We start from the raw sequence: 109,765 nt of genomic DNA, 5'->3' as shown, positions 1-109,765 counted from the left end.
TGCCGGGCTTCCTGCCGGGCGTGGACCAGGAGTACGGCGGCATCATCCGGCGCGGCGCCAAGCTGATCTACGCGTACGCGGAGGCCACGGTGCCGCTGATCACGGTGATCACGCGGAAGGCGTTCGGCGGCGCGTACGACGTGATGGGCTCCAAGCACCTGGGCGCCGACCTGAACCTGGCGTGGCCGACGGCGCAGATCGCGGTCATGGGCGCGCAGGGCGCGGTGAACATCCTGCACCGCCGGACGATCGCGGAGGCGGAGGACCAGGAGTCGGAGCGGGCGCGGCTGATGCAGGAGTACGAGGACGCGCTGCTCAACCCGTACATCGCGGCCGAGCGCGGGTACATCGACGGGGTGGTCCTGCCGTCGGACACGCGCCCGCAGATCGTGAAGGGGCTGCGTCAGCTGCGGACGAAGCGGGAATCCCTGCCTCCTAAGAAGCACGGCAACATCCCGCTCTAGGCCTCCCCGGACGTGACGCTGCAAGGAGTCGACATGATCAAGGTCGTACGAGGAAACCCGACGCCGGAGGAGCTGGCCGCCGCACTGGCGGTGGTTCAGGCGCGGGCCGCGGCGACGGCGGCGGCGTCCGCCGGGAGCGGCGGCCCGGCGGTGCCCGAGGGCTGGTCGGACCCGTCGCGGATCGCGCGGTCGGTGCGCCACCGGCCGGGTCCGCGGGCGTGGGCGCGGTCGTACTGGCCGGTCTAGGCCGTCTCCTCAGGAAGAGGCGGTCCAGCCGGATCCGGACGGCGCGAAGGGCCGGACTCCCCCCGTGGGAGTCCGGCCCTTCGCGCGTCCCGCCACCCGTCACGTACGGCGCAGGAAGAGGCCGGACAGGACGGCTCCGGCGGCGACGAGGGCCGCGTTCACGAGGACCGCGAGGCCGATGCCGTCGAGGAGCACGGGCGAGGTGACGACGACGGCGCTCATGATCGGGGTGCCCATGGTGATGCCGATCTGCTGGGTCATGGTCGCGAGGCCGGTCGCCGTGCCCTGCTCGTGGTCGGGGATCCCGGAGGTGGCGGTGACCATGAAGCCGACGATCGCGAGCATGTTGCCGACGCCGCCCGCGAAGGTCGCGGCGAGCAGCAGCCCGAGGCTGCCCTGTCCCTCGCCGAGGCCGTAGAGGGAGAGGGTGGCGACCGCCTGGAGGAGTCCGCCGGCGACGAGGGCCGTGCGGGCGCCGAAGCGGCCGATGAAGCGGGAGGCGAAGACGCCGCCGAGGACGGTGCCGGCGCCGAGGACGCCGAAGGAGAGGCCGGCGGCGAGGGGGGAGAAGTCGAGGACGTCCTGGAGGTAGAGCGTCATCAGGAAGACCAGCGAGGTCTCGGTGACGAAGGCGACGAGCCCGGCGAGGTTGCCCCAGACGACGGTGCGCCGCGTGAGGACGTGGAGCGGCACGAGGGGGGCGGCGGCCCGGCGCTCGACGAGGACGAAGGCGACCAGGAGTGCGGCACCGACGGCGAGGGCGGTGAGCGCGGTGGGGTCGGTCCAGCCGTGCTCGCCGCTGACGGTCAGGCCGTAGACGAGGGCGAGGAGGCCGGCGGTGACGGTGATCGCGCCGGGGACGTCGAGGCGGGGGCGGACGGCCGGGCGGCTCTCGGCGAGGACGGCGGGGGCGACGAGGAGGACGGCGAGGGCCACCGGGACGTTGACGAGGAACGCCCAGCGCCAGGAGAGCAGGTCGGTGAGGACGCCGCCGAGGATCGCGCCGGTGGTGAAGCCGGCGGACATGAGGGCACCGTTCAGTCCGAGCGCGCGGGCCCGCAGCGGGCCCTCGGGGAAGGAGGCGGTGAGCAGGGAGAGCCCGGCGGGGGTGACGGCGGCGGTGGCGAGGCCCTGGGCGACGCGGGCGGCCATCAGCATCTCGGGACCGGTGGCGAGTCCGCCGACGAGCGAGGAGACGCCGAGGAGCGCCATGCCGCCGAGGAAGAGCCGGCGGCGTCCGACGAGGTCGGCGACGCGCCCGAAGAGCAGGGTGAATCCGGCCGCCGCGAGGGCGAAGGCGGTGGCGATCCACTGGAGGCCGCCGAGGGTGAAGCCGAGTCCCTCGCCGATGACGGGCAGCGCGACGTTCAGGATCGAGAAGTCGACGGCGAGCATGAACTGGGCGAGGAGGAGGACGACGAGGACGAGCCGCATCCGTCCGGTCATGCGTGCGTCGGCGGGCCCGGCGGCGGGCGCCGCGGTCTGTTCGACGGGCTGGGGGTGATCCAGGGCAACCATGCGTACCGACCCCTTAATGGGAGACTGGTTCCGTTAAGATGTCCCGTACCGTAGCAGAGTCGACGGCGTTAATGGAACAGGAGACCCATTTGACTGAGAGCCAGCCGGCCTCGCCCGGCACCCTGCGCCCCGGCGGCCGCACCGCGAAGGTCCGCAGGGCCGTCCTCGACGCCACCCGGGACGCACTCGCCGACACCGGCTTCCACGCCCTGAACATGGACCGCATCGCCGCCACCGCGGGCGTCGGCAAGACCACCGTCTACCGCCGCTGGGGCTCCCCCGTCGGCCTGGTCACCGACCTCCTGCACGACATGGCCGAGCAGTCCCTGCCCGCCTCCGACACCGGCAGCCTCGCGGGCGACCTCCGGGCCAACGCCGAACTGGTCCGCGCCACCCTCACCGACGCGCGGATGGGCGCCGTCTTCCACGCGGTCATCGCGGCGGCCGCCTGCGACGAGGACTGCGCGCACGCGCTCGCGGACTTCTACCGGACCCGGCTCGGCGAGTGGGCGCCCGTCGTCGCCAAGGGCGCGGCCCGCGGCGAGGTCCCGGCGGACACCGACCCGACCGAGCTCCTCCGAGCCGTCTCCGCGCCGCTCTACTACCGCTTCGCGGTCACCCGCGAGGAGATCACGGCGGACGTGGCGGAGCGGGCCGTCACGGCCGCGCTCGCGGCGGCCCGGGACGGCGTGTTCACCGGGACCCGGCCGGCCGGCGGCCCCCCGGCCGTCCGCGAATAGTCCCCCGGCACCGGGGCGCCTGAGTATCCGTACTCAGGCGTTCCGCCCGCCCCGCCCTCAGGATCGGAGGCATGCTGTGGTCCGACCCGAAGAACCAGCCGCCGAAGTTCATGCGCGACATGCAGGCGATGCTCCGCCGCGCGGGCGTCCTGCTGGCACTGGCGATGGTGGTGGCGATGTTCGCGGTCAGCGCACGCTGAGCCCGCGACTGACTACGCTGCCCCCATGACTGCTGATCCGCGCCGCGTCGTCCTCGCCTCCGCCTCCCCCGCCCGGCTCGGCCTGCTCCGGCAGGCCGGGCTCGCACCCGAGGTGATCGTGAGCGGCGTCGACGAGGAGAAGGTGCACGCCCCGACCCCGGCCGAGCTCGCCCTCACCCTCGCGGAGATGAAGGCCGCCCATGTCGCCGCGCGCCCCGAGGCCTTCGGCGCCCTGGTCATCGGCTGCGACTCGGTCCTGGAGCTCGACGGCCAGGCCCTCGGCAAGCCGGCGGACGCCGAGGAGGCCACCGCGCGCTGGAAGGCCATGCGCGGCCGCGTCGGCATCCTCCAGACCGGCCACTGCGTGTACGACACGGCCACCAAGCGCCACGAGTCGGCGACGGCCTCCACCATCGTCCGCTTCGGCGAGCCCACCGACGCCGAGATCGCCGCGTACGTGGCCAGCGGCGAACCGCTGCACGTGGCGGGGGCGTTCACCCTGGACGGCCGCTCCGCCCCCTTCGTCGACGGCATCGACGGCGACCCGGGCAACGTCATCGGCCTGTCCCTGCCGCTGCTGCGCACCCTCCTCGGGAAGCTGGGCGTGCAGATCACCGACCTCTGGGCCTGACGGCCCGTCGCACGGACGCCGGCCTCCCCGGCGGACGCCCTCGCGCCCCGGGGACTCCGGGCCTCCCGCAACCGGACGGCGGCGACTACGCCGGGGCCGGCGCCCCCTCGCGGGGCCCGGCACCCTTCTCGTCCCCCCTGCCGTACGCCACGAGGGTGAGCACGATCAGCCCGAGCACGAGCATCATGAAGGCGAACGCGTCCCAGCCGATCAGGCCGACGGCGACCGCGCCGAGGATCCCGTGCACGACCGCGCACCCGATCAGCAGACCCCGGCCGACGCGCCCGGGGCGCCGGTCGCGAAGACCGGCGACGAGCGCCACGAGGCCGCACAGCGCGAGGGCGATCCCGGAGGCGATGCCGAGCGCCCAGGTGCCCGCGTACATCGCGTCCGGGTCCATGCCGTCGAGGGACATCGTCTGGATCTTCACGAAGCGCGCCATCACGGCGTTGACCGCGACGATCCCGGGCGCCTCCAGGAAGAGCACCGCCGCCGTCACGAGAGCTATCGGTCTGCGGGCCACCTCGGCCACCCCCTGGATACGACTGTTACCGACAGTACGATCGACTGCGCGAAGGCTACTGGCCGGTAAACCCCTGGACAAGAGTGTGCGCACGACCGGCGACGGCGGACGCCAGGGCAAAGAATCATTGGGCCATTCGTAGGGACTCGACAAAGAAACCCGAATGGCGACTGGCCGCGCGAACAGAGACCTGCGCCACACCTCGGAGCTACTGTGCCGTAAAGGAACCCTGCGTACCGTGGTGCGACAAGGGAATTCACGACCCGAGCAGGCCCGAGGTCACGCTCCGTGTGGGCAAGCTCACCACTGGGGACGGGTCGAAAGGCCGTGTCGGCAGTCCCTAAACTCAGCTTGTTTCAAGGAGGGAGCCATCGTGCGCAAGGTGCTCATCGCCAACCGTGGCGAAATCGCTGTCCGTGTGGCCCGGGCGTGCCGGGACGCGGGTATCGGCAGCGTGGCCGTGTACGCCGAGCCGGACCGGGATGCCCTGCATGTCCGGGCGGCCGACGAGGCGTTCGCTCTGGGCGGTGACACCCCGGCGACCAGTTACCTGGACATCGCCAAGGTGTTGCAGGCGGCCAAGGACTCGGGCGCGGACGCGGTCCACCCCGGCTACGGCTTCCTCTCCGAGAACGCGGAGTTCGCGCAGGCCGTCCTCGACGCCGGCCTGACCTGGATCGGCCCGCCGCCGCACGCCATCCGCGACCTGGGCGACAAGGTGGCGGCACGTCACATCGCGCAGCGCGCCGGCGCCCCGCTCGTCGCCGGCACCCCCGACCCGGTCTCCGGCGCCGACGAGGTCGTCGCCTTCGCCGAGGCGAACGGGCTGCCCATCGCGATCAAGGCCGCCTTCGGCGGCGGCGGTCGCGGTCTGAAGGTGGCGCGCACGCTGGAGGAGGTCCCGGAGCTCTACGACTCCGCCGTGCGCGAGGCCGTCGCCGCCTTCGGCCGGGGCGAGTGCTTCGTCGAGCGCTACCTGGACAAGCCGCGGCACGTGGAGACGCAGTGCCTCGCCGACTCCCACGGCAACGTGGTCGTGGTCTCCACCCGTGACTGCTCGCTCCAGCGCCGCCACCAGAAGCTCGTCGAGGAGGCCCCCGCGCCCTTCCTCACCGAGGCCCAGAACGCGGAGCTGTACGCGGCCTCGAAGGCGATCCTGAAGGAGGCCGGCTACGTCGGCGCCGGGACCGTCGAGTTCCTCGTGGGCATGGACGGCACGATCTCCTTCCTTGAGGTCAACACCCGCCTCCAGGTCGAGCACCCGGTCACCGAGGAGGTCTCCGGCATCGACCTGGTCCGCGAGATGTTCCGGATCGCCGACGGCGAGGAGCTGGGCTACGACGACCCGGCCATAAGGGGTCACTCCTTCGAGTTCCGCATCAACGGCGAGGACCCGGGCCGCGGCTTCCTGCCCGCCCCCGGCACCGTCACCCTGTTCGACGCGCCGACCGGCCCCGGCGTCCGCCTGGACGCGGGCGTGGAGTCCGGCAGCGTCATCGGCCCGGCCTGGGACTCGCTCCTGGCCAAGCTGATCGTCACCGGCGCCACCCGCGAGCAGGCCCTCCAGCGCGCCGCGCGGGCGCTCTCCGAGTTCAAGGTGGAGGGCATGGCCACGGCCATCCCGTTCCACCAGGCCGTCGTGGTCGACCCGGCGTTCACGTCCGACCCCTTCCGGGTGCACACCCGGTGGATCGAGACCGAGTTCGTCAACGAGATCAAGCCGTTCGCCCCCGCCGGCGCCGACGCCGACGAGGACGAGTCCGGCCGCGAGACCATCGTGGTCGAGGTCGGCGGCAAGCGCCTGGAGGTCTCACTGCCCTCCTCGCTCGGCATGACGCTGGCCCGCACGGGCCTCGCGGCCGGTGCGAAGCCCAAGCGCCGCGCCGCCAAGAAGTCCGGCCCGGCCGCCTCCGGCGACACCCTCGCCTCCCCGATGCAGGGCACGATCGTGAAGATCGCGGTCGAGGAGGGCCAGGAGGTCAAGGAGGGCGACCTGATCGTCGTCCTGGAGGCCATGAAGATGGAGCAGCCGCTCAACGCCCACCGCTCCGGCACCGTCAAGGGCCTGACCGCCGAGGTCGGCGCGTCGATCACCTCCGGCGCGGCGATCTGCGACATCAAGGACTGACGCAGGACCGGAGACCGGCCGACGGTCACCGAGTACGGTACGAAGGGCCCGCAGGCAGCCGCCTGCGGGCCCTTCGTCGAGGGGAGGGCGATCCACCAGCCATGCGAGCCGACGCACGACGCAACCACGAACGGCTGCTCATCGAAGCCCGCGCCACCTTCGCCGGACAGGGCGCCGACGCGCCCCTCGAAGAGATCGCGCGCCGCGCGGGCGTGGGCATCGGCACCCTCTACCGCCACTTCCCCACCCGGGCCGAACTGCTCAGCGCGGTCTTCCAGGAGGCCTTGGCGGAGCTGCTGCACCGCTCGGCCGAGCTCGCCGAGGCCGAGGAGCCGTGCCGGGCGCTCGTGGACTGGCTGCGGGCGCTGGTCGCCCACGCGGGCGAGTACCGCGGGCTCGCGCACGCGCTGATGTCCGCCTCGTACGACCGGAGTTCGGCGCTCGCCCAGTGCAGCGAGCCGTTGCGCGCGGCGGGCGAGCGACTGCTCGGACGCGCCAGGGAGGCGGGTCAGGTGCGCGCCGACGTGTCGATCGGCGACCTGATGCAGCTGACCAACGCGATCGCGCTGGCGGCGGAACAGTGCCCGGAGGACGCGGAGTTGGCGGACCGCCTGCTCGCGCTGACGCTTCGGGGCATCAAGGACTGAGACGAGCCCGCCGGGTCGGCGGCGAGGCTCGGCGACGGCGCGCGAGACCCCTGGGGAGGGCCCCGGAGCTGCCGGGGCCTGTCGCGGGGACAGACGGGAGCTTGCCCACCCCCTAGCGGCGCCGCATGTCCGCGACCCGCGCGGTGCGCTCCAGCGTCTCGGCGGCCATCCCTCCGCCCGGCCCCCGGAACTGGCCCGCCGCCATGCGGCCGCGCTGCACCGGGAGCGGCATGTCACGGCGGGGCCGGGCGCCCGGGGGGACCTGGTCACCGCCCGCGGGGCCGCCCGCGGCGCCCGTGCCGGCGACGGCGATCTGCACGCCCTGGTCGGCGAGGGCCTGGAGCTCGGTGGCGGCCCGGTCGTCGTGGGCGGGCGGCTCGTCGGTCACCAGGCGGGTGATGACGTCCGTGGGCACCGTCTGGAACATGGTGTCGGAGCCGAGCTTGGTGTGGTCGGCGAGGACCACGACCTCGGCCGCCGCCTGGACCAGCGCCCGGTCCACGCTCGCGGAGAGCATGTTGGACGTGGACAGGCCGCGCTCGGCCGTGAGCCCGCTCCCGGAGAGGAAGGCGCGCGAGACCCGGAGCCCCTGGAGGGACTGCTCGGCACCACTGCCCACCAGGGCGTAGTTGGAGCCGCGCAGGGTGCCGCCGGTCATGACGACCTCGACCCGGTTGGCGTGCGCGAGGGCCTGGGCGACCAGGAGCGAGTTGGTGACCACGGTCAGGCCGGGCACGCGGGCGAGCCGGCGGGCCAGCTCCTGCGTGGTCGTCCCGGCGCCGACGACGATCGCCTCGCCTTCTTCGACGAGGCTCGCGGCGACGTCGGCGATGGCCGTCTTCTCCGCGGTCGCGAGATGGGATTTCTGCGGGAAGCCGGATTCTCGCGTGAATCCGCCCGGCAACACCGCACCGCCGTGGCGGCGGTCGAGGAGTCCTTCTGCCTCAAGGGCCCGTACGTCTCTCCGTACGGTCACCTCAGAGGTCTGGACGACGCGGGCGAGCTCGCGGAGCGACACGGCCCCATTGGCTCGCACCATTTCGAGGATCAACTGGCGACGTTCTGCAGCGAACACGAAACTGACAGTAACGTGACCGGCCGATACTTTTCAGCACTATGCGCCGAATTGCAGAAGATGCACACAGACGGGGCCTCCAAGTGGTATGAGAGGCCCCGCCGTTGACCCGTCGCGGGCCCGGACTATGCACCGCCTTGACGGGGGTTGTCCGAGTGGGAGAACCGTTCCCGCAGGCGGGGGCCGCCTGCCGGGCGACCGCCCGGAGGCGGGTCAGACCTCGCCCGCGGCCTTCCGGGTGTGCAACTGCCGTGCCACTTCCGCGATCGAACCCGACAGGGAGGGGTACACCGTGAAAGCATTTGCGATCTGTTCGACGGTCAGATTGTTGTCGACCGCGATCGAGATCGGATGGATCAGTTCGCTCGCCTTCGGGGCGACGACGCAGCCGCCGACCACGATGCCGGTGCCGGGGCGGCAGAAGATCTTGACGAAGCCGTCCCGGATGCCCTGCATCTTCGCGCGCGGGTTGCGCAGCAGCGGCAGCTTGACCACCTTGGCGTCGATCTTGCCCGCGTCCACGTCGGCCTGCGTGTAGCCGACGGTGGCGATCTCCGGGTCGGTGAAGACGTTCGACGAGACCGTCTTCAGGTTGAGCGGGGCCACCGCGTCGCCGAGGAAGTGGTACATGGCGATGCGGCCCTGCATCGCGGCCACCGAGGCGAGCGCGAAGACACCGGTCACGTCGCCCGCCGCGTACACGCCGGGCGCGGACGTGCGGGAGACCCTGTCGGTCCAGATGTGACCGGAGTCCTTCAGTCGGACACCCGCCTCCTCCAGACCCATTCCGGCCGAGTTCGGGATCGCGCCGACCGCCATCAGGCAGTGCGTGCCGGAGATGACCCGGCCGTCCGCCAGCGTGACCTCGACCCGGTCGCCGACCCGCTTGGCGGACTCGGCGCGGGAGCGGGCCATGACGTTCATGCCACGGCGGCGGAACACGTCCTCCAGGACGGCGGCGGCGTCCGGGTCCTCGCCGGGCAGCACCCGGTCGCGCGAGGAGACCAGGGTGACCCGGGAGCCGAGGGCCTGGTAGGCGCCGGCGAACTCGGCACCCGTCACACCGGAGCCGACCACGATGAGCTCCTCCGGGAGCCCCTTGAGGTCGTACACCTGCGTCCAGTTCAGGATGCGCTCACCGTCCGGCTTGGCGTCCGGCACCTCGCGCGGGTGGCCGCCGGTCGCGATCAGCACGGCGTCCGCGGTCAGCGTCTCCTCGGTGCCGTCGGCGGCCGTGACGACCACCTGGCGGGAGCCGTCCATCGCCTGCCGTCCGGAGAGCCGGCCGCGACCGCGCAGCACCCGGGCGCCGGCCCGGGTGACGGAGGCGGTGATGTCGTGCGACTGGGCCAGGGCCAGCCGCTTCACGCGTCGGTTGACCTTGCCGAGGTCCACGCCCACGACCCGGGCGGCCTGCTCCACGTGCGGGGTGTCGTCCGCGACGATGATGCCGAGCTCCTCGTACGAGGAGTCGAAGGTGGTCATCACCTCGGCGGTGGCGATCAGGGTCTTGGAGGGGACGCAGTCGGTCAGGACGGACGCGCCGCCGAGGCCGTCGCAGTCGACGACGGTCACCTCCGCGCCGAGTTGGGCGCCCACCAGGGCCGCCTCGTATCCGCCGGGTCCGCCGCCGATGATCACGATCCGGGTCACTGGGATCTACGCCTCGCGCTCTCGTTCTGCCGGGGGGTCCCCCCGCTGGGATGCAGTGCGTACGCCATTGTCCCGCACGCTTCAAGTGCGTACCCCATTCTCCCGCACGCCCGGCGCGGCCTCACGCCGGGGCCTCCGTAGGGGTGGACGCCCCCGCGGACCTGCCCCGCGGCCGTCACCTCGGCGTTCTCCGGTCACCCCGCCCCCTCCCGTACCCTCGGTCCCATGTCGCTCTACGCCGCTTTCGCCGGCAACCTCGACGCGCGGCTCATGAGCCGCCGCGCACCGCATTCCCCGCTGCGCGGCACCGGCTGGCTCACCGGCTGGCGGCTCACCTTCGGCGGCGAGCAGATGGGCTGGGACGGCGCGCTGGCCACCATCGTCGAGGCCCCGCGCTCCCAGGTCTTCGTGGCGCTGTACGACATCGCGCCGATGGACGAGGAGTCCATGGACCGCTGGGAGGGCGTCGGGCTCGACATCTACCGCCGGATGCGGGTCCGGGTGCACACCCTGGACGGCGAGGAGCCGGCCTGGGTCTACGTCCTGAACGCCTACGAGGGCGGGCTGCCGTCGGCCCGGTACCTGGGCGAGGTGGCCGACGCGGCCGAGTCGGCGGGCGCTCCGCACGACTACGTGATGGAGTTGCGCAAGCGTCCCTGCTGACGCCGGCGCGAAGCCGGCCGGGGGTGTGGGAACCGCCGAGGCAGGGAGGTGACTCTTCCGCTGCGTCGTTCGTCGGAAACGACAAGACAACGATCGCATGTCCGTCGGCATCGTCATCTACGCGCGTAGGCAATCTCCGGCTACGCTTCTGCGCGTATCAAATCCGTCCGGGGCCCGCCTCGGACCCCCCTCCCCGAGGCGAGAGAGTCAGTGAACGCAACTGCCACCCCGTACGAGGCCGCCGAGGCCGCTGCCGCACGTCTTCGCGAGCTGACCGGAGTCGAGAACCACGACGTCGCCCTGGTCATGGGCTCGGGCTGGGCGCCCGCCGTCGACGCCCTCGGCGCGCCCGAGGCCGAGTTCCCGGTGACCGACCTGCCCGGCTTCCCGCCGCCCGCCGTCGAGGGCCACGGCGGCAAGGTCCGCTCGTACAAGATCGGCGCCAAGCGCGCGCTCGTCTTCCTCGGCCGGACCCACTTCTACGAGGGCCGCGGCGTCGCCTCCGTCGCCCACGGCGTCCGCACCGCGGTCGCCGCCGGCTGCAAGACGGTCATCCTGACCAACGGCTGCGGCGGCCTGCGCGAGGGCATGCGCCCCGGCCAGCCGGTCCTCATCAGCGACCACCTCAACCTGACGGCCGCCTCCCCGATCGTCGGCGCGAACTTCGTGGACCTCACCGACCTGTACTCGCCGCGGCTGCGCGCGCTGTGCAAGGAGGTCGACGAGACGCTCGAAGAGGGCGTCTACGTGCAGTTCCCCGGCCCGCACTACGAGACCCCGGCCGAGATCAACATGGTCCGCGTGCTCGGCGGCGACCTCGTCGGCATGTCCACCGTCCTGGAGGCCATCGCGGCCCGCGAGGCGGGCGCCGAGGTCCTCGGCATCTCCCTGGTCACCAACCTGGCGGCGGGGCTCTCGGGCGAGCCGCTGAACCACGAAGAGGTCCTTCAGGCGGGTCGCGACTCGGCCGCGCGGATGGGCGAGCTGCTGACGCGGGTCCTCGACCGGATCTGAGTCGTCTCCGCGTCCCTGGCACCGTTCGGCCCCCGCGGGCCGAACGGGCTCGGGGGCGCCGCGGCGGCCCCGACCACGGGGGCCGACGCCGCCGGAACCTCTCCGGCCACCGGGATCGGTCACGGCCGGACCGCCCTCCGACCGCCGGACCGCCCTCCGACCACCGGGGGCCGGTCCAGGCCGGACCGCTGCGCGGGGCTTCTTCCCCGCCCCTTCCCGAACCGGGGGCTCCGCCCCGGACCCCGCGCCTCAGACGCCGACCGGGCTGGACAGCCCGTCAGACGTCTGAGGACACGCCCGACGGGCGTACGGGGGTCCGGGGGCCTGCCCCCGGTTTCGGGAAGGGGCGGGGCGGGGGAAGGCTCCGCGCAGCGGCACCCCCGCCCCACCGCCCCCCCCGCACCCCCGCACCGCACCGCCCGCCCTCCGAAAGGCACACCGTGACGCAGGACGACCTCCTCGCCCAGGCCCAGGCATGGCTCGCCGAGGACCCCGACCCGGAGACCCGGGAGGAGCTGGCCGCGCTCCTCGACCGCGGCGCGACCGACGAGCTCGCCGCCCGATTCGCCGGCACCCTCCAGTTCGGCACCGCCGGCCTCCGCGGCGAGCTGGGCGCCGGACCCATGCGGATGAACCGCTCCGTCGTCATCCGCGCCGCCGCCGGCCTCGCCGCCTACCTCAAGGCGAAGGGGCAGGAAGGCGGTCTCGTGGTCATCGGCTACGACGCCCGCTACAAGTCCGCCGACTTCGCGCGCGACACCGCCGCCGTGATGACCGGCGCCGGCCTGCGCGCCGCGCTCCTCCCCCGCCCGCTGCCGACGCCCGTCCTCGCGTACGCCATAAGGCACCTGGGCGCCGTCGCCGGCGTCGAGGTGACCGCGAGCCACAACCCGCCGCGCGACAACGGCTACAAGGTCTACCTGGGCGACGGCTCGCAGATCGTGCCGCCCGCCGACGCGGAGATCGCCGCCGAGATCGCCGCCGTCCGCTCGCTGCACGACGTGCCCCGCCCGGAGAGCGGCTGGGAGACCCTCGGCGACGAGGTCCTGAACGCCTACCTGGAGCGCACGGACGCCGTCCTGACCTCCGGCTCCCCCCGCACCGCGCGGACCGTCTACACGGCCATGCACGGCGTCGGCAAGGACGTCCTGACGGCCGCCTTCGCCCGGGCCGGCTTCCCGCCGCCCGCGCTGGTCGCCGCCCAGGCCGAGCCCGACCCGGCGTTCCCGACGGTCGCCTTCCCGAACCCGGAGGAGCCGGGCGCCATGGACCTCGCCTTCGAGGCCGCCCGCGCCGTGGACCCCGACCTGGTCATCGCCAACGACCCGGACGCCGACCGCTGCGCCGTGGCCGTGCCCGACGCGACGGTCGTGGGCGGCTGGCGCATGCTCCGCGGCGACGAGGTGGGCGCGCTGCTCGCCGCGCACCTGGTGCAGAAGGGCGCCACGGGCGTGTTCGCCGAGTCGATCGTGTCCTCCTCGCTCCTCGGCCGGATCGCCGAGGCCGCGGGCGTCGGCTACGAGGAGACGCTGACCGGCTTCAAGTGGATCGCCCGCGTCGAGGGCCTGCGGTACGGCTACGAGGAGGCGCTCGGCTACTGCGTCGACCCGGAGGGCGTCCGCGACAAGGACGGCATCACGGCGGCGCTGCTCGTGACCGAGCTGGCCTCGGTGCTCAAGGAGCAGGGCCGGACGCTGACCGACCTGCTCGACGACCTGGCGGTCGCCCACGGCCTGCACGCCACGGACCAGCTGTCGGTGCGGGTCGAGGACCTCGGCATCATCGCGAACGCCATGGCGGCGCTGCGCGAGCGGCCGCCGGTCTCGCTCGCCGGGCTGACCGTGGTGTCGGCGGAGGACCTGACGAAGGGCACGGAGTCGCTGCCCCCGACGGACGGCCTGCGCTACCACCTGGAGGGCGAGTACAAGGCCCGGGTCATCGTCCGCCCGAGCGGCACGGAGCCCAAGCTCAAGTGCTACCTGGAGGTCGTGGTGCCGGTCGCCGCGGCGGACGACCTCGCCCCGGCGCGGGCCACGGCCCACGAGGTGCTGGTGGCGATCAAGCGGGACCTGTCGGCCGCGGCCGGACTCTGATCCGGTCCGCCCGACGCGACGGCCGAGGGGCCGGTACGGAACTCCGTACCGGCCCCTCGGCCGTCCCGACCGGCGCGGGCGTCAGCCCGTCGCGAGGAGGATCACCAGGAGCAGCAGACCGGCCGCCGCGGGGCCCGCGATCTCGTACGCCCAGCGCACCCGGACCTCGCCCTGCGCGCCCGGGGCGCCGGCCCGGCGCTCGGCCAGCTCGCGGAGGTCGGCGACGGTCTGGTCGGTGGGCGCGGTGCGCGCCGCGCTGTCCCGCACGTCGGCGGTGACCGAGGTACGGCCGTGGGGGTCGTCCTGGGAGGCGCGGGAGGCCCGGCGGGCCGCCTTCTTACGCTGGCGCAGCGAGACGGGGACGGCCCACAGCTGGTACTTGGCGCCGTCCTGGGTGAAGACCTCGCTGGAGTAGCCGGCACGGACGTCGGCGACCGTCGACCAGGGCAGCGTGATCGACCGGAAGGGGTTGCGGATCCGGAGCCTGTCCTCGCCCGCGTACACGGCGGGCCGGATCGTGAAGGCCACGATCAGCGGCACGGCGAGGAGGAGTCCCGCGAGGGCGATCCACGGCGAGCGGCCCTCGCCGCGGAACAGCACGTCGCCGGCGAACACGAGGGCGAGCGCCACCAGGAACACCCCGCTCGCGATCCCGAGGGGCGACCGGAAGACGCGCTCGGCGGACTCGGGCCCGGCGGACTCCCGCCCGGCGGGCTTCTGCCCGGCGGCCTTCCGCGGCGCGGGCTTCTTCCCGGCGGACGGCTGGTCGGGTGTCGACTCGAGGCTCGGCTCGTGGCTGGGCTCGGGGGTCGGCTCGGGGGTCGTCATGGGGCCGATTGTGCCTCAGGGGGCCGATGGGGGCTCAGGCGCCCCGCGTGGCCACGAGATCGGCGTAGAGAATGATGTTGTCGGGGCGGTGGCCGTCGACGAGTTCGCCGCCGCAGGTGATGAGGCGCAGTTCGGGGCGGTCGGTGTCGCCGTAGACCTTGAGGGTCGGGAAGGCGTCCTTGTCGACCTGCTCCAGCTCCCTGACCCGGAAGACCGCGGTGGTGCCGTCGGCCCGGTCCACGGTGATCTCGTCGCCGATCCCGGCCTCGGAGACGTTCCGGAGGACGGCGGGGCCGCGGGCGGTGTCGAAGTGGCCGATGAGGACGGCGGGGCCGGTCTGCCCGGGCGTGACGCCCTTGTCGTACCAGCCGATCCGTTCGGCGTCCGCGACCGGGGGCACCTCGACGGTGCCGTCGGCGGCGAGCCCCAGCTCCAGGACGGGTCCGGTGGGTCCGGTGTCGACCCCGGCGGCGGGGACCCGGACGCGGACGGGCAGGGAGCGGGCGAGCGGTCGTACGGGGGCGCGGCTCGCGGTCGGCGCGGGAGCCGCGGTGGCCTCGGCGATCCGCGCGGGCGGGGTGGCGGGCTGCCGTCCCGGCCCGGCGGAGCAGCCGGTGAGCGCGGCGAGCACGGCGAGGGCGACACAGAGGAGGACGGGGGCGGGGCGGGCGGCGCGGCGGGGGTTCACGGGCGGGCTCCGGACGGACGGCGGGACGGCTGCGGGCGGGGCGGGGCGGGGGCGGTGCGGGGACGGGGACGGGGACGGGGACGGGATCCGGCCGGGGGGGGCGGGGGGGGGGGGCCCCCCCCCCCCGGGGGGGGGGGGGGCCCCCCCCGGGGCCGGGCGGGGGGGGGGGGGGGGGGGGGGGGGGGGGGGGGGGGGGGGGGGGGGGGGGGGGGGGGGGGGGGGGGGGGGGCCCCCGGGCCGGGGGTGGGGTGTCGCTCCCGCTCGGGTCGAGGGGCCGGGAGTCGGGTGGTGCGGGGTGGGGTGTCGCTCCCGCTCGGGTCGAGGGGCCGGGAGTCGGGTGGTGCGGTGAGGTAGCGGTGGTGCGGGTGGGGCATCGGTGACGCCCGGTACGCGGGGAGGTCAGCCGCGGGCGGCGGACCGGCGGCGCAGGACCACGAAGCCCAGACCGGCGGCGGCGAGCGAGGCACCGGCCCCGGCCGCGAGGAGGGCGGTGCCGTCGTTCCCGGTGCCGAGCTCGGCACCGGCGGCGACCGCACCCCGGGGGATGACGGAGGTCTGGCCGGTGTTGGTGGTGATCCCGGTGCCGCTGGAGCCCGTGGTGCCGTTGGTGCCGGCGGAGCCCGTGGTGCCGGTGGAGTCGTCGGCCGGGGTCGTCTCAGACGTGCAGCCCTTGGGCAGCTTCGGGAAGGCGTGGGTGGCGCCCTTGGCGCCCGCGCCGCCCTCGACCTGGGTGAAGAGCGACGGCGTGGCGCTCGCGGGGGCGATGATCCGGCCGACGATGCCGACGCTCTTCGGCAGCGAGGGGTGCGCCCGGTCGACCATCGCGAAGACCCGGTCCTCGCCGTTGTCGTCGACGGTGCTGAACTCGGCCAGCGGGCCCTGCCGGGTCATGAACAGCTCGGCCTTGGTGCCCGCGCCGATGTCGACGGTCCGGCTGACCGTGCACGCGCCGAGGACGACGGCGGAACCGCCGGTGGACGGCGTGGTCTGCGAGCCGCCCGCGGCGACCCGCTGCGGGGCGCCCTGCTTCGCCGAGCCGGGGACGTACGCGGCGAACTGCCCGTCCTGCTCCAGGACGACGACGGCACGGCCGAAGGTCCAGACGGAGCGGACGCCGGTGACGTACGTGTAGCCGCGGCCCTTGCCGTTCTCGACGAGCTGGAGGCCGAAGCGGCCGTCCTTCCTGCCGAGCTGGAGGACGGTCCCGTCGGCGAGGCGGTAGGTGCCGGTCTCGGGGCCGGCGATGTTGCCGAGCCAGTTGTGGGTGGTGCCGTCCGGGTTCAGGACGAAGAACTCTCCGTTGTCCTGGCCGGCGACGGAGCGGGTGACGGCCGCCAGGACGCCGACCGGGTGGCCCTCGCGGAACAGCTCGGCGCGGTGGTTCTGCGCGTCGACCTTGTAGATCCTGGCGACCGTGCCGGTCTTCAGGGTCTCCGTGCGCACGAGCGTGCCCCGCGCGGAGGTCCCGGCGGAGGTCCCGGCCCCCGGGGTCTTCGCGGCGCCCGCGCCCTGCGCGCCGCTCCCGCCGCCGACGCCCTCGCCCTTCCCCTTGCCCTCGCCCTCGCCCTTGGGGGTCTTCGCGCCGTCGGCCGCGTCCGGGGTGCCCGTCCCGGCCTCGGCCGGGACCTCGTCGGACGGCTTGACGTCGGCGGACCGCACGCTCGACGAGGAGGCCGGTCCGGCCGCCGGGGCGGCGGCCGGACCGCCGGCGGCGAAGGCGGTGCCCGCCGCCGCGGCGGGGACGAGGGCCGCGCCCGCGACGAGAGCGGTGGCGATGGCGGTGCGAAGGGCGGTGCGCATAACGACTCCTGGAGATCAGGCAGGTGGACGAGTGAGTCGCATGCCGCTTTTTCTCAGTCCGTTCGGGGAGTTCGGCGAGGTCTGGCCGGCTGCTGAAGAAGAATCTAATGATCTTGTATTCAGGACTCGTCCGCTCCGTGTCACGGGCCCGTGACAGGGGCCGCCGGGCCCGTCCGCCGCGCGTCACCACGCCGACCGCCCGCTGTGACCTCGGGCTCTGCGGAGCCGCTCCCCTGTACAGGTCGCTACGCGCGTAGATATGCTCGACTGGTGACCATGCCCACCACTGCATCTGCAGCATCCGCATTCGCCGACGTGACCGCGTCCGACGGTGCGCTGCGCCGCTTCCTCCACGGGCTGCCCGGCGTCGACGCCGTCGGCCTGGAGGCGCGCGCCGCGTCCCTCGGCACCCGCTCGATCAAGACCACGTCCAAGGCGTACGCCATCGACCTGGCCATCTCCATGATCGACCTGACGACGCTCGAAGGCGCGGACACCCCGGGCAAGGTCCGGGCGCTCGCCGCCAAGGCCGTCCGGCCCGATCCGACCGACCGCTCGACCCCGACGACCGCCGCCGTCTGCGTCTACCCGGACATGGTGGCCACCGCCAAGGCCGCCCTCGCGGGCTCCGGCGTCAAGGTCGCCTCGGTCGCCACCGCCTTCCCGGCCGGCCGCGCCGCGCTCCCCGTGAAGCTGGCCGACACGGCGGACGCCATCGCCGCGGGCGCCGACGAGATCGACATGGTCATCGACCGCGGCGCCTTCCTCGCCGGCCGCTACCTGGAGGTCTTCGAGCAGATCGCCGCGATCAAGGCGGAGTGCGGCGACCGCGCCCGCCTCAAGGTGATCTTCGAGACCGGCGAGCTGTCCACGTACGACAACATCCGCCGCGCCTCCTGGCTCGGCATGATGGCCGGCGCGGACTTCATCAAGACCTCGACCGGCAAGGTCGCGGTCAACGCCACCCCGGCCAACACCCTGCTCATGCTGGAGGCCGTGCGCGACTTCCGCGCCCAGACCGGCGTGCAGATCGGCGTGAAGCCGGCCGGCGGCATCCGGAACACCAAGGAAGCGATCAAGTTCCTGGTCCTGGTCAACGAGACCGTGGGTGAGGACTGGCTGGACAACCACTGGTTCCGCTTCGGCGCCTCCAGCCTGCTCAACGACCTGCTGATGCAGCGCCAGAAGCTGGCGACCGGCCGTTACTCCGGCCCCGATTACGTGACGGTGGACTGATCAACATGGCATCTGCATTCGAGTACGCACCGGCGCCCGAGTCCCGGTCCGTCGTCGACATCGCCCCCAGCTACGGCCTGTTCATCGACGGCGAGTTCGTCGAGGCGGCCGACGGCAAGGTCTTCAAGACCGTCTCCCCCGCCACCGAGGAGGTCCTCTCCGAGATCGCCCAGGCGGGCGCGGAGGACGTCGACCGCGCGGTGAAGGCGGCCCGCAAGGCCTTCGAGAAGTGGTCGGCGCTGCCCGGCTCCGAGCGCGCCAAGTACCTCTTCCGCATCGCCCGGATCATCCAGGAGCGCAGCCGCGAGCTGGCCGTCCTGGAGACCCTGGACAACGGCAAGCCGATCAAGGAGACACGCGACGCGGACCTCCCGCTGGTCGCCGCCCACTTCTTCTACTACGCGGGCTGGGCCGACAAGCTCGACCACGCGGGCTACGGGGCGAACCCGAAGCCGCTGGGCGTGGCCGGCCAGGTCATCCCGTGGAACTTCCCGCTGCTCATGCTGGCGTGGAAGATCGCCCCGGCGCTCGCGACCGGCAACACGGTCGTCCTCAAGCCGGCCGAGACGACCCCGCTGACCGCCCTGTTCTTCGCGGACATCTGCCGCCAGGCGGGGCTGCCCAGGGGCGTCGTCAACATCCTCCCCGGCTACGGGGACACGGGCGCCGCGCTGGTCGGGCACCCGGACGTGAACAAGGTGGCCTTCACCGGTTCGACCGCGGTCGGCAAGGCCATCGCCCGGTCCGTCGCCGGCACCGACAAGAAGGTCACGCTGGAGCTGGGCGGCAAGGGCGCGAACATCGTCTTCGACGACGCCCCGATCGACCAGGCCGTCGAGGGCATCGTCAACGGCATCTTCTTCAACCAGGGCCAGGTCTGCTGCGCGGGCTCGCGCCTCCTCGTCCAGGAGTCGATCCAGGACGAGCTGCTCGACAGCCTCAAGCGCCGTCTGAGCACCCTCCGCCTCGGCGACCCGCTGGACAAGAACACCGACATCGGCGCCATCAACTCCTCGGAGCAGCTGGCGCGGATCACCTCGCTGGTGGAGCAGGGCGAGGCGGAGGGCGCCGAGCGCTGGACCGCCGCCTGCGACATCCCGGAGGCCGGCTTCTGGTTCGCCCCGACGCTCTTCACGAACGTCACGCAGGCGCACACGGTCGCCCGCAACGAGATCTTCGGCCCGGTCCTGTCCGTGCTGACCTTCCGTACGCCCGACGAGGCCGTCGCGAAGGCCAACAACAGCCAGTACGGCCTGTCGGCGGGCATCTGGTCGGAGAAGGGCTCCCGCATCCTCGCGGTCGCCAACAAGCTCCGCGCCGGTGTCGTCTGGGCCAACACGTTCAACAAGTTCGACCCGACCTCGCCGTTCGGCGGTTACAAGGAGTCGGGCTTCGGCCGCGAGGGCGGCCGTCACGGTCTGGAGGCCTACCTCGATGTCTGATCGCAGTGTCGACAAGGGCGGCTCCGCCACCGGGCGCCTGAGCGTCTTCAAGACCTACAAGCTGTACGTCGGGGGCAAGTTCCCCCGCTCCGAGAGCGGCCGGGTGTACGAGGTGAGCGACTCCAAGGGCAACTGGCTGGCGAACGCGCCGCTCTCCTCCCGCAAGGACGCCCGTGACGCGGTCGTCGCCGCGCGCAAGGCGTTCGGCGGCTGGGCGGGCGCGACCGCGTACAACCGCGGCCAGATCCTCTACCGCGTCGCCGAGATGCTGGAGGGCCGCCGGGACCAGTTCGTCCGCGAGGTAGCGGACGCGGAGGGCCTGTCGAAGTCGAAGGCCGCCGCGGTCGTCGACGCGGCGATCGACCGCTGGGTCTGGTACGCGGGCTGGACGGACAAGATCGCCCAGGTCGTGGGCGGCGCGAACCCCGTCGCCGGCCCGTACTTCAACCTCTCGACGCCCGAGCCGACCGGTGTCGTCACGGTCGTGGCGCCGCAGGACTCGTCCTTCCTGGGCCTGGTCTCGGTGATCGCCCCGGTGATCGCCACGGGCAACACGGCGGTCGTGATCGCCTCGGAGAAGGCACCGCTGCCCGCCCTCTCCCTGGGCGAGGTGCTCGCCACCTCCGACCTGCCGGGCGGCGTGGTCAACATCCTCTCCGGCAAGGCCGCGGAGATGGGCCCGCACCTGGCGGCCCACCAGGACGTCAACGCGATCGACCTGACGGGCGCGACCGGGGGCGACCTCGCGCGCGACCTGGAGATCGCGGCGGCGGACAACCTCAAGCGCGTCCTGCGCCCGCGGACCGAGGACTTCACGGAGTCCCCGGGCACGGACCGCATGACGGCGTTCCTGGAGACGAAGACGGTCTGGCACCCGACGGGTTCGCTGGGCGCGAGCGGCTCCTCGTACTAGGCGCCACCGGACCGCTTCGGTCTGCCGAGCGGTCCGGTCCGACAGGCCCCCGGGTGATCCCGGGGGCCTGTCGTCATGCCCGGCCGCGTTCCACGAGCCCCGCCACGCCGTCGAGCACGCAGTCGAGCCCCGTCTCGAACTGCCAGGCCGCGTCGTCCTTGCGCGCGGCCCCCCGCGTGTACCGCCGGTAGGTCGGGTAGCGCCCGGTCTCCATCAGGTACGACATCTGCGGGGCGAGCCCCCGGCGCGTGTCGTCGGCGCTCTGCCAGCCCTGTTCCTCCATGTACCGGCGCAGCGCGGCCTCGGACTGCGTGGCCCCGTGGACGTAGGCGTTGACCGCCCGGAACGCGGCCATCATCGTGTCGACGTCGAGCCCGAGCCCGTCGAGTGAGGCCAGCTGGCGCTCGGCCGCCGCCATCCGGGCCGGGGTGAGCGCGAAGAGCGGCGCGGGCATGTGGGCGAGCCAGGGGTGGCGCAGCATCATCTCCCGGGTCCGCAGCGCGTACGCGCGGAGCGTCTCCCGCCAGCCGGAGACCTCGTCCGCCGGTGCCAGTTCGCCGGAGACCCGGTCGATCATGAGCGCCCACAGCTCGTCCTTGCCGTTGACGTGCCGATAGGCGGCCATGGGCGCGACGCCCAGTTCGGTGGCGACCTTCCGCATGGTCACGGCGGCGAACCCCTCGCGGTCCGCGATGCCGATCGCGACCTCGGCGATCCTCCCGGCGCTGAGGGACGCCCGCGGTGCCGCCGCGGGCCGCTCCAGGCGCTCCCACAGCGAGACGTCGTCCGTCTCTTCCTTCTTCGCCACTGGGGCCTCCCTCTCTCGCGTACAGCGTATGCCTTGTGGACGCCGTACACAGCGGCGTGTACGTTGTACACCAGTCGGTGTACGCCGTACACAACGATGCTCCAGGGGGAACCCATGACCGCTCCGCTGCACCTCGCCGTGATCCAGGGCTCGACCCGCGACGGCCGCCTCGGCCCCGTCGTCGCGAACTGGCTGCTCCGGCACGCCGCCGACCGCCCGGATCTGACCACCGATCTGATCGACCTGGCAGAGACCCCGCTGCCGACCGTCTTCCCGCACCTCGGCCAGGCCCCCGAGCGCGCCGAGGACCGCGCCCTGCTCGCCGCCGTGTCACCGCGCCTGGCCGCCGCCGACGCCTTCGTCGTGGTGACCCCCGAGTACAACCACAGCTACCCGGCCTCCCTGAAGAACGCGATCGACTGGCACCACCGCGAATGGCACGCGAAGCCCGTCGGCTTCGTCTCCTACGGCGGCTTCTCCGCCGGCCTGCGCGCCGTCGAGCACCTGCGGGCCGTCTACGCCGAACTGCACGCCGTCACCATCCGCGAGACGGTCGGACTGCAGGGTGTCTGGGGGCAGTTCGACGAGAACGGCCGGGCCGTCGACCCGGCCACCGACACCGCGGCGAAGGCGATGCTCGACCAACTCGCCTGGTGGGGCGAGGCACTGCGGAACGCCCGCGCGAACAAGCCGTACGCGGCCTGAGCCATGACCACCCCTCCGGCACCCGCACCGGACACCCGCATCCCCTACCTGGGCATCACCGGGCTCATGCTCGGCGTCGTCCTCGCGACCCTCGACGGCACGATCGTCGGCACCGCCCTCCCCACCATCGCGGGCGAACTCGGCGGCCTCGAACGGCTGTCCTGGGTCGTCACCGCCTACCTCCTCACCGCCGCCGTCGCCACCCCGCTCTGGGGCAAGCTCGGCGACCTCCGCGGCCGCAAGGGCGCCTACCTCTCCGCCGTCGGCGTCTTCCTCGCCGGGTCGGTCCTCTCCGGCCTCGCGCAGAGCATGGGCCAGCTCATCGCCTTCCGCGCCCTCCAGGGCATCGGCGCCGGCGGCCTGATGGTCGGCGCCTTCGCCCTCATCGGCACCCTGGTGGCCCCGAAGGACAGCGCCCGGGTCCAGGGAGTCACCGGGGCGATGCTGCCGGCCGCCTTCGCCGGCGGCCCGCTCCTCGGCGGCCTCCTCACCGACCACCTGAACTGGCGCTGGGCCTTCTACGTCAACCTGCCCGTCGGCCTCGCCGCCCTGCTGATCGTCTCGCTCCGCCTGCGCGTACGGACCCCGCGCGTCCGGGCCCGCGTCGACTGGGCGGGAGCCCTGCTGCTGACCACCGGGGTCCTCGCGCTGACCCTGCTCGCCGGCTGGGCCGGCACCGCCCACGCCTGGACCTCGCCCCGGATCCTCACCCTGGGCGCGCTCGCGGTCGTGGCGCTCGCCTGGTTCGTCCGGGTCGAGCGGCGGGCCGAGGAGGCCGTCATCCCGCCCCGGCTCTTCCGCACCCGCAACTTCACACTGGCGCAGATCCTGAGCCTGCTGGTCGGCGCGGGCATGATCGCCGCCCTGAACTACCTGCCGCAGTACCTGCAGTTCGCCCGCGGCCAGTCCTCCACGGCGAGCGGACTGCTGCTGCTCCCGCTGATGCTCGCCATGGTCGCCGCGCAACTGGGATCGGGCCGGATCATCGCCAGGACCGGCCGCTACCGGATGTACCCGATCCTCGGCGGCGCGCTGATGACGGCGGGCGCGCTCGCCCTGCTGCTGCTCGACGTGGACACCCCCGTCGCCGTCGCCTCCGGGCTGACCGTGGTCGTCGGCGCGGGCATGGGCCTCCTCATGCAGGCCACGCTGCTCGTCACGATGTACGGCGCCGAGCCGCGCGACATGGGCGCGGCCAGCGGCACCGTCACCCTCGTGCGGACGCTCGGCGGCTCGCTCGGCGTGGCCGTCCTCGGCGCCGTGTTCACCGCGCGCCTCGACGGGGCCGACACCCGTCTGACCCCGGCACAGGCCCTGCGGCTGCCGGAGCCGGCCCGCGAGGGACTGGCGGCGGCCGTGACGAGCGGAGTGCACGGGGTGCTGCTCGGCACGGCACTGGTCGCCGCTCTGGCCTTCGCCGTGGCCTGGCTCGTACGGGACACCGCGCTGGGGCCCGGACCCGGCTCCGCTAGCCGAGCAGCCCCTGCGTCAGCGGGCCGGCCACCGGCAGGTCGGCCACCGCGCCGCCCTTCGTGAGGTGGTCGGTCAGCAGGTGGGTGCCGACCGGCTTGAAGTCGGCGATCTGGGTCCCCAGGCCGTTGTCGAGCGGGTCGACCCCGGTGTTGGCCAGCGGGTCGAGCTGCAGCCGGGTGAGGGGGCCGAGCCCGTGGGTGACACCCGACAGCGCGCCGGTACCGGCGGCGGCGGCGTCCGTCCTGGTCAGCGAGTCGACCGGCAGCGGAACGGGCGCCGCGGCCTGCGCCGCCGCACCGGCGCCGAGCACCGCCGCGCCCGCCGCCGTGACGCTGAGGCCTGCCGCGAGCAGGGCGCTGCGCCGGGAACTACGGGGTTCTGCGTGACGCGCCATGAGGGTCCTTCCGAGCATTCCACGGGGTGATCGGTCGCCCACCGACAGTAGTTGAGGTGTGACGCTCGATACCAACGGGCTTCCTCGGGGGTCCCCTGCACGGGGGAATGCTTCACACTGGTGTCCCGTGAGTTCCCATGCGATCCCGACCCGCGTCGTCCTGCTCGCGGGCCCCTCAGGCTCCGGCAAGTCGTCCCTCGCCGCCGCCGCCGGCCTCCCGGTGCTGCGCCTCGACGACTTCTACAAGGAGGCAGACGACCCGACCCTCCCCCTCGTCGAGGGGAGCGCGGACATCGACTGGGACTCCCCCGCGTCCTGGGACGCGGAGACCGCCGTCGCCGCCATCGTCGAACTGTGCCGCACCGGCCGGACCGACGTCCCCGTGTACGACCTCGCCACCAGCTCCCGGGTCGACCGCGAGCGCCTGGACATCGGCCGCACGCCGCTGTTCGTGGCCGAGGGGATCTTCGCGGCCGAGATCGTGGCCCGCTGCCGCGAGCTCGACGTCCTCGCCGACGCGCTCTGCCTGCGCGGCCGCCCGTCGACGACCTTCCGCCGCCGGCTCGCCCGCGACCTGCGCGAGGGCCGCAAGTCGGTCCCGTTCCTGCTGCGGCGCGGCTGGCGCCTGATGCGCGCGGAGCGGTCCATCGTCGCCCGCCAGACGGAACTGGGCGCCCACCCCTGCGCCAAGCCGGAGGCCCTCGGCCGCCTCGCGGCAGCGGCGGCGGGCCGCCACCGCACCCCCGCCGCGAGCTGACCCGCCGGGAACAGCACGACGCGGGCCGTACGAGCCCCCCAGCCCGTACGACCCGCGTCGTCATCCCCGTACCCCCGTACGGTTCCCCCGTGCTCCCCCGACGGCTCCGATTCCCCCGTAGCCCCCGCGGGTTTTCCCCCAGCCTTCAGGCCACCAGCTCGCCGAAGGACTCCTCCTCGTCACGGCCGAAGCTGAGCACCTCGTCCTCGCGCAGCCGCCGCAGCGACCGCCAGATGCTCGACTTCACCGTGCCGACACTGATGTCCAGGATCTCCGCGATCTCCGGATCGGTCCGGCCCTCGTAGTACCGCAGCACCAGCATCGTCCGCTGGAGCTCGGGCAGCCGGGCCAGGGCCTGCCACAGCACCGCGCGCAGCTCCGTGCCGCGCATCGCGTCCGACTCGCCCACCGTCTCCGGGAGCTCCTCGGTCGGGTACTCGTTCAGCTTGCGCCGGCGCCAGGCGCTGATGTGCAGATTGGTCATGGTGCGGCGGAGGTACCCGCCGACGGCGGCCTTGTCGCTGATCCGCTCCCAGGCGCGGTACGTGGAGAACAGCGCGCTCTGGAGCAGGTCCTCGGCCTCGAACCGGTCACCGGTGAGGTGGTAGGCGGTGGCGTACAGGGAGGCACGACGCTCCTGGACGTAGGCCGTGAACTCGGCCTCCGAACAGCTGCGCTCCCCCGTGACCTCCCCGTACGCCGCTCCCCCGTCAGCGATGGCGACCATGTACGGCGCCTTGCGCTGACGCCCGACGCTGCGAACGCACCCCCGCCCGTTCGTGACAGCGCCGGACTTCTCCGTGCTCCGCACGACGTCGTGGAGACGCGTGACAACTGCGCTTGAGGTGGTGCTGTGCAGTGCGTTCATCTCGCGCCCCCCGTCGGTTGGAGTGTGTTTCGGTCCGTGTGCCAAGAAGCTTGCCCATCGGACTTCATGGCGTTGTCCGCCGACTGTCACAGACGTGTCACAGGGCCCCCGCCAGAAGCGCGCCTCCCAGCGGTCGAACTCGGACGGCCCGATGCGACAGAATGGCGCCCGTGCCTTTTCTGTTGCTGATCGAGGACGACGACGCCATCCGCACGGCCCTCGAACTCTCCCTGTCCCGGCAGGGCCACCGGGTGGCCACCGCCGCGACCGGTGAGGACGGCCTCCAGCTGCTGCGCGAGCAGCGGCCGGACCTGGTCGTGCTCGACGTCATGCTGCCCGGCATCGACGGCTTCGAGGTGTGCCGGCGCATCCGCCGCACCGACCAGTTGCCGATCATCCTGCTGACCGCGCGCAGCGACGACATCGACGTGGTCGTGGGCCTGGAGTCCGGCGCCGACGACTACGTCGTGAAGCCGGTGCAGGGCCGCGTCCTCGACGCCCGGATCCGGGCCGTCCTGCGACGCGGGGAGCGGGAGTCCACGGACTCGGCGACCTACGGCTCCCTGGTGATCGACCGCTCCGCGATGACGGTGACCAAGAACGGCGAGGACCTCCAGCTCACCCCGACCGAGCTGCGGCTGCTCCTGGAGCTGAGCCGCCGGCCCGGACAGGCGCTCTCCCGGCAGCAGTTGCTCCGCCTGGTGTGGGAGCACGACTACCTCGGCGACTCGCGGCTCGTCGACGCCTGCGTGCAGCGGCTGCGCGCCAAGGTCGAGGACGTGCCGTCCTCGCCGACGCTCATCCGCACCGTGCGCGGGGTCGGCTACCGGCTGGACGTTCCTGCGTGAGCAAGGGGATCGTCACGCGGCTGCGCCTCTCCAGCCTGCGGCTGCGTCTTGTCGTCGTCTTCGCCCTGGTCGCGCTCACCGCGGCCGTCGCCGCCTCCGGCATCGCCTACTGGCTGAACCGCGAGGCGGTGCTGACCCGCACCCAGGACGGCGCGCTCAACGACTTCCGGCAGGAGATGCAGAACCGGGCCGCGACGCTGCCGCTCCGGCCCACCCAGGACGACCTGCGGCGGACGGCCGAGCAGATGGCCACCGGCAGCGCCAACTACCAGGTGCTGCTGCTCGGTGAGCGGGACGCGGGCAAGCCGATCGTCGGCGCCTCGAACCCGGACGACTTCACCCTGGCCGACGTGCCGCGCGCGCTGCGCGAGGCCGTGGACACCGAGCGCCCGGTGACGGAGGCCAACCCGTACCGGTACCACCTGTTCTGGCAGCGCACGGAGCGGAACGGCACGCCGTACCTGGTCGGCGGGACGCGGATCGACGGCGGCGGGCCCGCCGGCTACATGTTCAAGTCGCTGGCGGCGGAGAAGGCCGACCTGAACTCGCTCGCCTGGTCCCTCGGCATCGCGACCGCGCTCGCCGTGGCCGGCTCCGTCCTGCTCGCCCAGGTCGCGGCGACGACCGTGCTGCGGCCGGTCCACCGGCTCGGCGAGGCGGCCAGGCAGCTCGGCGAGGGCAAGCTCGACACCCGCCTCCGGGTCACCGGAGCCGACGAACTGTCCGACCTCACCAGGACGTTCAACAGCGCGGCCGAGTCCCTGCAGAAGAAGGTCGCGGACATGAGCGCCCGCGAGGAGTCCTCCCGGCGGTTCGTCGCCGACATGTCGCACGAGCTGCGGACCCCGCTGACCGCGCTCACCGCCGTCACGGAGGTCCTGGAGGACGAGCAGGACTCCCTCGACCCGATGATCGCCCCGGCGGTCGCCCTCGTGGTCAGCGAGACCCGGCGCCTCAACGACCTGGTCGAGAACCTCATGGAGGTCACCCGCTTCGACGCGGGCACCGCGCGCCTCGTCCTCGACGAGGTGGACATCGCCGACCAGATCACCGCCTGCATCGACGCGCGCGCGTGGCTCGACGCCGTCGACCTCGACGCCGAGCGCGGCATCGTGGCCCCGCTCGACCCGCGCCGGCTCGACGTGATCCTCGCGAACCTGATCGGGAACGCCCTGAAGCACGGCGGCTCGCCGGTCCGGGTCTCGGTGCGCACCGAGGACGCCGAACTGGTCATCGCCGTACGCGACCACGGCCCCGGCATCCCCGAAGAGGTGCTGCCGCACGTCTTCGACCGCTTCTACAAGGCGAGCGCGTCCCGGCCGCGGTCCGAGGGCAGCGGCCTGGGCCTGTCGATCGCCATGGAGAACGCGCTGATCCACGGCGGTTCGATCACCGCGGCCAACTCGGTCGGCGAGGACGGGGCGGTGGACGGAGCGGTGTTCGTGCTGCGGCTGCCGCTCGACGCGTCGGGGATCACCCGCGAGGTGCAGACCCGCAGCAGCCAGGGCGAGGTGGAGGAAGCGTGAGACGCCGCACCATCGGGCGTACGGTCCTGACCGCCGGACTCGTCGCGCTCACCGCGCTGGCGACCGGCTGCGGCATCAGGACCACCTCGGTCCCGGTCGACGCGGGCGCCGCCCCGTCCCGGGTCCCCTGCAGCGTGACCCAGGAGGGGGCGACGGGCTCCGCCGTGCGGGGCGTGCCCGTCCGGATCTTCCTGGTCTGCGGCTCGCAGCTGGAGGCGGTGGACCGGCGCTCCCTGCCGGAGGAGAAGGCGGGCGGCAACCCGGTGCGCACGGCGTCGGGGCTGCTGTCGCAGCTGCTCGCCGAGCCCTCGGAGAGCGAGCAGCGGGCCGGCTTCACCACCGCGGTCCGCGGTCCCCTGGTGGTGCGCGGCGGCCACCGCGGCGACCCTGCGGGCACGCTGCGGCTGAGCCGCCAGCCGGAGGACCTGGCACCGACGGCGCTGTCGCAGCTGGTCTGCACGTTCGCGGGCAGCTCGGCGGGCGCGGGGGAGCAGACGGTGCTGCTGGGCGGGCCGGGCGCGTACGCGCCTAAGCGGTACCGGTGCACGACGGAACTCCGGGAGCGCCCGGAATCCACCCCGCCGACGGCCCCGGCCGCACCGAACTGACACCCGGGAGGGCGGCCCGCCGCCGGCCGCTCCGGGGTCCGGGCGCGGGCCCGACGCGGCCCGTGGCGTGGAGGCGCCGCGGGACGCGGGGAACCGATGGCGTCATGAGGGGCGTCTTGGGGGGCGTGCAGCGTCAAGGTTCGGGCGGCAGTGCCGCCAAGGTCGTCCGCGTGGCAGGGCTCGTCCTCGTCCTCGCGCATCTCCTGGTCGTCGCCTGGATCAGCCTGCGCCCACGCGACGTCGCCTGGGTGACCGCGCCGAACGTCGTCCCCCTCCACGGCCTCCGGGCCGACCTCGCCCTCGGTACCACCGAGGCCGCCCGGCTGATCGCCGAGGGGCTGCTGCTCCTCGCCCCGCTCGGCGTCCTGCTCCCGATGGCCGACGGACGGCTCCGGGTCTCCGGGTGGGCCTCCCTCACCCGCACCACCGCCGCCGGCGCGCTCGTGTCCCTCGCCGTCGAGCTCCTCCAGACCGCCGTGCCCGGTCAGGTCGTGGACGTGGACTCGGTCCTCCTCAACACCGCCGGGGTGGCGCTCGCCCACCTCCTCCTCGTCCCGGCCGGGCGCACCTGGCTGCGCCGCAGGTCGGACGACGGGCGGGCGGACTCCTCCGTGAGGACCAGCCGGGGCCGGGGTTCCGCCCTGCTGCGGAACGACGGGTCTCAGGGTGCGACCCCGACGATTCCCAGGGTCCCGATCGCCCGGTAGACCGACGCCCCCGACGGCCCTCCGGCGGCACCATGGAGTCATCGGGAGCCCGGCAGAGAGGCCTCCCGGACACCGACTCCGAAGGAGCCCACCATGGCCGCACTGACCCGCCCCCGTGACGGACGCGTGATCGGCGGAGTGTGCGCGGGCCTGGCCCGGCGCTTCGGCATCTCCGCGAACACGATGCGTCTGATCTTCCTGGTCTCGTGCCTGCTGCCCGGACCGCAGTTCCTGGTCTACCTCGGCCTGTGGATCTTCCTGCCCGACGAGCGGAAGGCCACCGCGGCCTGGTGACCGGCCCACGCCGAAGGGGCGCGTGCCCGGGAGACCGGGTGCGCGCCCCTTCGGCGTACGGAGCCTCGTAGGGCTCCTGGGATCAGCCGATCGGCAGGCCGCCCGCGCCCAGCGGCAGGCCGCCGAGGAGGCCGCCCAGCGGGGTGGCGCCGAGACCGCCGGCGGCGGCGTCGAGCGGCAGGCTCTGGGTGGCCTGGCCGGCGGCCGCCGGGAGGGTCTTGACGCCCTGGTCGACGCCCTGGCCGAGGGCGCCCTGGCCGGCGACGAGGGACTCGGCCGCGCCGTCGGGGAGCTGGGTGAGGTCGTCACCCAGCGGAACGGCCTTGGTCACCGTGCCCACAGCGTCGGTGTTGAGCGGCAGGGACGGCGCGGCGGAGGCCGTGCCGGCGGCGGCAGCGGCGAAAGCGGCACCGAGAGCGGCGACACCGAGCTTCTTGGCGGCAGACTGCTTCATCTGAAAATCTTCCTTGGGGAATCCGGGGGCTTCCGGGAAAGCCGGACGGGGAAATCCTGGGAATGCAGAGCGGCTCTGCAACCTAACCAGTGAACGATCCCGCCGCAAACACCGGAAAGCGGCCGGGTGTCGTGCCCTCCCGGCCGCTCGGTTCCCGTCGACGTACCGCCGCTCAGCCCGCCGTACGCGAAGAGTCGCTGGTCGTGGCGGTCTGCTGGAACAGCCATTCGGACTTCAGCTCGGCATATCCGGGCTTGATGACCTCATTGATCATGGCCAGTCGTTCATCGAAAGGAATGAACGCTGATTTCATCGCATTGACCGTGAACCACTGCATGTCGTCGAGCGTGTAATCGAATGCCTCGGTCAGCAGCTCGAATTCCCGGCTCATGCTCGTCCCGCTCATGAGGCGGTTGTCGGTGTTGACCGTGGCCCGGAAGTGCAGCGTGCGGAGCAGCCCGATGGGGTGCTCGGCGAACGACGCCGCCGCGCCCGTCTGGAGGTTGGAGGAGGGGCACATCTCCAGCGGGATCCGCTTGTCCCGGACGTAGGCGGCGAGCCGGCCGAGGGTCACCGAGCCGTCGTCGGCCACCTCGATGTCGTCGATGATCCGGACGCCGTGCCCGAGCCGGTCGGCGCCGCACCACTGGAGCGCCTGCCAGATGGAGGGCAGCCCGAAGGCCTCGCCCGCGTGGATCGTGAAGTGGTTGTTCTCCCGCTTGAGGTACTCGAAGGCGTCCAGGTGCCGGGTGGGCGGGAAGCCGGCCTCGGCGCCCGCGATGTCGAAGCCGACGACGCCGGAGTCGCGGTAGCGGTTGGCCAGCTCGGCGATCTCCAGGGCGCGGGCCGCGTGCCGCATCGCGGTGAGCAGGGCGCCGACCCGGATGCGGTGCCCGTTCGCCCTGGCCTGCCGCTCGCCCTCGCGGAAGCCCTCGTTGACGGCCTCGACGACCTCCTCCAGGGTGAGGCCGGCCTCCAGGTGCTGCTCGGGGGCGTAGCGCACCTCGGCGTAGACGACGCCGTCCTCGGCGAGGTCGACGGCGCACTCGGCGGCGACGCGGAAGAGGGCGTCACGGGTCTGCATGACGGCGCAGGTGTGCGCGAAGGTCTCCAGGTACCGCTCCAGGGAACCGGAGTCGGCGGCTTCGCGGAACCAGATGCCGAGCTTGTCGGGCTCCGTCTCGGGGAGCTGCCGATAGCCCTGCTCCCGGGCGAGTTCGATGATCGTGCCGGGGCGCAGTCCACCGTCGAGGTGGTCGTGGAGCAGCACCTTCGGGGCACGGCGGATCTGGTCCGCGGTGGGGACGCTGGGGGTCTGGCTCGTCATTTCCGCATGCTAGCCCCTACGCGCGTAGAAGGCGCCTCGTGGCACGGAATCCACGACCGGCCTCCTCCCTCCCGGCGGATATCGCGAGGCCCGGCCGGCCGCCGGCTCCTAGGCTGTCGGGATGACCGCTCGACCGCAGGACCCCGAACTGGCGCGCATCCAGGCCTCCTTCTCCGGTTTCCACCGCCGCCAGGCGGACCGGGTCGTCGAGTTCCCCGGCGGATTCGCCGCGCTCGACGACCGGTACACGCACTCCCGCGGCAACAACCACCTGGTGGTCGACGGCCCGGCCGGTCCCCCGGCCCTGCCGGCGCTGGCCGACGACCTGCTCGGCCACCTGCCGTACCGGCTCATGTACGTCGTCGACGACGAGGTCGCGGCCGCGAGCCGGGGCCCGCTGGAGGACTCCGGCTACACCGCCTCGCGCACCCTCCTCATGCGGCACGACGGCCCCGTCCCGGCACACGGCGGGGCCCGGCAGGTGGGCATCGAGGAACTCCGCGGGCCGGCCTCGACGGCCTGGCGCCGGTTCGCCCCCGGAGTGTCCGACGAGGAGGTACACCACCTCGTGGAGCGCCGGCTGGCCCGGCTGGGCGCCGCGGACGACGTACGGTTCCTGGCCGTGCACACCGAGGACGGCGAGGTGGCCTCGTGGGTCGACCTGTACCTCGACCCGGCGGCCGGCACCGCCCGGATCGAGGACCTCGTCACCGCCGAGACCCACCTCGGCCAGGGCCACGCCGGCCGCGTCCTCGACACGGCACTGCACCTGGCGGCCGAAGCGGGCTGCGACCTCCGCTTCCTGAGCGCCGACGAGTCCAAGTGGCCCCACCGCTGGTACGGCCGGAGGGGCTTCACCGTCGCCGACACCGTCCACGTCTTCGCGAGGGGATGACCGCGCGCGGAACCCCGCGCGGCGGATCACGGTGACCTGCTGAATCCGGACGAACTGCGGTGGCGCGCCGGGCGATACGCAACAGAGACCGCGCGTACCACTGGCGTACACCTCTCCTTCTGAGACTGTTCTGTCATGGCGCACTTCGCACTCGTGGGGCCGCCCGACGGCCGGAGACCCCGGCTCGGTCGGCCCGTTGGAGGTTCCCGCACGTCCGAGGCGGTGGGCGGGGTGGTGCTGCTCCTCCCCGACGGCGATCCGGTGTCGGGGCGGCGGGCCTCCGCGCGGGCGCACGCGGCGCTGCTGCCGCTCGGGCGCTCGCTGGTCCGGGCGGGCCGGACCGAGGGACTCGTCGCCCATGTGGTGCGCTACCGGGGGCGCGGCTGGAACGGCGCCGACGCGAACCTCGCCGCCGACGCCTCCTGGGCCGTCGCGGAGGCCGTACGGCGCTACGGCGACGTCCCGGTCTGCCTCGTCGGCCACGGCCTCGGCGGCCGGGCGGCACTGCGGGCCGCCGGGCACGGCGCGGTCGGCGCGGTCCTCGCGCTCGCCCCCTGGCTCCCGGAGGACGACGTGGCGGCGGAGCCGGAGGACGTACGGCAGTTGGCGGGGCGACGGGTGCTGCTCGTCCACGGCACGAACGACGCCCGCACGGACCCGGAGCTGTCGTTCCGGTACGCCGAGCGGGCCAAGAAGGCGAACCGCGACACCTGCCGGTTCGAGGTGCACTCGGACGGCCACGCGCTGCGGCAGTACGCGGAGGAGGTACGGGCGCTCGCGGCCGACTTCGTCCTCGGCGCGCTCTTCGCACGGCCGGTCGCCCGGCCGGTGACCGACGCGATGGCCGCTCCCCCGCCGCTCGGTCTGCGGATGCCGCTCGCGGCGGGCTTCGGCGGCTCACTCCGCAGGTGAGGACTCCGCCGCGCCGGGATCCGCGGGCAGCAGGGGCGCTGCGGGCTCCTTGGGCAGGAGGTGGCCGCGCCGGCCGAGGAGGAACTTCTTGAAGGCGGCCACCGGGGCGGTGTCGGGGTGCCCGTCCAGCCAGGCGACGCCGATCTCGCGGACCGCCCGCGGTGCGGTGACGGTGAGTTCGACGACGCCCGGGCGCGGTACGGCCGGCGGCGGCAGCAGGGCGACGCCGAGGCCCGCGGCGACCAGGCCGCGGAGCGTCTCGGCCTCCTCGCCCTCGAAGGCGACCCGGGGCTTGAAGCCGGCTTCGGCGCACAGGTCGTCGGTGATGCGGCGGAGCCCGTACCCCGGCTCCAGGGTCACGAAGGTCTCGTCGGCGGCCTCGGCGAGGCGGACCCGCTTGCGGCCCGCGAGCCGGTGGTCGTCGGGGACGACGAGCCGGAGCCGCTGCTCGTCGAGGCGCCGCGCGACGAGGTCGGGCGCGTCCGGCACCGGGGAGGTCAGGCAGAGGTCGAGGTCGCCGACGCGAAGGCGTTCGATCATGGCCTCGCCGTAGTTCTGCACGAGGGTGAAGCGGATCCCCGGGTGGTCGACGCGGAAGGCGCGGATGAGACCGGGGACGGTCTCGGAGCCCATCGTGTGGAGGAAGCCGAAGGCGACCCGGCCCGCGGTGGGGTCGGCGTCCGCCCGTACGGTGTCGGCGGCCCGCTCCACCTCGGCGAGGGCCCGCTCCGCGGCGCCGAGGAAGCGGCGCCCGGCGGGCGTGAGGGAGACCGTGCGGCCGCGGCGGGCGAAGAGGGTGACGCCGAGGTCCTGTTCGAGCCTGACCATCGCACGGGAGAGCGTGGACTGCGGGACGCCCATCTCGGCCGCGGCCCTGGTCACATGCTCGTGCCGGGCCACGGCGGCGAAGTACGCGAGCCGCGGCGCGAGGAGCATTCCCATGTCTTCTTCGTTACTGTTCGGTGACAGCCGAGGCTGTGACCTGTACTCATGCGCCATGGGAACGATTACAGCAGTTCCGTGCATTGGACGCATGAAGCGGGGCGACCTACGTTCGAGGCATGCCTTCCGCCAGTACCGAGGCGGCCGCCACCCACGCGTCCGCCGGCTCCCGCCCCGCCCCCGCCGACACCCGCCTCGCGCCCGGCACCCCCGGCCACCGCCGGATGAGCCTCGCGCTCTTCGCCGCGGGCCTCGCCGCCTTCGCGCTCCTCTACTCCACGCAGGCCCTCCTCCCGGCCATCTCGGCCGAGTTCGGCGCCACCGCCTCCGCCGCCTCCTGGACGGTCTCGGCCGCGACCGGCGCCCTCGCCCTGTGCGTGATCCCGCTCAGCGCCCTCTCCGAGCGCTTCGGCCGGCGCACGATGATGATCGCCTCGCTGTCCGTCGCGGTCGGCATCTCCCTCCTCCTGCCGCTCGCCCCGAACCTGGAGTCCCTGATCGTCCTGCGTGCGGTCCAGGGCGCCGCGCTCGCCGGGCTCCCGGCCTCGGCGATGGCCTTCCTCGCCGAGGAGGTCCGCCCCAAGGCGCTGGTCGCCGCGATCGGCCTGTTCGTCGCGGGCAACTCGATCGGCGGCATGAGCGGCCGGCTGGTGACCGGCTGGGCGGCCCAGATGTGGGGCTGGCGGGCGGGTCTGGCCGCCGTCGGCCTGACCTCCCTGCTGTGCGCGCTGGCCTTCCGCGCGCTGCTGCCGAAGGCACGGCACTTCACGCCCGGCACGCTCTCCCCGAAGGCGCTCGCCCGGACCGTGCGGGGGCATCTGGCGGACCCGCTGCTGATGCGCCTGTACGCGATCGGCGCCCTGTTCATGACGGTCTTCGGCGCGGTGTACACCGTGATCGGCTACCGCCTGGTCGAGGCTCCGTTCTCGCTGCCGCAGGGCGTGATCGGCTCGATCTTCCTCATCTACCTGGTCGGCACGGTCTCCTCGGCCGCCGCGGGCCGGCTCGTCGGCCGCCTCGGCCGCCGCGGGGCGCTCTACCTGGCGGTGTCCACCACCGCCGCGGGCCTGCTGCTCTCGCTCGCCGACGCGCTGCCCGCCGTCCTCGCGGGCCTCGTCCTGATCACCGCCGGGTTCTTCGCGGGGCACGCGGTCGCGTCCTCCTCGGTGAGCCGCACGGCCGTGACGGGCCGCGCGCAGGCCTCGGCGCTCTACCAGTCCGCGTACTACCTCGGCAGCAGCGCGGGCGGCACGCTCGGCGCGATCGCGTTCCACGTCGGCGGCTGGGCCGGGACGGTCCTGATCGGCCTCGTCGCGGTCCTCGGCGTCGTCTCGGTGACCCTGTACGGCAGCCACAGCGCGCGCGTGGAGGCGCGTCGGGTCAGGCTCGCGGCCTCCTGCTGATTGCGGCGGTTCCGGTGCAACTGAGACGCTCCCCCGGGCGTCATGAAGGACAGGGACTCCAGGGGGAGATGATGATCATGAAGAGAATCGCGGGTCGGATAGGCAGAAGGGCCGGCATCGCCACGGGCCTCACCGCGCTGGTGCTGCCGATGACGATCGCCGTCGGCGCGGCGCCGGCCCAGGCCGCGTCCTGCAACGTGACGACGGGCCCGTACCAGAAGCAGGTGGAGAAGTTCCTCGGCCGCACGGCCGACGGGCGCCAGTCGCTCGCCGACTGCAAGGCCATCCAGGCCTTCCAGAAGAAGCACGGCATCACCCCGACCGCGGGGTACGCCGGGACGATCACCTGGCGCACGATGAACACGATGAACCAGCAGAAGGCGGCGGGGTCCAACCCCAACAAGGACCGCAAGTGTCCGACCAACAAGGGCCGGATCGCCTGCGTCGACCTCACCCGCCAGCTGAGCTGGATCCAGGACGGCTCGCGCCTCAAGTACGGTCCCGTGCCGGTCCGTACGGGCCGGGACGGCAGCGAGACCCGGACCGGGTCGAAGAAGGTCTACTGGCGGAACATCAACCACTGGTCGACGCTCTACAACGTCTCCATGCCGTACGCCCAGTTCTTCGACGGCGGGCAGGCCTTCCACTCGACGACCAAGTCCATGTGGAACCCGCCGGGCTCCGCCGGCTGCGTGAACATGACGTCGAAGGACGCCAAGGCCTACTGGGGCCTGCTCAAGAACGGCGACGACGTCTTCGTCTACGGGCGCAAGCCGGGAACCTGACCCCGGCTGTCAGTCCGCTGCGGTAGCTTCCCTCTCACCGGCACCGAACGGGTGCCGGTGAGGGGTGAGTGGGGTGTGGACCCGATGAGTGACGCCGCGACCGCGACGACCGAGCAACTCGACACGTACCGCCGGGAGCTGACCGGCTACTGCTACCGGATGCTGGGCTCCTCCTTCGAGGCCGAGGACGCGGTGCAGGACACCATGGTGCGCGCCTGGAAGGCGATCGACTCCTTCGAAGGGCGCTCCTCGCTGCGGTCCTGGCTCTACCGGATCGCCACCAACGTCTGCCTCGACGCGCTGAACGCGGGCAACCGGAGGGCACGGCCCATGGACCTGACCTCCGCGACGCCGGTCGCCCAGGCGCAGCTCGTCAAACAGCCGGAGATCACCTGGCTGGAGCCGGTGCCCGACGGGCGGGTGCTGCCCTCGGTCGGCGACCCGGCGGAGGCGGCCGTCTCCCGCGAGACCGTGCGGCTCGCGTTCGTGGCCGCGCTCCAGCACCTGCCGCCCAAGCAGCGGGCGGTGCTCATCCTGCGCGAGGTCCTCGCCTGGAAGGCGAGCGAGGTCGCCGAACTCCTCGACACCTCCGTCGCCTCGGTCAACAGCGCCCTCCAGCGGGCCCGCGCGACGCTCGCCGAGCAGGCGCCGGCCGCCTCGGACCCCGCGAACCCCCTCGACGAGGAGCAGAAGGCGCTCCTGGAGCGCTACGTCGCCGCCTTCGAGGGCTACGACATGAAGGCGCTGACCGCGCTCCTCCACGAGGACGCGACCATGTCCATGCCGCCGTACGACCTCTGGCTCCAGGGGCACGACGACATCGTCGGCTGGATGCTGGGCGTCGGCGAGGTGTGCGCCGGCTCGAAGCTGGTGCCGACCGTGGCGAACGGCTCGCCGGCCTTCGCCCAGTACCACCCGGACCCGGCGGGCGGCTACAGCCCGTGGGCGCTCATCGTCCTGGAGCTCCGCGACGGCAAGGTCGCCGGGATGGACTTCTTCCTGGACACCGAGCGCTGGTTCCCGCTCTTCGACCTGCCGGCCCGGCTGGAGGCCTGAGGTCCCGGCCGGGGGGACCTATCCGCCCAGGGTCCCGTCGAGGCCGGTCAGCAGGAGCAGGGCCCGCAGGTCGGGCCCTGCTCCGTGGAAGCGGATGCGGTGCCCCCGCCGCCCGGCGGCGAGCTTCAGCCGGGCGAGGGCGTCGACGGCCGCGAGGTCGGCCGCTGCGAGTGCGCCGACCTCGCAGACCACCTCCCCGGGCGGGGCGGCCCCGAGCTCGGCGCAGAGCAGCGCCACCTCGTCCCCGGTCGGCCGGGCGGGCAGGGTCACGACGAGCGGTCGGCTGGTGTCCACACGGCTTGAGACCGGCCCTCGGACCGGAACTCATCGGTGATCGCCCCGACCGTAGGGTCGGGCCATGACCCATGACCCCACCGAACTGGTGATCTTCGACTGCGACGGCGTCCTGGTGGACAGCGAGCGGATCTACTGCCGCGTGGACCGGGAGGTGTTCGCCTCGCTGGGAGCCGAGTTCACCGAGACGGAGATGGTCGACCTCTTCGTCGGCTCCCCGCACGACCTGCTCACCTCGATCGTGGAGGAGCGGCGCGGCCGCCCGCTGGAGCCGGACTGGCAGGCGCCCTTCCGGCAGCGCTACGAGGACGCCCTGGACGCGGAACTGACAGCCGTGGAGGGCGTCGCCGACGTGCTGGACGGGCTGGCCGTCCCGTACTGCCTCGCCTCCAACGGGAGCCACGCCTCGATCCGCCGGAACCTGGGCCGCGCGGGCCTGCTGGACCGCTTCGAGGGCCGGATGTTCAGCGCCCGCGACGTCGCCCGCGGCAAGCCGGCCCCGGACCTCTTCCTGCACGCGGCGGCCGCGATGGGCGTCGCGCCGGAGCGCTGCGCGGTGGTCGAGGACAGCCCGTACGGCGTCCGGGCGGCCCGGGCGGCCGGGATGCGCGCCTTCGGCTACACCGGCGGCCTGACACCGGCGGCCCGGCTGACCGGTCCGGGGACGGTGGTCTTCGCGGACATGCGGGAGCTGAGGGGGCTGCTGGGGGCCGGGCTCAGCTGACCGGGAACTCCGCCGTGTCGAGGGCGAGGTCGAAGGGGGCGGGGAGGTGGATCTCCTCCCCGAACGGCACGGCACGGAGGACTCGGTAGACGTCCCCCTTCGGCTCTCCGTAGAGGGTCACGGTCGGGCCGCCGGACGCGAATGAGTCGATCAACAGGTAGAGCGGGATGCCGGCAGCGGCGTACCCGGCGGCCTTGCTGATGCGATCGTGGTTCGCGTTCGAGGGCGAGGTGACCTCGGCAACGAGCTCGACGTCATCGGCTGTCACGTACTGGCCGGGTCCATCGAGCACCGCGAAGGGAAGAACAGCGAGGTCCGGAACGAACATGCCCCTGCGCGCAGGCACGGCGATCGCTAGCGTCTGCACCACACCCCACTCTTCCGGAATGCCGAGAACCAGCCGACGATGCACTCGCGAGGCGATGGAGTTGTGACGGCTGGCCGGTGACGGTGACACGGTGATGATCCCCTCGATGATCTCCACCTTGCAGCCCTCGGGTGCGTCCGTCTCCTCCCAGATCCGGACGAGGTCGTCCCACCCGTGGTCATAAGACGAGTGGTCGACGGTGAGTGCGCTCATGGCGGTCTCCTCTATCGGTGCGTCACCGATCCCAGCATGCCGAACGGGACCGGTGGAGGTCCACCGGTCCCGTTCGCCCGAAGGTGTCACCGGCACATGCCAGCGGCGATCAGGTCACTACGCGATGCGGTCCAGGACGATCGGGTTCGGGGTGAACTCCGTGCCCGGGGCCGCGATGTCCCAGGCCGAGCCGAGGGACTGCAGGGCGTAGTCGAACTTCTCCGGGGTGTCGGTGTGCAGGGTCACCAGCGGCTGGCCCGCCGTCACCGTGTCACCCGGCTTGGCGTGCAGCTCGACGCCCGCGCCCGCCTGCACCGGGTCCTCCTTGCGGGCGCGGCCGGCGCCCAGGCGCCAGGCGGCGATGCCGATGTCGTAGGCGTCGAGGCGGGTGAGCACGCCGGTCGAGGGGGCCGTGACCACGTGCTGCTCGCGGGCGACCGGGAGGGCCGCGTCCGGGTCGCCGCCCTGGGCCGCGATCATCCGGCGCCAGTGGTCCATGGCCGAGCCGTCGGCCAGCGCCTTGGCCGGGTCCGCGTCCTTGATGCCGGCCGCCGCGAGCATCTCCCGGGCCAGCGCGACCGTCAGCTCGACGACGTCCGCCGGGCCGCCGCCGGCCAGGACCTCGACGGACTCGCGGACCTCCAGGGCGTTGCCCGCGGTGAGGCCGAGCGGGGTGGACATGTCGGTGAGCAGCGCGACCGTCTTCACACCGCTGTCGGTGCCGAGGCCGACCATGGTGGACGCGAGCTCGCGGGCGTCCTCGATGTTCTTCATGAAGGCGCCGGTGCCGACCTTGACGTCGAGGACCAGGGAGCCGGTGCCCTCCGCGATCTTCTTGGACATGATCGAGGAGGCGATCAGCGGGATGGCCTCGACGGTTCCGGTGACGTCGCGGAGCGCGTACAGCTTCTTGTCGGCGGGGGCCAGGCCGTCGCCGGCCGCGCAGATGACCGCGCCGGTGGTGTCGAGGACGTGCAGCATCTCCTCGTTGGAGAGCAGCGCGCGCCAGCCGGGGATGGACTCCAGCTTGTCGAGCGTGCCGCCGGTGTGGCCGAGGCCGCGGCCGGAGAGTTGCGGGACGGCCGCGCCGCAGGCGGCGACGAGCGGGGCCAGCGGCAGGGTGATCTTGTCGCCGACGCCGCCGGTGGAGTGCTTGTCGGCGGTCGGGCGCGAGAGGGAGGAGAACTCCATGCGCTCGCCGCTCGCGATCATCGCCGCCGTCCAGCGGGCGATCTCCGCACGGTTCATGCCGTTCAGCAGGATGGCCATGGCCAGGGCGGACATCTGCTCGTCGGCGACCGCACCGCGGGTGTAGGCGTCGATGACCCAGTCGATCTGCTCCGGGCTCAGCTCGCCCTTGTCCCGCTTCGTGCGGATGACGGAGATGACGTCCATGGTGGTGCCTCTTTCTACGCGCATAGAGGGGGAAAGGAGGAGCGGCCCTTCCCATCGTGCCGGAAGGGCCGCTCCGAGGATTACTTCGCGAGGTGGTCCGGGCCGAAGGCCTGCGGCAGCATCTCGGCCAGCGTCAGGAAGCCGGCGGGCGTCTCCAGGACGAGTCCGGGGCCGCCGAACTCGTACAGCAGCTGCCGGCAGCGGCCGCACGGCACCAGGCTCTCGCCCTGGCCGTCCACGCACACGAAGTGCGTCAGCCGCCCGCCGCCGGTCGCCTGGAGCTCCGAGACGAGACCGCACTCGGCGCACAGGCTGAGGCCGTACGAGGCGTTCTCCACGTTGCAGCCGGAGACCGTCCGCCCGTCCTCGACACGGGCGGCCGCGCCGACCGGAAAGCCCGAGTACGGGGCGTACGCACGGTGCATCGCCTCGCGCGCCGCGACCCGCAGGGCCTCCCAGCCGGCCTCGGAGAGGGCCGTCGTCACTTGCCCTGGCCCTTGCGGTACGGCAGGCCGTCCGCCTTAGGCATCCGCAGGCGCTGCGCCGACAGGGCGAGCACGAGCAGGGTGGTGATGTACGGCGCCGCGTCGACGAACTGGCTCGGGACCTCGTCGGTCAGCGCGTACCAGAGGAAGAAGCCGCCGGAGAAGACCGCGGAGATCACGCCGGCCACGTACTTCTTCTTGTACAGCTGCCACAGGGCGGCGACCAGGAGGAGCACGGCGACCAGCAGCAGGAGCGCGTGGACGTTCTCGGCGCCGCCGCGGAGCTTGAGGCTGTCGGTGAAGCCGAAGAGGCCGGCACCGAGCGCCATGCCGCCGGGCATCCAGTTGCCGAAGATCATCGCGGCGAGACCGATGTAGCCGCGGCCGCCGGTCTGGCCCTCCTGGTAGATGCCGGTGGAGACGATCGCGAGGAACGCGCCGCCGAGGCCCGCGAGGGCGCCGGAGACGGTGACGGCGATGTACTTGTACTTGTAGACGTTCACGCCGAGGGACTCGGCGGCGACCGGGTTCTCACCGCAGGAGCGCAGCCGCAGGCCGAAGGCCGTGCGCCAGAGCAGCCACCAGGTGGCCGGGATCAGGAGGATGGCGACGACCGTGAGCAGCGACAGGTTGGTGACGAGGCCGCCGAGGATGCCGGCCAGGTCGGAGATGAAGAACCAGTGCTTGGCCTGCAGGTCGGTCAGCCAGTCCGAGAGCCCCGGAACGGTGATCTCGTAGATCTGGTCGATGCGCGGGGACTGCTTGGACGAGCCGCCCTCGGCCTCGGCGAACGTGAAGTTCGACAGGTACTGGGTGAAGCCGACCGCGAGGATGTTGATGGCCACACCGGAGACGATGTGGTTCACGTTGAACGTGACGGTGATGATCGCGTGCAGCAGACCGCCGAGCGCACCGCCGAGGAGGCCGACCAGGACGCCCGTCCAGGGGCCCCACTGGTAGCCGGCCCAGGCTCCGAACCAGGTGCCGAGCACCATCATGCCTTCGAGGCCGATGTTGACGACGCCCGCGCGCTCGGCCCACAGACCGCCGAGACCGGCGAGGCCGATCGGCACGGCGAGCTTGAGCGCACCGGAGACCTGGCCCACCGAGGTGAGGTCGTTGGCCCCGGAGACGGCCCGGACGAAGGAGAAGAGCAGAAGAGCGGCCGCGATGATCAGCAGGATCCACGGCAGGGTGAGCTTGCGGCGTCCGCCGCCCTTGGGCGCGGCGCTCGGCTTCGTGACAGTGCCGGTGCTCATGCCGAGACCTCCTTGTCGGTCTTGATGGCGCCGCCGGCGGCGAGTTCCTCGCCGACCTTCTGCTGCTGGCGGCGGAGGCCGTAACGGCGGACGAGCTCGTAGGAGACGACCACGGCGATCACGATGATGCCCTGCATGATCTTGGTGATCTCCTTCGGGTAGCCCTCGGTGTCCAGCGACGAGGAGGCCTTGTCGAGGAACGCGAAGAGCAGGGCCGCGAAGAAGATGCCGACCGGGTGGTTCCGGCCGAGCAGCGCGATGGTGATGGCGGTGAAGCCGACACCGACGGGGAAGTCGAGGCTGTACGTGTGGGACTCGCCGAGCAGCGTCGGCATGCCGGCCAGGCCGGCCAGCGCGCCCGAGAGCAGCATCGAGGTGAGGATCATCTTCTTGGCGTCGACGCCGCTGGCCTGGGCGGCGGACTCGCTGGCGCCGGTGGCGCGCAGGTCGAAGCCGAACCGGGTGCGGTTGAGGACGAACCAGTAGACGACGCCGAGGGCGAGCGCGACGAACGTGAAGCCGTAGATGACTCCGTTGCCCTCGCCCATGTCGATGCCGGGGAACCAGCCGGACTCGGAGATCTCACCGGTGGTGAGGTTGTTGGAGCCCTCCGGCTGGACGCCGAAGTTCTTCGGCAGGATCAGCCAGGCCACCAGCGAGGTCGCGATGGCGTTCAGCATGATCGTCGAGACGACCTCGGAGACGCCGCGGGTGGTCTTCAGGATGCCGGCGATACCGGCCCAGAAGGCGCCGGTGAACATCGCGACGAGCACGATCACGAGGATGTGCAGCGGGCCGGGCAGCTCGATCGAGGCGCCGACGAGCGCCGAGACCATCGCGGCGAGCCGGTACTGGCCGTCGACCCCGATGTTGAAGAGGTTCATCCGGAAGCCGATGGCCACGGCCAGGGCCGCCAGGTAGTAGATCCCCGTCTGGTTGACGATCAGGACCTGGATGTCGGCGAACGCGGCGTTGTCGATCATCAGCGTGATCGGCTCGATCGGGTCGAGACCCGTCGCCAGCAGCACCAGGACGGTGAGCACGAACGAGGTGACCAGGGCGAGCACCGGTCCCGCCGCGCCCAGGATCAGCTTGTCCTTGTCGAACTTCATCATCGGGCGTCACCGTCTTCGGGCTGCTCTGCGCCTTCGAGCTGGCCGCCGGCCGCGCCGGTCATGGCGGAGCCGAGCTGCTCGGGCGTGATGGTGGCGGGGTCGGCGTCCGCGACGAGCTTGCCGCGGTACATGACCCGGAGGGTGTCGGAGAGGCCGATCAGCTCGTCGAGGTCGGCGGAGATCAGCAGTACCGCCAGACCCTCACGGCGGGCGTCCCGGATCGCGTCCCAGATCTGCGCCTGCGCGCCGACGTCCACACCGCGGGTGGGGTGGGCGGCGATCAGGAACTTGGGCGCGTGGCTCATCTCGCGGCCGACGATCAGCTTCTGCTGGTTGCCGCCGGACAGGGAGGCCGCGGTGACGTCGATGCCGGGGGTGCGCACGTCGTACTCGCGCACGATCCGCTCGGTGTCCTTGCGGGCCGCCTTCGGGTCGAGGACGCCGCGCTTGGAGTTCGGCTCCTCGGTGACGTGGCCGAGGATGCGGTTCTCCCAGAGCGGCGCTTCGAGGAGCAGGCCGTGGCGGTGGCGGTCCTCGGGGATGTAGCCGATGCCGCCCTCGCGGCGCTTGCGCACCGAGACCTTGGAGATGTCGACGCCGTCGAGGGTGATGACGCCCGCGTCGGGGGTGGCCATGCCCATGAGGGTCTCGATGAGCTCGGTCTGGCCGTTGCCCTCGACACCGGCGATGCCGAGGATCTCGCCCTTGTGGATCGTGAGGGAGATGTCGTCGAGGAGCTTGCGGCCCTCGGCCGTCTCCTCCAGCACGACGACGGTCTTCGCCGGGTCCGGCGGCGCGGCGCTGGTCAGCGGGGCGGCGGCGACGGCGCCGGCCTCGGTCAGCGTGAGGTTGCTGACCTGGAGCATGGGGACGGTGGTGACCGTCGACTCGCGGGTCTCCGGCGAGGGCAGCTCGCTGCCGACCATCAGCTCGGCGAGCTGCTTGGTGGTGGCGGTCTTCGGGTCGGCGGTGCCGACGGTGGTGCCGCGGCGGATGACGGTGATGTCGTCGGCGACCTTCAGGACCTCGCCCAGCTTGTGCGAGATGAAGATGACGGTCAGGCCCTCGGCCTTGAGTTCGCGCAGGTTGTCGAAGAGCGCGTCGACCTCCTGCGGGACGAGCACGGCGGTCGGCTCGTCGAGGATGAGGATCTTGGCGCCGCGGTAGAGGACCTTGAGGATCTCCACGCGCTGCCGGTCGGCGACGCCGAGGTCCTCGACCAGGGCGTCGGGGCGGACCCCGAGGCCGTAGGCGTCGGAGATCTCCTGGATCTTCTTCCGCGCCTTGGCGCCGATGCCGTAGAGCTTCTCACCGCCGAGGACGACGTTCTCCAGGACGGTGAGGTTGTCGGCGAGCATGAAGTGCTGGTGCACCATGCCGATGCCGCGCGCGATGGCGTCACCGGGGCTGGAGAAGGTGACCTGCTGGCCGTCGACCGCGATGGTGCCCTCGTCCGGCTTCTGCATGCCGTAGAGGATCTTCATGAGGGTCGACTTGCCGGCACCGTTCTCGCCGATGAGGGCGTGCACGGTGCCCTTGCGGACCGTGATGGCGATGTCCTTGTTGGCGACGACGCCGGGGAATCGCTTGGTGATGCCGTGCAGTTCTACGGCAGGGGGGCTGGACGCGTTGATGACGCACTCTCCTTGGCCGGAAGGAGTGGGAGCGGGGAGGGCAGGGCGGGGTGAAGTTATCGTGCCAGGGAGACATCTACACGCGTAGCGCTGCCGAAAAGTGAAAACCCGTACGGGAATGGGCCCGGGGCCCGGATCCAGTGGAGTGCCACTGGGGCCGGGCCCGCGGGCTCAGGTCGTGACCTGCCGTCCTTACGGAGCGGTCTTGACCGTGATCTTGCCGTCGATGATGTCCTTCTTCGCCTTGTCCACCGCGGCGATGAGGTCCTTCATCTCCTTGTACTTCGGGTTGGAGTCGGCGAGCGCGACACCGTCCGTGGCGAGGCCGTAGCGGACCTCACCGGACTGCGGCTTGCCGTCCTGGACGGACTTGATCACGTTGAAGACCGAGTCCGAGACGTCCTTGGTGACCGAGGTCAGGATGGCGTCCTTGTAGGAGGCCAGACCCGGCTGGTTGTACTGGTCGGAGTCGACACCGATCGCCCACTTGCCGGCGGCGGAGGCGGCCTCGATCGCGCCGGAGCCGGCCAGACCGGCGGCGGCGTAGATCACGTCGGCGCCCTTGTCGAGCTGGCCCTCCGCGGCGGCCTTGCCGAGGTCGGGCTTCGAGAAGCCGTCGAAGTTCGGCGGCTGGGTCAGGTACTGGACGAGCACCTTCGCCTTGGGGTTGGTGTCCTTGACGCCCTGCGCGAAGCCCGCCTCGAACTTCTTGATCAGCGGAACCTCGACACCGCCGATGAAGCCGACCGTGCCGGTCTTGGACGCCTTGGCGGCGGCGACGCCGGCCAGGTAGGAGCCCTGCTCCTCGTTGAAGACGAGGTTGGCGATGTTCGGGCCGGTCTTCGACGTGTCGTCGATGAGGCCGAAGGTGGTCTTCGGGTAGGCCTTGGCGACCTTCTCGATGGCCGGGGCGTAGGCGAAGCCGACACCGATGACCGGGTTGTTCCCGGCGCGGGCGAGCGCGGTGAGGCGCTGCACCTTGTCGGCGTCGCCCTCGCCCTCGGAGGGCTCGGCCTCGGCGCCCTTGACGCCGAGCTCGTCCTCGGCCTTCTTCAGACCCGCGTAGGCGGCGTCGTTGAAGGACTGGTCGCCGCGGCCGCCGATGTCGTAGGCGATGGCGGCCTTGGTGGCCTTCGCGCTGGAGCTCGGGCTGGAGCCGGAGTCCGTCGAAGACTTGCCACACGCGGTGGCGGAGAGGGCGAGCGCCGCGGAGGCGATGCCCACGGTCGTGATCCTGGTGATCCGGCGCAAGAGGAGGGTCCCTTCAAGACTGACCGAAAGCGCCTCTTCCGGCGCTGGTTTCGCGGCGATCGTAACGCGCGTAGATGTCAGTTAAAGACCCGTTCATGAGTCGTTATCGGATCGTCGCGAACCGGCCAGTGGAGGCGACCGGGGGCGTTCGGCCCGGTACCGCCGGTTATATCTCCGGGTCCCGGCGCCGCGGCCGGAGTCCCGGGGCGCCACGCCGGGCCGTTGGACCGAAGGGGCGACACCGGTCGGCCGGACGGATGATGCTCCGTCCGGCCGGAATCACGGCTTCGTTTGGCCTGAAATCAGCGCTTTGGTGCCGCGTCCAGCAGCGCCGCGGCGGTGAAGAGCTCCACCGCGGCCTCGATGCAGCGCTCGTCCACGTCGAAGTCGCCGGCGTGGAGATCGCGCACCCGGGTGTCGCCCGGGGTGCGCACCCCGAGGCGGGCCATGGCACCCGGGACGTGCTCCAGGTACCAGGAGAAGTCCTCGCCGCCGAGGCTCTGCTCGGTGCCCTCGATCGAGAACGGTCCGCGGCGGGCGGTCATCGCGGACTGGAGCAGTTCGGTGACGGCCGCGTCGTTCACGACCGGCGGGACGCCCCGCACGTAGGTGACGGTCGATTTGGCCCGGTGCAGGGCCGCGACCTCGTCGATGGCCGCGTGCACCAGGTCGGGCGCCTCGCGCCAGGTCGGCAGGTCCAGGCAGCGGACGGTGCCGGAGAGCTCGGCGTGCTGCGGGATGACGTTGCAGGCGTGGCCGGACTCGATGCGGCCCCAGGTGACCGAGAGCCCCGAGCGGGCGTCGACCCGGCGGGCCAGGACGGCGGGGACGTCCACGGCGACCCGGGCGGCGGCCGTGACGAGGTCGGTGGTGAGGTGCGGACGGGCGGTGTGGCCGCCGGGCCCGTCCAGGGTGATCTCCAGCCGGTCGCAGGCCGAGGTGATCGGACCGGTGCGGAGTCCGATCTTGCCCGCGTCCACCTTGGGGTCGCAGTGGACCGCGATGATCCGGCCGACCCCGTCCAGGACCCCGGCCTCGATCGCGTCGGCCGCGCCGCCCGGGAGGACCTCCTCGGCGGGCTGGAAGAGCAGCCGCACGGGGGCCGGGAGCAGCCCCTGCCGGTGGAGGTCGGCCAGGACGAGCCCGGCGCCCAGGACGGTGGTGGTATGGACGTCGTGTCCGCAGGCGTGGGCGCGGTTGGCCACGGTGGAGTGGTACGGGACGGTCTTGACGTCCGGGATGGGGAGCGCGTCGAGATCGGCCCGGATGGCGAGCATCGGCCGCCCTGGGTCCGGGGTGCCGATGTCACAGATGAGTCCGGTGCCGCCCGGCAGGACCTTCGGCGCGAGGCCGGCCGCCTCCAGGCGGGCCTTGAGCGCGGCGGTCGTACGGAACTCCTGGTTCCCCAGCTCCGGGTGCATGTGCAAGTCCCTGCGGAAGGCGATCAGTTCGACGCGCAGGGGTTCGGACAGCGTTCCGGGCAGGGTGACGGAGCCTGGCTCACGGGACTTCAACTGGTTCACCCTTTGAAGGGTAGGCCTCCGGAGAGGTCAACTGCCCGTTGATCACGAAAAGTTCAGCCCGTTAGGGGAAAGAATCTCGGTTCGGCAGGCTTGAAGCCCCTCCCGTATGGGTACGCTCAGCCGAATTCGAGCCGATCGGTCGCATTCGCGGACCGCGAGGTCAGCCGGTCCACCTCGTGGGCCGCCGTGCCCGTCACCCCGGACAGGAAGCCCTGCGCCCGCGGGGAGGCGGTCGCCCGCAGCCACTCGGGCGCGATCTCGCAGACCGCGACCCTCACCCCGGTGCCGGCCAGGGCCAGCGGCAGCGTGTGGACCACCGTGGACGGGAAGCTGACCACCGTCCGCCCGATCGGGCCGCGGCGGGCGATCAGCTCCAGGGGCAGCTCCGGGCGGACCACCTGCAGGCCCGTCTCCACCGCGATCCGGTGCAGCTTCTCGGCGCTCTCCCTGCGGTGCGCGAAGTAGCGGGTGGCCCCGTGGGCCCGGGCCAGCTCCGCCACCACCCGGTCGTAGTGGTCGGCGTCGACCACCCCCGTCTCCACCAGCGAGGTCCCCACCAGGTCCGCGCCTCCGGTGAGCAGCGGCGGGCCGAACCGCGCCCGGGTCCACGCGTAGGAGTTCTCCGTCACCGTGATGCCCTCGGGCGCCTCGACCGGCAGCGAGGTGAAGATCTCGACCGTGCGGCCCGGCGTCGGGGCCAGCCGCTTCCTCGCCAGCAGGGACACCGGGGCGAGCGCCAGCTCGCGCGGGTCCAGGGCGCGGCTCCTGCGGTGCCAGCGCACCAGCCGCTCGCCGCGGCCGACCTGGGCGGCGTACTCCATGGTCGCGGTGCCGTCGTCGACCACCGTCAGGTGCCGCGGACCGAAGAGGGTCAGGAGGAGCTGGACGTACCGGGAGAACGGATCCCCGATGATCACCCGCTCCGCCGAGCGCAGCGGCCGGGCGAGCTCGCGCAGCGTGCGGACCAGGGCGCCCCGGCCGCCGCGGGCCTCCTGCCAGTGGACGGTGAGGCCCTCGTCGCGGGCCAGCTGGGCCATCCGGCGCAGCTGGCCCCGCGACATGGGGTCGGTCGGCGAGAGGACGACGACCGTCAGATCGGGTGCGGGCGGTGCCGCACCCGGGGCGGCGTCCGTCGAGCGGGACTCCCGGCCGGACGCGTCGGTGCCGGCGGGACCGGGCGCCGCCGGGTCCGCCGGGCCGTGCGGGCCGGCGGGCGCACCCGCGGCGCCGCCCCGGGTGTGCGCCCACTCCAGGACGTTGAGGAGCTGGACCGGGCTCTCGACGAACGCCAGCTGCCCGGTCATGCGGCGACGAGCCCCTGGACCCGGCGGAGCTTCTTCATCGGGCCGAGCTCCGACTCGTAGACCTTCTTGACGCCGTCGCCGAGGGCCGTCTCGATGGTGCGGATGTCGCGGACCAGGCGCTGCAGGCCCTGCGGCTCGACGGAGGCGGCCTGGTCGGAGCCCCACATCGCGCGGTCGAGGGTGATGTGGCGCTCCACGAAGGTGGCGCCGAGCGCGACGGCGGCCAGCGTCGTCTGGAGGCCGGTCTCGTGGCCCGAGTAGCCGATCGGGACGTTCGGGTACTCCTCCTGGAGCGTCTGGATGACGCGCAGGTTGAGCTCCTCCGCCTTGGCCGGGTACGTCGAGGTGGCGTGGCAGAGCAGGATGTTCGCGCTGCCGAGGACCTCGACGGCGTGACGGATCTGCTCCGGCGTCGACATGCCGGTGGAGAGGATGACCGTGCGGCCGGTGCCGCGCAGCGCGCGCAGCAGCTCGTCGTCGGTGAGGGAGGCGGAGGCCACCTTGTGGGCCGGCACGTCGAACTTCTCCAGGAAGGCGACGGCCTCGGTGTCCCACGGGGAGGCGAACCAGTCGATGCCGCGCTTCCTGCAGTGCTCGTCGATGGCGCGGTACTGCGTCTCGTCGAACTCCACGCGGTGGCGGTAGTCGATGTACGTCATCCGGCCCCAGGGGGTGTCGCGCTCGATGTCCCACTGGTCGCGCGGGGTGCAGATCTCGGGGGTGCGCTTCTGGAACTTGACGGCGTCGCAGCCGGCCTCGGCCGCCACGTCGATCAGCGCGAACGCGTTGTCGAGGTCACCGTTGTGGTTGATGCCGATCTCGCCCGTGATGTAGACGGAGTGGCCCGGGCCGGCGGTCTTGTCGCCGAGGGTGCGGATACGGGTGTTCATGGTGCTGTTCCTTACGGTCGGGGGGTGTCGAGCTCGGGTCCGAGGAGCCAGGCGGCGATCTCACGGATCGCCCCCGAGCCGCCCGGGGTGACGGTGACCGCGCGGGCCGCGGCCCGTACGGAGTCGTGCGCGCTGCTCACCGCGACGGGCCAGCCGACGAGATGGAAGCAGGGAAGGTCGTTGACGTCGTTTCCGGCGTAGAGCACGCGCTGCGGGTCGATGCCCTCGGCCGCGCACCACTCCTTGAGGGCCCGGTCCTTGCGGTCGATGCCGTGCAGGACGGGGATCTTGAGCTTGCGGGCGCGGGCGGCGACGACGGCGTTCTGCTCGGTGGAGAGGATGAGGACGGGCAGTCCGGCGCGGCGCAGGGCGGCGATGCCCAGGCCGTCGCCGCGGTGCGCGGAGACGAACTCCCGCCCCTCCGCGTCCAGGTGGACCCGGTCGTCGGTCTGCGTGCCGTCGAAGTCGAGGACGACGGCGTCGATGTCCCCGAAGCCGGGGGTCGCCGGGGTGTCCAGCAGCGGGGCGAGGGCGCGGGCCCGGGCCAGGTCGTGCGGGTCGTCGATCTCCAGGACCCGGGCGGGGTCGGTGACGACGAGCGCCGTGCGGCCGAAGAAGCGGTGCCGGTGGGTGCGGAAGCCGGCCGCGTCCATCGCGTAGACGGCGCCGGTCTCCAGGTACTCGGGCTCCCGGTCCTGGCGGCGGGGGCGGTGCGCCTTGTCGTGGTTGACGCCGGTGGCGCCCTCCTCGACCGTCTCGCGCCAGAGGAAGCCGTGCGACGGGGCGGCGGTGAAGGCCGTGTCGGCCGCCCCGGAGGTGATCCGCTCGACGGTCTCGGTGACCTCCGCCGAGCCGAGGAACGGGCTGGTGCACTGGACGAGGAGGACCACGTCGGCGGATCGGCCGTGGGTGGCCTCGAAGGCGTCCATGGCGTGCAGGACCGCGGCCTCGCTGGTCGCGGTGTCGCCGGCGATCTCCGCCGGGCGCCGCACGGCCTCGGCCCCCGCGGAGCGGGCTGCGGCGGCGATGCCGGCGTCGTCGGTGGAGACCACGACGTGGGTGACGGCGCGGGCGCCCAGACAGGCCCGGACGGCCCGGGCCACCAGCGGCACCCCGGCCACCGGGGCGAGGTTCTTGGCGGGCACGCCCTTCGAACCGCCCCTCGCGGGGATCACGGCGAGCACGGTGGTGGTCATCAGAGTTCTCCCAGACGGCGGATGACGGGGGCGACGCGCTGCACGCCGTGGCGGTACGCGCCCCGCGCGGCCTCCCGGACGACCCTGCGCAGACCGCTCTCGCGGCGCTCCGGGGCGGTGGTGTCCAGGCGGTGGCGGGCGAGGATCCCGGGCAGGTAGCCGGGGGCCGTCTCCGTCGTGTAGTAGGGGGTGATCGGGGGGAGCGCGGGCAGCGCCAGGAGTGCGGCGACCCGGTCCCGGGCGGCGTCGAAGGCCGCCTCGTACGAGCCGTCGGACGCGACGCCCTGCCGGGCCAGCCAGTGCTCGTCGGGCGTCGGCACGAGCCCCTTGTCGAGCCGGTCGAAGGAGGCCAGCAGGCCGGAGCCGACGAAGTGGTGGTTGCCGAGCACCTCGCGGACCCCGAGGTCGGTGAGGATCGCGGTGGGGATGCGCCGGTGGAGGGCCTCCAGGGCGGCCGTCGACGAGACGGTCACCAGCAGGTCGGTGCGGTCGAGGACCTCGCCCATGTGCCCGTACACCAGCGAGAAGTTGTCCGGCGGGTCGAGCTCGCGGACCAGCTTCTGGAACGGGTACTCCTCCAGGTGCGTGGTGTGCTCGCCCGGCTTGGAGCGGAGCTTGAGGAGCACCTCGCGCCCCGGGTGGAGCCGGGCGTGCCCGATCAGCCGCCGCAGGACGTAGGCGCGTTCGGCCCGGGTGGCCGGCACGGACGGCTGGGCGGCGAACACCAGGGTGTCCCGGCCCGCCTCCGGGGTGTGCGGGGCGCCGCCCAGGAAGGGCAGCGCCGCCTCGACGACCGAGCCGGCCCCGGCTCCCACCCCCTCGTACACCGCGCGGAAACGCTCCGCGTCGTGACGGGAGTTGGCGAGGACCACGTCGGCACCGTGGCGCAGCAGCAGGCCGTCGGTCAGCTTCTCGTAGACGACCCCGACGTAACCGGTGACGACCACCGGACGCCGCGCGAGCCCCAGATCGGCGAGACCCTGGAGGACCGCCCGCACGGTACCGCCGACCAGAGCGAGGACGACCACGTCGTACCCCTCCCCGCGCGCCTCCGCGTCCCGGACCGCACGCAGGAACTCCGCCCCCGTCACCTCGCGCGGGGCGGTGGTGGGCACCCCCGTCTCGGCGAGCTGGCGCGCGGTGGGGGTGGCCCGTCCGCGCAGCACGAACCCGGCGGGTTCGGCGCTCGCCGGGCTGATGCGGCGCGCCGTGAGGGCGCCCCATTTCCACCGGGTGTCGGAATCGGCGAGTACGGCTGTCCGCACCGCTTCTCTGGTACTTGCTGGCACGCCGAGGACGCTAGAAGGGCATTCCGCTTTCCGGCCCAACTGAGAAGCAACAAACGGTGAACAGAGCCTCTCCTCGCGTTGAAGCGGGTCGCGAACCGGCCGCATCGAGGCCGAATCTCCCTGCCGGTAAAGGTGGTTAATTCGCCCGCCGCCCCGTGTTCACCGAAGAGACGCCCGACGGTCGGTGGGAATGCCGGGACGGCGCCTAGCGTCGACCGCGTGGTCAAGCTCTCCGTCGTCGTGCCGTTCTTCAACGTGCAGACATACGCCCCCGACACCCTCACGAGCCTGCGGGCCAACGCCCGGGAGGACTTCGAGTTCCTGCTGGTCGACGACTGCTCGTCGGACGGGACCCCGGACATCCTCGAACGGGCCGCGCGCGAGATCCCGGGCGCCGTCCACATCAGGCACGAACAGAACGGCGGCCTCGCCACCGCCCGGAACACCGGCCTCGACGCCGCCCGCGGCGAGTACCTCACCTTCCTCGACGGGGACGACTGGCTCTCCCCCGGCTACTACGCCCGCCTGGTCGCCGCCGCCGAGGACCTCGGCTGCGACTTCCTGCGCACCGACCACGTCTCCGTCACCGGCCGCAACCGGAGCGTCCGCCGCGCACCGGTCCCCCGCCGCGGCGAGGTCCTCGACCCCCGCGACGCGATCCTGCCCGCGCACCGGACGACCTCGGTCGACTACCCGTACGCCTGGGCCGGCGTCTACCACCGGCGGCTCCTCGACCGCGGCCTCCTGCACTTCACCCACGGACTGCGGACCGCCGAGGACCGGCCGTGGATCTGGCGCCTGCACCGCGAGGCCGATTCCTTCGCCGCCATCGGGGAACTCGGCGTCTTCTACCGGCGCGGAGTGGCGACCTCCCTCACCCAGATCGGCGACACCAGGCAATTGGATTTCATCCGCGCATTCGACCAGGTGATCGACGAGACCGCCGCGGACCCCGACGCCGCACTTCTCCTTCCGAAAGCCGTCCGCACCTATTGCGCGGTGATCTCCCACCACATCGGCTCGATCGAACGCTTCGAACCCGACGTCGCCCGACAGCTCAAGGCGATGAGCGCGGGAGCCCTGCGCCGCATGCCGCAGGACGTCCTCGACGAGGCCCTCACCGCGATGGGCGGCGACCGCGCCACCATGCTGCGCAGGCTCCGGCGACGGCGCCCCGCACCACCCCCGGCACCGGGCACGGACACCCCCGGCACCACCGCCGCGGAGGTCGCCGCGTGAGCACCCGCCGCACCACCCAGATCTTCTGCGCCTCCACCCTCTACGGCGCGGTGACGATCGCCGCCGCCCTCGACAGCGGCGCCTTCGGCCCCGCCGACCGCCGCATCCTGCTCGTCACCAACAACGCGGCCGTGCCCGAGACCACCCCGCCGCTGGACCACGCCGACGGCTTCGAACGGCTCCGCCACCGCTTCGACTCCGTCCTCTCCTGGAACGAGACGATCTCCCCGCTCCACCCGGGCGGCTGGACCCCCCGCCCCTCCGACCTCCCGCTCCTCCAGCGCCACCTGCGCCGGATCTGGGACCTCGGCGACGACCGCGTCGAACTCGCCCTGGAATCGATCCAGGTCACCCCCGCCCTCGCCCTCGCCCAGCTGCTCCCCGACGCCCCCGTCACCGTCTACGCCGACGGCCTCATGAGCTACGGACCGACCCGCAACAAGATCGACCCGCTGATCGGCGGACGCGTCGGCCGGCTCCTCCACCTGGACCTCGTGCCCGGCCTCGCGCCGCTGCTGCTCGCCGAGTTCGGGGCCGTACCCGAGGCCGTGCCGACGGAGGCCTTCACCCGCTGCGTCGACGAACTCGCCGGATCCGCCGCCCCGGCCGCCGCCGGGGACGGGCCCGCGCTCCTCCTCGGCCAGTACCTCGCGGCGCTCGGCCTGCTCACCCCGGCCGAGGAGGAGGAACTGCACCTGCGGATGGTGCGGGGCGCGGTCGCCCGGGGCCACCGGCGCCTCGTCTTCAAGCCGCACCCGACGGCCCCCGGCACCTGGTCGAAGGCGCTCACCGAGGAGGCGGCCGCGCTCGGCGCCGAGCTGACCGTGGAGGACCGGCCGGTCCTCGCCGAGGTGCTCTACCGGGAGCTGCGGCCCGCCCTCGTCGTCGGCTGCTTCTCCACGGCGCTGCTCACCGCGCACACCTTCTACGGACTGCCCGTCGCCCGGGTCGGGACACGCGGCCTCCTTGAGCGGCTCACCCCGTTCCAGAACAGCAACCGCATCCCGCTGACCGTCGTGGACGCGGTCGTGCCGCCCCTGGAGGACGGCCCCGAGGACGGCGGCGCCATCGCCACGGCCCCGCTGAACGACCTGGTCGCCGCGGTCGGCTTCGCGATGCAGCCGAAGATCCGGCCGGAGCTGCGGGAGCCGGCGGTACGGCATCTGTCCGGGCCGTTCGCCGAACGCACCCGGCACCACTTCACCCGCCGCCGCCTCACCGTCCTCGACCTGCCCGGCGGCATCCCGCTCCCCCGCCACCCCCGGGTCCGCCGGCTCGCACGGCGCGCGCTGCGCCTGCGGAGGGCACTGCGGAGGTAGCGGCCGGGCGGCTCCGGCGGAGCCGCCCGCGACGAGCGGCGGGCCCGGGCCCCGTGCGGGGGACCCGGGCCCGCGGGCACCGCGGCCGGGACGTCCGGCCTCAGGCGCGGACGATCGCCTCCTGGAGCTCCGTCACCCACCGCGAGCGGTCCTCGGGGCACTCCAGGTACAGCTCGCGCGCGTACTGCCGCGTCCGGTAGCCGTTGGCCTCGATCCAGCGGGCCAGGGTCTGCGCGGTCGGCAGGACCGTGTCCATCGAGCCCCGGTGGACGACGGTCGCCGCCTCCTCGATCCCGGGCAGCACGCGGACCTCGACGCCCTCCACGGCCGTCCCCTCGGGGACGGTCATGGCGGCGTGCACGAGGACCGATCCGTCACCCCTGCCCGCATCCTCGTAGTACGCGATCCCCGGGCCGAACCCGGAGACCCCGGCGGCCTCCAGGCGGCCGCACAGCTCCTCGTACAGGGGCCCGATGACCGGGCCGATGTGCTGCGGGCCGAAGCTCGCGGCGACCCCGCTCAGTTCGCCGATCCGGACGGCGGGGATCTTCTTGACGACGACGTCCTGGCTGGACATGCGTCCCTCACTCTCGATGGCCCGGAGCCTCGCGCCGACCTGGGCGAGCCGCGCCCGCGCCTCCGCCAGGGCCGTCTCCAGCTCGGCCTGGCGCAGCCGCAGCATCCCCCTCAGCTCCTCCGCGTCGAACCGCTCGTCGAGGATCGCCTTCACCTGTTCGAGCGTGAAGCCGAGGTCCTTGAGCGCGATGACGCGGTTGAGCAGGGCGAGCTGGTCCGCCGTGTAGAAGCGGTATCCCGTGTGCGGGTCGACCCGGGCCGGGCGCAGCAGTCCGATGGCGTCGTAGTGACGCAGCATCCGGACCGACACCCGCCCGTGCCGGGCGAAGTCTCCGATGTTGAACATGACGACCCCTACGGAACGGCCTCACACGGTGTGAGGGTCAAGCGGCGCTGCTGAGCGAGAGCTTCGCGGCGAAGCCGAGGAAGAGGGCGCCCGCCGCCGAGGTGGCGCCGGCCGAGAGGCGTCGGCGGCGGCGGAACGCGGCGGCGAGGCGGGTGCCGCCGAAGATGAGCATCGTGAGGTAGAGGAAGCTGCCGATCTCCAGGAGCGTGCCCAGGACCAGGAAGGACAGCGCCGGGTAGGCGTACGCCGGGTCCACGAACTGCACGAAGAAGGAGATGAGGAAGAGGATCGCCTTCGGGTTGAAGAGGCTGATGACGAGGGCCCTGCGGTACGGGTTCTCCCCCGGCCCGGCCTGCTCCTGGCCGGTGCCGTCGGCGGCCGGCTCGGCGGCCTGTCCGCGCGAGCGCCACATCTCGCGGGCCGAGCGCAGCATCCCGTACGCCATCCACGCCAGGTATCCCGCGCCCGCGTACTTCACGATCATGAAGAGCAGGGGGGTGGTCTGGAGGAGGGAGGCCGCGCCGAGCGCGGCCAGCGTCATCAGGACCGCGTCGCCGGTGAAGACGCCGGCGGCGGCCTTGTACCCGGTCCGGGTGCCCTTGCGGGCGGCGACGGACAGCACGTACAGCGAGTTCGGCCCCGGCAGGAGGATGATGAGGACGAGGCCCAGGAGGTAGGTCGGAAGATCGGTGACACCCAGCATGAAGCGGAGTGTCGCATGTCCGTACGGATCCCCGCCCGGGTGTTTCGCATCGCGGAAGATCAGAAGGCGTCGGCCGGGACGTACGTCCCCCAGACCTGCCGCAGCGCGTCGCAGACCTCGCCGACGGTGGCGCGGGCCCTGAGGGCCTCCTTCATCGGATAGAGGACGTTGTCCGTCCCGGCGGCCGCCCTCCGCAGCGCGGCGAGGGCCGCGTCCACCGCCGCCCCGTCGCGCCCGGCCCGCAGGGCGGCGAGCCGGCCGGCCTGCTGCGCCTCGATCGCCGGGTCGACGCGCAGCGGCTCGTACGGTTCCTCGACGTCGACCGTGAAGCGGTTCACGCCGACGACGACCCGTTCCCCGCCGTCGGTCTCCTGCGCGAGGCGGTAGGCCGAGCGTTCGATCTCGCCCTTCTGGAAGCCGCGCTCGATCGCGCCGACCGCACCGCCCATGTCCTCGACCCGGGCCATCAGCTCCAGGATCGCGGCCTCGATGCCGTCGGTCATCCGCTCCACGGCGTACGAGCCGGCGAACGGGTCCACGGTCGCGGTCACGTCCGTCTCGTACGCCAGGACCTGCTGGGTGCGCAGGGCCAGCCGGGCGGACTTGTCCGTCGGGAGGGCGATCGCCTCGTCGAAGGAGTTGGTGTGCAGCGACTGGGTCCCGCCGAGCACGGCGGCGAGGCCCTGCACGGCGACGCGGACCAGGTTGACCTCGGGCTGCTGGGCGGTCAGCTGGACGCCCGCGGTCTGGGTGTGGAAGCGGAGCATCAGGGACTTGGGGTTCCTCGCGCCGAACTCCTCCCGCATGAGCCGGGCCCAGATCCTGCGGGCCGCCCGGAACTTCGCGACCTCCTCCAGGATCGTCGTGCGGGCCACGAAGAAGAAGGAGAGCCGGGGCGCGAAGTCGTCCACGTCCATGCCGGCGGCGACGGCGGTCCGCACGTACTCGATGCCGTCGGCCAGGGTGAACGCGATCTCCTGCGCGGGCGAGGCGCCGGCCTCCGCCATGTGGTAGCCCGAGATCGAGATGGTGTTCCACCTGGGGATCTCGGCCCGGCAGTACCGGAAGATGTCCGCGATCAGCCGCAGGGAGGGCTTGGGCGGGAAGATGTACGTGCCGCGGGCGATGTACTCCTTGAGCACGTCGTTCTGGATCGTGCCCGTCAGCCGGTCCGCGGGGACGCCCTGCTCCTCGCCGACCAGCTGGTACATGAGCAGCAGGAGGGCCGCGGGGGCGTTGATCGTCATCGAGGTGGAGACCTGGTCCAGCGGGATGCCGTCGAGCAGGACCCGCATGTCGTCGACCGAGTCCACGGCCACCCCGACCTTGCCGACCTCGCCGGAGGCGATCGGGGCGTCCGAGTCGTGGCCCATCTGCGTCGGCAGGTCGAAGGCGACGGACAGGCCCGTGGTGCCGTTGGCGATGAGCTGCTTGTACCGGGCGTTGGACTCCGCGGCGGTGCCGAAGCCGGCGTACTGGCGCATCGTCCAGGGCCGGCCGGTGTACATCGACGGGTACACCCCGCGGGTGAAGGGGTAGGCGCCCGGCTCGCCGAGGCGCTTCGCAGGGTCCCAGCCCTCCAGGGCCTCCGGCCCGTAGACCGGCTCGATGGGCAGGCCCGACTCCGACTCGCGCGCCATTGGCTGTGCCTCCCGATGCGTGTGGTCCTTCCCCCTTCCCCACAGCATGCGCGGATCGTGACCTTCGCGCGCAACCGCACACGCGCGGGACGCATCACTAGGTACACACGCAACGTCCCGGGGGGCAACGATGAAGCGGTCTTCTTCCGTCATACGCAGAGCGGTCCTGGCAGCGGCCGCGGTGGCTCTCGCCGCCGGCTGCACGGCCCAGGCGGCCGGCTCGGGAGGCGGCTCGGGGAGCCCCTCCGGTTCGGCCTCGGCTCCGGCCGCGAGCGGCGCCCCGACGGACGCGCCCACCGGGGACGGCAAGGCGCCGTCGCCGTCCGGCGCCACGGACGCGCCGACGGAGACGCCCTCGGCGTCCTCGGAGACGCCGGGGACGAAGGTGCTGATGGGCGACGGGGACGAGAGCGAGCAGGTCCGCGAGCTCCAGGCGCGGCTCCGGCAGCTCGACCACTTCGACCGGGCGCCCACCGGCTTCTACGGGACGATGACGGCCGGATCGGTCAAGGCCTTCCAGAGGAAGCAGGGCCTTCCCCGGACGGGTTCGGTGGACGGGACGACCTGGCAGGCGCTGCTCGGCGCGAGCCGGAAGCCGACGGCCGACGAGCTGAAGCCCTCGACGACCAACGAACTGGACACCCCCGATCCGCGGTGCACGACCGGCCGGGTGCTGTGCATCAGCAAGGAGAGCCGGACCCTGGCCTGGATGATCGACGGCAAGGTCGTCTCGTCGATGGACGTCCGCTTCGGTTCGGAGAACACCCCGACCCGCGAGGGCGTCTTCACCGTGGAGCGGAAGGTCCGGCAGGACTGGTCGCGGCTGTACCACACGCCGATGCCGCTCTCGATGTACTTCAGCCGTGGCCAGGCGGTGCACTACTCCTCGGACTTCGCGGCCCGGGGCTACAACGGGGGCTCGCACGGCTGCGTCAACGTCCGGGACCGGGCCAAGCTCACGACCCTGTTCGACCAGGTGAAGGTCGGCGACAAGGTCGTCGTCCACTGGTGAACCGGCGGGGCGTCCGGGGGCGTCCCGGCGGGGAGAGGGAGAGGGCGCGGGTGGGACCGGGGGAACGTGTCCCACCCGCGCCATGTGCGCGGAGCCGTAGGTACGGGGGGAACCCCGGCTCACTGCGCGGCCGATGACCAGTCGGCTCACTCAGTACTGCGCCGCGGTGTCCAGAAGTGTTACACCGGGAGCGGAACGCGGGCGTCGACGCCGATTCCGAGGGGCAGGGAGGCGGTGAGTCCGGCGATGTCGGGAGCCGCGGAGCGGTTCGTGTCGCGGCCGCCCCAGCCGCCGTCGCCCCGGCCGTCGCCCCGGCCGCCGTGGCGCCCGTCGTCGTTCCCGTCGCCCTTGGAGTCGTCGTCGGAGTCGTCGCGCGAGCCGCCCGAGCCGCCGCCGCCGGGCCCGTCGGTGCCGGTGCCGAGGAGGCGGTCGCAGTAGCGGCGCAGGGTGTCGCCGTCGCGCAGGATGCCCGCGAGGCCCTTGCGGCCCGAGGCGTCGAGCTTGCCGGAGCGGAAGTCCCGGCAGGCCTTGATGATCTTCTCGCGGGAGCCGGTGCCGCTCAGGTCGCCGCCGGTGCCGCCGTTCAGGGTGCCGCCGCCGTCCGAACCGCTCGGGTCCCGGTCCGGGCCGCCGGGGTCCGTGCCGGTGCCGGCGGTGCTGCGGCCGGGTTCCGGGGTGCCGGGTCCGCGGGTGTCCGTGCCGGGGCCGCCGGTGGCCTCGCCGGGCGGCGGGGTGGTCGTGGTGCCGGCCGTCGGCGACGCGTCGGGCGTGGGGTCGGCGCCGTCGGGTTCCGTGGTGGGCGTCCCGGGGTCCTCGCGTATGCCCGGGTCCTCGGAGACGAGCGGGTCGGCGCTCTCCCCGGCGGTGATGGAGCTGGCGGGCGCGGGGCCCACCATGGGCAGCACACCCGTTCCGGCGGCGACGGCGACCCCTCCGACGGTGACGGCGGTGACGGCGGCGGCGATGCCGTACCGGAGGGAGCGTCCCCAGCGGGGGCGGCGGACCGGCACGGGGGCGAGCCGCACCCGGCCGAGTTCGGCGTGCTCGGTGCGGGCCGCGGCGGGTCCGGCGGCCGCGCCGGACGCGGCGCGCTCGGCCTGGGCGGCGCGGAAGGCGGCGAGCGCGGCGGCCTCGCCCGGGAGCTCGGTGCGGGCGGCCGGCGGGGCGGCGGGGGTGCGGGCGGCGTCGAGGGCCTCGGCCAGGCGATCCGCCCGGGAGCGCGCACGGTCGTCGACGGCGTCGACCGGCTCGCCGCGGAGCAGCCGCTCCGCGGTCTCCTGGTCGAGCCACTGGTACCGCTCGTCGGCCATCACATGTCCTTCTGCGTACGCGGACGCGATTGCGTCACACCGCCGGGGGCCACGGACCCCGGTACGCGGCCGCGTTGCGGAGGCACGCCGTCCAGGGGGACGACGGCCTCGCCGGCCTCGTCGGGGCCGGCCGTGTCGCCGTCGACGCCGAGGAGTTCGGCCAGTTTCTTGAGGCCGCGGTGGGCCGCCGTGCGGACGGCTCCGGGGCGTTTGCCCAGGGTGTCGGCGGCGGTCTTGGCGTCGAGGCCGACGACGACGCGGAGGACGACGGCCTCGGCCTGGTCCTGCGGGAGCTGGGCGATCAGCTGCATGGTGTGGCCGGTGGCCAGCGCCTCCAGGGCTTCGCCCGCGGTGTCGGACGCGGCGGGCTTCTCGGTGAGTTCGGTCTCGTCCGCGCCGACGGCCGGGCGGCGGCCGCGCATGCGGACGTGGTCGAGGGCGCGGTTGCGGGCGATCCGGGCGGCCCAGCCGCGGAAGCGGTCGGCGTCGCCGTCGAAGCGGTCGAGGTCGCGGGCTATCTGCAGCCAGGCCTCCGAGGCGACGTCCTCCGCCTCGGTGTCGCCGACCAGCGTGCGTATGTAACCGAGCAGCCGTGGATGCACGGCGCGATACACAGTACGGAAGGCGTTCTCGTCCCCGTTCTGCGCAGCGAGCACCGCGGCCGTCAGCTCCGCGTCGTCCCCCAGCACTCCCCAAACCCTGTTCGTCGTCGCGTCGTCGCTTCATCGCGGCTGGTCACCACCGCCACGCTGCCTCGCGCAACTGCACGCTACGTCGTGGCGCGGCGCCGCGTCCACGCGGTCCGGGCTCTTTGTACAACTTGCAACCTTCGGGCGGTGGCGCCCGGGGCGACTCCGGCGCGGTCGCGGTGTGACATAAAGCGCACCCCCGGCGCTGAATGGAGTACGGAGCCGTGCTGCGGCCCCGTGGACGACGGCCGGGGTCTCTCCTGTGGGGGGTGGCGACCCCGGCCGTCTCCCTTTTCCCTCGGACGGCACCCACGACTGTCAACTGGCCGTTGACACTCGAAGGGTGTCAACCTAGGGTTGCCTCATGACGAATCCAGTCGCCCCGAAGGTCCCCGTCCGTCTCGACGAACTCATCGAAGCGATCAAGAAGGTCCACCCCGACGCGCTGGAGCAACTCTCCGGGGCCGTCATCGCCGCGGACCACCTCGGCGACGTCGCCGACCACCTCATCGGCCACTTCGTGGACCAGGCCCGGCGCTCCGGCGCCTCCTGGACCGACATCGGACGCAGCATGGGCGTCACCCGCCAGGCGGCCCAGAAGCGCTTCGTCCCCAAGGACCCGGACGCGGAGAAGACGGACCCGAACGCCGGGTTCAACCGCTTCACCCCCCGCGCCCGGAACGTGGTGATGGCCTCCCAGAACGAGGCCACGGCCGTCGGCAACGGCGAGATCACCACCGCCCACCTGGCCCTCGGCCTGCTCGCCGAGCCCGAGGGGCTCGCGGCGCACTGGATCACCTCGCGGGGCGTGTCCCTCGACCGGGTCCGCGAGGCCGCCGCCGCGACCCTGCCGCCCGCCGTCGACGAGCCGCCCACCCTCGTCCCGTACGACGCGGCGGCGAAGAAGGTCCTGGAGCTGACGTTCCGCGAGGCGCTGCGCCTCGGGCACGACTACGTCGGCACCGAACACATCCTGCTCGCGCTCCTGGAGCACGAGGACGGCACGGGCGTCCTGACCGGCCTCGGCCTCGACAAGGCGACGGCCGAGCGGGAGATCTCCGAGGCGGTCGCGTCCCTGGTGGTCCAGGCCCCCGCCCCGGAGGAACAGGCCTGAGGCCTCAGGCGGTGCGGGCGCGGCGGGAGACGGCCGCGCGCAGCACCCGGCCGCCCTCGACGGAGAGCTCGCGGGCCCGGCGCAGACCCGTCGGGCCGTGGGCCACCGAGTCGAGGACGGCCTGCTGGCGGCGGAGCTCCCCCGCGAGCAGCGGGCCCGCGCCGTCCGCGTCGCCGGCCCGGCAGCGCTCGACGAGCCCGGTGGGCACCTCGGCCGCGTCGTAGCGGCCGTGCAGGGCGAGGGCGGTGAGGGAGCACGCGGCGGCCCAGCCGCGTAGGGCCTCGTCCGTCCAGTCCGTCGGGGCGTGGGCCAGCATGGCGCGCACCTCCTCCGCGGCGGCGCCGACGGCCGGCTCCGCGTCCAGCGCGACCCGGGCCTTCGCGACGGCCTCGCCCCAGGCCTCGCCGTCACCGCGGGCGACCGCGGCCCACACGGGGCGCAGGGCGTCCCCGGGGTCCCCGGCGAGCAGCGGCAGGCAGCGGTCGAGGCAGGCGAGACCGGCCGCGGCCAGGCCCCGCTCGTCCGCCCCGTCGATCAGTTCCAGCAGGTTCCGGCCCGTCCCCGACGTCATCGACGCCTCCTCGCCACCCGTTGCGGACGCAGTACGTCCCCTACTGCGCCGAACGACGCTTTTTCGTCACTGCGCGGCCGGAATCATGCCAGTGGCCCCCGGGCGTTGCCTAGGGTTCTGCCGCAGCCCGAGGGACTTCCCGGTGAAGGCCTCGACCGGGCGTTTCGCACCGGGGGCCCGTGCGCCGTCGTGGATCCGGCCGCCACTGGTCACCAGCGGAACGCCGTACCCCAGGTCAGCCGCGCACCTGCGGCGCCAGGGTCCGGAACTGGTCCCAGGTGAGGGTCGGCGTCCGCGCGTCCCACAGCTTCTGGGCCGTCGCGGTCAGCGGCATGCGGATGCCGTTCGCCACCTGTGCCGGCGTCTGGGCCCCGGCCAGGTCGCACCAGACCGCGAACCGGCCGCCCAGGATCTGCGCGTCGTACCGGGCGGCGACCGGTGCCGTGCCGCGCAGTACCCGGGGCGTCCACTGCTCGTAGATGCGGCGGCCCGTGGGGTACGTGAAGTCGTTGGGCTCACCGAGCACGTAGTAGAGGTACTCGTCGTTCAGGTTCACGACCTTGCGGCCCTCGGCCAGGTACTCCGCGGGCGGGCGGGCGCCGATCTCCTTGCCGGTCCAGTACTCCACCTCGATGCCCTGGTCCGCTGTGACGACGCCGCCGCGGAAGAAGCCGTCGTTCCAGGCCTTGGCGGTCTTCCCGGCCGTGCGCACGACGGCGGCCCGGTCGTTCAGCCAGCCCTCGGCGAGGTCCTGGACGCCGGCCTGGGCCCCGTACTTCTGCCGGGCGGCCGCGGCGAGCTGCGGGTACGAGGCGGAGGGGCTGCGGACGGTCAGCGCCTGGTACTCGTCGGCGCCGACGTGGAACCAGCCGCCGGGGAAGAGCTGGGAGTACTCGCGCAGCAGGTCGTCGACGATCGCGGCGGAGGCCGGCTTCGAGATGTCGATGGCGCCCTGCCGCGGGACCCCCTGCACGTTGCGCAGCTGGAGGTCGGGGTGGGCGCGCAGGACGGCGCCGAGGTGCCCGGGCGAGTCGATCTCGGGCACCACGGTGATGTGCAGGGTCTGCGCGAGGGCGAGGATCCGGCGCACCTCGGCCTTGCTGAGGTGCTGCGCGGAGACGATCTCGGGGTGGGAGTCCGAGGCGATCCGGAAGCCCTGGTCGTCGGAGAAGTGCAGACCGAACTGGTTGAGCTTGAGGTCGGCCATCTCGCGGAGCCGGTCCTCGATCCAGCCGGCGGTGAAGAACTTCCGGGCGATGTCGACGTTCAGGCCGCGCTGGGGCTTCGCGGGGGCGTCGGTGACCACGCCCTCGGGCATCGCGCCGGTCCCCTTGACCGACTGCTTGAGGGTGCGGGTGCCGTAGAAGACCCCGGCCTCGTCGGGTCCGGTGATCCGGACCCGGCCGTCACGCACGGTCAGGGTGTACGACTCGCGGGCACCGGTGCCGCCGAGGGCGAGCTCGACGTCCCCGGGGCCGGCGGCGGCGGTGCCTCGGTAGGGGATGCCGAGTTCTCCGGCGAGGAGCCGGCCCTCGTCGGCGAGGCCCGGGCTGTTCGCCGCGACGACGACCCCGGCGGGGGCGGCGGGCTTCCAGCCCGGTCCGCGGGCGGCCTCGTGGTCGCGGACCGCGGGGATCGTGCGGGGCGCTGTGGAGAGGGGATACGTACGGGTCGGCGTGGGCGTCGGGCTGGGCGCCGCGCTGGTGGGCGCGGAGCTCGCGGACGCGCCGGGGGCGGTGCCGGAGGAGGAGGCGCCCGCGCCGGACGGTGATCCGCCGGAGCAGGCCGCCACGGTGGCCAGTGCCACCGCCGTCGCCAGGAGTGCGGGGCCCTTGTGGGGCCCTCGTATGGAGTACCGCATCATTCGGAATCCTCCCGCACCTCGGGCGGTCCGGCCAATCGGGGGACACGGCGGCCCCGGAGCGGAACGCGTCCGTCCATCACATGTTCCGAAACTCTCCCTTCCGGGTGAAAATCGCGCATCCGTCGGACACTTCCCTCGTCCCGTCGATAACGTTGTGTCACACCCGCCTCATCGCGCCCGTCCCTGGCGCGGATCGCCCCGCCCGTCCCGGAGTACCGGAGCCCACGCTGACCAGCGACACCCACGTCCCCTGCCGCAAGCCGGGCTCCACGGACACGCCTGCCATACCCGCCCAGAACCAGGGACCCTCGGTCCGCGGCCTCGCCGGCTTCAACGCCGCCCCGCCCGCCGAGGCCGAGGCCCTGCTCCTCTCCTGCTGCCACAGCCTCCGCTGGGCCGAACGGGTGGCGGCGCACCGCCCGTACCCCACGGTCGAGGCGCTGCTCGCCGCCGCCGACGAGGCCGGGTACGACCTGTCCCGCGCCGACCTCGACCAGGCTCTGGCCGCCGAGTCCTCGGCGGCCCCGCACCCCGACGCCCCGCCGGCGGCGCGGACCGCGCTGCGGGCCGCCCACGCGGCCTACGAGAGCAGCTTCGGACACGCGTTCGTGATCAGCCTGGACGGAGTAAGGCCCGGGGAGCGTCTGGACCAGGTTTTGGCAGGCATTCGGTCACGTCTCGGCAACGAACCGGAGGAAGAACGCGTGGTCGCCTCCGAGGAACTCAGGCGGCTCGCCCGCGCCCGGCTGGCGTTCCGTCTCGCGGAACCCCTCACGGCGCGACACTCCGGGCCGTGAATCCGTCCGGAATGCGGCGATTCCGGCCCGTGCGATAGTCCGTCCGTGCCTGTTTGATCACACCGATGGACCCCGCGCGAACGAACCGACAAGTCGTCGCTACGATGACCGGGGCCGGTGGACCGTACCCGGCCGGGTCAGACCGACAGAGAAGCCGGCCGACCCCGATCCCCGCTCCCGGAGGGTTTTTCCGTGCCGGCTGGAACGCTGTACCGCGGCCGGGAAGGAATGTGGAGCTGGGTGGCTCATCGAGTCACCGGCGTCCTCATCTTCTTCTTCCTGTTCGTACACGTGCTGGACACCGCTCTCGTCCGCGTCTCCCCCGAGGCGTACGACGAGGTCGTCGCGACCTACAAGACGCCGATCGTGGCTCTGCTGGAGTACGGCCTGGTCGCCGCCATCCTCTTCCACGCGCTGAACGGCCTCCGGGTCATCGCCGTGGACTTCTGGTCCAAGGGCCCGCGCTACCAGAAGCAGATGCTCTGGACCGTCGTGGGCGTCTGGGTCGTCCTGATGGCGGGCTCCCTGTACCCCGTCCTCGGCCACGCCGCACGTGAACTGTTCGGGAGCTGACGCCACTCATGTCTGCTGACACGACCTCCGCCGCGATCGGCCCCGTCGAAGGCGGCGCCCACTACGACGTGGACAACCCCGCGCCGTACATCGAGGCCCCCCGCAAGCGCACCGGCAAGACCCCGCGCGCGACCCGCGGCAACTTCGAGATGGCCGCGTGGCTCTTCATGCGCCTCTCGGGCGTGGTCCTCGTCGTCCTGGTCCTCGGCCACCTCCTGATCCAGCTCTTCCTGGACGGCGGCGTCTCCAAGATCGGCTTCGCCTTCGTGGCCGGCCGCTGGGCGTCCCCGTTCTGGCAGGTCTGGGACCTGCTGATGCTCTGGCTCGCCATGCTGCACGGCGCCAACGGCCTCCGTACCGTCATCAACGACTACGCGGAGCGGGCCAACACGCGCCTGTGGCTCAAGGGCCTGCTGTACACCGCCACGGTGTTCACCATCCTTCTGGGCACGCTGGTGATCTTCACCTTCGACCCGAACATCCGCTAGGCACGGGGCAGAGGTAATCCACGTCATGAAGATCCACAAGTACGACACCGTCATCGTCGGCGCCGGTGGCGCGGGCATGCGCGCCGCCATCGAGTCGACGAAGCGCAGCCGCACGGCCGTCCTGACGAAGCTCTACCCCACCCGCTCCCACACGGGCGCCGCGCAGGGCGGCATGGCCGCCGCGCTGGCGAACGTGGAGGAGGACAACTGGGAGTGGCACACCTTCGACACGGTCAAGGGCGGTGACTACCTGGTCGACCAGGACGCCGCCGAGATCCTGGCGAAGGAGGCCATCGACGCCGTCCTCGACCTGGAGAAGATGGGCCTGCCGTTCAACCGGACCCCGAACGGCACCATCGACCAGCGCCGCTTCGGCGGCCACTCCCGCAACCACGGCGAGGCCCCGGTCCGCCGGTCCTGCTACGCCGCGGACCGCACCGGCCACATGATCCTCCAGACGCTGTACCAGAACTGCGTCAAGGAGGGCGTGGAGTTCTTCAACGAGTTCTACGTCCTGGACCAGCTGATCACCGAGGTCGACGGCGTCAAGAAGTCCGCCGGCGTCGTCGCGTACGAGCTGGCCACCGGCGAGATCCACATCTTCCAGGCCAAGGCCGTGATCTACGCGTCCGGCGGCACCGGCAAGTTCTTCAAGGTGACCTCGAACGCGCACACCCTGACCGGTGACGGCCAGGCCGCCTGCTACCGCCGCGGTCTGCCCCTGGAGGACATGGAGTTCTTCCAGTTCCACCCGACGGGCATCTGGCGCATGGGCATCCTGCTGACGGAGGGCGCCCGCGGTGAGGGCGGCATCCTCCGCAACAAGGACGGCGAGCGCTTCATGGAGAAGTACGCGCCGGTCATGAAGGACCTCGCGTCCCGTGACGTCGTCTCCCGCTCCATCTACACGGAGATCCGCGAGGGCCGCGGCTGCGGTCCCGAGGGCGACCACGTCTACCTGGACCTGACGCACCTCCCGCCGGAGCAGCTCGACGCCAAGCTCCCGGACATCACCGAGTTCGCCCGTACGTACCTCGGCATCGAGCCGTACACGGACCCGATCCCGATCCAGCCCACCGCGCACTACGCCATGGGCGGCATCCCGACCAACGTCGAGGGTGAGGTCCTGGCGGACAACACCACCGTCGTCCCGGGCCTGTACGCGGCCGGCGAGGTCGCCTGCGTGTCGGTGCACGGCGCCAACCGCCTCGGCACCAACTCGCTGCTCGACATCAACGTCTTCGGCAAGCGCTCCGGCATCGCCGCCGCCGAGTACTCCGCGAAGCACGACTACGTCGAGCTGCCGGAGAACCCGGAGTCCCTCGTCGTCGCGCAGATCGAGAAACTGCGCAACTCCACGGGCAGCGAGCGGGTCGCCGACCTGCGCCGCGAGCTCCAGGAGACGATGGACGCCAACGTGATGGTGTTCCGCACCGAGCAGACCATCAAGACGGCCGTCGAGAAGATCGCCGAGCTGCGCGAGCGCTACGAGAACGTGTCCATCCAGGACAAGGGCAAGCGCTTCAACACGGACCTCCTGGAGGCCATCGAGCTGGGCAACCTGCTCGAACTGGCCGAGGTCATGGCCGTCTCGGCCCTGGCGCGCAAGGAGTCCCGCGGCGGTCACTACCGCGAGGACTACCCCAACCGCGACGACGTCAACTTCATGCGTCACACCATGGCGTACCGCGAGGTCGGCGAGGACGGCACCGAGACCGTCCGTCTCGACTACAAGCCGGTCGTGACGACCCGCTACCAGCCGATGGAGCGTAAGTACTGATGGCTACCCCCGTACTGGACAAGGTCGAGGCGGAGTCCGCCGCCTCCCCGTACATCACGGTCACGATGCGGATCCGCCGCTTCAACCCCGAGGTGTCGGACGCGTCGGTCTGGGAGGACTTCCAGATCGAGATCGACCCGAAGGAGCGTGTGCTCGACGCCCTCCACAAGATCAAGTGGGACGTCGACGGCACGCTGACCTTCCGCCGCTCGTGCGCGCACGGCATCTGCGGCTCGGACGCGATGCGGATCAACGGCAAGAACAGGCTCGCCTGCAAGACGCTGATCAAGGACATCAACCCCGAGAAGCCGATCACGGTCGAGGCCATCAAGGGCCTCACGGTCCTCAAGGACCTCGTGGTCGACATGGAGCCGTTCTTCCAGGCGTACCGGGACGTCATGCCGTTCCTGGTCACCAAGGGCAACGAGCCGACCCGCGAGCGCCTGCAGTCCGCCGAGGACCGCGAGCGCTTCGACGACACCACCAAGTGCATCCTGTGCGCCGCGTGCACGTCGTCCTGCCCGGTCTTCTGGAACGACGGCCAGTACTTCGGTCCGGCCGCCATCGTCAACGCGCACCGCTTCATCTTCGACTCGCGCGACGAGGCCGGCGAGCAGCGCCTGGAGATCCTGAACGACAAGGACGGCGTGTGGCGCTGCCGCACGACGTTCAACTGCACGGACGCCTGCCCGCGTGGCATCGAGGTCACCAAGGCGATCCAGGAAGTGAAGCGCGCGCTGATCACGCGCCGCTTCTGAGACACCCGCGTGACGGGAGCCGGGTTCCCGGCTCCCGGTCCGGTGTTCCGGTCCGCTTCTGTACGCTGCGGCGTGCAGGAGCGGGCTTTTTCTCTGTGGAGGACGGGGACTGATGAGCGAGCCGAATCCTTACCGGTCGGAGGAGTACGAGTGGGGCCCCGGGCAGCAGCAGCCGGGACAGCCCGCCTACGGGTACCCGCACCCTCCGTCGTACCAGCCGACCCTGCCGGCCGGCGTGCCGGTGCCGCCGCAGCAGGTGCCCGGGGTGCCGCAGGGCGGCGGCGCGCCGCTGCTGAGCCTCGGTGACATCACGGTGGTCGGCGACCAGATCATCACGCCGGCCGGTGCGATGCCGCTCAAGGGCTCGGTGTGGAACGCGATGGACATGTCGCGGACCGAGGAGAAGATGCCCACGGTCGCGATCGTGCTCGCGGTCGTCTTCTTCATCTTCTGCCTGCTCGGCCTGCTGTTCCTCCTGATGAAGGAGAAGACGACGACCGGCTTCATCCAGGTCACGGTGACCAGCGGCGGCAAGCACCACGCGACGATGATCCCGGCGCGCGGTCCGGACACCATCCACTGGGTGATGGGCCAGCTGAACTACGCCCGGTCGCTCAGCATGTGACCGGCCGACACCGAGGAAGGGGCGCCCGAGGGCGCCCCTTCGCCGTGTGCGGCGCTACCAGTGGCGGGTCGGGTGGCTCGACTCCGCCTCGACCATGACGCGCCGCAGCATGCCGTTGAGGAGGGCGCGCTCCTCCGGGGAGAGGACCCCGAGCAGGCGGTACTCCTCGTGCCCGAGGACGTCCATCGCGCCCAGCCAGGTCTCGCGGCCCGCGGGGGTGAGCTCGACGACGACCCGGCGCCGGTCGGTGGTGGACTGCGTGCGGCGGATGAACCCGCGCTTCTCCAGGGCTTCGAGGCGTCCGGAGACGGAGGCGGGCGCCAGGTCGAGGTCCTCGGCGAGCTCGGAGGGCGCGGCGCTGCCGCCCCGGCCGGCGATCTTGTGGAGGGTGTCGAACTCGTGGCGCTCCAGGTCGAAGTCGACGAGCGACTGCTCCCGGACCCGGCGGAAGTGCACCGAGAGCTTCTTCATCCGGGTGACGGCGCCCTCGACGACGGGGTCGAGGCCGGGCAGGACGGGCTGCCACCGGGCGACGTGCTCGTCGGTCCAGTCGCGCGCGGCACTCGCCTCGCTCGGAGTACGCGGTTCCTCGGGGTGCGCCATGGCCTGATCGTACGTCGGGCCGCGGCGGTCCACCGGGACGGACCCAGAAGTATTTCGTTGACGAATTATTCGATACCGAAATACTCTTCGCGCCATGACCGCTGCGACCGCCACGGCTCCCCCGCCCGCCCCGCACCCCCTGCGCACCCGCTCCTTCCGGCTGCTCTTCACCGGCCGCACCCTCTCCCTCCTGGGCGACGCCGCCATCCCGGCCGCCCTCGCGCTCGCCGTACTGGAGGCCACCGGCTCCACCGCGGCGCTCGCCCTGGTCCTCGGCTGCGCGATGGTGCCCAAGCTGCTCCTGCTGCCGCTCGGCGGCGTGATCGGCGACCGGTTCGACGCCCGCACGGTCGCGCTCACCACGGACCTCGTGCGCTGCGGCACCCAGCTGATCGTCGGGATCCAACTCCTGGGCGGCACTCCCAGCCTGGCCGTCCTCGCGACGGCCGAGGCGCTCGGCGGCGCGGCCGGGGCCTTCGCCATGCCGACCGACGCGCCGCTGGTGAAGGGGACGGTGGCGGCCGAGTCGCTGCACCGGGCCAACGCCGCGATGGGCGTCGCCCGCAGCGCCTCCCGGCTCGGCGGCCCGGCCCTCGCCGGCACCCTCGTCCTGACCGTGGGCCCCGGCTGGGCGTTCGTCCTCGACGCGGTCACCTTCGCCCTCAGCGCGCTCCTCCTGACCGCGGTCCGGGTGGAGCGGGTGCCGATCCCGCGCCGCTCGCTCCGCGCCGACCTGGCGGAGGGCTGGCAGGAGGTCCGCTCCCGGGACTGGTACTGGACCAGCCTGATCGGCCACAGCGCGTGGAACGGCGCCGCGGCCGTCCTCATGACCCTCGGGCCGGCGATCGCCGTGCAGCGGCTCGGCGGCGGCGCCGTCTGGGTCGTCCTGCTCCAGGTCGGCGCCGTCGGCTTCCTCCTCGGGGCGTTGCTCGCCGACCGCGTCACCCCGCGCCGGCCCGTCCTCGCGGCCAACCTCGGGCTCGCCACGTACGCGCTCCCCCTGGTCCTGCTGGCACTCGCCGCACCCGCGCCGCTGACGATCGCGGCCTACGGCCTCGCCCAGGCCGGCCTCGGGTTCCTCTCCCCGGTCTGGTCGACCGCCGTCCAACGGGCGGTGCCCGCCCACGCGCTGGCCCGGGTCACCTCGTACGACTGGCTGCTCTCCCTCGCCGCGATGCCCCTCGGGTACGCGCTGGCGCCGCTCGCGGCCGCCGCCTGGGGCCCCGAACTCCCCCTGATCGCCGCCGCGCTGGCGGTCGGCGGCTGCTGCCTCGGGACGGCGCTCGTCCCCGGCGTACGGCGCTTCGGCAGGGACGGCTGAGGGCAGGGGCCCACGGGGTCGTACGCACGGCGGGGCGGCGGGCGGCGCGGCGCCGCCGAGCCTCTGCCCCCCCCCCCCGGCGGCCGGATGCCGGCAAGGGGGCGGGGGCTCCACGAGGCCTCGCGCACGGGAGGGACGGGCGGTGCCCTACGGGGCCTCGACCTCCGCAAGGAAGTCGGCGAGGAGGCGGGCCGTCTCGTCCGGGCGCTCCAGGGCGGGAAGGTGCCCGGCCCAGGCGAGGTCGACGCGGCGGGCGCCGGGCAGCAGGCCGGTGAGGTCGTCGGCGACCGCCCGGAAGTCGGGGACGTCGTGGGCGCCCGCGACGACGAGGGCAGGGACCTTGATCCCGGCGAGGTCGCCGGCGGTGACCTCGGGGGTGACGGGCTCGAACTCCTCGGGGGCGGCGAGCTGGACCTCGAAGGCCCGCCGCTGCATCTCCCGGACGAGCCCGCGGACCTCGGGTCCGGCCTCGGGGCCGAGCCAGGTGTCGACGTTGAGCTCGACGGCGCCGTCGAGGTCCCCCGCGTCGAGCAGTTCGTCCTCGCGGTCGCCCCAGGCGCGCAGCTCCTCGCCGGGCTCGAAGCCGGGGATGCCGGAGGCGAGGAGGGCGAGGGCCGAGACACGGCCGGGGTGGCGGACGGCGAGCTCCAGGGCGACCGTGCCGCCGAAGGAGGAGCCGACGACGGCCGCGCGCTCGACCCCGAGCCGGTCGAGGAGGTCGCGCACGTCGTCGGCGTGGACGTGGGCGGCGTCGACGGGGGTGTCCCCGAAGCCCCGGAGGTCGCAGCGGACGACCCGGTGCCCGGCCTCGGCGAGGACGGGGACCTGCCCGTCCCACATCCGGCGGTCGCAGACCCCGGAGTGCAGCAGGAGAACGGTCGAGGGGCCCTGGCCGGCCACGTCATGAGAGAGCGTCATCCGGCCGACCCTAGACGGCGGTCGGGCACCCGGCCAGGGAGTTTCCGCCGCCCGCGCCCTCCTCCGCGCAGCCGCCCCCGCAGCCGACTTGAACGCGTTCAAAGAGAGGTCTACAGTCATGACCGACAGCTTTTGAACGCGTTCAAGGGAGGGTGGGGCATGGACCTCACTGTCGTCGCGTACATCGTCTACCTGCTGATCAGCGTCGCCCTGACCATCTGGGTCGCCCGCACGCTCAGCCGCAACGGAAGGATCTTCCTGGCAGACGTCCTGCACGGGAACGAGAAGCTCGCCGACGCCGTCAACCACCTCCTGGTGGTCGGCTTCTACCTCGTCAACTTCGGCTTCGTCGCCCTCTACCTGAGCCAGGACGACGCCATCGACGACACCCGCGCCCTCTTCGAGGCGCTCTCCGTGAAGCTGGGCGTGGTGCTGCTGGTCCTCGGCGTCCTGCACCTCTCGAACGTCTACGTGCTGAACAGGATCCGGCGCCGCGGGGTCATGGAGCGCGAGCAGGTGCCGCCGGTAGGACCGCAGGGCTGGACCGCCGCTCCCAAGGCCGGCCCGTGGGCCCCGCCGGCACCCCAGCGCTGAGAGGGGAGCACCGTGCCGACCCCCGTGGGGCGCCTGACCGTGTTGTACGACGCCGACTGCCCGCTCTGTGTGCACCTCAGGCACTGGCTGATCCGCCAGCGTCAGCTCGTCCCGCTCGACCTGGTGCCGGCCGGTTCGCAGGAGGCCCGCCGCCGGTTCCCGGAGCTCGACCACACCGCGACCCTGCGGGAGATCACCGTGGTCGGCGACCGGGGCCAGGTCTACCGGGAGACCTCCGCCTGGATCGTCTGCCTCTGGGCGCTCGCCGAACACCGGGCCAAGGCCCACTGGCTGGCCACCCCGGCCGGGCAGCCCTTCGCCCGGATCACGGTCCTCGCCGCGGCGAAGTGGCGGGAGGCCCTCAAGGGGCCGGACGGCCGGACCGGGTCCTGCGAGGACGGGCGCTGCGAGGCGCCCGGCCCGCCCGGCTAGGCTCGGACCCGTGACGGACGTGAAGGAAGAGAAGAAGGCCCCGAAGAGCGAGCAGACCCGCACGCTCATCCTCGAAACCGCGCTCCGGCTGTTCAAGGAGCGCGGTTACGACAAGACGACGATGCGGGCCATCGCCCAGGAGGCCGGGGTCTCCGTCGGGAACGCCTACTACTACTTCTCGTCCAAGGAACACCTGGTCCAGGGCTTCTACGACCGGATCGCCGAGGAGCACCAGGCGGCCGTCGAGCCCATCCTGACCGGCGGTGAGAAGGACCTCACGGCCCGGATCCGCGGGGTCTACCTCGGCTGGCTCGACATCGCGGGGCCGTACCACGAGTTCGCCTCGCAGTTCTTCAAGAACGCCGCCGACCCGGACAGCCCCCTGAGCCCCTTCTCGCCCGAGTCGGAGGGCCCGCGCGAGGCGGCGATCGAGGTCCACCGGCGGGTCATCTCCGGCGCCTCCGTCAAGGTCGACCCCGAACTGAGGGAGGCCCTCCCGCGGCTGCTGTGGCTCCAGCAGATGGGACTGGTCCTGTTCTGGGTGTACGACCGCTCGGAGGGCGCGGAGAACAGCCGCCGCCTGGTCGAGCGGCTCGCACCGGTCACCGCCCGCGCGATCTCGCTCTCCCGCTTCCGGATCCTCCGCCCGCTGGTGAAGGAGACGCACGAGCTGCTCTCCGACTTCATGCCCACGGCGGCCGGCATGGCGGCCTCGGGCAAGCCCAAGAAGAGGACGGCCCCGAAGCAGCCGGAGCCGGGCGCGAAGCCCGGCGCGGAGACGGAGTCCCCCTAGACCCAGCCGAGCTCCCACAGGCGCCAGATGCCCGTACCGTCCGTCAGGTACTGGGAGCCGGCGACCGCCTCCGTGGCGAGGACGTAGTCCTTCTTCTGCCACAGCGGGACGAGCGGCACGTCGGACGCGACCTCGCTCTGGATCTGCTTGAAGTCGGAGGTCGCCCGGGAACGGTCGCTGAACTGCTGCGTCGAGGAGATCAGCTCGTCGATGCGCTTGCTGGAGAACCCGTTGTGCAGGGTGTTCTCGGTGCCGACGAGCGGCGCGGTGAAGCTGTCCGAGTCCGGGAAGTCGGGCAGCCAGCCGACCGTGTACGCGTCGAAGGCGCCCTTCGCGTACTGCTTCTGGAACTCCGTCCACTTGACCTCGACGGTCTCGACCTCGAAGAGGCCGGTCTCCTCCAGCTGCCGCTTGATCTCGGCCGTCTCGGCCTTGTAGGTGGCGTCCGCGCGGTAGCCGAAGGTGAACTTCACCGGGGTCTCGACGCCGGCGTCCTTCAGGAGCTTCCTGGCCCGCTTGGCGTTCGGCGCCGGGTCGACGTCGTAGAAGGCGGTGCTGTGCCCGACGAAGCCCTGCGGGATGAGCGAGTACAGCGGCTCGACCGTGCCCTTGTAGGCGCCCGTGGTGATCGCCGGGCGGTCGAGGACCGCGGCGACGGCCTGCCGCACGGCCTTGTCGGCCATGGGCGAGCCGGGCCGCACGTTGAAGTTGAGGTTGCGGATCTCGGCGCTCTCCGCCTCGGTGACCCGGGTCCCGTCCTCGGGCTGCAGGCCGGAGATGAACTCCGGCGGCAGCTGCCGGTGGGTCACCTCGACCTCCTTCGCCTTCCAGGCGGCGGCAAGGTCCGCGGACTGCGCGTAGTACTTCACGCGCACCGGACCGCCGGTCCTGGTGATGGCACCCCGGTACTTGGGGTTGGGCTCCAGGAGCGCGGACTCGCCCTCCTTGTACTCCTTGAGGACGTACGGTCCCGAGCCGTCGACCGCCAGGTCCCCGCGCAGCCCGTTCGCCGGGTAGTGGTCCTTGTCGACGATGGAGCCCGCGCCCGTGGCCAGCTTGAGCGGGAACGTGGCGTCCCGGCCGCTCAGGTGGAAGGTGACCTCGCGGCCCTCGGCCGTGACGCTCTTCAGGGTCGGGAAGAGGGGCTGCGGACCGACGTCGGTCTTGATGCGCAGCATCCGCTCGAAGGAGTACTCGACGTCCTCGGCGGTGATCTTGCGCCCGTTGGAGAACGAGAGGTCGTCGCGGAGCGTGCACCGGTACGTGGTGAGCTTCGAGCCCTCGAACTTGCAGCTCTCCGCCGCGTCCGGGACGGGGGTCGTGAACCCCGGCTTGAACGTCAGCAACGACTGGAAGACGTTGCTGTACATGGCCCAGGAACCGGCGTCGTACGCGCCGGCCGGGTCCAGTGAAGTGACCTCGTCGGTCGTGCCGACGCTGATCGGATCGGTCCGGCCGCCGTCGGAGGGCAGGAGTTGCCAGCCCCCCACTCCGGCGGCCACCAGTACTCCACAAGTGATGAGGATCCGCAGACGGACCGTCGACCGCATTGCCGTGCTTCCTTTATTCGTCCACCCCAACGGCGACGGCCCCCGGAAACGTCGCGATGCGGTCATCCCATCACACGTGTTTCACAAGCGGAAGAGAAAACTTTCACACCACAGGTATATGTCCGGGAAATGCGAATTTAAGTCGATGAGCAGCACGTATCGGGCTCGGTGCGGGGAGTGACACCGCCCCGATTACGCCTGTTTCGAGGCGAGTTCGACGAGGGTGATGTCCGAGGGCGCCCCGACCCGGACGGGCGGGCCCCAGGCGCCCGCGCCGCGCGAGACGAAGAGCTGGGTGTCGCCGTAGCGCTCCAGTCCGGCCACGGTCGGATTGGCCAGTTCCGCCAGGTGGTTGCCCGGCCAGAGCTGCCCGCCGTGGGTGTGGCCGGAGAGCTGGAGGTCCACTCCGTGGCGCACGGCGTCGTGGACGACGATCGGCTGGTGCGCCAGGAGCACCGCGGCACGGGCCCGGTCGCGGTCGCCGAGCGCCCGCCCGAAGTCGGGGCCCTGTCCCTCGCTCTCCCCCGCGATGTCGTCGACGCCGGCGAGGTCGAAGCCGGCGGCGATCTCCACGCGCTCGTTGCGCAGCGGGCGCAGTCCCAGCTCGCGGACGTGGTCGACCCAGGCGTCGGCGCCCGAGAAGTACTCGTGGTTCCCGGTCACGAAGAAGGAGCCGTGCCGGGCGCGGAGGCGCGCGAGGGGCTCGGCGGCGGGGCCCAGGTTCTCGACGGTGCCGTCGACGAGGTCGCCGACGATCGCGATCAGGTCGGGCTGGGTGGAGTTGATCGTGTCCACGATGCGCTGGGTGTGGGCCCGGCCCAGGATCGGCCCGAGGTGGATGTCGGAGACGACGGCGATCCGGTAGCCGTGGGCCGCGCGCGGGATCCTGGCGAGCGGGACGGTGACCCGCTTGACCCGGGGGCCGCGCAGCACTCCGTAGGTGCCGAGGCCGACGGTCCCGACGGCGGCTGCGGCCGCGGTGCCGCCGACGACCCGGGAGACGAAGAGCCGCCGGGAGACCTCGGCGGGGGCCTCGGGTGCGGGCTGCGGGGCCGCGTCGGCCGGCTCCTCGGGGGCGGCGGGCGCGCGGTCCGGGACCGGTACGGGGACGGGGGCCGGGGCCGCGGCGGGGGCCCCGGCGGGCGCGGCGGCCTGGGCGCGGCGTTCGAGCAGGCGGCGCAGCAGGGGCCTGACGGCCTCACCGACGAGCAGGGCGAGGGTCACGTACAGGAGCAGAGCGAGCCAGAGGAAGCCGGGCCAGGCGACCACCTGCTGGAGCACGAAGGGTGCTCCGGCGCGGGCCGAGGTCAGGGCCGCGACCGACAGCAGCGGCAGGGCCACGACGGCCGCCGTACCCAGGCGGCGCGGCAGGCTCCCGGGCGTGGTGACGTCGCGCACCAGGCGCCGCCACACGTACCAGTGCACCGCCGCGAGCACGGCGAGCACCACGATCAGGACCAGCAGGAAGACGACGACCACGCCCCGGAACCCCTCTTCTACCGCTCGCGCGGTTCTCACCGACTTCGCGGCGCGCGGCGCGCACCCCACGCGACCCGAGCACTCCGGTCACCGTCCCCGGGGCGAACGCCCGGAGACCCTGCCGGAAGATCGCCACGCGCCCGTTCGATACTGGCAGGGCACGGCCCCTCCATCCCGAAGGACATCCCATGAAGCTCAGCCGCCGCGTCTCCTGGTTCCTGCTCGCCTTCGGCGTCTGGTCCTGGGTGATCTGGGTGACCTTCGCGAAGAACCTCTGGAAGGACGGGAGCGGCCTCGCCTTCGACGACGCCGGTGACCCTACGGCGTACTTCTGGGTGCACCTCGCCCTCGCTGTCACGTCGTTCATCCTAGGGACGGCCGTGGGCGTGATCGGCCTGAGGGGCGTACGAGCGAAGACGGACCTGTAGGCAGCCAGGCAGGCGGCCCCGTCCGTGCGCCGCGGGGCGGCACGCGGACGGGGCCGTTCATCGGATCGCCGGCGTGACATCAGTGGTGCCAGGCTCGCCCGCCCGTGTTGTGGATGAACCGCTGCAACACCTTGAGGGTGGTCAGGTACTCGTCGTCGGAGATACCCGCGTGCCGTTGTGCCCAGAGCTCGTCCTGAAGGGCCGCGGCCTTGTCGTAGAAGGCCCTGCCCTCGTCCGTCATGCCCAGGCGCCCTTCGGGGTCCTCCGTGATCCAGCCCTGAGCGATGATCGTGTCGATCTCCGCCTCCATGGCCTCCGGGCCGGTGTCGAGGTAGTTCCTCAGGAGGCGGGACACCTCCTCACGGGTCTTGACGGTGTCGGCGTTCGCCACCTGTGCGAGGGCCCACCACTGCGGTTGGGTGGTGCCGATCCCGGCCAGGGCAGCCCGGGTGCGGGCGATGACGGCCGTGTAGGCCGCCCAACTCCAGTAGCCGATGGGCTGCTTGATCAGTTGGGCGTCACTGTGTGAGTACTCCATGGCTGCGATCCCCGTCGTTGTCTGAGTCGGTTCGACGAGATCGACGGTAGGAACTCAACCGGACTTGAGGTCAAGGGCATACCGGCCGCCCTTTCGCGTGCCGGCTCCGAACACCGGGCGGGCGGGTGTGGATCCCCGGCGGGCCGATCGACGTCTTCGAACGTGTGAAGCGCCTGCCCCCCACCTTCCGGTGGCCGGTGTCTCGCCCGGTGTCGCCCGCCGTTCCGGCGGCGCTCGGACTTCTCCGCCCACGGTCGGCCACGTACAGAGAGTGATCCAGATGAACCAGCCCCGCACCCCGCACGCGAGCAGGAACCGGCAGACGCGAGGGCTGAACCGCGTGCGCCCGGGCTCACCGCCGGTCCCTCCGGCCCTGCGGACGGGTGGACGAGCCCGCCCGAACGGCCAGCCGGGGTTCGGATCCTTGTTCCGTACCTGTACGTTCACGACCGTGTCTGCTTCGAAAAAGACCGCTTGGGCGGTCACCGCTGCTCTTCTCCTGCCGCTCGTCGCCGCCGTGCCCGCCCACGCGGACACGACGGACGAGAAGGACAAGCAGCCCAAGCCCCCGAACGCGATGTCCTCGCTCGGCGGCCCGCTGCTCGGCAACCCTGGCACCCAGGTCCAGCTGGGGCCCGGCGCGCCCGTGCTGCCCAAGGAGCTGTCCGGGCGCTCCTGGATCGTCGCGGACGCCGAGAGCGGCGAGATCCTCGCCGCGCACAACGCGCACTGGCCCCTCGCCCCGGCCTCCACGCTCAAGATGCTCTTCGCGGACACCCTGCTGCCCAAGTTCCCCGACGCCCGGCTCAAGCACCTCGTCACCACCGCCGACCTGGCCGGGATAGGGGCCGGCTCCAGCCTGGTCGGCATCAAGGAGAAGCAGACCTACACCGTCCACGACCTGTGGCTCGGTGTCTTCCTCCGCTCGGGCAACGACGCCGTCCACGTCCTGACCAGCATGAACAGCGGCCTGCGGCAGACCGTGAAGGAGATGAACGACCACGCGGCCGAGCTCCAGGCGCTCGACACGCACGTGGTCTCCCCCGACGGCTACGACGCCCCGGGCCAGGTCTCCTCCGCGTACGACCTGACACTCATCGCCCGCAGCGGCATGCAGAAGCCGGCCTTCCGCGAGTACGCGGCCACGCCCCGCGCCGCCTTCCCCGGCGAGCAGAAGCCGGGCAAGAAGCGCGAGAGCTTCGAGATCCAGAACACCAACCGGCTGCTCACCGGCGACCTCGGCGTCGCTCCGTACCAGGGCATCGCGGGCGTCAAGAACGGCAACACCACGCACGCGGGCGCCACTTTCACGGGCGTCGCGGAGCGCAACGGCAAGGTCCTGCTCGTCACCGTGATGAACCCCTCGTCGAAGGAGCAGCACGCGGTCTACCGCGAGACGGCCCGGCTGCTCGACTGGGGCTTCGCCGCCGCCGGGAAGGTGACCCCGGTCGGCGAGCTGGTGCCGCCGCGGTCCGCCCGTACCGAGTCGGCCGCCCCGGACGACGGCTCGGTCCCCGCCCCCGGCAAGAACGCCCCCGACGGCACCGTGCACGCCTCCTCCGAGGAACGGTCCGGCGGCGTCGGGATCGCGCTCGGCGTGGCCGGCGGGGTGCTGGTGCTGCTCGCCGGCGCGGTCTTCCTGGTCAACCGCCGCTGGCCGCTGGCCGGGGCGGCGGGACGTCGTCGGTCCCGCCGGGACCCGGACGTGAACCCGTAGCGGGCCCGTCCCCGGACGCCTCGTCGGCCGCCGTCTCCCCACGGGAGCCCGTGGCCGTCCAGGCGGCGCAGTACAGCAGCAGCTTCGCGGTGAAGTTGATCCAGATGAGCAGGGCGACCGGTACGCCGAACGCCCCGTACATCGACTTCGCCGCGACGCCCCGCATGTAGCCGCCGAGCAGCAGCTTCAGCAGCTCGAAGCCGACCGCGCCCATCAGCGCAGCCACGACGAGCCGGCGACGCGGCGGATGCACGTTGGGCAGCAGCGTCAGGACGTACAGCAGGATCAGGAAGTCGGCGACGACGGCGACCAGGACGGCGGCCGTCTGCAGGAGGTAGCCGCCCGCCCCGTCGCTGGAGATCCCGACCCGGTCGGCGCTCCAGCCGACGGCGGTGGAGCCGAGCCAGGACGCGGCGAGCGAGGCCAGCGCCACGCCGCCGAGGCCGACGAGGATGAGCGCGTCCTTGCCCTTGAGCAGGACCGGGTTGCCCTCGATGTCGTCGAGCCCCCACACCGCGCGCAGGCACTCGCGCATGGAGCCGATCCAGCTGATGCCGGTGACCAGCAGGACCGCGCCGGCGACGAGCCCGACCGTGCCGGCGTTGGCGACCAGCCCGCCGATGTCGAGCTGGTCGGAGATGCCGGGCACCTGGTCGCCGATCTTCTCCTCGATCGTGTCGAGCTGGTCCTTGCTGAGGAGCGCGGCCCCGACCGCCGCCGCGACCGTGATCAGCGGGAAGAGGGCGAGGAACGACAGGAAGGTGATCGCGGCGGCGAGCCGGGTCCAGTGGGCCTCGTCGAGGGTCTCGTACGAACGCCAGGCGTGGGTCCTCATGAGTCGGGCGACCCAGGGGCCGATGACGGGGAGCTTGGTCAGCCAGTCCATGTCGTACGTCTGCCCCTCGATCGGTCCACGTGCGCAGGGAGCGCAGTACGAGAATCCCCCGCCGGGGGCCGCGGGAGCGCGAGCGACATCCCGCGCGTGCGAGCGGCGTTCCGCACCCCGTCGTCACCGGCCTTCCGCGCCTCGCGGCCACCGGCGACGTGCCCCGCCGTCGGCCGACGGCCGCGGGGGTCCTCTCCAGGCCCTCCTTTCCTCACCCGTTCCGACGAACCGCACCGCATTACCGGCATAAGCGACAGAGGCGGCGATACGGTCACCTCCATGGCTGTCGAGACCCATCTCCTGGACGACGACTGCGAGGCGATCACCGGCTGGGGACGCACCGCACCGACCCTCGCGCGCGTGCGGCGGCCCCGCGGCCGCACCGACGTCGTCGAGGCCGTCCGCGCGGCCGGCGGCCGCGGCGCGATCGCCCGCGGCCTGGGGCGCGCCCACGGCGACGCCGCGCAGAACGCCGGAGGCACCGTCCTCGACATGACCGGACTCGACCGGATCCTCGCCGTCGACACCGCCGCCGGGCTCGCCGTCTGCGAGGCGGGCGTCAGCCTGCACCGGCTGACGGAGGCGCTCCTCCCGCTCGGCCGGTTCGTTCCGGTCACCCCCGGCACCCGGTACGTGACCGTCGGCGGCGCGATCGGCGCCGACGTCCACGGCACGGACCACCCCAACGCCGGCTCCTTCGGCCGGCACGTGGTCTCGCTCGAACTCCTCACCGCGGACGGCGGGATCAGGACCGTGCTGCCCGGCACCCCGCTCTTCGACGCCACCACCGGCGGCATGGGCCTGACCGGGGTGATCCTCTCCGCCACCCTGCGGCTGCCGTCCGTCGAGACCTCGCTCATGACCGTGGACACCGAGCGGACCGCGGACCTCGACGAGACGATGGACCGGCTCTCCTCCACCGACCCCCGGCACCGCTACGCCGCCGCCCGGATCGACCTGCTCGCCCGGGGCGCCGCCACCGGCCGCGCCGTCCTCGTCCGCGGCGACCACACCCCGTACGACGCGCTGCCCCGCCGCCACCGGGCCCGCCGGGCGCCGCTCGCCCACCGCCCCGTCCGGCTGCCCGCGGCGCCGCCCCTGCCCGGCGGGCTCCTCGGCCGCAGCGTCACCGGCCTCCTCGCCGAGCTCGCGTACCGCCGGGCACCGCGCGCGCGTGCCACCGCCCTCCAGCCGCTCGCCGCCTTCCTCCACCCGCTCGACGGCGTCCCGCACCGGAACCGGCTCCACGGGCGCGCGGGATCCGTCCCGTACCAGTTCGTCGTCCCGTACGGGCAGGAGGAGGCCCTGCGCCGGGTGGTCCGGCGGATCGCGGACCGCCGCTGCCCCGTCTTCGGCTCGGTCCTCCAGCGCTTCGGCGCGGCCGGTCCCGGCCCGCTGTCCTTCCCGCTGCCCGGCTGGTCGCTCGCCCTCGAACTGCCCACCGGCCTGCCCGGTCTCGGCCCCTTCCTCGACTCCCTCGACGAGGAGGTCGCGGGCGCGGGCGGCCGCGTCTACCTCGCCAGGGACTCCCGCGTCCGCCCGGAGGCGCTGACCGCGATGTACCCGCGGCTCGGCGAGTTCCGGGCGCTGAGGGCCGCGCTCGACCCCGGTTCCACGCTCACCTCGGACCTCTCCCGCCGCCTCGACCTCTAGGAGCCCCCGTGAAGGACGCCTTCGGTGCCCCGCAGTCCCTGCTCGTCCTCGGCGGCACCTCCGCGATCGGGCTCGCCACCGCCCGGCGGCTGATCGCCCGCCGTACCCGTACCGTCTGGCTGGCCGGGCGCCCCTCCCCCGCGCTCGCCGCCGCGGCGGAATCGCTGCGCGCGCTCGGCGCCGAGGTGCGGACCGTGCCCTTCGACGCGCTCGACACCGAGTCCCACGAGGAGCGGCTCGGCAAGATCTTCACCGAGGGCGACATCGACATGGTGCTGCTCGCCTTCGGTGTCCTCGGCGACCAGGCGCACGACGAGTCCGACCCGCTCGCCGCCGTCCGCGTCGCGCAGACCAACTACACGGGCGCGGTCTCGGCCGGACTGGTGTGCGCGGGCGCGCTCCAGGAGCAGGGGCACGGTTCGCTGGTGGTGCTGTCCTCGGTGGCGGGCGAGCGGGCCCGCCGGACGGACTTCATCTACGGCTCGTCGAAGGCGGGCCTCGACGTCTTCGCCCAGGGCCTCGGGGACGCCCTGCACGGCACCGGCGTGCACGTGATGGTCGTACGGCCCGGGTTCGTCCGCTCGAAGGCGACGGCCGGGCGGGCGGAGACCCCGCCGGCGACCACGCCCGAGGCGGTCGCGTGCGCGATCGAGCTGGGGCTGCGGAGGCGCTCGGAGACGGTGTGGGTGCCGGGGACGCTGCGGATGGTGATGGCGGCGGTACGGCACCTGCCGAGGCCGCTGTTCCGGCGGCTGCCGGTGTGAGGCCCCGCGGGCGCATCAGCCGGCGGGGGTGACCGTGGGGGTGTCGACCGGGCTGCCGCCCTGCGCCGGGACGGCCGAGATGGGGCGGCCGCTGCCGAACTCGTAGTCGTACAGCTTCCGCCACACGCCGTCCGGGCCCTGCTCGTACAGGGCGAAGGAGCGGCAGTTCCAGGCCGCCTCGTACCCCGCCAGCTCCTCGAACGCGCGGTCCATCCCCTCCTCGGAGATGCCGTGCGCCACGGTGACGTGCGGGTGGTACGGGAACATGAGCTCGCGCGCGAGCGGGCCCGCCTCGGACCGGATCTCGTGCTGGAGCCGGCTGCAGGGGGACACGCCCTCCTGGACCTTCACGAAGACGACCGGCGAGACCGGCCGGAAGGTCCCGGTGCCCCGGAGGCGCACCGGGAACGGCCGGCAGCCCGCGGCGACACCGGCCAGGTGCGCCTCGATCTCCGGCAGCCGCTCCTCCTCGACCGCGGTCGGCGGGAGGAGCGTCACGTGCGTGGGGATGCCATGGGCAGCCGGGTCCCCGAAGCCGGCGCGCCGCTCCTGGAGCAGGCTGCCGTAGGGCTCCGGGACCGCGATCGAAACGCCGAGCGTTACGGTCCCCACGTCGTTCTCCTCCGTCGTCGGTCGACTTGTGTCGGGTGGTCCAGCCGCCAGTGTGCGGCCTCCACCGCCCTTTGGGCCAGGGTCCTTGGTCTCAGTGCTTGGCCGGAAGGAAGCCCATGCGCTCGTACGTCTGCGCGAGCGTCTCCGCGGCGACCGCCCGGGCCTTCTCCGCTCCCTTGGCCAGGACCGAGTCCAGCGTCTCCGGGTCGTCCAGGTATTCCTGGGTGCGGGTCCGGAACGGAGTGACGAAGTCCACCATGACCTCGGCGAGATCCGTCTTCAGCGCGCCGTACATCTTGCCCTCGTAGCTCTTCACCAGATCCTCGACGGACGTGGAGGTGAGCGTGGACATGATCGTGAGCAGGTTGGAGACGCCGGCCTTGTTCTCCGGGTCGAAGCGGATCACCGTGTCGGTGTCGGTGACCGCGCTCTTGACCTTCTTCGCGGTGGTCTTCGGGTCGTCCAGGAGGTTGATGAGGCCCTTGGGCGTGGACGCCGACTTGCTCATCTTGATCGAGGGGTCCTGGAGGTCGTAGATCTTCGCCGTCTCCTTCAGGATGTACGGCGCCGGGATCGTGAACGTCTCGCCGAAGCGGCCGTTGAAGCGCTCCGCGAGGTCGCGCGTCAGCTCGATGTGCTGGCGCTGGTCCTCGCCGACCGGGACCTGGTTGGCCTGGTAGAGCAGGATGTCGGCGACCTGGAGGATCGGGTACGTGAAGAGTCCGACGGTGGCGCGGTCGGCGCCCTGCTTGGCGGACTTGTCCTTGAACTGGGTCATGCGGGAGGCCTCGCCGAAGCCGGTGAGGCAGTTCATGACCCAGCCGAGCTGGGCGTGCTCGGGGACGTGGCTCTGGACGAACAGCGTGCAGCGCTCGGGGTCGAGACCGGCGGCGAGCAGCTGCGCCGCGGCCAGCCGGGTGTTGGCGCGCAGCTCGGCGGGGTCCTGCGGGACCGTGATCGCGTGCAGGTCGACGACCATGTAGAAGGCGTCGTGGGACTCCTGGAGGGCGACCCACTGGCGGACGGCGCCGAGGTAGTTGCCGAGGTGGAACGAGCCTGCCGTGGGCTGGATTCCGGAGAGCACGCGGGGAACGTCAGAGGCCATGCACATCATTCTCTCAGGTGTGGGAACCGATCCCGGACTGCCGGTGTATCAACAGTGTGAGGACGCGGGAGGGGGGCCTGGTCGACGACGAGGCCGCGGTCATCGCCCGGGTGCGCGCCGGAGAGCCGGAGGCGTACGCGGCGCTGGTCCGCGCGCACACGGCGGTCGCGCTGAGAGCGGCGGTGGCGTGCGGCGCGGGCGCGGAGGCCGAGGACGTGGTGCAGCAGGCCTTCTTCAAGGCGTACCGGTCGCTGGGGCGCTTCGAGGAGGGCTCGGCGTTCCGGCCGTGGCTGCTGCGGATCGTCGTCAATGAGACCAGGAACACAGTGCGGTCGGCGGGCCGGCAGCGGGCCGTCGCCGGTCGGGAGGCGGACCTGCTCGGGGGCGAGCCGCGGATACCGGAGTCGGCCGATCCGGCGGTCGCGGCGGTGGAGCGGGAGCGGAGCAGACGCCTCCTGGACGCGCTCGACGCTTTGGGCGAGGACCACCGGCAGGTGGTGATCCACCGCTATCTGCTGGAACTGGACGAGACGGAGACCGCCGCGGCGCTGGGCTGGCCGCGGGGGACGGTGAAGTCCCGGCTGAGCCGGGCGCTGAAGAAGCTGGGGCTAGTGCTCGGGGAGAGCCTGACCGAGGGACCTGAGGGATCGGAGGGAGGTGGGGGGCGTGGCTGACGAGGGTCTGCCGGACGAGCTGAGGGAGCTGGGGCGGCGGCTGCGGGTGCCGGACGTGGACGGGGAGTCGATGGCCGAGCGGGTGCTCGCGCGGCTCCTCGCCGAGCAGGTGCCGACGCCGGTGCCGGTACCGGTCCGTCCCCGGCGGGACGTGCGGGGGGCGGTGCGGGGGTGGGTCCGGGCGCGCCGGCGGGCGCTGCTGGCGGGTCTGGCCGGGGTGCTGATCGTGCTGGTGCTCACCCCGCCGGTGCGGGCGGCGGTGGCGGAGTGGTTCGGCTTCGGCGGGGTCGCCGTGCGGTACGAGCCGGACGGGCGGCGGGTGCCGGCCGGGGGCCCGGTGCCGGGGTGCCCGGAGCCGGTGCCGCTCGCGGACGCCGGCCGGCTCGCGGGCTTCGAGCCGCTGATACCCGGGGCGCTCGGCCCGCCGGACGCCGTGGCGGTGACGGGGTCGGCCGAGCGGGGCCGGGCGGTGATCAGTCTGTGCTGGCGCGACGGGGAGCGGACGGTCCGGCTGGACGAGTTCCCGGCCGGGCTGGACCTCGGCTTCGCCAAGCAGACGCGGACGCAGCCGGAGTGGGTGGATCTCCCGGACGGGGCGCAGGGCTACTGGTTCGCGGCCCCGCACCTGCTGACGTTCCCGATGACCGACGGGACGGGCACGGCCTGGACGCATGAGGTCCGCACGGCGGGCCCCACGCTCCTCTGGACGAGGAGCGGGGGCACGTTCACCTTCCGGCTGGAGGGGATACCGGACCGCGAGGAGGCCCGACGGACGGCCGAGTCGGTCGGCTGACGTACGGGGGGCGGGCCGGTCGACGTACGGGGCCCCCGGCCGACGTCCCCGGGCGGGTCGGCCGGGGAGTCCGGGGGCGGGTCAGACGGGGAGGCCGGGGGCGGGTCAGACGGGGAGGCCGGGGGCGGGTCAGACGGGGAGGCCGGGGGCCGGGAAGGCGGTCAGCAGGTCGGCCACCTCCGCGCGGATCGTGGCGAGGGCCTGCTCGTCGCCGGTGCCGGCGGCCGCGACACCGCGGTCGATCCACTCGGCGACGAGGGCCATGTGCGCGGTGCCGAGCCCGCGGGAGGTGAGGGAGGGGGTGCCGATGCGGATGCCCGAGGGGTCGAACGGCTTCCGGGGGTCGTAGGGGACGGTGTTGTAGTTGACGACGATGCCCGCCCGGTCGAGGGCCTTCGCGGCGGTCTTGCCCGGGACCTGCTTGGGGGTGAGGTCCATCAGGACCAGGTGGTTGTCGGTGCCGCCGGAGACCAGGTCGAAGCCCCGGGCGAGGAGCGCCTCGGCGAGGGCCCTGGCGTTGGCGACGACGGCGTGGGCGTAGTCCCGGAAGGAGGGCAGGGAGGCCTCGCGGAGGGCGACGGCGATCGCGGCGGTGGTCTGGTTGTGCGGGCCGCCCTGGAGTCCGGGGAAGACGGCCTTGTCGAGGGCCTTGGCGTGCTCCTCGCGGGACATCAGCATGGCGCCGCGCGGGCCCCGCAGGGTCTTGTGGGTGGTCGTGGAGACGACGTCCACGTGCGGGACGGGGGACGGGTGGGCGCCGCCCGCGACCAGACCAGCGATGTGGGCGATGTCGGCGACGAGCACCGCACCGGCCTCGCGGGCGATCTCGCCGAAGGCGGCGAAGTCGATCGTGCGGGGCAGCGCGGTGCCGCCGCAGAAGATGACCTTGGGCCGCTCCTTGAGGGCGAGGTCGCGGACCTCGTCGAAGTCGATGAGACCGGTGTCCTGGCGGACGCCGTACTGGACGCCGCGGAACCACCGGCCGGTGGCGGAGACGCCCCAGCCGTGGGTGAGGTGGCCGCCCATCGGCAGCGCCATGCCCATGACAGTGTCGCCGGGCTCGGCGAAGGCGAGGTAGACGGCGAGGTTGGCCGGGGAGCCGGAGTAGGGCTGGACGTTGGCGTGGTCGACGCCGAAGACGGCCTTGGCGCGCTCCACGGCGAGGGTCTCGACCCGGTCGATGTTCTGCTGGCCCTCGTAGTAGCGGCGGCCGGGGTAGCCCTCGCTGTACTTGTTCTGGAGGACGGTGCCGGAGGCCTCCAGGACGGCGGCGGAGACGTAGTTCTCGCTGGGGATCAGGCGGAGGGTCTCGGCCTGGAGGCGTTCCTCGGCGCCGACGAGGGCGGCGAGCTCAGGGTCGGCGGCGGCGAGCGCGGGGTGCGGGTAGGGGTGCTGCGGTGCGGTCATGGCGGTGTCCTCCGGGCGTCGGCGGGTCCCGGGGCACTGCGTGAGGCGCGGCGCCACGCGGGACTCAGGTCCCGTGACGCCCAGGCGGGCGGCGTCTCGTGTGGTCTGCCGCGCACGGCTTCCCCGGGGTCGCTTCCCCGCGCGCCAGTCGCCATGCGTGGGGTCAGAGTAGCGGGCGCGGCGCGCGCGAGGTTTCCCGGTCCGGCATCCGAGCGACGATAGAAACAGGGGCCACATCCCCTCGTCGGGGTCACCCCCCGAGCCGCAGGACGAACGGAGATCCCGTGTCGAGCACACAAGACGCGATCGCTTCGGCGGAGGCGCACAGCGCTCACAACTACCACCCCCTGCCGGTCGTCGTCGCTTCGGCGGACGGCGCCTGGATGACCGATGTCGAGGGGCGCCGCTATCTCGACATGCTCGCCGGCTACTCGGCGCTCAACTTCGGGCACGGCAACCGGCGTCTGATCGACGCCGCGAAGGCCCAGCTGGAGCGGGTGACGCTGACGTCGCGCGCCTTCCACCACGACCGGTTCGCCGAGTTCTGCACCCGGCTCGCCGAGCTGTGCGGGAAGGAGGCGGTGCTGCCGATGAACACCGGCGCGGAGGCGATCGAGACGGCGGTGAAGACCGTCCGGAAGTGGGGGTACGAGGTGAAGGGCGTGCCGGACGGGCACGCGAAGATCGTGGTGGCGGCGAACAACTTCCACGGCCGCACGACGACGATCGTCAGCTTCTCCACGGACCACGAGGCGCGGGACCACTTCGGTCCGTACACACCGGGGTTCGAGATCGTCCCGTACGGCGACCTGACGGCGATGGAGGCCGCGGTCACCGAGAACACGGTGGCGGTGCTGCTCGAACCGATCCAGGGCGAGGCGGGTGTCCTGGTCCCGCCGGCCGGCTATCTCGCGGGGGTGCGGGAGCTGACCCGCCGGCGGAACGTGCTGTTCGTGGCGGACGAGATCCAGTCGGGTCTGGGCCGGACGGGCCGGACGTTCGCGTGCGAGCACGAGGGCGTGGTGCCGGACGTGTACGTGCTCGGGAAGGCGCTGGGCGGCGGCGTGGTGCCGGTGTCGGCGGTGGTCGCCGACCGCGAGGTGCTCGGGGTGTTCAAGCCGGGTGAGCACGGCTCGACCTTCGGCGGGAACCCGCTGGCCTGCGCGGTGGCGCTGGAGGTCGTGGCGATGCTGCGGACGGGCGAGTACCAGGAGCGGGCGGCGGAGCTGGGCGAGCACCTGCACGCCGAACTGGGGCTGCTCGTGGGCGGCGGGGCGGTCGAGGCGGTGCGCGGGCGGGGCCTGTGGGCCGGGGTGGACATCGCCCCGTCGCACGGCACCGGCCGGGAGATCTCGGAGAAGCTGATGGCGCGGGGGGTCCTGGTGAAGGACACCCACGGGTCGACGATCCGCATCGCCCCGCCGCTGGTCATCTCGAAGGAGGACCTCGACTGGGGCCTGGAGCAGCTGCGGGGGGTCCTGGCCGGGGAGTGACGGGCCCGGCCTGTTCGAGGGGACGGCGGGGACGGGTCGGAGCGGGTCAACCCGGACCATTGACACGGCAGTTGGTCTAGGCCAATGATGCCGCCATGCCGAGACTCAGCCTGCGCCACGCCGTGCGTGCCGCGCTCGCCGCCGCCGTCCCCCTCGCGCTCCTGGGCGCGGTCACGGGACCCGCGCACGCCGCCCCGCGGGCGGCCTGGCCCGAGCCCGTCCCGGTGGTCCCGCGCGTCGAGACCACGGACCCGGTCGTCTTCATCACCATCGACGACGGCTGGTTCCACGACCCCGCCGCCGCGAAACTGCTGCTCGACCGCCGGGTGCCCGCCTCGCTGTTCCTGCTGCCGGGCGCCTACTCGTACGACTCCGGGTACTTCCGCGACCTGCTCGCCGGGGGCCCCTCGCGCGTCGAGAACCACACGGTCAACCACCCGGACCTGACCACCCTGGACGCCGCGGGCCAGACGGCGGAGTTCTGCGGCGCGCGGGACCGGCACCTCGCGCAGTTCGGCGACGGCCCCCGGCTGATCCGCCCGCCGTACGGCGTGTACGACGCGACGACCCGGACCGCGGCCCGCGCCTGCGGGGCGAAGGCGCTGGTCACCTGGACGTACGACCTCACCACCTGGGGCCAGTGGAGCCCGCCGACGCCGGTGCTCAAGGCCGGCGACATCATCCTGCTGCACTTCAACGAGACCCTGGAGGAGGACCTGACCCGGGCCTTGGCCGCCGCCGAGGCCGCGGGCCTGCGCCCGGCTCCGCTGCGGGACTACGTGCCCGAGTAGGCGGGGCGGGCCCGGTCGCGGCCTACAGGATCACGTGCGGGAGGAAGCGGGCGTACTCGTCGGTGACCAGGTCCGCCGACTCGCGGATGCCGAGCCCCGCCGCCTCGTCCTCGACGACCCACGCGCCGAGCACCACCCTGTTGCCGTCGAAGTCGGGCAGCGGGGCCAGTTCCTGGTAGCAGCAGGGCTCCCCGTCCCAGACGAACGGTTCGGTGCCCGCCTCGTGCAGGGTGACGCCGGCGCCCTCGCGGCCGAGCAGCGGCTTGGCGACCCAGCCGGTGGTGGTGGCGAGTTCCCGTGGTCCGTCGAGGTAGGCGGGCAGCAGGTTGGGGTGGCCCGGGTACAGCTCCCACAGGATCGCGAGGAGCGCCTTGTTGGAGAGCAGCATCTTCCAGGCGGGCTCGATCCAGCAGGTCGTGCCGGTGCCGCCGCCGTTGTCGAGGGTGTCCAGGACGTGCGGGCCGAAGCGGTCGGTGGTCAGCCACTCCCACGGGTAGAGCTTGAAGCAGCTGCGGATGAACCGGAGCCGGTCGTCCACGAAGCGGCGCGAGAGCCGGTCCCAGCCGATCCGTTCGACGGAGAGCGCCTCGGTCTCCAGACCGGCCTGCTGGGCGGTCTCGCGCAGGTACGCGACCGTCATCAGGTCCTCGCCGAGCTCGTCGCCGTCCGAGTGCGCGAAGTGCAGGGGGCCGGGGGGCAGCAGCCGGGCCTGCTTGCGCCAGGCGTCGACGAGCCGTTCGTGGAGGGAGTTCCACTGGTCCGCGCCGGGGAACCGTTCCTCCATCCAGAACCACTGCGGGCTGGCGGCCTCGACGAGCGAGGTGGGGGTGTCGGCGTTGTACTCCAGCATCTTGGCCGGCCCGGTGCCGTCGTAGCGGAGGTCGAACCGTCCGTAGAGGGAGGGCAGTTCGGCACGCCGCCGCCAGGACTCGGCGACCAGCGACGCGAGCCTGGGGTCGGTGATCCCCAGCTCGGCGAACCGGCCCCGCTCGACGATGTGCGCGGCGGCGGCGAGGCACATCGCGTGCAGCTCCTCGACGACCTCCTCCAGCGCCTCGACCTCGGGCAGGGTGAAGGAGTAGTACGCGCTCTCGTCCCAGTACGGGCGCAGCGAACCGTCCGGGTAGCGGGTCAGCGGGTAGACGAGCCCCTGCTCCTCCACCGTCTCCTGCCAGCCCGGCCGGGGCTCGATCGTGTGCCGTCGCATGTGCCGGGCCTCTCTCAGCCGCCGCCGGAACCGGAGCAGCCGAAGCCGCCGGTGTCGACGGCCTTCTTGTCGAAGCTGCCGCCGCTCACGCGGTTGTCACGTATGGAGCCGCCGTAGTAGTACGAACCCCGGTGGGTGCTGCTGCCGTTGTCGTCGTCGCCGCCACCGCTGCCGCACTCGTAGCTGGGCAGCGTCTCCCGGGTCACCGGGTCGACACACCGCTTGTCCGGGTCGGAGCCGCACGCGGTGATCGTCGCGGCGAGCACTCCCATCCCGCCGAGCACCACCGTGCTCGACCTCAGCCTCCGCATGTCCTGGCCCTCTCCTTCGCAGTCGCGACCGCACAGTGTAGGCCGGTCGATTCCGGCCTCACCGCCTAGAGTCGTTTCGTGCTACTCGGGATGATTTGTGCGCTCGCCTCGTCCGTCTGCTTCGGCGCCGCCTCCGTCTTCCAGGCGATGGCGGCCCGCGCCGCGACGCCGGGGACCGGCGGCGGAGTCGACCTCGCGCTGATGTGGCGGGCGCTGCGCCAGTGGCGGTACATCGCCGGCCTCGGCATGGACGGCCTCGGCTTCGTCCTCCAGATCGTGGCCCTGCGGACCCTGCCCATCTACGTGGTCGGCGCGGCGCTCGCCGCGAGCCTGGCGGTCACGGCGGTCATCGCCTCCCGTCTGCTGCGGGTGCGGCTCAGCCGGGTGGAGTGGACGGCCGTGGGCGCGGTCTGCGCGGGGCTGGCGCTCCTTGCCCTCACCTCGGGGAAGGAGGGCCACCGGCCGGGCCCGGAGTGGCTGCCCTGGGGCCTGCTGGCCGCCGCGTTCGGCGTGCTGCTGCTCGGGGTGGCGGGCGGCCGGCTGCCGGAGAAGCCGCGCGCGCTGGTCCTGGGCCTCGGGGCGGGCTTCGGCTTCGGGGTGGTGGAGGTGGCGGTCCGGCTGATCGACGGGATCGACCTCACGGACCCGTCGCTGTACGCCCTCCTGGTCGGCGGCGGCGCGGCGTTCCTGCTGCTGACCTCCGCGCTCCAGCGCGGCTCGGTGACGACGGCGACGGCGGGCTCCGTCCTGGGCGAGACGATCGGTCCGGCGATCATCGGGGTGGCCTGGCTCGGCGACACCACCCGCGAGGGCCTCGGCTGGCTCGCGGTCGTCGGCTTCGCGATCGCGGTGGCGGGCTCCCTGACCCTCGCCCGCTTCGGCGAACCGCCGGAAGCGGCCGGCTGAGCCGGAGCCGATCGGAGTCGCCGCCGTGCGCGCGTACGGTCCGGTGCCCCCGCGGACGCACCGCGGCCCGGCCCCCGGCGGACGTCGGGGCCGGGCCGAGAGGGGTGCGGGGTCAGAAGGGCATGTGCCCCCGGGCGCGACGGCCGGCGGAGCCGCTCTTGCCGACCGCCTTCGAGCTGCTGCGGAACGGCTTGCTGAAGAGGCGGCCCAGGACGCCGGGAGCCTTGCCGCCCGCGCGGGACCCCAGGCCGAGAGTCTTCTGGGTGCCGCGCTGGGGGTGCTGGGAGAGCCGCGGCAGGAAGAACGCCAGAACGGCGAGTACCACGCATATCGCGACGATTCCGACGATCATCATGTTGGACTCCGTTTCCTCGGTGCTGCGGTGACGCTTCGTCGTGTAGGACCGCGCATACCCGGGGAACCTCCGCTCACGCTCCGGCCGTCGGGCGCTCCCCGGACCCGGCCGAGGCTCCGCCGGCTGCTCGCGGTGCGGCGGCGGGGCCGGCGCCCGTCCTCACGGAAGCGTGCGGAGAAGGGCCTGGAGCGCGCCCTGCCAGCCGCTGTCCGGGGGTGTCCCGTAGCCGACGACGAGGCCGTCCAGGGTCGCCGGCACCGTCGGGCGGCGGAACTGGTTCACGCCCTGGACCGCCAGACCGTTCCAGGCGGCGGCCCGCAGCACGTCCTGCTCCGTGCCGGGCGGCAGGGCCAGGACGGCGTGGAGACCGGCCGCGATCCCGCTGACCCTCGTCTCCGGCGCGTGCGCCGCCACCGCCGCGACGAGCTGGTCGCGGCGGCGCCGGTAGCGCAGCCGCATCGCCCGTACGTGCCGGTCGTACGCCCCCGAGGCCAGGAACTCCGCGAAGGCCAGCTGGTCCGGCGCGCCGGACACCCAGTCCACCGCCCCCTTCGCCGCCACCACCGCGCCGACCAGGCTCTCCGGCAGCACCATCCACGCCAGCCGCAGCCCCGGGGCGAGGGACTTGCTCGCCGTCCCGAGATAGACGACCCGCTCGGGATCGAGGCCCTGGAGGGCGCCCACGGGCTGCCGGTCGTACCGGAACTCCCCGTCGTAGTCGTCCTCCAGGACGAAGCCGCCCGAGGCCCGCGCCCAGTCCACGACCGCCGCGCGCCGGTCCGGGGGCAGGGCGCCGCCCAGCGGGAACTGGTGGGCGGCCGTCATCAGGACGGCCCCGGCCGAGGCGAGCGGACCGGACTCCTCGACCAGGGTGCCCCGCTCGTCGAACGGCAGCGCCGGAGTCCCGAGCCCCGCCCCGGTCAGGAGGTCCGCGTGCAGGCCCAGCCCGTACGACTCCACCGCGACGTCCCGGACACCGCGGCTCCGCAGCACCTGCCCAACCAGCATCAGACCGTGCACGAAGCCCGCGCAGACGACGATCCGCTCGGGGCGGGCGTACACGCCCCGCGCGCGGGCCAGGTACTCGGCGAGGACGGTGCGGAGTTCGATCCGGCCGCGCGGATCGCCGTAGCCGAAGGCCTCGTTGGGGGCTGCGGTGAGCGCCCGCCGGTACGCCTTGAGCCATTCGGCGCGCGGGAAGGACGCCAGGTCGGGGGTTCCGGCCTTGAGGTTGTGCGCGGGCGCGGAGGGGCGCGGAAGGGGGCGACCAGGAGGGGAGCCGAGGGGGACCGGCCCCGGCCGGTGCTCCACGCGCCGGAGCGCGGCGCGCGGGGGCTCGGGGCGGCGCGCCTCCGGGCGCCGGGGTTCGGCTCGACGGGCGACCCGGGTGCCGGAGCCCTGCCGGGCCGTCAGCCAGCCCTCGGCGACGAGTTCGGCGTAGGCGTCGGCGACGGTGTTGCGGGCCATGCCCAGGTCGGCCGCGAGCGAGCGGGAGGACGGCAGCCGGGTGCCCGCCGCGAGCCGCCCGCTGCGGACCGCCTCGCGGAGCGCGTCCATGAGCCCGGCGCGCAGCCGCGGTCCGCGCAGTTCGAGGTGGAGATCGGCCCCGAAAGTGGCCCACTCGTCAGCCATGGGAATGGACCATACTCCTGAGCCACCCGGCTCGTACGGTGAAGGACATGAGCACGCACACGCACCCCACGGACACCCCCGGCACCGCCGCGCCCACCGAGTACGCACCCGAGCACGCCCCGCGCCTCCCCCTCGCCGAGCGCGTCCCCGAGTTCTACCGGGCGATGCTGCGTCTGGAGACGGCGGCGGCGAAGGACGTCGACGCGACCCTCTACCACCTGATCAAGATCCGGGCCTCGCAGATCAACCACTGCGCCTTCTGCATCGACATGCACACCAAGGACGCGCTGGCCGAGGGCGAGACCGTCGAGCGCATCGTGCAGCTGTCCGCCTGGGAGGAGTCCCGGCACTTCTACACCGAGCGGGAGCTCGCCGCCCTGGCCCTGACCGAGGCCGTCACCGTCCTCACGGACGGCTTCGTCCCCGACGAGGTGTACGCCCGCGCCGCGCGGCACTTCGACGAGACCGAGCTCGCCCGCGTCATCGGTGCGATCGTCGTCATCAACGCCTGGAACCGGATCGCCGTGTCCACCCGCATGACGCCGGGCCACTACACCCCGCGCGGGGCGTGAGCGCCGGAAGCCGTCGGGAACGCCGGGCAGCCCCTCCCCCGGCATGAGAAACGGCGCCCCCGCGCCGTACGGTCGGTCGTACGGAACGGGGGCGCCGGGCGCGTGGAGCGGGGACTCAGATGAGGCCGAGCTCGCGGACCGCGTCGCGCTCCTCTGCGAGCTCCTGCACGGAGGCGTCGATGCGGCCGCGCGAGAAGTCGTTGATCTCCAGGCCCTGGACGATCTCGTACTTCCCGTCGGCGCAGGTGACGGGGAAGGAGGAGATGAGACCCTCCGGGACGCCGTACGAGCCGTCCGACGGGATGCCCATGGAGGTCCAGTCGCCCGCGGCGGTGCCGTTGACCCAGGTGTGGACGTGGTCGATGGCGGCGTTCGCGGCCGAGGCGGCGGAGGACGCGCCACGGGCCTCGATGATCGCGGCGCCACGCTTGGCGACGGTCGGGATGAAGGTGTCGGCCAGCCACGCCTCGTCGCTGACGACCTCGGCGGCGTTCTTGCCGGCGATCTCCGCGTGGAAGATGTCCGGGTACTGGGTCGCCGAGTGGTTGCCCCAGATGGTGAGGCGCTTGATGTCCTCGACGGACGCGCCGGTCTTGACCGCGAGCTGCGAGAGCGCGCGGTTGTGGTCCAGGCGGGTCATCGCGGTGAAGCGCTCGGCCGGCACGTCCGGGGCCGCGGCCTGGGCGATCAGGGCGTTGGTGTTGGCCGGGTTGCCGACGACGAGGACCTTGATGTCGTCCGCGGCGTGGTCGTTGATGGCCTTGCCCTGCGGCTTGAAGATGCCGCCGTTGGCGGCGAGCAGGTCACCGCGCTCCATGCCCTTGGTACGCGGGCGGGCGCCGACCAGCAGCGCGACGTTGGCGCCCTCGAAGCCCTGGTTCGGGTCGTCGAAGATGTCGATGCCCTTGAGCAGCGGGAAGGCGCAGTCGTCGAGCTCCATGGCGGTGCCCTCGGCGGCCTTCACGCCCTGCGGGATCTCGAGGAGGCGCAGCTTGACCGGCACGTCCGCGCCGAGCAGGTGGCCGGAGGCGATGCGGAAGAGCAGCGCGTAGCCGATCTGGCCGGCCGCGCCGGTCACGGTGACATTCACGGGAGTGCGGGTCATGGCGATCTCCGTAAGACAGCTGGCGGTGGGGGTCCCTGCCCCTGGTGCGGGATAGCTCTCTTGATCGATCGGTGTCTCGACATGAAGAGATATCCAGCGGTCAGGCTATCCGACCCGGGCCCCGCTCAACCCCCACCCCCTTGTGGTCCGGCTCACTGCCGCCCGCCCGCGCGGCCGCCGCGGGCCGTCCGCGCGGGCGTTCACGGGCCGGTGGTGCAGCCTTCGCCGCCGTCCGCGAGCAGGCCGCAGGCCTGGGCCGCCGCGCCGGGGGGAACCGCGACCATCGGCGTGTACGCGTCGGTCCCCGTCGCCACCGTGTCGGCGCCCTCGGCGACGGTCGCGCTCCGCTCGGCGTCCCCCACGCGGATCGTCACCGTGTCCCGGGGCGCGCCGCCGCTGAGCCGGGCCCAGGACGCGCCGCAGGTCTCGCTGTGGCGGACCTCGACCTGCGCCCCGCCGACGACGGCGCGGGCGACGGTCGTGGCGAGGGGGCCGCCGCACCCCATCTCCTCCGGGTCGCGGCCCGTGCAGTCGCTTCCCGAGCACCGCACGCCCGGCGGGAGGTCGGCGGGCCGGGTGGTGGGCGGGGCCGTGGTGGTGGTCGGGGCGGCCGCCCGGTCGTCCCCGCCCGGCCCCTCGGAGCCGCCGAGGTCGACGAGGAGCAGGGCGGCGGTGACGACGAGCAGAGCCCCGACGCTCCCGGTGGCGTAGAGCAGGACCTTGCGGCGGCGGGAGTCGGGGGTGCGGGCGGGGGCCGCACCGGTCGTCGGTCCGGGGAGGTGGGACGGGGGAACGGCGACGGAGGGCCTCGGGGCGGTGAAGGCCGGGTCGGCGTGCGGTGCGCCGCCGGGAGGACGCGGCTCGCCGGAGGCGCCGGGCATACCGGCATCCCCGACAGCGCCGGGCGTACGGGACTCCCCCGAGGAGCCGGGAACGCCCGCCCCCTTCACGCCCGGGGCCGCCGGGCGATCGGGGTGGTCGACGCGGCGGATCCGGAGGGTCTGGTCCTGGGCCTCGGGGCCCTCGTGGCGGCCGCCGTCCCCGTCCGCGGGCCCGGCCGCACCGCCACCGGCGACCGCCTTCCCGTCCCGGGCCCAGGCGCGCTCCGCGCGCTCCCAGTCGGTCGCGAGGCCCGCCGGATCGCTTCCGGTCACCTCGGCGAGGGCCACGACGGCGCTGCGGGGCGCCGGCCGGCGGGCGTTCAGATAGGCGTCCCAGGCGGACCGCTCGCGCCCGGTGCGCTCGGCGACGGCGGTGACGCCGAGACCGCTGCGCTCGATGAGGCGGCGGAGCCGTTCCGTGAACGCACGGACGTCCGGATCGAGTTCCTCCGGCAGCGCCTTCCAGCCAGGCATGGCGGTCCCCCTTGTCCCGTGCCAACCGGGTCTCCCCCGCTGCACCGAAGGATGGCAGGTCCCCGGGCGATGCGCGCCCCCGGATGCGTACCCGAGGTACCGGAATGGTCACTTCCGTGCCACAGCGCCCTACCGGACCTTGAACCAACCTTGGCACGTACATGACCCTGAACGCAGCGGTGCCCGCCCTCCCACGGGGGAGAGGGCGGGCACCGCGCCACAGATCGTCGGGGCCGCGGGGAAGCCGGGCCCCGTCAGGTGACCGTCAGATGGAGGATGTCCTCCAGGAACGGGATCTTCAGCCAGGGTTCCGGCTGCACCATGAGCGCGAGCAGCACGATCAGGCCACCCATCACCCCGTACGTGATCATGTCCGTGAAGCGGGACCGGACGGCGAGCATGCCCACCGAGGGCATCACGCGGCGCAGCACGGCCCCCACGAGGAGCGCCGCGCCGACCAGCATCGTGCCGATCCGGAAGGACTGCGCGAAGGCGTCCGTCCCGACCACGAGCAGGCCGATGCCGGCGAGACCGAGCACGGTCAGCAGCGGCCACTGACGGGCGGGCGCCGGGGCGTCGCTCGGCGCCGCCCGGCCGCCGCCCTCGGGGCGCGCGGTGTCGGTGGTGAGGATGGGCGCGGGGCGCTTCCAGACCGCGGAGGTGAGGACCGGACCCGGTACCGCCGCCGGGCCGGGCGCGGTGTCGGCCGCCGAGGCGCCCGCGGTGCCGGGCTCCGTGGCCCCGTCGGCCGGGGCGGGTGGCGCCGGGGCAGGCGGCGCCGGGGCGTCGGCGCTGCCGTTCCCCGTGGCACCGCCGGCGCGCGCACGTCCCGCCGCACCGGCGCTCCCGTTCCTCGGGGCGTCGGCCGCCCCGTCCGGGGTCCCGGATGCGCCCGGGGTCCCGGGTGTCACGTCAGAGCGCCGCGGCCGCGCGCTCGGCGGCCTCGACGACGTTGACGAGGAGCTGGGCGCGGGTCATCGGGCCGACACCGCCGGGGTTCGGGGAGATCCAGGCGGCCACCTCGGCGACGCCCGGGTCCACGTCGCCGAGGATCTTGCCCTCGGCGTTCCGGGAGACGCCGACGTCGAGGACGGCCGCGCCCGGCTTCACGTCCTCGGGCTTGATCAGGTGCGGCACGCCGGCCGCGGCGACGATGATGTCGGCGTTGCGCAGGTGAGCCGAGAGGTCCCGGGTGCCGGTGTGGCACTGAGTCACGGTCGCGTTCTCGGAGCGGCGGGTGAGGATGAGCGGCATCGTGCGGCCGATGGTGACGCCGCGGCCGACCACCACGACCTCCGCGCCCTTGATCTCCACGCCGTGCGCGCGGAGCAGCGTGATGACGCCGTTCGGCGTGCAGGGCAGCGGGGCGGGCTCGTTGAGGACGAGCCGGCCGAGGTTGGTCGGGTGCAGGCCGTCGGCGTCCTTGGCCGGGTCCATGAGCTCCAGGACGCGGTTCTCGTCGATGCCCTTGGGGAGCGGCAGCTGCACGATGTACCCGGTGCAGGCCGGGTCCTCGTTGAGCTCCCGTACGACCGCCTCGATCTCCTCCTGGGTGGCGGTGGCGGGCAGCGTGCGCTGGATCGAGGCCAGGCCGACCTGCGCGCAGTCGCGGTGCTTTCCGGCGACGTACTTCTGGCTCGCCGGGTCGTCACCGACCAGGAGGGTGCCGAGTCCGGGTGTGACGCCCTGCTCCTTGAGGGCCGCCACACGGACGGTCAGATCGGACTTGATCGCGGCTGCGGTGGCCTTGCCATCGAGAATCTGGGCGCTCATGGAGACATCCTCCCGGATGACCCCCGCGATGTTCCAATTCGCTCGCACCGGGCAGACGGTCACCGTGGGCGACGGGTTGCACTTGCACAACTCCGCCGGGTATCGACTGGACAAAAAGTCGACCAAGCGACCACGATGATCGGCGAAGTACCGCGGAAAGTGCCGGGGGGAATCCGCTCACATACCGTGAAAAGTCCTCCGCGCGGGCCGCGTCGTCCCCGCACGAGAATTTCACGGAGGAATCCCGCGATGAGCTTCGGTGACCCGAACAACCCGTACGGCCAGCCGCAGGGTCAGGGCCAGGGCCAGCAGCCCGGTTACGGCTACCCGCAGCAGGCCCCCCAGGGCGTGCCGCCGCAGCAGGGCTACGGATACCCGGCGGCCCCGCCGGTCTCCCCGTACGGCGGGGGCGGCTACCCGGGCGTGGCCATGGACATGCCGGGCGGGGTGAAGTCCGCCCGCGTGATGCTGTGGATCCTCGGCGCGTTCAACCTGCTCGGCGGCATCGCCGCGATCGGCATCTCCTTCGCGGTCGACAGCGAGCTCGACAAGTCGGGCTCCACGTCCGCCGACGCCCAGGCGTTCGCCGACATGGGCCAGGGCATCCTGATCGGCGCGGGCATCGTCTCGCTCATCTTCGCCGTGCTCGGCATGGTCCTCGCCGCCAAGTTCAAGTCCGGCGGCAACGGCGTCCGCATCGGCGCGATCGTCTGGTCCTCGTTCGCCGTGCTCTTCAGCATCTTCTCGCTGCCGCTCGGCATCGTGAGCCTCGTCCTGGGCGTCCTGATCATCGTCTTCGTGGCGAAGTCGGACGGCTCGGCCTGGTTCAACCGCAACAAGCAGCAGTACTGATCGATACGACGACGGGGGCCCGGTTCCGTGCGGAACCGGGCCCCCGTCGTGTCCGCCGGGTCAGACCCGCTTGAGGACCGCGAACCCGTCCGAGCGGTGGGTGATCTCGTACCGCGCCTCCGGATGCAGTTGCGAAGCCAGCAGCTCCGGGTCGGAGACCTGCTGCGACCAGCCGCGCAGGTCGAAGGCGAGATAGTCCGGGGTGGCGCCCTTCGAGGTGCCGACCCAGTAGACCCGGTGGTCCGCGGTGAGGTGGGCGAGGAGCGAGACGTCGGCCTCCACGCTCGCGCCCTCGGGCACCGCGTCGACCGCCGCCCGCGCCTGCTCGGCGCGGACGTCCGACCGGTACGTCTCCGGCTTCGTCAGCTCCCGCAGCGGCAGGTTCGCCGCGAGGACCAGCGCGACCGCCGTCGCCACGGGGACGGCGACCTTCCCGTACGCGGCGAGCCACGCGCGCGGGGAGGTCCGCACCGCACGGACGCCGTCCACCAGGGCCAGGAAGACCACCGGCATGAGGATGGCGCTGTAGTGCCAGTGCATGCCCCAGTGGTTGGGGTCCTGGGAGAGGAAGCGCCAGCCGAGGGTGGGCAGCACGAGCAGGACCAGCGGGGAGCGCAGCGCGAGGAAGCCGGTGATGGCGAGCAGGTAGAACACCATCTCCCAGCGCTCGCCCGAGCCGAGCGCGTCGCCGATGACCTGGCCGAAGGAGGTGTCGGTGCCCTGGCCGGTCTTCTCGATCTTCGACCAGTAGTCGTACTCGCCGACCCGGCTCGCCGCCGGGATCAGGACCAGGACGGTCAGCGCGAACGCCGCGGCGCCGAAGCCGGCCAGGGCGGCGCCGAGCCGCTTCCGGCCCTTCAGGAAGAGGACCACGCCGACCATCGAGACGGTGAGGCCCATGTCCTCCTTGACGAGGACGAGCGGCGCGGCCCAGGCGGCCGCCGCGGTCCAGCGCCCGAGGAGCAGGGCCCGGCAGGTCAGGGCGAGCATCGGGACCGCGAAGGCGATCTCGTGGAAGTCGGACTTGACGGCCTCCTGGAGCCCCCAGGAGAGCCCGTAGGCGAGCGCGAGGCCGATGCCGGCGGCCCGGCTGCCGAGGATCTGCTGGGTGGTGCGGCCGACGACGACGGCGCCGAGGGCGAAGAGCGCGGCCTGCGCGAACAGCAGGGAGGCCGGCGAGGACCAGACCCAGTACAGCGGCGCGAGGAGGGCCGTGACGGGGCTGAAGTGGTCCCCGAGTATGTGGAAGCCGGGGCCCTTGATGTCGACGACGGGGGCCCGGAACTCGGCGTACGCCCTGACGGACTGCCCGAAGATCCCGAGGTCCCAGGACGGGGTGCGGAAGTGCGCGTACTGCACCCAGGAGTAGAGGAAGTACAGGCCGCACAGGACGCCCGCGAGGATCAGGTACGGGCGGAGCGGGGCCGGCGCGAGGCCGTCCGGCGGGGCGCTGCCGGCGGCGTCGGGAGCACCGGTGCCGGCCTCCTCGGCCGGCCTGTTCTGTACGTCCAACACCACGCCCCCACTACCAGTGGTCGACAAAAGAGCAACCCATTAGACCAGAGACCACCCGATCGGCGGAGCTGCCGCCGTCGGGTTTGGTCCCTGCCCTCCCCACACCGCCGCGGAACGCCGACGGGCGGCCCCCGGCCCCCCGTGGAGGGGTTCGGCGGGCCGCCCGTGGCCTGCGCGGCTCAGTGGAAGAAGTGGCGCGTCCCCGTGAGGTACATCGTCACGCCGGCCTTCTTCGCGGCCTCGACGACGAGCTCGTCCCGCATCGAGCCGCCCGGCTGCACGACCGCCTTCACGCCGGCCGCGGTGAGGATCTCCAGGCCGTCCGGGAAGGGGAAGAAGGCGTCCGAGGCGGCGTAGGAGCCGCGCGCCCGCTCCTCGCCCGCCCGCTCGACCGCGAGCTTCGCGGAGTCGACGCGGTTGACCTGGCCCATGCCGACGCCGACCGAGGCGCCGTCCTTGGAGAGCAGGATCGCGTTGGACTTGACCGCGCGGCAGGCCTTCCAGGCGAAGGCGAGCTCGGCGAGCTCCTCGGCGGACAGGGCCTCGCCGGTCGCCAGGGTCCAGTTCGCCGGGTCGTCGCCCTCGGCCTGGAGGCGGTCGGTGACCTGGAGCAGCGCGCCGCCGTCGATCGGCTTGACCTCGACCGGGTTGCTCGGGGCGCCCTCGGCCTTCAGGACGCGGATGTTCTTCTTCCTGGCCAGGATCTCGACGGCCCCGTCCTCGTACGCCGGGGCGACGATGACCTCGGTGAAGATCTCCGCGACCTGCTCGGCCATCGCGACCGAGACCGGGCGGTTGACGGCGATGACGCCGCCGAACGCGGACAGCGGGTCGCAGGCGTGGGCCTTGCGGTGCGCCTCTGCGACGTCCGCGCCGACCGCGATGCCGCACGGGTTGGCGTGCTTGATGATCGCGACGCAGGGCTCGGTGTGGTCGTACGCGGCCCGGCGCGCGGCGTCGGTGTCCGTGTAGTTGTTGTACGACATCTCCTTGCCGTGCAGCTGCTCGGCCTCGGCGAGGCCGCCCGTGCCGTCCACGTACAGCGCGGCGCCCTGGTGGGGGTTCTCGCCGTAGCGCAGGACGTTGTTCCGCTCGTAGGCGGCGCCCAGGAAGTCGGGGAAGCCCGAGTCGTCGGCGGCCGCGTAGTCGTCGGCGAACCAGGCGGCGACGGCCACGTCGTACGCCGCGGTGTGCTGGAAGGCCTCGCCCGCCAGGCGCTTGCGGGCGGTCAGGTCGAAGCCGCCGGCCCGGACGGCCGCGAGGACGTCGCCGTACCGCTCGGGGCTGGTGACGATCGCCACGGACGGGTGGTTCTTGGCCGCCGCGCGGACCATCGAGGGGCCGCCGATGTCGATCTGCTCGACGCACTCGTCGGGGGTGGCGCCGGAGGCGACGGTCGCCTTGAACGGGTAGAGGTTCACGACGACCAGGTCGAAGGGCTCCACACCGAGCTCTGCGAGCTGCGCGCGGTGCGACTCCAGGCGCAGGTCGGCGAGGATGCCGGCGTGCACGCGCGGGTGGAGGGTCTTGACGCGGCCGTCCAGGCACTCGGGGAAGCCGGTCAGCTCCTCGACCTTGGTGACCGGCACCCCGGCGGCGGCGATCTTCCCCGCCGTGGAGCCGGTGGAGACGAGCTCGACACCGGCCTCGTGCAGACCGCGGGCCAGCTCCTCCAGACCCGTCTTGTCGTAGACGCTGACCAGCGCGCGGCGGATGGGCTTAACGGTGTCCGTGTTCACCGACATGAACCTTTCGTCCCTCAATGCGGTAGCCGTGCCGGGCGAGGCGCCCCACGACGTCGACGAGCAGTGAGCGCTCGACTTCCTTGATGCGCTCGTGCAGAGCGGCTTCATCGTCCTCGTCCCGCACCTCGACCACGCCCTGGGCGATGATCGGGCCGGTGTCGACACCGTCGTCGACGAAGTGGACGGTGCACCCGGTGACCTTCGCGCCGTAGGCGAGGGCGTCACGCACCCCGTGGGCACCGGGAAAACTGGGCAGCAGAGCCGGGTGGGTGTTGACGACCCGGCCGCCGAAGCGGGCGAGGAACTCCTTGCCGACGATCTTCATGAAGCCGGCCGAGACGACCAGGTCCGGCTCGTACGCGGCGGTGGCCACGGCGAGGGCGCGGTCCCACTCCTCGCGGGTGGCGTGGTCCTTCACCCGGCACACGAAGGTGGGCAGTCCGGCGCGCTCGGCGCGCTCCAGACCGGCGATGCCGTCGCGGTCGGCGCCTACCGCGACGATCTCCGCGCCGAACCCCTCGGGGTCCGCGGCGATGCCGTCGAGGAGGGCCTGAAGATTGGTACCGGAACCGGAGACCAGGACGACGAGGCGGGCGGCAGCCACTGGGTCACTCTTTCCGTGGTGTTTGTACGGTCGTACGAACGAATCGTGCCGCTCGATACGGGGAACCCTACGAATGGCTCGACCGTCAGCAACGATACCGGCACACCGGACGGCCCCCACGGGACGGGGGCGGAGCAGGGCGGTAGCGTCAAGGTCCGACGCCGGACGCGGACCCCGACCAGCACCGGTCGGAACGCGGACGGCGCGGCGGACGACGAGCACGGAGCGGTTCGCGGACGCGGCACGGCAGGGGCACCCGCGGCAGCAGGCGGGCGCACCGGTGCGGCGGTTCGCAGCAGGAGACGAGACAGCAGCGGAGACCACGGGTGCGGCCGTGGTCCTGACGACAGAGGGAAGACGTTCAGCTGATGCCGGAACGCCAGTCCACGGACGACAACAACCCGTTCGCGCCGCCGCCCGAGGGCAGGCCGGACCAGCCGTGGCAGCCGCGGCGACCGGACGGCCCTGACAGCCCGGCCGACGAATCGTCCGGCTCCGGGTCGTCGGGGCCGTCCGACGGCCGCTGGAGCCCGCGCCAGCCGGGCCGCTCGGACGACGGCTTCGGCCGCGGGCCCGAGCGGCAGGGCGGCGGCCCGGAGGGCGGGCCGGGCCAGGGCGGCGGCCAGGGCGGCGGTGGGCGCGGGCTCCGCTGGGATCCGACGGACCCGGCGCAGCGCCGCGCGCGGTACGCGATCCTCGCCGGCATGTGGGCCTTCTTCTTCGCCGTCTTCGAGATCCCGGAACTGGCGCTGCTGCTCGGCGCCCTGGGCCTCTACTGGGCGATCAGCTCGCTGCGCGCCAAGCCGGCGCCGGCCGGCGGGGTGTCGCCGACATCACAGCCGGCGGGCGGGCCGGCGTCCCAGCCCTCGGGACAGGCGCCCGGACAGCCCGCCGGCCGGCCGTCCGGTCAGGGCGCCACGGCGGCGCCGCTCCGCTCGATGCGGACGGCCGCGATCAGCGGTCTCGTCGCGGCGAGCGTGGCCCTGATGATCGTCGCGGTCGGCTTCACCATGCAGGTCGTCTACCGCGACTTCTACGAGTGCCGTGACGACGCCCTCACCCACGCGGGCCAGCTGGCCTGCAACGACCTCCTCCCTAAGCCGCTGCGCGCGGGCTTCGGCGTCCGGGAGTAGCACCCCGGACCGCGCCTCGGGTCGCCCCGCCGGTCAGGCCGGGCCGCCCCGGTCGGCGGGCGGCGCCGGGCGCGGTGGCGGCGCGGTGGGCTCCCAGGCCGCCGGGAGGTAGTCGTAGGGCTCGAACGCGGCGTCGCCGTACGGGTCGTAGTCGGCATAGGCGTCACGGGCCGGGTCGTCCCCGCGTCCGGCCCCCGCGCCGGCCCCCTTCGGCCCGGCGGCGCCCGCGGCCTCCGAGGCACCGTGACCCGAGGTACCCGAAGCCCCCGCCGCCTTCCCTCCGGAAGGCGGCGGGGGCTTCTCCGACTCCGCGCCCCCGGCCTCCTCCCCGTCGGGGGACGACGGGCCGCCGGGCACGGAGCCGGCCGCGGGCGTCTCCGACGCCGCCACCGCCCGGCCCGCCGAAGCCTCCGCGGGGACCGGGAGCGGCTTCGGCCGCGGGACGCGCCGGCCCCAGGCCCGTACCGCCAGGGCCACCGGGACCCCGACGCACGCCCCCCACAGGACCGCCGCCGCACCCGTCTGCCACCACACCGGGCCGAAGACCGACAGCCGGGCCGAGCCGAGCGGTCCGCCCGCGGCGGCCGACAGCACGGCGATCACCGCCCCGCAGGCCCAGGCCGCGCCCAGGGCCGTCAGGGTCGTGTCCCGGGCCGTCCAGGTGCGCGCCGCGCGGCCCACCCGGCCGCCCTGGAGCAGGGCCGCCGCCAGCGGGACCGCCACGGCCGCCCCCTGCGTCCAGCCGCCCCGTCCGTCGTCGGGCAGCGCGGCGAGCAGCGGGAACGGCGGCGCGGCCGGGTCCCCGACGAGGCCCAGCGGCGTCGCGAAGGCGCCCGTGCCGAGGGCGAAGCCGGGTCCGAGCCCGTACGCGGTGCCCCAGACCGCCATGTTCGGCAGCAGCGCGAGGACCAGCAGCAGCACCGCGATCCGCCCGGACCACTCCCCCGTGAGGGCCGCGAAGGCGGTCTGCGCCTCGCCCGCGTGCCGGGCGAGCGAGACCGCGGCGACGACCGCACCGCCGCCGAGCAGGGCGACGAGGCCGAGTCCGGTCGCGCGCAGGGCGGCGGCCGCCTGCCGCTGCGCGGGCAGCGGGCGCCCCAGCGCCGTCCAGGCACCGGCCCCGGCCGCGCCCAGCACGAGCGGGGGCAGCCACAGCCCGGCGGCGAGCAGATCGGCGGGCAGCGGGCCGCTCGTGCCGTAGAGCACGACCGCGGCGGCGACCAGGAGGTATCCGCCGGCCACGGCCCCGACGGCGCCGGCGGCGGACGGCCGACGGCGGTCGTCGTCGACGGCGTCGAGGGTGTCGCGGGTGGCCCGGTGGACCAGCCAGACGGGCAGGACGGCCAGCAGCATCGGCGCGACGCCGAGGGGTGCGGGCAGCCCGGACAGGGTGTCCGTCCGGACGAGGTCCACTCCGTGCGCGAGGAGCCAGAGACCGGCGGCCAGGTGCAGGGCGCCGCCGGGGCCGCTGTCGGGGTACGGGGAGCCGATCCAGGCGGCGACGACCAGGACCGCGAGGGCGCCGAGGCCGAGTCCGGCGGCGACCCCGCCCCGGACGCAGGCCAGGGCGAGGGCGGCGGAACGGCCGCTCTGGACCAGGGGGTGCTCGGTCACGTGGGTCACGGGGCCATGCTCCCAACGACACGCGCTTTTGCCGCGTAACAGGCAAACATCCGCTGTGTCGCTCAATATACATTTATGTACTTTTCCGCCCACAGCAGCTCTGCGGGAGGTCGACACCGATGAGCCGGAGCACCGCGGATTCCGCATCCTCCGCCGCCCTGCCGACCCCCAAGGAGCGGCGCAGGTTGCGTGAGGCCCTCGCCCTGAGCGAGGAGCAGGTCGCCGAGGCCATGGGCGTCACGAAGGCCACGGTCAGGTCATGGGAGACCGGGCGTTCGACACCCCGGGGCCGCAAGCGCGAGGCGTACGCGAAGCTGCTCGGCACGTCCGGGCCGGCCGACGCGTCGAACCCCTCGCCTCCTCCGGACGGGGCCGACGAGCCCGAACAGCCGCGGTCCGGGCCGTCTTCACCCGTTCGGCCGCAGGCCCCGGCGAAGGACCGGCAGCAGTCCCCGGCGAAGGACCGGCCGCAGCCGCCCGCCCCCGCCCCCGCCCCCGCCCCCGCGGCACACGTCCGCCCCAGGCCCGCCGCCAAGCGGGCCGCGAAGCCGCCCCGGGCCCCCTCCCCGTCCCCCGTCATCACGGCGGCCCCCGCCCGCAAGGGCCCCCCGAGGCCCCAGGAGCGGCTGAAACCGGTCGCCGCCGCGGCCCCGCGGATCGCGGAGGAGCGGCCCGCCGGGCCCCCCGCCGTACCGGGCGCCACCGCCGAGGAGGCGTTCGACGAGCTGTACGCACGAGCGGCGCCGGGCCTCGTCCACCAGACGTACCTACTGACCGGCCGGCGGCGGCTCTCCCGCGAAGCCGTCGAGCAGGCCTTCCACCGCGCCTGGGAGCACTGGCCCGAGGTCGCCGTCGACGCGGACCCGGTGGGCTGGGTGCGGGCCACGGCCTACGAGTACGCCCTCTCCCCCTGGCACCGGCTGCGCCGCACCCACAAGCACCCCGACGCGCCGCCCACCGAGGCGGGACGGCGGGCCCTGCTCACCGCCCTCCTCGAACTCCCCGCGCCCTACCGGCGCACCGTCCTGCTCTACGACGGGCTCGGGCTCGACCTGCCGGAGACGGCGGCCGAGACCGAGGCGAGCACCCCCGCCGCGGCCAACCGGCTGCTGCACGCCCGCACGGTCCTCGCGAAGAAGGTCCCCGAGCTCGCCGAGCCGGAGGTCCTGCACCGACGGCTCGGCTCGCTGGTCGCGGAGGCGCCGACCACCGCTCTGCCGGCGGCCCGCGCCGTCCGGTCGGGCAGTGAGCGCCGGGCGCGGACCTGGACCCGTGCGGTGCTGGGGGTGACGGCGGTCCTCATCGGGGTCACCGGCTTCGCGGCGGCGACCGCGCCGACCCACTACATCCCGGTGAACGCCCCCGGCGAGACCGTCAACGGCGTCCCGGTGCGGGGCGGCCCGGAGAAGCTCCGCCCGGAGGACCTGGTGCTCCGCGACAAGCTGCGCTCCCAGCCGAACCCGGGCCCGGAGCGGCTGGTCCCGGCCGCCCAATGACCCCGCGCCGGCCGGCGCACGCGAGAGGGCCCCGCCCCCGCCCGGAGTCCGGGCGGGGGCGGGGCCCTCTCGTACGGCTACCGCGGAGTTTCGCGGCAACCGGTCGCTCAGCCCGCGAGGATGGCGCGCGCGAGCTTCGCCGTCTCGGTCGGCGTCTTGCCGACCTTGACGCCGGCGGCCTCGAGGGCCTCCTTCTTCGCCTGGGCGGTGCCGGAGGAGCCGGAGACGATGGCGCCGGCGTGGCCCATGGTCTTGCCCTCGGGCGCGGTGAAGCCCGCGACGTAGCCGACGACCGGCTTGGTGACGTTGGCCTTGATGAAGTCGGCCGCACGCTCCTCGGCGTCGCCGCCGATCTCGCCGATCATGACGATCAGGTCGGTCTCGGGGTCCGCCTCGAACGCCGCGAGGGCGTCGATGTGCGTGGTGCCGATGACCGGGTCGCCACCGATGCCGACGGCGGACGAGAAGCCGATGTCACGGAGCTCGTACATCATCTGGTACGTCAGCGTGCCGGACTTCGAGACCAGGCCGATGCGGCCCGGCTTCGTGATGTCGCCCGGGATGATGCCGGCGTTGGACTGGCCCGGGGTGATGAGACCGGGGCAGTTCGGGCCGATGATGCGGGTCTTGTTGCCCTTCGCCTGCGCGTACGCCCAGAAGGCGGCGGAGTCGTGGACGGCGATGCCCTCGGTGATGACGACGGCCAGCGGGATCTCGGCGTCGATCGCCTCGATCACGGCGGCCTTCGCGAAGGCCGGCGGGACGAAGAGGACCGAGACGTCGGCGCCGGTCTCCTTCATCGCCTCGGCGACGGTGCCGAAGACCGGGACCTCGGTGCCGTCGAAGTCGACGGTGGTGCCGGCCTTGCGCGGGTTCACGCCGCCGACGATGTTGGTGCCGTCACCCAGCATGAGCTTGGTGTGCTTCATGCCCGTGGCACCGGTCATGCCCTGGACGATGACCTTGCTGTCCTTGGTCAGGAAGATAGCCATGGTGTTCTGACCTCGTCCCTTACTTCGCAGCCGCGAGCTCGGCGGCCTTGTCGGCCGCGCCGTCCATGGTGTCCACACGCTGCACGAGCGGGTGGTTCGCGTCCGACAGGATCTTGCGACCCAGCTCCGCGTTGTTGCCGTCGAGGCGCACGACCAGCGGCTTGGTGACCTCTTCGCCCTTCGAGGCGAGGAGCTCCAGGGCCTGGACGATGCCGTTGGCGACCTCGTCACAGGCGGTGATGCCACCGAAGACGTTGACGAACACGGACTTGACGTCCGGGTCGCCCAGGATGATCTCCAGGCCGTTCGCCATGACCTCGGCGGAGGCGCCGCCGCCGATGTCGAGGAAGTTGGCCGGCTTCACGCCGCCGTGGTTCTCACCGGCGTACGCGACGACGTCCAGGGTCGACATGACCAGACCGGCACCGTTT

General features: G+C 73.0%; 110 protein-coding genes (2 of these 110 only partly in view). 54 read left to right on the top strand and 56 right to left on the bottom strand.

Going from position 1 to position 109,765, the window contains the following annotated elements:
* Both ACF09E_RS27575 and ACF09E_RS27570 read left to right on the top strand, forming a co-directional pair.
* Positions 1-464, top strand: partial view of an acyl-CoA carboxylase subunit beta gene (locus tag ACF09E_RS27575; RefSeq protein WP_392207907.1) — the final stretch only. 1,129 nt of this gene lie to the left of the window's left edge; 464 of the gene's 1,593 nt are visible here — the last part of the coding sequence; the start codon falls outside the window, past its left edge; the stop codon is at positions 462-464.
* A gap of 33 nt (positions 465-497) precedes the next feature.
* Complete coding sequence (locus ACF09E_RS27570) at positions 498-710, top strand: acyl-CoA carboxylase epsilon subunit (RefSeq protein WP_055603833.1); 213 nt, start codon at positions 498-500, stop codon at positions 708-710.
* Between the two features lie 99 nt (positions 711-809).
* On the opposite strand, the gene ACF09E_RS27565 is transcribed toward ACF09E_RS27570, so the two are convergent.
* Complete coding sequence (locus tag ACF09E_RS27565; RefSeq protein WP_392207905.1) at positions 810-2,228, bottom strand: MFS transporter; 1,419 nt, start codon at positions 2,226-2,228, stop codon at positions 810-812.
* Between the two features lie 38 nt (positions 2,229-2,266).
* On the opposite strand from ACF09E_RS27565, the gene ACF09E_RS27560 reads away from it, so the two are divergent.
* The 3 genes from ACF09E_RS27560 (at position 2,267) to ACF09E_RS27550 (ending at position 3,799) form a co-directional block, all read left to right on the top strand.
* Entirely contained in the window at positions 2,267-2,968 is a 702-nt protein-coding gene (locus tag ACF09E_RS27560) for a TetR/AcrR family transcriptional regulator (RefSeq protein WP_392207903.1), read from the top strand.
* Between the two features lie 71 nt (positions 2,969-3,039).
* Positions 3,040-3,168: a morphogenic membrane protein MmpB gene (mmpB, locus tag ACF09E_RS27555; protein ID WP_261993113.1), complete on the top strand. Its 129-nt coding sequence runs from the start codon at positions 3,040-3,042 to the stop codon at positions 3,166-3,168.
* Positions 3,169-3,193: 25 nt separating this feature from the next.
* Positions 3,194-3,799 (top strand): Maf family protein, encoded by a 606-nt coding sequence (locus tag ACF09E_RS27550; RefSeq protein ID WP_392207901.1) that lies wholly within the window; start codon positions 3,194-3,196, stop codon positions 3,797-3,799.
* Positions 3,800-3,884: 85 nt separating this feature from the next.
* Here the strand turns inward: ACF09E_RS27550 and ACF09E_RS27545 are convergent, their stop codons facing one another.
* Positions 3,885-4,322 (bottom strand): hypothetical protein, encoded by a 438-nt coding sequence (locus ACF09E_RS27545; protein ID WP_392207899.1) that lies wholly within the window; start codon positions 4,320-4,322, stop codon positions 3,885-3,887.
* Positions 4,323-4,695: 373 nt separating this feature from the next.
* On the opposite strand from ACF09E_RS27545, the gene ACF09E_RS27540 reads away from it, so the two are divergent.
* The gene (locus tag ACF09E_RS27540) at positions 4,696-6,450 is read left to right on the top strand and encodes an acetyl/propionyl/methylcrotonyl-CoA carboxylase subunit alpha (RefSeq protein WP_392207897.1); all 1,755 of its coding nucleotides are present in this window, start codon (positions 4,696-4,698) and stop codon (positions 6,448-6,450) included.
* 101 nt (positions 6,451-6,551) lie between these two features.
* A complete protein-coding gene (locus tag ACF09E_RS27535; protein WP_392207895.1) occupies positions 6,552-7,097 on the top strand; it encodes a TetR/AcrR family transcriptional regulator in 546 nt (181 codons plus the stop codon).
* Between the two features lie 112 nt (positions 7,098-7,209).
* Here the strand turns inward: ACF09E_RS27535 and ACF09E_RS27530 are convergent, their stop codons facing one another.
* Positions 7,210-8,136 (bottom strand): DeoR/GlpR family DNA-binding transcription regulator, encoded by a 927-nt coding sequence (locus tag ACF09E_RS27530; protein ID WP_383591490.1) that lies wholly within the window; start codon positions 8,134-8,136, stop codon positions 7,210-7,212.
* A 249-nt stretch (positions 8,137-8,385) separates the two neighbouring features.
* The gene (locus ACF09E_RS27525; RefSeq protein WP_392207893.1) at positions 8,386-9,825 is read right to left on the bottom strand and encodes an NAD(P)H-quinone dehydrogenase; all 1,440 of its coding nucleotides are present in this window, start codon (positions 9,823-9,825) and stop codon (positions 8,386-8,388) included.
* Between the two features lie 225 nt (positions 9,826-10,050).
* Here ACF09E_RS27525 and ACF09E_RS27520 point away from each other — a divergent pair, with 225 nt between their 5' ends.
* From ACF09E_RS27520 to ACF09E_RS27510, 3 genes are all read left to right on the top strand, one after another.
* Complete coding sequence (locus ACF09E_RS27520) at positions 10,051-10,488, top strand: gamma-glutamylcyclotransferase (RefSeq protein WP_361858657.1); 438 nt, start codon at positions 10,051-10,053, stop codon at positions 10,486-10,488.
* Positions 10,489-10,698: 210 nt separating this feature from the next.
* Positions 10,699-11,502: a purine-nucleoside phosphorylase gene (locus ACF09E_RS27515; protein WP_073809616.1), complete on the top strand. Its 804-nt coding sequence runs from the start codon at positions 10,699-10,701 to the stop codon at positions 11,500-11,502.
* Between the two features lie 440 nt (positions 11,503-11,942).
* On the top strand, positions 11,943-13,595 hold the full coding sequence (locus ACF09E_RS27510; protein ID WP_392207892.1) for a phospho-sugar mutase: 1,653 nt from the start codon (positions 11,943-11,945) through the stop codon (positions 13,593-13,595).
* Positions 13,596-13,676: 81 nt separating this feature from the next.
* Here the strand turns inward: ACF09E_RS27510 and ACF09E_RS27505 are convergent, their stop codons facing one another.
* The 3 genes from ACF09E_RS27505 to ACF09E_RS27495 all read right to left on the bottom strand — a co-directional run bounded on the left by ACF09E_RS27505 (position 13,677) and on the right by ACF09E_RS27495 (position 16,911).
* Complete coding sequence (locus ACF09E_RS27505) at positions 13,677-14,423, bottom strand: PH domain-containing protein (protein WP_392207890.1); 747 nt, start codon at positions 14,421-14,423, stop codon at positions 13,677-13,679.
* Positions 14,424-14,457: 34 nt separating this feature from the next.
* Positions 14,458-15,111, bottom strand: coding sequence for a class F sortase (locus ACF09E_RS27500; RefSeq protein ID WP_392207888.1), 654 nt, complete (start codon positions 15,109-15,111; stop codon positions 14,458-14,460).
* A gap of 399 nt (positions 15,112-15,510) precedes the next feature.
* Positions 15,511-16,911, bottom strand: a complete 1,401-nt coding sequence (locus ACF09E_RS27495; RefSeq protein WP_392207886.1) for a hypothetical protein — start codon at positions 16,909-16,911, stop codon at positions 15,511-15,513.
* Positions 16,912-17,187: 276 nt separating this feature from the next.
* On the opposite strand from ACF09E_RS27495, the gene deoC reads away from it, so the two are divergent.
* Genes deoC through ACF09E_RS27480 form a run of 3 tightly spaced genes read left to right on the top strand, consistent with a single transcriptional unit; the run spans position 17,188 to position 20,502 of the window.
* Entirely contained in the window at positions 17,188-18,147 is a 960-nt protein-coding gene (gene deoC / locus ACF09E_RS27490) for a deoxyribose-phosphate aldolase (protein ID WP_361849397.1), read from the top strand.
* Positions 18,148-18,152: 5 nt separating this feature from the next.
* Positions 18,153-19,589 carry an aldehyde dehydrogenase family protein gene (locus ACF09E_RS27485; RefSeq protein ID WP_392207884.1) on the top strand — a complete coding sequence of 479 codons (1,437 nt, stop codon included), beginning with the start codon at positions 18,153-18,155 and terminating at the stop codon, positions 19,587-19,589.
* On the top strand, positions 19,582-20,502 hold the full coding sequence (locus tag ACF09E_RS27480) for an aldehyde dehydrogenase family protein (protein ID WP_392207882.1): 921 nt from the start codon (positions 19,582-19,584) through the stop codon (positions 20,500-20,502). Before ACF09E_RS27485 ends, ACF09E_RS27480 begins: the two co-directional genes overlap by 8 nt.
* A gap of 73 nt (positions 20,503-20,575) precedes the next feature.
* On the opposite strand, the gene ACF09E_RS27475 is transcribed toward ACF09E_RS27480, so the two are convergent.
* Positions 20,576-21,310: a TetR/AcrR family transcriptional regulator gene (locus ACF09E_RS27475; protein ID WP_383400354.1), complete on the bottom strand. Its 735-nt coding sequence runs from the start codon at positions 21,308-21,310 to the stop codon at positions 20,576-20,578.
* A 114-nt stretch (positions 21,311-21,424) separates the two neighbouring features.
* Here ACF09E_RS27475 and ACF09E_RS27470 point away from each other — a divergent pair, with 114 nt between their 5' ends.
* The gene (locus ACF09E_RS27470) at positions 21,425-22,015 is read left to right on the top strand and encodes an NADPH-dependent FMN reductase (RefSeq protein ID WP_392207879.1); all 591 of its coding nucleotides are present in this window, start codon (positions 21,425-21,427) and stop codon (positions 22,013-22,015) included.
* Positions 22,016-22,018: 3 nt separating this feature from the next.
* A complete protein-coding gene (locus ACF09E_RS27465; protein ID WP_392207877.1) occupies positions 22,019-23,551 on the top strand; it encodes an MDR family MFS transporter in 1,533 nt (510 codons plus the stop codon).
* Here the strand turns inward: ACF09E_RS27465 and ACF09E_RS27460 are convergent.
* Positions 23,484-23,882, bottom strand: a complete 399-nt coding sequence (locus ACF09E_RS27460) for a hypothetical protein (protein WP_392207874.1) — start codon at positions 23,880-23,882, stop codon at positions 23,484-23,486. The two genes, ACF09E_RS27465 and ACF09E_RS27460, sit on opposite strands and share 68 nt — an antisense overlap.
* A gap of 127 nt (positions 23,883-24,009) precedes the next feature.
* Here ACF09E_RS27460 and ACF09E_RS27455 point away from each other — a divergent pair, with 127 nt between their 5' ends.
* Positions 24,010-24,639 carry a uridine kinase gene (locus tag ACF09E_RS27455; protein ID WP_392207872.1) on the top strand — a complete coding sequence of 210 codons (630 nt, stop codon included), beginning with the start codon at positions 24,010-24,012 and terminating at the stop codon, positions 24,637-24,639.
* A 145-nt stretch (positions 24,640-24,784) separates the two neighbouring features.
* On the opposite strand, the gene ACF09E_RS27450 is transcribed toward ACF09E_RS27455, so the two are convergent.
* The gene (locus ACF09E_RS27450) at positions 24,785-25,507 is read right to left on the bottom strand and encodes a SigE family RNA polymerase sigma factor (RefSeq protein WP_148005899.1); all 723 of its coding nucleotides are present in this window, start codon (positions 25,505-25,507) and stop codon (positions 24,785-24,787) included.
* A 170-nt stretch (positions 25,508-25,677) separates the two neighbouring features.
* On the opposite strand from ACF09E_RS27450, the gene afsQ1 reads away from it, so the two are divergent.
* The 5 genes from afsQ1 to ACF09E_RS27425 all read left to right on the top strand — a co-directional run bounded on the left by afsQ1 (position 25,678) and on the right by ACF09E_RS27425 (position 29,490).
* Positions 25,678-26,355 (top strand): two-component system response regulator AfsQ1, encoded by a 678-nt coding sequence (gene afsQ1 / locus ACF09E_RS27445; protein WP_017239746.1) that lies wholly within the window; start codon positions 25,678-25,680, stop codon positions 26,353-26,355.
* Positions 26,352-27,881 (top strand): ATP-binding protein, encoded by a 1,530-nt coding sequence (locus ACF09E_RS27440; RefSeq protein ID WP_392207870.1) that lies wholly within the window; start codon positions 26,352-26,354, stop codon positions 27,879-27,881. The genes afsQ1 and ACF09E_RS27440 overlap by 4 nt, the downstream gene beginning before the upstream one ends.
* Positions 27,878-28,489: a hypothetical protein gene (locus ACF09E_RS27435; protein ID WP_361849409.1), complete on the top strand. Its 612-nt coding sequence runs from the start codon at positions 27,878-27,880 to the stop codon at positions 28,487-28,489. The genes ACF09E_RS27440 and ACF09E_RS27435 overlap by 4 nt, the downstream gene beginning before the upstream one ends.
* Positions 28,490-28,593: 104 nt before the next feature.
* Positions 28,594-29,196: a VanZ family protein gene (locus ACF09E_RS27430; RefSeq protein WP_392207868.1), complete on the top strand. Its 603-nt coding sequence runs from the start codon at positions 28,594-28,596 to the stop codon at positions 29,194-29,196.
* Between the two features lie 93 nt (positions 29,197-29,289).
* Positions 29,290-29,490, top strand: coding sequence for a PspC domain-containing protein (locus ACF09E_RS27425; RefSeq protein ID WP_392207866.1), 201 nt, complete (start codon positions 29,290-29,292; stop codon positions 29,488-29,490).
* An 82-nt stretch (positions 29,491-29,572) separates the two neighbouring features.
* Here the strand turns inward: ACF09E_RS27425 and ACF09E_RS27420 are convergent, their stop codons facing one another.
* The gene (locus ACF09E_RS27420) at positions 29,573-29,944 is read right to left on the bottom strand and encodes a hypothetical protein (RefSeq protein WP_392207864.1); all 372 of its coding nucleotides are present in this window, start codon (positions 29,942-29,944) and stop codon (positions 29,573-29,575) included.
* Positions 29,945-30,116: 172 nt separating this feature from the next.
* A complete protein-coding gene (locus ACF09E_RS27415; protein WP_392207862.1) occupies positions 30,117-31,271 on the bottom strand; it encodes an adenosine deaminase in 1,155 nt (384 codons plus the stop codon).
* A gap of 121 nt (positions 31,272-31,392) precedes the next feature.
* Here ACF09E_RS27415 and ACF09E_RS27410 point away from each other — a divergent pair, with 121 nt between their 5' ends.
* Positions 31,393-32,166 carry a GNAT family N-acetyltransferase gene (locus ACF09E_RS27410; protein WP_392207860.1) on the top strand — a complete coding sequence of 258 codons (774 nt, stop codon included), beginning with the start codon at positions 31,393-31,395 and terminating at the stop codon, positions 32,164-32,166.
* A gap of 135 nt (positions 32,167-32,301) precedes the next feature.
* Positions 32,302-33,078, top strand: a complete 777-nt coding sequence (locus tag ACF09E_RS27405; RefSeq protein ID WP_361849419.1) for an alpha/beta hydrolase — start codon at positions 32,302-32,304, stop codon at positions 33,076-33,078.
* Here the strand turns inward: ACF09E_RS27405 and ACF09E_RS27400 are convergent.
* Complete coding sequence (locus ACF09E_RS27400; RefSeq protein WP_392207858.1) at positions 33,064-34,077, bottom strand: LysR family transcriptional regulator; 1,014 nt, start codon at positions 34,075-34,077, stop codon at positions 33,064-33,066. The genes ACF09E_RS27405 and ACF09E_RS27400 overlap by 15 nt on opposite strands.
* A 62-nt stretch (positions 34,078-34,139) precedes the next feature.
* Between ACF09E_RS27400 and ACF09E_RS27395 the strand changes: the two genes are divergently transcribed.
* The 3 genes from ACF09E_RS27395 (at position 34,140) to ACF09E_RS27385 (ending at position 37,264) form a co-directional block, all read left to right on the top strand.
* A complete protein-coding gene (locus ACF09E_RS27395; protein WP_392207856.1) occupies positions 34,140-35,423 on the top strand; it encodes an MFS transporter in 1,284 nt (427 codons plus the stop codon).
* Between the two features lie 77 nt (positions 35,424-35,500).
* The gene (locus tag ACF09E_RS27390; RefSeq protein ID WP_392207854.1) at positions 35,501-36,208 is read left to right on the top strand and encodes a L,D-transpeptidase family protein; all 708 of its coding nucleotides are present in this window, start codon (positions 35,501-35,503) and stop codon (positions 36,206-36,208) included.
* A gap of 84 nt (positions 36,209-36,292) precedes the next feature.
* Positions 36,293-37,264 carry a sigma-70 family RNA polymerase sigma factor gene (locus ACF09E_RS27385; protein ID WP_388792914.1) on the top strand — a complete coding sequence of 324 codons (972 nt, stop codon included), beginning with the start codon at positions 36,293-36,295 and terminating at the stop codon, positions 37,262-37,264.
* An 18-nt stretch (positions 37,265-37,282) separates the two neighbouring features.
* Here ACF09E_RS27385 and ACF09E_RS27380 read toward each other — a convergent pair whose 3' ends face one another.
* Positions 37,283-37,558 carry an STAS domain-containing protein gene (locus ACF09E_RS27380; protein ID WP_392207852.1) on the bottom strand — a complete coding sequence of 92 codons (276 nt, stop codon included), beginning with the start codon at positions 37,556-37,558 and terminating at the stop codon, positions 37,283-37,285.
* A 64-nt stretch (positions 37,559-37,622) separates the two neighbouring features.
* On the opposite strand from ACF09E_RS27380, the gene ACF09E_RS27375 reads away from it, so the two are divergent.
* Positions 37,623-38,282, top strand: a complete 660-nt coding sequence (locus ACF09E_RS27375; RefSeq protein WP_392207850.1) for an HAD family hydrolase — start codon at positions 37,623-37,625, stop codon at positions 38,280-38,282.
* On the opposite strand, the gene ACF09E_RS27370 is transcribed toward ACF09E_RS27375, so the two are convergent.
* The 12 genes from ACF09E_RS27370 to ACF09E_RS27315 all read right to left on the bottom strand — a co-directional run bounded on the left by ACF09E_RS27370 (position 38,275) and on the right by ACF09E_RS27315 (position 52,203).
* Entirely contained in the window at positions 38,275-38,862 is a 588-nt protein-coding gene (locus ACF09E_RS27370) for a Uma2 family endonuclease (protein ID WP_392207848.1), read from the bottom strand. The genes ACF09E_RS27375 and ACF09E_RS27370 overlap by 8 nt on opposite strands.
* Positions 38,863-38,979: 117 nt before the next feature.
* On the bottom strand, positions 38,980-40,257 hold the full coding sequence (locus ACF09E_RS27365; RefSeq protein WP_392207846.1) for a thymidine phosphorylase: 1,278 nt from the start codon (positions 40,255-40,257) through the stop codon (positions 38,980-38,982).
* Between the two features lie 80 nt (positions 40,258-40,337).
* On the bottom strand, positions 40,338-40,742 hold the full coding sequence (locus tag ACF09E_RS27360; protein WP_392207844.1) for a cytidine deaminase: 405 nt from the start codon (positions 40,740-40,742) through the stop codon (positions 40,338-40,340).
* Positions 40,739-42,001, bottom strand: coding sequence for an ABC transporter permease (locus ACF09E_RS27355; protein WP_388792906.1), 1,263 nt, complete (start codon positions 41,999-42,001; stop codon positions 40,739-40,741). Before ACF09E_RS27355 ends, ACF09E_RS27360 begins: the two co-directional genes overlap by 4 nt.
* Positions 41,998-43,116: an ABC transporter permease gene (locus ACF09E_RS27350; RefSeq protein WP_073910205.1), complete on the bottom strand. Its 1,119-nt coding sequence runs from the start codon at positions 43,114-43,116 to the stop codon at positions 41,998-42,000. The genes ACF09E_RS27355 and ACF09E_RS27350 overlap by 4 nt, the downstream gene beginning before the upstream one ends.
* The gene (locus tag ACF09E_RS27345) at positions 43,113-44,750 is read right to left on the bottom strand and encodes an ABC transporter ATP-binding protein (protein ID WP_392208118.1); all 1,638 of its coding nucleotides are present in this window, start codon (positions 44,748-44,750) and stop codon (positions 43,113-43,115) included. The genes ACF09E_RS27350 and ACF09E_RS27345 overlap by 4 nt, the downstream gene beginning before the upstream one ends.
* Positions 44,751-44,942: 192 nt before the next feature.
* Positions 44,943-46,001 (bottom strand): BMP family protein, encoded by a 1,059-nt coding sequence (locus ACF09E_RS27340; RefSeq protein ID WP_209496472.1) that lies wholly within the window; start codon positions 45,999-46,001, stop codon positions 44,943-44,945.
* Between the two features lie 302 nt (positions 46,002-46,303).
* A complete protein-coding gene (locus ACF09E_RS27335) occupies positions 46,304-47,524 on the bottom strand; it encodes an amidohydrolase (RefSeq protein ID WP_388792902.1) in 1,221 nt (406 codons plus the stop codon).
* A 116-nt stretch (positions 47,525-47,640) separates the two neighbouring features.
* On the bottom strand, positions 47,641-48,828 hold the full coding sequence (locus tag ACF09E_RS27330) for a hypothetical protein (RefSeq protein ID WP_392207842.1): 1,188 nt from the start codon (positions 48,826-48,828) through the stop codon (positions 47,641-47,643).
* Positions 48,825-49,718 carry an N-acetylneuraminate synthase family protein gene (locus ACF09E_RS27325; protein WP_392207840.1) on the bottom strand — a complete coding sequence of 298 codons (894 nt, stop codon included), beginning with the start codon at positions 49,716-49,718 and terminating at the stop codon, positions 48,825-48,827. Before ACF09E_RS27325 ends, ACF09E_RS27330 begins: the two co-directional genes overlap by 4 nt.
* Before the next feature lie 11 nt (positions 49,719-49,729).
* Positions 49,730-50,914, bottom strand: coding sequence for a cytidylyltransferase domain-containing protein (locus tag ACF09E_RS27320; RefSeq protein WP_392207838.1), 1,185 nt, complete (start codon positions 50,912-50,914; stop codon positions 49,730-49,732).
* The gene (locus ACF09E_RS27315; RefSeq protein ID WP_392207836.1) at positions 50,914-52,203 is read right to left on the bottom strand and encodes a DUF6716 putative glycosyltransferase; all 1,290 of its coding nucleotides are present in this window, start codon (positions 52,201-52,203) and stop codon (positions 50,914-50,916) included. Before ACF09E_RS27315 ends, ACF09E_RS27320 begins: the two co-directional genes overlap by 1 nt.
* A 219-nt stretch (positions 52,204-52,422) precedes the next feature.
* Between ACF09E_RS27315 and ACF09E_RS27310 the strand changes: the two genes are divergently transcribed.
* Together ACF09E_RS27310 and ACF09E_RS27305 are read left to right on the top strand one after the other, a co-directional pair.
* A complete protein-coding gene (locus tag ACF09E_RS27310; protein ID WP_392207834.1) occupies positions 52,423-53,442 on the top strand; it encodes a glycosyltransferase family 2 protein in 1,020 nt (339 codons plus the stop codon).
* Positions 53,439-54,761, top strand: coding sequence for an alpha-2,8-polysialyltransferase family protein (locus ACF09E_RS27305; protein ID WP_392207833.1), 1,323 nt, complete (start codon positions 53,439-53,441; stop codon positions 54,759-54,761). The genes ACF09E_RS27310 and ACF09E_RS27305 overlap by 4 nt, the downstream gene beginning before the upstream one ends.
* Before the next feature lie 100 nt (positions 54,762-54,861).
* Here ACF09E_RS27305 and ACF09E_RS27300 read toward each other — a convergent pair whose 3' ends face one another.
* Genes ACF09E_RS27300 through ACF09E_RS27290 form a run of 3 tightly spaced genes read right to left on the bottom strand, consistent with a single transcriptional unit; the run spans position 54,862 to position 58,026 of the window.
* A complete protein-coding gene (locus ACF09E_RS27300; protein WP_392207831.1) occupies positions 54,862-55,683 on the bottom strand; it encodes a MerR family transcriptional regulator in 822 nt (273 codons plus the stop codon).
* Between the two features lie 37 nt (positions 55,684-55,720).
* Positions 55,721-56,386, bottom strand: coding sequence for a leucine efflux protein LeuE (leuE, locus tag ACF09E_RS27295; protein WP_388792889.1), 666 nt, complete (start codon positions 56,384-56,386; stop codon positions 55,721-55,723).
* 59 nt (positions 56,387-56,445) lie between these two features.
* Complete coding sequence (locus tag ACF09E_RS27290; RefSeq protein WP_392207829.1) at positions 56,446-58,026, bottom strand: methylmalonyl-CoA mutase; 1,581 nt, start codon at positions 58,024-58,026, stop codon at positions 56,446-56,448.
* A gap of 130 nt (positions 58,027-58,156) precedes the next feature.
* On the opposite strand from ACF09E_RS27290, the gene ACF09E_RS27285 reads away from it, so the two are divergent.
* On the top strand, positions 58,157-59,038 hold the full coding sequence (locus tag ACF09E_RS27285; RefSeq protein WP_392207827.1) for a L,D-transpeptidase family protein: 882 nt from the start codon (positions 58,157-58,159) through the stop codon (positions 59,036-59,038).
* Positions 59,039-59,217: 179 nt separating this feature from the next.
* Here the strand turns inward: ACF09E_RS27285 and ACF09E_RS27280 are convergent, their stop codons facing one another.
* Both ACF09E_RS27280 and ACF09E_RS27275 read right to left on the bottom strand, forming a co-directional pair.
* The gene (locus ACF09E_RS27280) at positions 59,218-60,348 is read right to left on the bottom strand and encodes a hypothetical protein (protein ID WP_392207825.1); all 1,131 of its coding nucleotides are present in this window, start codon (positions 60,346-60,348) and stop codon (positions 59,218-59,220) included.
* Positions 60,348-61,037, bottom strand: a complete 690-nt coding sequence (locus ACF09E_RS27275; RefSeq protein WP_392207823.1) for an RNA polymerase sigma factor — start codon at positions 61,035-61,037, stop codon at positions 60,348-60,350. Before ACF09E_RS27275 ends, ACF09E_RS27280 begins: the two co-directional genes overlap by 1 nt.
* Before the next feature lie 364 nt (positions 61,038-61,401).
* Between ACF09E_RS27275 and ACF09E_RS27270 the strand changes: the two genes are divergently transcribed.
* Entirely contained in the window at positions 61,402-62,151 is a 750-nt protein-coding gene (locus tag ACF09E_RS27270; protein ID WP_392207821.1) for a Clp protease N-terminal domain-containing protein, read from the top strand.
* Positions 62,152-62,155: 4 nt separating this feature from the next.
* Here ACF09E_RS27270 and ACF09E_RS27265 read toward each other — a convergent pair whose 3' ends face one another.
* The gene (locus tag ACF09E_RS27265) at positions 62,156-62,722 is read right to left on the bottom strand and encodes a hypothetical protein (RefSeq protein ID WP_392207819.1); all 567 of its coding nucleotides are present in this window, start codon (positions 62,720-62,722) and stop codon (positions 62,156-62,158) included.
* Positions 62,723-62,957: 235 nt separating this feature from the next.
* Complete coding sequence (locus tag ACF09E_RS27260) at positions 62,958-64,586, bottom strand: glycoside hydrolase family 20 protein (RefSeq protein ID WP_392207817.1); 1,629 nt, start codon at positions 64,584-64,586, stop codon at positions 62,958-62,960.
* A gap of 227 nt (positions 64,587-64,813) precedes the next feature.
* Between ACF09E_RS27260 and ACF09E_RS27255 the strand changes: the two genes are divergently transcribed.
* The 6 genes from ACF09E_RS27255 to ACF09E_RS27230 all read left to right on the top strand — a co-directional run bounded on the left by ACF09E_RS27255 (position 64,814) and on the right by ACF09E_RS27230 (position 69,607).
* Positions 64,814-65,383, top strand: a complete 570-nt coding sequence (locus ACF09E_RS27255; RefSeq protein WP_392208116.1) for a 2-oxo-4-hydroxy-4-carboxy-5-ureidoimidazoline decarboxylase — start codon at positions 64,814-64,816, stop codon at positions 65,381-65,383.
* A 192-nt stretch (positions 65,384-65,575) separates the two neighbouring features.
* A complete protein-coding gene (sdhC, locus tag ACF09E_RS27250) occupies positions 65,576-65,956 on the top strand; it encodes a succinate dehydrogenase, cytochrome b556 subunit (RefSeq protein ID WP_148005862.1) in 381 nt (126 codons plus the stop codon).
* Positions 65,957-65,964: 8 nt separating this feature from the next.
* Positions 65,965-66,444, top strand: coding sequence for a succinate dehydrogenase hydrophobic membrane anchor subunit (locus tag ACF09E_RS27245; protein WP_189800273.1), 480 nt, complete (start codon positions 65,965-65,967; stop codon positions 66,442-66,444).
* Positions 66,445-66,469: 25 nt separating this feature from the next.
* A complete protein-coding gene (gene sdhA / locus ACF09E_RS27240) occupies positions 66,470-68,224 on the top strand; it encodes a succinate dehydrogenase flavoprotein subunit (RefSeq protein WP_392207815.1) in 1,755 nt (584 codons plus the stop codon).
* Entirely contained in the window at positions 68,224-68,982 is a 759-nt protein-coding gene (locus tag ACF09E_RS27235) for a succinate dehydrogenase iron-sulfur subunit (RefSeq protein WP_030318427.1), read from the top strand. The genes sdhA and ACF09E_RS27235 overlap by 1 nt, the downstream gene beginning before the upstream one ends.
* A gap of 112 nt (positions 68,983-69,094) precedes the next feature.
* Positions 69,095-69,607 (top strand): hypothetical protein, encoded by a 513-nt coding sequence (locus tag ACF09E_RS27230; RefSeq protein WP_392207813.1) that lies wholly within the window; start codon positions 69,095-69,097, stop codon positions 69,605-69,607.
* A gap of 54 nt (positions 69,608-69,661) precedes the next feature.
* On the opposite strand, the gene ACF09E_RS27225 is transcribed toward ACF09E_RS27230, so the two are convergent.
* Positions 69,662-70,210, bottom strand: a complete 549-nt coding sequence (locus ACF09E_RS27225) for a MarR family transcriptional regulator (RefSeq protein ID WP_361851821.1) — start codon at positions 70,208-70,210, stop codon at positions 69,662-69,664.
* 94 nt (positions 70,211-70,304) lie between these two features.
* Between ACF09E_RS27225 and ACF09E_RS27220 the strand changes: the two genes are divergently transcribed.
* The gene (locus ACF09E_RS27220; protein ID WP_392207811.1) at positions 70,305-71,531 is read left to right on the top strand and encodes an MFS transporter; all 1,227 of its coding nucleotides are present in this window, start codon (positions 70,305-70,307) and stop codon (positions 71,529-71,531) included.
* A gap of 147 nt (positions 71,532-71,678) precedes the next feature.
* Here the strand turns inward: ACF09E_RS27220 and ACF09E_RS27215 are convergent, their stop codons facing one another.
* A complete protein-coding gene (locus ACF09E_RS27215; protein ID WP_392207809.1) occupies positions 71,679-72,449 on the bottom strand; it encodes an alpha/beta fold hydrolase in 771 nt (256 codons plus the stop codon).
* A 159-nt stretch (positions 72,450-72,608) separates the two neighbouring features.
* Between ACF09E_RS27215 and ACF09E_RS27210 the strand changes: the two genes are divergently transcribed.
* Genes ACF09E_RS27210 through ACF09E_RS27200 form a run of 3 tightly spaced genes read left to right on the top strand, consistent with a single transcriptional unit; the run spans position 72,609 to position 74,268 of the window.
* Positions 72,609-73,043: a hypothetical protein gene (locus ACF09E_RS27210; protein ID WP_392207807.1), complete on the top strand. Its 435-nt coding sequence runs from the start codon at positions 72,609-72,611 to the stop codon at positions 73,041-73,043.
* Positions 73,044-73,055: 12 nt separating this feature from the next.
* Entirely contained in the window at positions 73,056-73,475 is a 420-nt protein-coding gene (locus ACF09E_RS27205) for a DCC1-like thiol-disulfide oxidoreductase family protein (RefSeq protein ID WP_361851809.1), read from the top strand.
* A gap of 10 nt (positions 73,476-73,485) precedes the next feature.
* A complete protein-coding gene (locus ACF09E_RS27200) occupies positions 73,486-74,268 on the top strand; it encodes a TetR family transcriptional regulator (RefSeq protein ID WP_392207805.1) in 783 nt (260 codons plus the stop codon).
* Here ACF09E_RS27200 and ACF09E_RS27195 read toward each other — a convergent pair.
* Positions 74,265-75,818 carry an ABC transporter substrate-binding protein gene (locus ACF09E_RS27195; RefSeq protein ID WP_392207803.1) on the bottom strand — a complete coding sequence of 518 codons (1,554 nt, stop codon included), beginning with the start codon at positions 75,816-75,818 and terminating at the stop codon, positions 74,265-74,267. The two genes, ACF09E_RS27200 and ACF09E_RS27195, sit on opposite strands and share 4 nt — an antisense overlap.
* Before the next feature lie 192 nt (positions 75,819-76,010).
* The gene (locus ACF09E_RS27190) at positions 76,011-77,297 is read right to left on the bottom strand and encodes a metallophosphoesterase (RefSeq protein WP_392207801.1); all 1,287 of its coding nucleotides are present in this window, start codon (positions 77,295-77,297) and stop codon (positions 76,011-76,013) included.
* Positions 77,298-77,485: 188 nt separating this feature from the next.
* Here ACF09E_RS27190 and ACF09E_RS27185 point away from each other — a divergent pair, with 188 nt between their 5' ends.
* Positions 77,486-77,725, top strand: a complete 240-nt coding sequence (locus tag ACF09E_RS27185) for an SCO4848 family membrane protein (protein ID WP_392207799.1) — start codon at positions 77,486-77,488, stop codon at positions 77,723-77,725.
* Positions 77,726-77,804: 79 nt separating this feature from the next.
* Here the strand turns inward: ACF09E_RS27185 and ACF09E_RS27180 are convergent, their stop codons facing one another.
* Positions 77,805-78,263 (bottom strand): MarR family winged helix-turn-helix transcriptional regulator, encoded by a 459-nt coding sequence (locus ACF09E_RS27180; RefSeq protein ID WP_392207797.1) that lies wholly within the window; start codon positions 78,261-78,263, stop codon positions 77,805-77,807.
* Positions 78,264-78,714: 451 nt separating this feature from the next.
* On the opposite strand from ACF09E_RS27180, the gene ACF09E_RS27175 reads away from it, so the two are divergent.
* Positions 78,715-79,980 (top strand): D-alanyl-D-alanine carboxypeptidase family protein, encoded by a 1,266-nt coding sequence (locus tag ACF09E_RS27175; protein ID WP_392207795.1) that lies wholly within the window; start codon positions 78,715-78,717, stop codon positions 79,978-79,980.
* Here ACF09E_RS27175 and ACF09E_RS27170 read toward each other — a convergent pair.
* On the bottom strand, positions 79,907-80,866 hold the full coding sequence (locus tag ACF09E_RS27170; RefSeq protein WP_392207793.1) for a YihY/virulence factor BrkB family protein: 960 nt from the start codon (positions 80,864-80,866) through the stop codon (positions 79,907-79,909). The genes ACF09E_RS27175 and ACF09E_RS27170 overlap by 74 nt on opposite strands.
* Positions 80,867-81,145: 279 nt before the next feature.
* Between ACF09E_RS27170 and ACF09E_RS27165 the strand changes: the two genes are divergently transcribed.
* Positions 81,146-82,519, top strand: a complete 1,374-nt coding sequence (locus tag ACF09E_RS27165) for an FAD-dependent oxidoreductase (RefSeq protein WP_392207791.1) — start codon at positions 81,146-81,148, stop codon at positions 82,517-82,519.
* A gap of 8 nt (positions 82,520-82,527) precedes the next feature.
* The gene (locus tag ACF09E_RS27160; protein WP_392207789.1) at positions 82,528-83,283 is read left to right on the top strand and encodes a decaprenylphospho-beta-D-erythro-pentofuranosid-2-ulose 2-reductase; all 756 of its coding nucleotides are present in this window, start codon (positions 82,528-82,530) and stop codon (positions 83,281-83,283) included.
* A gap of 15 nt (positions 83,284-83,298) precedes the next feature.
* On the opposite strand, the gene ACF09E_RS27155 is transcribed toward ACF09E_RS27160, so the two are convergent.
* Both ACF09E_RS27155 and trpS read right to left on the bottom strand, forming a co-directional pair.
* Positions 83,299-83,895 carry a 2'-5' RNA ligase family protein gene (locus ACF09E_RS27155; protein ID WP_392207787.1) on the bottom strand — a complete coding sequence of 199 codons (597 nt, stop codon included), beginning with the start codon at positions 83,893-83,895 and terminating at the stop codon, positions 83,299-83,301.
* Between the two features lie 91 nt (positions 83,896-83,986).
* A complete protein-coding gene (trpS, locus tag ACF09E_RS27150; RefSeq protein ID WP_392207785.1) occupies positions 83,987-85,000 on the bottom strand; it encodes a tryptophan--tRNA ligase in 1,014 nt (337 codons plus the stop codon).
* A 56-nt stretch (positions 85,001-85,056) separates the two neighbouring features.
* Here trpS and ACF09E_RS27145 point away from each other — a divergent pair, with 56 nt between their 5' ends.
* Together ACF09E_RS27145 and ACF09E_RS27140 are read left to right on the top strand one after the other, a co-directional pair.
* Complete coding sequence (locus tag ACF09E_RS27145) at positions 85,057-85,674, top strand: RNA polymerase sigma factor (RefSeq protein WP_392207783.1); 618 nt, start codon at positions 85,057-85,059, stop codon at positions 85,672-85,674.
* Complete coding sequence (locus ACF09E_RS27140) at positions 85,667-86,467, top strand: hypothetical protein (protein ID WP_392207781.1); 801 nt, start codon at positions 85,667-85,669, stop codon at positions 86,465-86,467. The genes ACF09E_RS27145 and ACF09E_RS27140 overlap by 8 nt, the downstream gene beginning before the upstream one ends.
* A 129-nt stretch (positions 86,468-86,596) precedes the next feature.
* On the opposite strand, the gene glyA is transcribed toward ACF09E_RS27140, so the two are convergent.
* Positions 86,597-87,874, bottom strand: coding sequence for a serine hydroxymethyltransferase (glyA, locus tag ACF09E_RS27135; protein WP_392207779.1), 1,278 nt, complete (start codon positions 87,872-87,874; stop codon positions 86,597-86,599).
* A 284-nt stretch (positions 87,875-88,158) separates the two neighbouring features.
* Here glyA and rocD point away from each other — a divergent pair, with 284 nt between their 5' ends.
* A complete protein-coding gene (gene rocD / locus ACF09E_RS27130) occupies positions 88,159-89,367 on the top strand; it encodes an ornithine--oxo-acid transaminase (protein WP_392207777.1) in 1,209 nt (402 codons plus the stop codon).
* A 95-nt stretch (positions 89,368-89,462) separates the two neighbouring features.
* Positions 89,463-90,158 (top strand): polysaccharide deacetylase family protein, encoded by a 696-nt coding sequence (locus tag ACF09E_RS27125; RefSeq protein ID WP_388792840.1) that lies wholly within the window; start codon positions 89,463-89,465, stop codon positions 90,156-90,158.
* Between the two features lie 22 nt (positions 90,159-90,180).
* Here the strand turns inward: ACF09E_RS27125 and ACF09E_RS27120 are convergent, their stop codons facing one another.
* Together ACF09E_RS27120 and ACF09E_RS27115 are read right to left on the bottom strand one after the other, a co-directional pair.
* A complete protein-coding gene (locus tag ACF09E_RS27120; protein ID WP_392207775.1) occupies positions 90,181-91,365 on the bottom strand; it encodes a glutathionylspermidine synthase family protein in 1,185 nt (394 codons plus the stop codon).
* Between the two features lie 14 nt (positions 91,366-91,379).
* Entirely contained in the window at positions 91,380-91,676 is a 297-nt protein-coding gene (locus tag ACF09E_RS27115; RefSeq protein ID WP_361856749.1) for a hypothetical protein, read from the bottom strand.
* Positions 91,677-91,766: 90 nt separating this feature from the next.
* Between ACF09E_RS27115 and ACF09E_RS27110 the strand changes: the two genes are divergently transcribed.
* The gene (locus ACF09E_RS27110) at positions 91,767-92,582 is read left to right on the top strand and encodes a hypothetical protein (RefSeq protein WP_392207773.1); all 816 of its coding nucleotides are present in this window, start codon (positions 91,767-91,769) and stop codon (positions 92,580-92,582) included.
* A 112-nt stretch (positions 92,583-92,694) separates the two neighbouring features.
* On the opposite strand, the gene ACF09E_RS27105 is transcribed toward ACF09E_RS27110, so the two are convergent.
* Complete coding sequence (locus ACF09E_RS27105) at positions 92,695-92,937, bottom strand: DUF6411 family protein (protein ID WP_392207771.1); 243 nt, start codon at positions 92,935-92,937, stop codon at positions 92,695-92,697.
* Positions 92,938-93,096: 159 nt separating this feature from the next.
* Positions 93,097-94,569 (bottom strand): PLP-dependent aminotransferase family protein, encoded by a 1,473-nt coding sequence (locus tag ACF09E_RS27100; protein ID WP_392207769.1) that lies wholly within the window; start codon positions 94,567-94,569, stop codon positions 93,097-93,099.
* A 47-nt stretch (positions 94,570-94,616) separates the two neighbouring features.
* On the opposite strand from ACF09E_RS27100, the gene ACF09E_RS27095 reads away from it, so the two are divergent.
* On the top strand, positions 94,617-95,141 hold the full coding sequence (locus ACF09E_RS27095; protein WP_392207767.1) for a carboxymuconolactone decarboxylase family protein: 525 nt from the start codon (positions 94,617-94,619) through the stop codon (positions 95,139-95,141).
* 115 nt (positions 95,142-95,256) lie between these two features.
* Here ACF09E_RS27095 and ACF09E_RS27090 read toward each other — a convergent pair whose 3' ends face one another.
* The 4 genes from ACF09E_RS27090 to ACF09E_RS27075 all read right to left on the bottom strand — a co-directional run bounded on the left by ACF09E_RS27090 (position 95,257) and on the right by ACF09E_RS27075 (position 99,374).
* A complete protein-coding gene (locus ACF09E_RS27090) occupies positions 95,257-96,246 on the bottom strand; it encodes a malate dehydrogenase (protein WP_392207765.1) in 990 nt (329 codons plus the stop codon).
* 200 nt (positions 96,247-96,446) lie between these two features.
* The gene (locus ACF09E_RS27085; protein WP_392207763.1) at positions 96,447-97,601 is read right to left on the bottom strand and encodes a helix-turn-helix domain-containing protein; all 1,155 of its coding nucleotides are present in this window, start codon (positions 97,599-97,601) and stop codon (positions 96,447-96,449) included.
* A gap of 254 nt (positions 97,602-97,855) precedes the next feature.
* Entirely contained in the window at positions 97,856-98,512 is a 657-nt protein-coding gene (locus tag ACF09E_RS27080; protein WP_392207761.1) for a DUF3017 domain-containing protein, read from the bottom strand.
* Between the two features lies 1 nt (position 98,513).
* Positions 98,514-99,374, bottom strand: a complete 861-nt coding sequence (locus tag ACF09E_RS27075; RefSeq protein ID WP_392207759.1) for a bifunctional methylenetetrahydrofolate dehydrogenase/methenyltetrahydrofolate cyclohydrolase — start codon at positions 99,372-99,374, stop codon at positions 98,514-98,516.
* A 249-nt stretch (positions 99,375-99,623) separates the two neighbouring features.
* Between ACF09E_RS27075 and ACF09E_RS27070 the strand changes: the two genes are divergently transcribed.
* Positions 99,624-100,226 (top strand): hypothetical protein, encoded by a 603-nt coding sequence (locus ACF09E_RS27070; RefSeq protein ID WP_392207757.1) that lies wholly within the window; start codon positions 99,624-99,626, stop codon positions 100,224-100,226.
* A 60-nt stretch (positions 100,227-100,286) separates the two neighbouring features.
* Here ACF09E_RS27070 and ACF09E_RS27065 read toward each other — a convergent pair whose 3' ends face one another.
* The 3 genes from ACF09E_RS27065 to purN all read right to left on the bottom strand — a co-directional run bounded on the left by ACF09E_RS27065 (position 100,287) and on the right by purN (position 104,090).
* Entirely contained in the window at positions 100,287-101,741 is a 1,455-nt protein-coding gene (locus ACF09E_RS27065; RefSeq protein WP_392208114.1) for a DUF2079 domain-containing protein, read from the bottom strand.
* 179 nt (positions 101,742-101,920) lie between these two features.
* Positions 101,921-103,486, bottom strand: coding sequence for a bifunctional phosphoribosylaminoimidazolecarboxamide formyltransferase/IMP cyclohydrolase (purH, locus tag ACF09E_RS27060; RefSeq protein ID WP_392207755.1), 1,566 nt, complete (start codon positions 103,484-103,486; stop codon positions 101,921-101,923).
* Positions 103,461-104,090: a phosphoribosylglycinamide formyltransferase gene (gene purN / locus ACF09E_RS27055; protein WP_392207753.1), complete on the bottom strand. Its 630-nt coding sequence runs from the start codon at positions 104,088-104,090 to the stop codon at positions 103,461-103,463. The genes purH and purN overlap by 26 nt, the downstream gene beginning before the upstream one ends.
* A gap of 368 nt (positions 104,091-104,458) precedes the next feature.
* On the opposite strand from purN, the gene ACF09E_RS27050 reads away from it, so the two are divergent.
* Complete coding sequence (locus ACF09E_RS27050; protein WP_392207751.1) at positions 104,459-105,223, top strand: hypothetical protein; 765 nt, start codon at positions 104,459-104,461, stop codon at positions 105,221-105,223.
* Between the two features lie 33 nt (positions 105,224-105,256).
* Here the strand turns inward: ACF09E_RS27050 and ACF09E_RS27045 are convergent, their stop codons facing one another.
* Positions 105,257-106,846, bottom strand: coding sequence for a DUF6350 family protein (locus ACF09E_RS27045; protein ID WP_392207749.1), 1,590 nt, complete (start codon positions 106,844-106,846; stop codon positions 105,257-105,259).
* A gap of 119 nt (positions 106,847-106,965) precedes the next feature.
* On the opposite strand from ACF09E_RS27045, the gene ACF09E_RS27040 reads away from it, so the two are divergent.
* Positions 106,966-108,342 (top strand): sigma factor-like helix-turn-helix DNA-binding protein, encoded by a 1,377-nt coding sequence (locus ACF09E_RS27040; RefSeq protein WP_392207747.1) that lies wholly within the window; start codon positions 106,966-106,968, stop codon positions 108,340-108,342.
* A gap of 107 nt (positions 108,343-108,449) precedes the next feature.
* On the opposite strand, the gene sucD is transcribed toward ACF09E_RS27040, so the two are convergent.
* The gene (gene sucD / locus ACF09E_RS27035) at positions 108,450-109,334 is read right to left on the bottom strand and encodes a succinate--CoA ligase subunit alpha (protein WP_361858496.1); all 885 of its coding nucleotides are present in this window, start codon (positions 109,332-109,334) and stop codon (positions 108,450-108,452) included.
* A gap of 19 nt (positions 109,335-109,353) precedes the next feature.
* Positions 109,354-109,765: the final stretch of an ADP-forming succinate--CoA ligase subunit beta gene (sucC, locus tag ACF09E_RS27030; RefSeq protein WP_033210588.1), read on the bottom strand. Its footprint extends 767 nt past the window's final position; only the last 412 of its 1,179 coding nucleotides appear in the window; its start codon lies off the right edge, out of view — the gene reads right to left on this strand; its stop codon occupies positions 109,354-109,356.

This window comes from Streptomyces sp. NPDC014891, assembly GCF_043081085.1.
Classification (GTDB): Bacteria; Actinomycetota; Actinomycetes; order Streptomycetales; family Streptomycetaceae; genus Streptomyces.
The sequence above is the reverse complement of the archived record's forward strand: the minus strand, read 5'-3'. Positions and strand labels throughout refer to the sequence as shown.

Excerpts from the sequence above, each read along its gene's own strand:
- ACF09E_RS27350 (WP_073910205.1), bottom strand. The coding sequence starts at position 43,116 with ATGATGAAGTTCGACAAGGACAAGCTGATCCTGGGCGCGGCGGGACCG.
- ACF09E_RS27100 (WP_392207769.1), bottom strand. The coding sequence starts at position 94,569 with ATGGCTGACGAGTGGGCCACTTTCGGGGCCGATCTCCACCTCGAACTG.
- ACF09E_RS27285 (WP_392207827.1), top strand. The coding sequence starts at position 58,157 with ATGAAGCGGTCTTCTTCCGTCATACGCAGAGCGGTCCTGGCAGCGGCC.
- trpS (WP_392207785.1), bottom strand. The coding sequence starts at position 85,000 with ATGGCCTCTGACGTTCCCCGCGTGCTCTCCGGAATCCAGCCCACGGCA.
- ACF09E_RS27245 (WP_189800273.1), top strand. The coding sequence starts at position 65,965 with ATGTCTGCTGACACGACCTCCGCCGCGATCGGCCCCGTCGAAGGCGGC.
- ACF09E_RS27480 (WP_392207882.1), top strand. The coding sequence starts at position 19,582 with ATGTCTGATCGCAGTGTCGACAAGGGCGGCTCCGCCACCGGGCGCCTG.
- ACF09E_RS27550 (WP_392207901.1), top strand. The coding sequence starts at position 3,194 with ATGACTGCTGATCCGCGCCGCGTCGTCCTCGCCTCCGCCTCCCCCGCC.
- mmpB (WP_261993113.1), top strand. The coding sequence starts at position 3,040 with ATGCTGTGGTCCGACCCGAAGAACCAGCCGCCGAAGTTCATGCGCGAC.
- ACF09E_RS27460 (WP_392207874.1), bottom strand. The coding sequence starts at position 23,882 with ATGGCGCGTCACGCAGAACCCCGTAGTTCCCGGCGCAGCGCCCTGCTC.
- ACF09E_RS27270 (WP_392207821.1), top strand. The coding sequence starts at position 61,402 with ATGACGAATCCAGTCGCCCCGAAGGTCCCCGTCCGTCTCGACGAACTC.
- ACF09E_RS27105 (WP_392207771.1), bottom strand. The coding sequence starts at position 92,937 with ATGATGATCGTCGGAATCGTCGCGATATGCGTGGTACTCGCCGTTCTG.
- purH (WP_392207755.1), bottom strand. The coding sequence starts at position 103,486 with ATGTCGGTGAACACGGACACCGTTAAGCCCATCCGCCGCGCGCTGGTC.
- ACF09E_RS27265 (WP_392207819.1), bottom strand. The coding sequence starts at position 62,722 with ATGACGTCGGGGACGGGCCGGAACCTGCTGGAACTGATCGACGGGGCG.
- deoC (WP_361849397.1), top strand. The coding sequence starts at position 17,188 with ATGCCCACCACTGCATCTGCAGCATCCGCATTCGCCGACGTGACCGCG.
- ACF09E_RS27465 (WP_392207877.1), top strand. The coding sequence starts at position 22,019 with ATGACCACCCCTCCGGCACCCGCACCGGACACCCGCATCCCCTACCTG.
- ACF09E_RS27355 (WP_388792906.1), bottom strand. The coding sequence starts at position 42,001 with ATGAGCACCGGCACTGTCACGAAGCCGAGCGCCGCGCCCAAGGGCGGC.
- ACF09E_RS27560 (WP_392207903.1), top strand. The coding sequence starts at position 2,267 with ATGTCCCGTACCGTAGCAGAGTCGACGGCGTTAATGGAACAGGAGACC.
- ACF09E_RS27415 (WP_392207862.1), bottom strand. The coding sequence starts at position 31,271 with ATGACGAGCCAGACCCCCAGCGTCCCCACCGCGGACCAGATCCGCCGT.
- ACF09E_RS27070 (WP_392207757.1), top strand. The coding sequence starts at position 99,624 with ATGAGCTTCGGTGACCCGAACAACCCGTACGGCCAGCCGCAGGGTCAG.
- leuE (WP_388792889.1), bottom strand. The coding sequence starts at position 56,386 with ATGCTGGGTGTCACCGATCTTCCGACCTACCTCCTGGGCCTCGTCCTC.
- ACF09E_RS27210 (WP_392207807.1), top strand. The coding sequence starts at position 72,609 with ATGGACCTCACTGTCGTCGCGTACATCGTCTACCTGCTGATCAGCGTC.
- ACF09E_RS27320 (WP_392207838.1), bottom strand. The coding sequence starts at position 50,914 with ATGACCACCACCGTGCTCGCCGTGATCCCCGCGAGGGGCGGTTCGAAG.
- ACF09E_RS27120 (WP_392207775.1), bottom strand. The coding sequence starts at position 91,365 with ATGCGACGGCACACGATCGAGCCCCGGCCGGGCTGGCAGGAGACGGTG.
- ACF09E_RS27280 (WP_392207825.1), bottom strand. The coding sequence starts at position 60,348 with ATGGCCGACGAGCGGTACCAGTGGCTCGACCAGGAGACCGCGGAGCGG.
- ACF09E_RS27425 (WP_392207866.1), top strand. The coding sequence starts at position 29,290 with ATGGCCGCACTGACCCGCCCCCGTGACGGACGCGTGATCGGCGGAGTG.
- ACF09E_RS27420 (WP_392207864.1), bottom strand. The coding sequence starts at position 29,944 with ATGAAGCAGTCTGCCGCCAAGAAGCTCGGTGTCGCCGCTCTCGGTGCC.
- ACF09E_RS27220 (WP_392207811.1), top strand. The coding sequence starts at position 70,305 with ATGACCGCTGCGACCGCCACGGCTCCCCCGCCCGCCCCGCACCCCCTG.
- ACF09E_RS27375 (WP_392207850.1), top strand. The coding sequence starts at position 37,623 with ATGACCCATGACCCCACCGAACTGGTGATCTTCGACTGCGACGGCGTC.
- ACF09E_RS27300 (WP_392207831.1), bottom strand. The coding sequence starts at position 55,683 with ATGTTCAACATCGGAGACTTCGCCCGGCACGGGCGGGTGTCGGTCCGG.
- ACF09E_RS27385 (WP_388792914.1), top strand. The coding sequence starts at position 36,293 with ATGAGTGACGCCGCGACCGCGACGACCGAGCAACTCGACACGTACCGC.
- ACF09E_RS27410 (WP_392207860.1), top strand. The coding sequence starts at position 31,393 with ATGACCGCTCGACCGCAGGACCCCGAACTGGCGCGCATCCAGGCCTCC.
- ACF09E_RS27085 (WP_392207763.1), bottom strand. The coding sequence starts at position 97,601 with ATGCCTGGCTGGAAGGCGCTGCCGGAGGAACTCGATCCGGACGTCCGT.
- ACF09E_RS27050 (WP_392207751.1), top strand. The coding sequence starts at position 104,459 with ATGCCGGAACGCCAGTCCACGGACGACAACAACCCGTTCGCGCCGCCG.
- ACF09E_RS27075 (WP_392207759.1), bottom strand. The coding sequence starts at position 99,374 with ATGAGCGCCCAGATTCTCGATGGCAAGGCCACCGCAGCCGCGATCAAG.
- ACF09E_RS27395 (WP_392207856.1), top strand. The coding sequence starts at position 34,140 with ATGCCTTCCGCCAGTACCGAGGCGGCCGCCACCCACGCGTCCGCCGGC.
- sdhA (WP_392207815.1), top strand. The coding sequence starts at position 66,470 with ATGAAGATCCACAAGTACGACACCGTCATCGTCGGCGCCGGTGGCGCG.
- ACF09E_RS27430 (WP_392207868.1), top strand. The coding sequence starts at position 28,594 with ATGAGGGGCGTCTTGGGGGGCGTGCAGCGTCAAGGTTCGGGCGGCAGT.
- ACF09E_RS27260 (WP_392207817.1), bottom strand. The coding sequence starts at position 64,586 with ATGATGCGGTACTCCATACGAGGGCCCCACAAGGGCCCCGCACTCCTG.
- ACF09E_RS27530 (WP_383591490.1), bottom strand. The coding sequence starts at position 8,136 with ATGGTGCGAGCCAATGGGGCCGTGTCGCTCCGCGAGCTCGCCCGCGTC.
- ACF09E_RS27040 (WP_392207747.1), top strand. The coding sequence starts at position 106,966 with ATGAGCCGGAGCACCGCGGATTCCGCATCCTCCGCCGCCCTGCCGACC.
- ACF09E_RS27225 (WP_361851821.1), bottom strand. The coding sequence starts at position 70,210 with ATGGCGCACCCCGAGGAACCGCGTACTCCGAGCGAGGCGAGTGCCGCG.
- ACF09E_RS27325 (WP_392207840.1), bottom strand. The coding sequence starts at position 49,718 with ATGAACACCCGTATCCGCACCCTCGGCGACAAGACCGCCGGCCCGGGC.
- ACF09E_RS27365 (WP_392207846.1), bottom strand. The coding sequence starts at position 40,257 with ATGGACGTCATCTCCGTCATCCGCACGAAGCGGGACAAGGGCGAGCTG.
- ACF09E_RS27450 (WP_148005899.1), bottom strand. The coding sequence starts at position 25,507 with ATGAACGCACTGCACAGCACCACCTCAAGCGCAGTTGTCACGCGTCTC.
- ACF09E_RS27235 (WP_030318427.1), top strand. The coding sequence starts at position 68,224 with ATGGCTACCCCCGTACTGGACAAGGTCGAGGCGGAGTCCGCCGCCTCC.
- ACF09E_RS27095 (WP_392207767.1), top strand. The coding sequence starts at position 94,617 with ATGAGCACGCACACGCACCCCACGGACACCCCCGGCACCGCCGCGCCC.
- ACF09E_RS27230 (WP_392207813.1), top strand. The coding sequence starts at position 69,095 with ATGAGCGAGCCGAATCCTTACCGGTCGGAGGAGTACGAGTGGGGCCCC.
- ACF09E_RS27370 (WP_392207848.1), bottom strand. The coding sequence starts at position 38,862 with ATGAGCGCACTCACCGTCGACCACTCGTCTTATGACCACGGGTGGGAC.
- sucD (WP_361858496.1), bottom strand. The coding sequence starts at position 109,334 with ATGGCTATCTTCCTGACCAAGGACAGCAAGGTCATCGTCCAGGGCATG.
- ACF09E_RS27180 (WP_392207797.1), bottom strand. The coding sequence starts at position 78,263 with ATGGAGTACTCACACAGTGACGCCCAACTGATCAAGCAGCCCATCGGC.
- ACF09E_RS27570 (WP_055603833.1), top strand. The coding sequence starts at position 498 with ATGATCAAGGTCGTACGAGGAAACCCGACGCCGGAGGAGCTGGCCGCC.
- ACF09E_RS27090 (WP_392207765.1), bottom strand. The coding sequence starts at position 96,246 with ATGACCCGCACTCCCGTGAATGTCACCGTGACCGGCGCGGCCGGCCAG.
- ACF09E_RS27400 (WP_392207858.1), bottom strand. The coding sequence starts at position 34,077 with ATGGCGCATGAGTACAGGTCACAGCCTCGGCTGTCACCGAACAGTAAC.
- ACF09E_RS27535 (WP_392207895.1), top strand. The coding sequence starts at position 6,552 with ATGCGAGCCGACGCACGACGCAACCACGAACGGCTGCTCATCGAAGCC.
- ACF09E_RS27215 (WP_392207809.1), bottom strand. The coding sequence starts at position 72,449 with ATGACGCTCTCTCATGACGTGGCCGGCCAGGGCCCCTCGACCGTTCTC.
- ACF09E_RS27125 (WP_388792840.1), top strand. The coding sequence starts at position 89,463 with ATGCCGAGACTCAGCCTGCGCCACGCCGTGCGTGCCGCGCTCGCCGCC.
- ACF09E_RS27565 (WP_392207905.1), bottom strand. The coding sequence starts at position 2,228 with ATGGTTGCCCTGGATCACCCCCAGCCCGTCGAACAGACCGCGGCGCCC.
- ACF09E_RS27170 (WP_392207793.1), bottom strand. The coding sequence starts at position 80,866 with ATGGACTGGCTGACCAAGCTCCCCGTCATCGGCCCCTGGGTCGCCCGA.
- ACF09E_RS27520 (WP_361858657.1), top strand. The coding sequence starts at position 10,051 with ATGTCGCTCTACGCCGCTTTCGCCGGCAACCTCGACGCGCGGCTCATG.
- ACF09E_RS27495 (WP_392207886.1), bottom strand. The coding sequence starts at position 16,911 with ATGCGCACCGCCCTTCGCACCGCCATCGCCACCGCTCTCGTCGCGGGC.
- ACF09E_RS27330 (WP_392207842.1), bottom strand. The coding sequence starts at position 48,828 with ATGACCGGGCAGCTGGCGTTCGTCGAGAGCCCGGTCCAGCTCCTCAAC.
- ACF09E_RS27165 (WP_392207791.1), top strand. The coding sequence starts at position 81,146 with ATGGCTGTCGAGACCCATCTCCTGGACGACGACTGCGAGGCGATCACC.
- ACF09E_RS27405 (WP_361849419.1), top strand. The coding sequence starts at position 32,302 with ATGGCGCACTTCGCACTCGTGGGGCCGCCCGACGGCCGGAGACCCCGG.
- ACF09E_RS27470 (WP_392207879.1), top strand. The coding sequence starts at position 21,425 with ATGACCGCTCCGCTGCACCTCGCCGTGATCCAGGGCTCGACCCGCGAC.
- glyA (WP_392207779.1), bottom strand. The coding sequence starts at position 87,874 with ATGACCGCACCGCAGCACCCCTACCCGCACCCCGCGCTCGCCGCCGCC.
- ACF09E_RS27115 (WP_361856749.1), bottom strand. The coding sequence starts at position 91,676 with ATGCGGAGGCTGAGGTCGAGCACGGTGGTGCTCGGCGGGATGGGAGTG.
- ACF09E_RS27290 (WP_392207829.1), bottom strand. The coding sequence starts at position 58,026 with ATGGCGCGCGAGTCGGAGTCGGGCCTGCCCATCGAGCCGGTCTACGGG.
- ACF09E_RS27390 (WP_392207854.1), top strand. The coding sequence starts at position 35,501 with ATGAAGAGAATCGCGGGTCGGATAGGCAGAAGGGCCGGCATCGCCACG.
- ACF09E_RS27110 (WP_392207773.1), top strand. The coding sequence starts at position 91,767 with ATGATTTGTGCGCTCGCCTCGTCCGTCTGCTTCGGCGCCGCCTCCGTC.
- ACF09E_RS27185 (WP_392207799.1), top strand. The coding sequence starts at position 77,486 with ATGAAGCTCAGCCGCCGCGTCTCCTGGTTCCTGCTCGCCTTCGGCGTC.
- ACF09E_RS27485 (WP_392207884.1), top strand. The coding sequence starts at position 18,153 with ATGGCATCTGCATTCGAGTACGCACCGGCGCCCGAGTCCCGGTCCGTC.
- ACF09E_RS27505 (WP_392207890.1), bottom strand. The coding sequence starts at position 14,423 with ATGACGACCCCCGAGCCGACCCCCGAGCCCAGCCACGAGCCGAGCCTC.
- ACF09E_RS27195 (WP_392207803.1), bottom strand. The coding sequence starts at position 75,818 with ATGCGGTCGACGGTCCGTCTGCGGATCCTCATCACTTGTGGAGTACTG.